Raw genomic sequence first — 113,914 nt, forward strand, 5'->3', positions numbered from 1 at the left:
TAGACAAAAAAGAATCACACTGATGAGTAAATAGAAGTAAAAAAAGTTTCTTCCAGTATGAAGGACAAGATAGGATTATAAGTATAAAATTATCTTTATTTAATGGTAAAATATAGGTAAGTAGTTAAGGGAGGAAGAGCGTTGTGCTACTCATTTTTAGCCTTATCTTAATTGGAATTATGTGCAGTATGAAAATAGTATCTTTACACATGATAGAACGACAAAAGGTAGAGGAACGATATGTATATTGTCCAAAATGTGATACAAAAATTAGAAGAGGAAATTCAGCTCCTTTTTGTTCGAAATGTAATTTAATATTTTAAAAATAAAAAGTCCGAAATCACTTTATATAGTTTCGGACTTTTTATTTTTAAGTAAACATTAATCCACCTAGTTCTCTTTCGTTTGTTTATTAGCTAAAATGGATTATGAATAACAATAGTATGTAAACGAAAATAAATATAAATGTACACATGGAGTGTTATATTTGGAGATTTTAATCATAGTAGGATGCCTATTAATAGGAATTATTTTGATTAGTATAAGTATCTATCGATTTGTTAAAGAAATAAAAGAAAAAAATTCAAAGAAAGAGAAATGGAAAGTAGTAGCTGGAAATTTGATAGAGTTATTTAGTGATCCATTGCACGGAGCACCGTTCTATTTTTTAACTGGGGGTCTCTTTTTTGTAATCGGGCTGTTATTTCTTTCTATGGGAATGGGATGGCTTGAAATTGATTAAGGCGTATTAACAAAGATGTTTCATAGTTGTATTGCGAAGAGGAGAGAGCAAATGCCAGTTATAAGAGATATACAATTGAGTTTTCTAAAAGTAAAAGAGCATACTAGAAGCACTGAGACATTACAGTTAGCATCTACAAGCAACTACGATGAAGATATCTCTTTTGGTAAAGAGACGAGCTGTATTACTTCTTTATATTGTCGACATATGCCAAAGTTAAGAATGGAGTATGAGAAAGGTATTTTGATTCATTGTGTGGATGATATTTCATTACTCGATGAGTGGGAGAAGAAATATCGAATTTTCCCTGAATATATGAATGCTTTTGTGGAATATGGGAGTGTGAGGGATTTTCCATATTTATCAGATAGAGAGAAAAAAGAATTAGCCCTTCAAATCGTTCATGCGGAAATGAAGCGTTTAGCTGTGAAATATGATTGGGATATAGAAGAGTTAGAAAAAGTGAAGAATAAGATACTAGAATTGAATTATAGAAACGAGTTCGTATATATAAAAAAGAGTAGTCCGAATAAAAAATACGTATGTAATATAACATGTCAGCATGAAGTGGCTTATGCTGACGTGTACTTAGAAATAAGAGAGTATAGAACGAGGCGGTTAATCAAAAAGGAAAAGCTTATTAGAGAAGAAGATATGTATAAGATGTTTCATCATGTTAGTGAAGTGGCTTGGAAGTTAAATCATAAAGTGCTACTGATGAACGATAAAGGAAAAACTGTATGGATGTTAACCTTTTTAGAGAAAGATATCCCAGCTAATTTAGTTTGGAAGATTGAAAGAATAGATTGAAAATAGATGAGAAGTGGAGTGCATATGATGGAGACACAAATCGTTATTGGAGTACCTGGTTTATGGAAAGATAGAACAGAATTAATACAAGAAGTTGTGAGGAAAAGTAACTATATATTAGCGGGAAATGTGATGCACCATAAGGAGAAAGAGATTGGCTTTGAAATTGATATATATGAACAAGACCCTTCTTTGAGAGAGGCTTTCTTCTATGCAGGTGGTGAGCGTTTTAATGAAGAATTGCTTCAGGAGTTGGAGAAGCATACTTATACAGTGTATGTTATTGCAAAAGTTGACGATACAGAGAGATTACAAGAAGTAATTGATGTAGGAATGGAACTTTTAAATGCAGGTGGACTTGCTTTAAAAGTTGAAACAGCAGGTGTGGCTTATTCGAAAGAAGAATGGCAAGAGCTTGCAGAGGATAAGGAAATCTTCCCGATGTATTCGCACCTTGTAACTTTAGTTGGAGATGAAGAGGACGGTTATTATTCATGTGGAATGCAAGCATTTAATCTACCAGACGTTGTTTTAGACGGAGGGATAGATCCGGAAGTAGCTGTAGATTTATTGAATGATTTTAACCTACATAATATATTGGAAAAACCTAATTTGAAAGATGGAGATACAATTAGTTTCACAGAAGATGCTCCAGTGTATCTCTTATCTCATTATATAGATAATCGTTATGAACAAGAGGATCCATTTTATAATCCGTGTGGGGTATGGAAGTTAGAGAGTGCTTCGGCAAAGAAATCTATCTTTCAAAAATTGGGGAGTGTGCTAAAAGGATGGAAAAATACATAAAAGAACAGAGGAGTATATGTGATAAATATAAAGCGGAGTATGTAGAATCTCCGAATGACTTGAAATTAGGAATAGCGCAAAATGTGAAAGATGGTATTGTTCCGATTAATGGGTTACGAATGCCTATAGAAAACGGAACGACAGGTTGGTACATTTGGGCTGGTGAAGAAATGGGGACAGAAGAAGATTTCTTTCTTCCTTTACATGTTCAACATATTGATGAATGGGCACCTGAAATAAAGAAGTATTTAGGGTTACCACCTGGTTGGAGATTTTTAATTGCTGGAGATTACGAGGACGTGTGGTATGATCCGAATTTGTTTGATGAAGATTTAGAAGAGGATACAGATGAATGGGAAGAAAATATGCTACAAGAGTATGGATGGTACATGCATAGCATATTAGCAGAAGATATTGATGGCATCCATGCTAATTATCATACGCATGGTCTAAGAGATAACTTTAATCATCAAGATTTACAAATAGCATTAAATATGGATCCTGAAGTCGCGCATAGTGTTTTTTGTACCATAATAGAAGAGATAAAGAGCGGAAAAAAGTTTGAACAAGGGATTGAGTATACGGATATTATTGAAGGATATCCCATTATTATGAAGTCTTTCGTAGAGATGGATCGAGAAGTTTTGAGGGTTTTATTACCTGATGAAAGAGGGATTCTTCCTACTAGGTCAGAGTGTGATGAGTGTTATAAGACTCAATTGGATAGTATTGAGGAAATTTGATAAAAAAAGAGCTTGAAACTATTCAAGCTCTTTTTTTATCACTATTTATGTCCTAAAATATGCTCAATCTCATGCAAACTTAATTTACTTGCCTTAGCAATCGTTTCAAGTGGTATACCAAGATCATACATATTTTTAATCATTTGAATTTTCCCCTGTTGAATGCCTTTTTCAAGCCCTTTTTCAATGCCTTTTTCAAGCCCTTTTTTAATTCCTTGTTCCATTCCTCTTTTTATTCCTTCTGTCTCTGCATGGGCGAATTTTGCTGCTTCATCCATTAAAACTTTCTCCCTTGCGTCATAGGCTTGTCGGAAAGAAGAATCCTGACTCATACGTTCCCATTTATTTATTGCTTTTTGTAAAATAGGGTCTTGGTTCATAGCAATATCCTCCAATAGTTTAGTTAAGTGCTCATCCTCATTTGCTGAAAGCAATAAAAGCCAACGAACAAATGGATCTTTCCACGGATTTACTTTTTCTTCATGCCATTGTTCAGTTAACTTTGGAATTTCTATAATGTGGATTTCAATGTCGTCACTCAGGAGTTTTTGTTGTTGTGTATTCCATAATATGCTCGTTGTATGGAAGGCTGGGTGTTCCGAAAACATTACGAAGTTTAGTAAGTTTATGGTGATGGTTTTGTGAAGTGCACTGTAGGGCATCCCTTTTTGTAGTTGAGATGTGTATAGTCTTCCCCAATAATATAAACTGCGTTTAACCATATCGTGATTATTATTGAGTTGTATTTCTACATTAACTTTTGTTCCTGTGTCTAATGTCGCTGAAATGTCTAAAATAGATAACTTATCCTCTTCATATTCCCTGTGTAAATGTGGATCTTCTAGTTGTAGAGAAGCAATGGGCGACTCTAAAGACTCTTGTAACATAGCATTTAAAAATGCAATTAGAATATCTTCGCTACCATTCGTACCAAACAATTGTTTAAATGCAAAATCAATGCGTAAATTAACTAACTGTTGGTTGAACAAAGTTTGTCCTCTCCCTTATATGAAGGTGCTTCTTTCCTTCATTGTACATAAAAAGAACTAGAGTATGCAAACAAGCCATTCTTCTATTTTTTAGTAGTGTTATTAGAATGTCACAGGTAAGTATGGTTATGTTATACTCTAGTGAAATTAAAAAAATATTTTTGTTTATATCGGGGTGAAGATGCTACATATGCAAAAAGATATTTTAAAACTATTAGATAAAAAGCAAAGTAAGTATGAATTTCCTGCCTTTGATAATGAATATATTGATATTTCACAAGTGAAATTCTCTCTTTTCTTTAAAGATACTAAGGATTGGCTAATGGTGTTTCAAATTGTTGGTGTAGGTTCATTAGGTGTATGTAATGATATTCAAGTATATGGCGATAGAATTACTCATTCAATGGGTGATGATTGCATTTTACAATTAAATAATGGCGATTATGAGTTGTTTGATGATGAAGGTGAATTTATACCGAATATTTATAACGGCAGTTTAAAAATTCGCGAGCATCATTTTGAATATGAATTTACAGAAGAAGATTATATAAATAATGGAATAGAAGTACAAACGACAGAGCATTATCCAACATACTTCATGCGTATGCTTGCTACTAATGAGGAAGCTCAAAAATTATTGTGGTGGGATAAAGGAGAAATTTTAGAAGAGTTCGGTTTAGAAGGCGACTGGGAAGTAGCGTATGAAACGGAAGAATGGAAACATGTTGAAGACGAAAAAGTAAGTGAAAATGAATTCTTCCAATCAGTAGCCGCTGCAATAGAGAAGAAAGATCCAAGTGTTATTGTGAATGAAAATGCTAATACGCATTGGAGAAATTGGATAGAGTTTGATTGTGACTGAAAAGGATAGGAGAAAGAATAACAAATGAAAAGAAGAAGAAAATCCGGAGAAAAAGTACAAATGCATCGTTTTGCACTACCTCTATACTACGGAAGTGAAGCACCATATTATTATTACGAGGTAGCGCCCCATGAAAGAGAGGAACGCTTCCATTTAACATCAGATCTTTGTGTAATGGATGATGAACATTATTTTATTAGAGGATGTTTAGAGCTTCCTATCATTGACTACCACGAAAATTTCATATGGACTGTGTGGGTATCACTTAGTAAAGAAAGTTATGATGAAGTATTAGAAAAGTGGGATGAGAGAGGCCGAGAAAATAGTGATCCTTATTTTGGTTGGTTATCTGTAGAAATACCAGTTTATCCAGAAACATTAAATTTAAAAACAAATGTACATATAAGAGAAGTTGGAACGGCACCGTATGTTGAATTAGAGCCAACCGAGCATCCTTTAGCGATCGAACAAAGAAATGGAATTACTTTAGAGAGAGTTAAAGAAATACAAGAAATGATTCAACGACATAACTAGATTAGAAGAGAAAAAAACGAGTGCTAGCACTCGTTTTTTTCTTTACACAACCGCAGGATTATAAATCATCGTAAAGTGTCCTGGTAATAATTCAATGTGACAAGGTGTATGAAGCGAACTTTCTCCATCTGTATCTACTTCTTTTTCTTCTTTCGTTTCAATATGAATGGATTTCGCTTTTACGTGGAAGATGTCATTTTCATTTGAATCCTCGAATAGTTTCTTTCCGATGTAATCTTTAAATGCTTGAATACCTGTTGATTTGACTACGAAAATATCAAGTGTTCCGTCATCACATTTTACGTTCGGAATAAAGGATGGAATACCACCAAGATATTCACCATTTCCAACCATGACAAGGACAGCTTCGTCTTCATATACTTGTCCGTCATAAGTAATTTTTACCGGGAATGTTTCAGCATTTTTTACAGTTCGAATTGTGCTTAAATAGTAACCGATTTTACCAAGCTTTGCTTTTTCTTCTGCATCGATATTGTTTGATACTTCAGATACGAGTCCAATGCCCCAGAAGTTTAAGAAATGTTGTTCATTTGCTTTTGCAACGTCAACTGGTTTTACGTGTTCCTTTGTGATAAGTTTTGCTGCTTCTGCAATGTTTTGCGGAACACCAAGTGTGCGAGAGAAGTCATTGCAAGTTCCACCTGGAATGATTGCAAGTGTAGGTCTAGTTTCGAGAGGTGCTAAGCCATTTGTGCATTCAAATACTGTTCCATCACCACCAAAGACGATAATTAAATCTACTTTACTAGCAAACTCTTGGCAATATTTTGTTGCATCACCTTGTTTTTTCGTATGAAGGATATGTAGATCAGGAAAAGCTGCGGCAAGAGGTGGTACGATTTTTGTTAAATTTGTATGTAAGTCACCTTGACCAGCTTTCGGATTTACGATGAGGAGTACTTTTTCAAATTTTGTCTTTGTCATATTTCATCTCTCCCTGTAGTTTGTAATGGAAAGAAAGGAGCTGTTCCCATGTATTTTAGAACAGCTTCTCCCTATTAATTGGATGCTAACATTGTCAGTTATTGTCGGTAAGTCGATATATTAAAAAAATCGCCGATATACATTTTATGTACTATCAATTTTTTAAGTTATACGATTACTCCGTTACAACTGAAGCGATAAATGGTAAGTTACGATATTTCTCAGCACAGTCGATACCGTAGCCAACGATAAATTCGTCTGGAATTTGGAAGCCAACATATTCAGCTTTTAAGTCCACTTTACGGCGTTCTGGCTTATCAAGTAATGTACAGAACTTGAGTGCTTTTGGTTTATGCATAAAGAAGTGGTCTTTTAGGAAATGAAGTGTTAAACCAGAATCGATAATATCTTCTACAACAATTACGTTTTTTCCAGTAATGTTTACGTCGATATCTTTTAGTAGTTTCACTTTTCCTGTTGTTTCTGTTTGATTTCCGTAGCTAGATGCAGAAATAAAGTCAATTGTTACATCATTTTTGATGTGACGAATTAAATCAGCAGCAAATACGAATGAACCTTTTAATACTGCGATAACTACGATTTCTTCTCCTTCAAAGTCACGTTCGATTTGAAGTGCTAATTCTTTCACTTTTGCTTGTAATTGTTCTTCAGAAATTAAAGTGTCTTTTATTTCAATATTCATTGTAATCCTCCTACAGTGTAAAACTTGCGAACATTTCGACTGTAAAGGATAGAATAGAAAAAGTCAAAGGAGATAGTAATTTTTTACAAAGATAACGCCAAAATCATCTGATGATATGATATACTAAGTGTATTAAGAAAACGCTTCCATAAAGGGTGAATATGATGAAGAAGAAACAGTACACAAGTGTAACATTTATAAAAGCATTACTTTTAACAATTGTTCTTGGCCTGTTGGCTTACGTAATTGATGTACCTGCGATTCGTATTTCATTAATTGGAATGACTTTAGTGTTAGGAGCAATTTCGCACGGTATGATGTCGCAGCTAAAAGAAGCTGGACTTGATGATATGAGAGATCATATAGATAAAAAGTAAGAAACCTTCATTATATCGAGTGAAGGTTTTTTTGTTTCTTACAAAAATGTAAGGTAGTTGTAAGGCAAATCGATAGTTGCATAATAGCATTTTGGATAAACTATGGGTGTAAGGTAAAAGGCAAGCATATTTTAGGTAAATTAAGTTTTAGGCACTCTATATGTGAAAAAGGAGTAGGAGGGCATGGAGAAACGTTGGACGACCTTTTCTTTTTTAGCGACTAGTAACACCGTAATGCTAGATGGAAAAATGGATTTTTTGCACTTGTTTGATCGTGAAGATGATCATTCTTCTTCTAAATTTACAATGAAATGGAATAAATGGAGCGAGAGTTGTAGGTTTGAAGAAGAGGCCCCTAACGAAGAGCAAAAGATTATTTTAACAAACCCTATTAAAGCGTGGGTTGTTCAACGTCGTAAGTGTAACGTCAAAAATCACTTCAAGAAAACTGAGCCGAGACAATTAGTTATCGCTCCGGCCCGTTCTACTTCCAAATCACGCGAAAGTAACATGTAAATAATTGAGACACACACCCGAAAAAACATCGTACATATTGCGATGTTTTTTTCTTTTTCTACAATGAAATCTTTAAATGAAATATATTTCATCTGCATCTTATATTTATATCTCTTGCTTATTCTAGTAATACATCCGGTGCGAGTTGATGTGAATAAAATATAAGGAGAGAATTAAGATGAAAAAGAGACTATTACCAATTTGTGCAATGGCACTTTTAACAGTAGGATATTCTTCAGTAGCGAGTGCAGATACTGGAACAGTAACAAAGGAAGAAGCGCAAGTGCAACAAGATAAAGCTAAAAAAGAAGAAGCAATTAAGGAACAGCAAAAAAGTGAAGTAGAGAAAAAGCAAGCGGCACAAGTACAAGAAAAAAATGATATGGCTAAAAAAGAAGAAGCAATAAAAGCTGAGAAAAAAAGTGAAGAAGAGAAAAAGAGAATAGCGCAAGAACAGTTAAAAAACGATATGGCCAAAAAAGAAGCAGCGATAAAAGCCGAGCAAAAGAATGAAGTAGCTAAAAAAGAAGTAGCAAAGCCAGTTGTACAAGGTGAAAAATTACCAAATACAGCATCGAATAATGTAGTAATGATGGGATTAAGTGCATGTCTTGTAGCGGTAGGTACATTATTTGGTTTGAATCGTCGCAATAAGATTAAAGCGTAAATAAAATATTTTCCTATAAAGAATGGGATAATTTCATATATTAAAAATGGTAGGTTACTCCTACCATTTTTGGCATGGAGGAATGAAGAATGAAGTTACTCAATTATATCGGTATCATATTGATGGCTATAGGGCTATTCATGGGATCCTATTATGCTGTGGAATGGTATAAAGGAAGAAGCTCTGCCGGGCAATTAACGGCAGAAGAAATAAAGAGCTTTAAAAATATACAAGATACTCAACTTTCTCATGAAACACCTGTAACTTCTCAAGTGCCTTCTTCTCAAACAGAACATAAAGAAGGAGAAAAGGTAGCGATGTTAAACATACCGAAAATAAAGAAGAAGTTTTCTATATATTGGGGAGCAGATGATACGACTTTGAAAAAAGGAGTGGGTATGTTCGTTAGCGATTTAACGACAACTCCATCTGGAGGGGGACATACTGTACTCAGTGGACATCGAGATACCGTATTTACAGATTTAGGGGAGTTGAAAGAAAAGGATACCCTTGTTTTAGAGTATGATAATAAAACGTACACATATGAAATTCAAAAGACATGGATTACTCATGCGGATGATCGTACTGTTATTATAAAAAAAGAAGAACCGATATTAACACTGACAACTTGTTACCCATTTGATTATATAGGGGATGCACCAGATAGATATATTATCGAGGCGAAGTTAACTGGCAGTTATTCAAAGTGAAATTATAGTTTTTGAAAGCAGGAGGGGGATATATCAGTTATGTCAAAAAACATTTTAATTGTTGAAGATGAAGATATATTACGTGAAATATTAAAAGATTATTTTTTAAGTGAGCAATATGTAGTGTTTGAAGCGAGGGACGGGAAAGAGGCTTTAGTTGTATTTGAAGAAGAAGAGGTTGATTTAGTTATTTTAGATATTATGTTGCCAGAACTCGATGGATGGTCTGTTTGCCGAAGAATTCGAAAGACGTCCGAAGTGCCTATTATTATGTTGACGGCGCGCGTAGATGAAGACGATACGTTACTTGGTTTTGAACTTGGGGCAGATGATTATGTGACGAAGCCGTATAGTCCCCCAATTTTATTAGCAAGAGCGAAAAGGTTATTAGAAAGCAGAAAAGTGACAAAGCAACTTTTAGAGAATGAAGATGATACATTATCAATCCACGGTATTCACGTTCATTTTCCGTCGCGCACTGTTACAGTAAATAGAACAGACATTAATTTAACACATACAGAATTTGAAATATTAGCGTATTTCATGAAAAATCAAGGAATCGTTTTAACGAGAGAACAATTGATTTCAAGAATTTGGGGATATGAATTTGCTGGTGATGATCGAACGGTGAATAGTCATATTCGTAATTTAAGAAATAAATTAGGAGAGAAAGCAAAGTATATTACAACTGTAGTACGAACAGGTTATAAATTTGAGGGCAATGTATGAGGAAAGGAATTGTACTAAAATTATTTACTCTTACAACGGCATTATGCATGTTGATTTTAGCGACGATATTTATTGGACAAACGATATTTTTTAAACAATATTATGCGAATCGAAAAGTGGAAGATATTAAAGTAAATTTAAATTCCTTTGAGAAGAATTATTTAAATTATGCAGGAAATGCAGAAGAAATTCAAAAACTAGAGCAAGACTTTTTAAGAGAAAATAATACGTGGATTACGACATTAGATAAGAACGGGAATTTAAAACATGCAGATGATTTTTATTTTGAAGTAACGATAGATCGTAGGCAACAAAAGAGCTTTGGACAACAAATATTCAAAATTCCTTTAGGCAATCTCGTCAATATAGAAGAGATTGAGAATAAATCATCAGATCAGTTTCTGGGCCAAGGAATTTATTTTTCTGGAGTGAAAAAAGGAGATAGTTTTATTCCATTCTCTTTCTCGTTATCTAAGCAGAATTTAAGTGGATCTAATAAACCGTTAGAAAAAGCATTTAAGGAGAAAATGAGTAAATTAGATGAGGAGAAAAAGAAAGCAGCTGAGGAACAAGTAAGTAAGGAAAAGAAGCCGGCTGTTCAGGAGCAAGCTGCCCAAGAACCAGATGCTTATATAGGTGGGTTTGTTACAAAAGTACAGTTTCCAGATGTAAAAGGCCTCGTAAATCCAATTTATAAAAATACTTTGTTTTTGGATAGTATAAAAGAATTTCAAACGGATGTATTACTAAAAGAGAGTAATCAAATAGAGTATTCAACAAAGACAATGGACTATGAAAAGAATGATATAAAATATAAATTATTAATGAAACCAATAAAAGAAAAAGATGGATCAGTAACATATATTTATGCGATGGCTTCTTTACAGCCTGTAGATGAAGCTGTACAAATGGTGCAAGATTATTACATCTATATCATTGCATTTGTAGTCGTTCTTATTTTTTTAGCTTCGTTTTATTATTCAAAACAAATTGCAAAACCATTATTAAAAATAAATGATACGACGAAGAAAATAGCACAATTAGATTTTACAGAAAAAATACCGATTACTTCAAAAGATGAAATTGGAGATTTATCGAAAAATATTAATGTTCTATCAAATAAACTCCATTCGCATATTGGGCAGTTAGAAGAAGATATTGAAAAGGAAAGAAAGTTAGAAAAGACGCGAAAAGAATTCATTTCTGGTGTTTCACATGAATTAAAAACACCGCTAAGTATTATGAAAAGCTGTATTTCTATTTTAAAAGACGGGGTAGCTGAACATAAAAAAGAGTATTATTTTCAGGCAATGGAGAGAGAAGTAGACAAAATGGATACGTTAATTTTGGATATGCTTGAGTTAGCTAAATTTGAATCTGGTACATATAAAATGAAAAAGGATTCGTTTTATATTGATACAGTAATTGAAGACATATGTGAACATCTATCTGTGGAAATAGAGAAAAAAGAGCTTCGTGTTCATAAAAATATATGTTCATTTGAAGTGATTGCAAATCAAGGCCGGATTGAACAAGTCATCGTGAATTTCATTACGAATGCCATACGTTATACACCAAATAAAGAAGATATTATTATTTCTACAATAGATGAGAAGGATCGTATAAAAGTGTGCATTGAAAATAAAGGTACTCACATTGAAGAAGAACAATTAGATAAAATTTGGGATCGTTTTTATCGAGTGGATACAGCTCGTCAGCGTTCACAAGGTGGGACGGGACTTGGGCTTGCCATTTCAAAGAATATTTTAGAACTACATGATACTGAATATGGGGCAGGAAATACAGAAGATGGTGTGTTATTTTACTTCTATTTACCGAAAAAAGCGTAAATAATATGATTTACGCTTTTTTAATTTATTTTCATATTATCTTTACCTAATCTTTATTTTTAATCAGTATAATTTGTTTAGAATATGAGGTTATGTAAGGAGTCGATGAACCGTGCATAGCAATTGGCTAAGTATAATGGTATTTATTTTCTTTTGCGCATTTATTGTATTTTTAATTGATATTACGATATGAAAAAAGAGCGCTCATTAAGCGCCCTTTTTTTGTGTATTCATTTGATAAGCACTGATGCTTTTGAATAATCGTGGTGAAGTGATAAATAAAAATATAAGTAAAACGGTACATAAAATAAAAGAACCAAGCATTGTACTTCCATTTACGATTAATGAATATAACACAGCTGATTGACCTTTCGGTGCATATTGTCCCCAGAAAATAATGCCGGCAATAAAGTGGCAGAAATAGCGAGCAAAGCTACCGATAAATGTAGCAAGGATAATATAAGCAAGGACTTTCTTACCCTGATTTTGTTTTGATGAAGGTTTGTCTTTACGGTTACCTAAATTTGATTGTTCTAAGCTATTTTCATTGGATGTTAAAAGTGCTTTTTGAATTGGACGATAGAATAAGCCAGCAAATCCGATAAAAGCAAAGGCAATGAAGTACTCAATGAATGCTTGAACAGGTGTTAAAATATAAGCATCTCCCACGACAATTTGTAATAGTCCCCAAACTAAACCGCCTAAGAAAGCTGATTTAAAGCCCCAGCGGTAAGCAATAATAAAAATAGGAATCATAGCGAATGAGATAGAACCGCCTGTTGGAAGTTTAAGTGATAATGGTAAAATATCGATAATCATGGCGAAGGCTGCAAGAATAGCAGATTCGATCATCGCTTGTAAATTGGTGTTACGCATGTTGTTTCCCCCTAAATCCAAGTTATACAAAAAAGAATAGATATCATAGGAGGATACGAAATACGTAAATATAAATGAGGTATGTATTTCGGACGTTTGCACAATCCCTGCGTTAGCATTAACTAACAGGTTCGAAGGGTCGGAACGAAGTGTTCCCTCTCAGCGGCATGGCTCCCCCAGTGATAACGAGATTCTTTATTTGCTATTGTTTATTGTAAGCGAAATGGATGAGAATGGCAAACGAATACAGTATGACAATAATTGAAATAGAATTGTAGCGAAATGTTAATAAATATGAAGCAAAAGGGTATAGTACAAGAGAAATTGGGTGTGGTATAATTTTTTTGAAAATAATTATCATTCTCTTCTGAGGGGGAAGGTTATGAGCTTAGTAGATATTAAAATTGGAGAGAAAGTGTTAGTAAAAAGTATTCAGTCTTTAGATCAGCTATTAAAGCGTAGACTAGCTGCTTTCGGTCTTGCTGAAGGAAGCGAACTTCGCCTGAAACAGAAAGCGATGTTCAAAGGTCCTTGTACATTGGAGTGTCGTGGACAGTTAATTAGTATTCGTCATTGTGACGCGAAAATGATAAAGGTGGAATTAGCGTGAATAAGGTAGCTTTGCTAGGGAATCCGAATACAGGGAAGACATCATTATTTAATGCACTTACTGGTTCTTATGAGTATGTAGGAAACTGGAGCGGTGTAACAGTAGAAAAGAAGGTTGGTAAATTAAAAGATAGACAAGGAACATTAATTGATTTACCAGGTGTTTATGATTTAAATCCAGTTTCACGTGATGAAGGTGTTGTAACAAACTTTCTATTAACAGAAGAATTTAATCATATGTTAAATATCGTAGATTCCTCGCAGTTTGAAAGAAATATGCATTTAACGTTGCAGTTACTTGAATTTGGTAAGCCAGTCTCAATTGGTTTAAACATGGTTGATGTGGCGAAGCAAAGAGGAATTGTCATTGATGTAAAACGATTATCAGAGCTATTAGGTGTAACAGTCGTTCCTGTTGTTGCAAGAAGTGGAAAAGGCTGTGAAGAACTGCTTACGACTCTTAAAGAAAATAACAAACAAGAGAAAAAAGAGAAAAAGCCATTCCTTATTTCATATGGTGTACAAATGGATGAAGGAATTGGAGAAGTAATTGCTCTTTTAGAGACAGCGAATTACGAGCATCCGAGATGGTTAGCACTTCAATTTTTAAGCAATAACGAAGTAGTAGAAAAAGAAATGAAAGCATTACCAATTTATAAGGAACTCATAGCCATTCGATCTCGCTTAGAAGGAAAACTTGATTGTACGTTAGAAGAGCACATTTACAAAACTCGTGAAGCGTATATTGAAAAGTTAAAAACAAATGTTATGAAGCATGAGAAAGAAGGAAAAATTCCTTTTTCAGAAAAAATTGATAGATTAATTACACATAAAATTTTAGGACTTCCAATCTTTTTAGCAGTTATGTTTTTTATTTTTCAGGTTACGTTTACGTGGATTGGTACACCTTTATCGGATATGTTAGATGAGTTTTTTGGTGGCCAGCTTACGGATTGGGTGACGGCTGGACTTACAAGTATTGGAGCTTCTGATTTTATTCAAGCGCTCGTTACAGAAGGTATTATTGCCGGTGTTGGTGCTGTATTAGTATTCGTACCACAAATCTTTGCACTATTCTTTTTTATTTCATTATTAGAAGACTCAGGGTATATGGCGCGAATTGCAGTTGTTATGGATAGAATTATGGAGTTTTTCGGCTTAAACGGAAAAGCTTTTATTCCGATGATTATCGGTTTTGGATGTAACGTTCCAGGTATCATGGCTGCGAGAACGATTGAACAGGAAAAAGAACGTTTACTTACCATTTTAGTAACACCATTTATGTCTTGTTCAGCACGATTACCTGTATATGCATTATTTGCGGGCGTATTTTTCCCGCATAGTCAGGCGACTGTTGTATTTTCTTTATATGTTGCAGGGATTGTTCTTGCGTTATTAGTTACAAAAATTATGTCTCTTACGATTTTGAAAGCGGAAAAGTCTATTTTCGTAATTGAATTACCGCCTTACCGTGTGCCACAAGCAAAAACATTATGGCTAAGCACATGGGAGAAAGGGAAAGGATTTGTTCGTAAAGCTGGTACATTCATCTTTGGTGGTTCGGTTGTCATTTGGTTATTAAACTATGCAGGTCCATCAGGATTTGGTGTTGATATGGGAGACAGTTACTTAGCGATGATTGGTGGATTTATCGCACCACTATTCGCACCGCTCGGCTTCGGAACATGGCAAGCTGCAGCATCCCTTTTAACAGGATTTTTAGCGAAGGAAGTTGTCGTTTCTACAATGGCAATTATTTATGCAGTTAAAGAAGATGTGCTTGGAAATGTAATGGGAGCACATTATACAGCATTATCAGCTTATGCATTTATGTTCTTTATTTTATTATATGTTCCGTGTTTAGCGACGGTAGCTGTTATTAAACGTGAAACAGGATCAGCGAAGTGGACGATTTTCTCAGTCGTTTATCCACTCGTAGTTGCTTATGTATTAACGCTCATTATATACCAAGTTGGATCCTTACTCGGATTCTAGAAGGAGATGTATTGTGATGATGGTCAATATTATAATTGGAGCTATCATTTTTGGTTATGCAGCATATACGTTAGTTAATTTTGTAAAGAGAAGTAAAAAAGGAAAATGCGCAGCATGTTCTTTAAATAAGTCATGTCAGTCGCAAACTTGTAGCCCGGATATGGAGCAAATTGCTCATAATAAATAGAAAAAGCTTTGCGAATTTCGCAAAGCTTTTTTGTTTTACTTTTTAATTTTTACAAGTTGAGAAGCTTCTACGCCGTTGTAACCAGGGAATTCTTTACTTGGGTCTTTATCAAATTTTAATACACCTACAGATTTTTCATCACCTTTTACATTGCTGTAAGTTGCGTCATCAACAATCGCATACATATCTGTATATGCACGGCCACTTCCGATAATTGTGTTGCCTTCATATTTTAATTTCGCTCCATCAAGTGTAGCATTTTCTACTTTCTCTTTTGCAAATAATACACCTTGTTCTGTTGTTACAGCTGGTAATTTATCAAGTGGTTTCGTGTTGTCTTTCTCATCAACTTTGCTAAGTAACTCTTTTTTCACTAGTTCTTCACCAGTTTTCTTATCCATTACAAGAACTTTTTTACCATCTAATGTTGTCATTTTCATTTTATAGAAGTCTTTTTCTTTCACTTCTTTTTTGTTTTTATCTGTAATTTGTTGAACTTGTTCTTCTGAGCCGTACAGTACAAAGCCGTTCGCTTTTTCTCCTAATAAAGAACAACCTGATAATGCTCCAAATGAAATTGCTGCTGCTAATCCGATTCCTACTAATTTTTTCATGATGATTTCTCCTTTTATATGTTTTATAGTAAATACATTTTTGTATTAGTTCCGAAATGATGAGAAGCTTGTTTGCTGCTTCTGGTATTAGTGTATAAGAAATATGGAAACGTAACTATCGAGTTAGCTTACAGTAACATTACACTTATGTAATTTAGTGAAAGTGCGCAAAAGTAAGTTAATTTCAAAGAGGGATAATGAGAATATATTAGAAATACAATATTGTATATAGAATGTCATATTATAATGGATGTATTTTGGAAATAACATGTAAGGACATATTAGTTTTGTTATAATAAACACATAGGCTGTAAAATGAATATTCTTTACTGTAAAGGGAGATTTTTCAGTTTTCCAAGTAGTGAATTTGAAATATGAGGTATATCATAGGAGGAATTTAGATGTCTGTATTTAAACGATTAAGAGATTTAACAATGTCAAATGTGTATTCGTTAATTGAAAAAGCGGAAGATCCAGTTAAGATGACTGATCAATATTTACGCGATATGCAAGCCGATGTACAAGAGGCTGAGAAAAGTGTAGCAGCTCAAATCGCACTTGAGAAGAAATTCAAAATATTATTTGAAGAGCAAGAAGCACTTGTGAAAAAACGTGAAGAGCAGGCTCATATGGCTGTTCAAGCTAATAACTTAGATCTTGCGCGTCGTGCATTAGAAGAAAAACAAAATGCAGAGCAAAAAATGAATGAGTATAAAGCAAGCTACGAGCAAAATAAAGCTGCTGCTGATAACCTGCGCCTAAAGCTAGAAGAAATGCGTAAGCAATTAAATGAGCTGAAAAATAAACGTGAAACACTTGTAGCGCGTGTAAATGCGGCGAAAGCACAAAAGAATATTAATCAGGCGATGTCTGGATTTGATTCAAACTCAGCAAAAGCTGGTTTAAGCCGTATGGAAGAGAAAGCTCTTCAATTAGAGGCTGAAGCGGAAGCAAGCGGTGAAGTTTATAAGAAAGAAAAATCATTAGATGATGAATTCGCAAGCTTAAACAAAAATTCTGCTGTTGACGATGAATTAGCTCGTATTATGAAGCAGTATGAGAAATAATATAGAATAAAGACAAATGAACCGACATGTCTAAATATATTCATGTCGGTTTTCTATTATATTTTAGAGGAGGTTTTGCAATGACATGGATGAATGTAGTTGCCATGCTTGTATGGACTGGAGCGAGTGCAGTACTTTTATTTGCAATTATGTGGGTTGATTCAATTTTTACAAAATACAATGATTTAAAAGAAATCAAAAATGGAAATACAGCTGTAACAACTCGTTTTATTATGAAATTATTTGCACAAGGGTACATTTTATCTCAATCGATAACGAAAGCAAATGATTTATGGCAAGCACTTCTTGCATCAGCAGTTTCTTTCGTTATTTTATTAGTGGTAGAAATGTTTATCGAATTCGTATTAAAGAAAATGTCTGGTCTTGATTTAGAAGAAGGTACGAAAGAAGGTAGCGTTGCACATGCGATGTTAGCTGGATCATTACATATTGTTGGTGCACTAATTTTAGGTGCGTGTTTATAAAGAGAAAAGGAGGGGTAGATTATGAGTTTATTTAAACGGATAAAAAATATAATGAAAAGCCCAGAGCCACTGAAGCCGGAAAAGAGTCTTTTAACGTTAGCTCCTGGCGATATGATTGAAGTTTCATTAGTTATGTATGAATTAATTGGGAAAACGAGTATGCATTCGCGCAAGGAAATTGTTTTGACATTGCAAGATGGAAAAGATATTCGTTATTTAAAAATTGAAGATCGAGAAAATACGTATTACAAATTATATACTCCAATTGATGGTCGCTTAGATTCAATTGATGAAATTCCGACGACAATTGAAATGGATGATACCGAGTATCATATGGAAGAACAATATAACGGACGTGTTGTTGTGATGGGAAAAACTCCATTCTCAGCTTCAGAAGAACAGTATATATGGGAATTCCAATCAGATAATCGAAAATTATTGCGTATTGAATGGCAAAATGGTCGCACAATGATGTATGAGGGAGAAGCAATCATTCCTGCTGATGTACAAATTATAAGAGCAACGTAAGGGGGCGTAATCATGTCAAACCGATTGTTTACCATGATTAAATCGTTTGTGATCCCTATACTTGCTATCGTTATATTACTTGTTGTTGCTGGTTATGCCTTATCAGGTTGTCAAGGCGGGCAGACAAAGTCGATTCAAGACCGTTATCCACTTGAATCTGTTGCCAAGGAAGGTAAACAAGAATCTTACGTGTATAGGGCCGCCAATCGGTCAGTTCCTGAAGTAGCGAAGGAACTCATTAACGAAAGAGAACCGAAGCAAGCATCTAAAGAAGACGAAAATCAAATGTTCCTCGTTTATTCTGATAAGATTTATAACCTGCAAAAGGATAAAGAGAAACCATCTGATACGTTAATTGAAATAAGTAATAAAGAATTTGTCCGTCAAAATTACCAACCGTCCTTCTTGCAAGGATATATTATGGGTAGCATATTAAACGATATATTCGGTTCACGAAAATCATCGTACGGTGATTATCGAGGATATAATGACAGACAAAATCATAAACCAGTTATTCCAGAGAGACCACCTACGAAAGAAGAAAAGAAAACCCCACCTCCAATTACGAAGGAAGGGAAAGGGTCTATCATTAAGCGAGGCGATAATGTAGATTCGAAACCATCAGTAGGTGATAAGGGAAGTATTACTGAAAAAGGAAGTAATACGACGCCCCCACCTTCTACTGGAAGCAAGGGTAAAATTACAAAAACACCAGGCGGTTCAAGCGGATCAGATGTGAAGCCAAAATCATCTATTAAAACGCCGCCAAGGAATACATCTCCTCCGAAAACGAGGGTCGGTGGTTCAGGAAAAATTACGAAGAGAAGATAGTGTAGAGACCGAAAAGTGGAATTTGCTTTTTGGTCTTTTTGTGGGAATTAATTCCTTATAACTGGTACAATTGAAGTATAAGGAGGGGATAGTATGACTACGTATAAAAGATTTAGTGTAATTATGTTCCTTGTATTATTCCTCAGCTTGTTTATTAGCACGACAATGAAATTTCATTTTGTAGTAGGTATTCTATGGATATTGTGTACATGCACTTTATTGTTGTATATCCCGCTGCGTTTTCAACATGAAGTGACGGCTTTTCAAAAGTATGTAGCGTGGATTAAACGTGGGAGTCGGTGGGGCGAGTGAAAATATATCTACTTACTGAAAAAAACTGACAACGATAGCAACTTAATAATAAAAAGAGGGTGTGCCAAAATTTTGGCACACCCTCTTTTTCATAACGATTAATGAATATCACGTTTCTTAAAGTTACCGCCTTTTACTTCTGCTACGTCATAAACTGTAATAAAGGCATGTGGATCGATTTCATTAATAAGTTCTTTCATTTTACTTTCTTCTAAACGGTTAATTACACATGAAATTTCTTTAAACTTCTCTCTTGAATAACCACCGTATACTTCGTTATATGTTGCACTTCGGCCTAAACGATCGCGAATTGTTTCTACCATTAATTCAGGCTCTTTTGTAATAATTTTAAATGCTTTTGAACCACTTAAACCAACTTCAACGATATGAATCACTTTCGAAGCGATAAAGTAAGCAATTGCCGAAAGGATAGCTCCTTGCAGGCCGAATACCGTTGATACGAAAATAAATACGAACATGTTTAAGAATAAAATAAGGTCACTCGTTCCAAATGGTAACTTACGAGAAAGTAATACAGCAAGCATATCGATTCCATCTAATGCCCCACCGTTACGTAATGCTAGTCCCATACCAAAACCGATGATAATACCACCAACAACTGTAACTAATAATGTATCGCCTTCAATAATAGCTGGTATTCCGTGCATGACAACGGTACCTATTGCTAATGAAGCAATCCCGATAATGGAATAAATCGCAAAGCTTTTACCGATTTGCTTATATCCTAACCAAACGAAAGGAATGTTAATAACTGCGATTAGAGCTCCTAATGGTAATCCAAATAATCTTGAACTAACGATACTTAAACCAGTCACACCACCGTCTGATACGTTATTTGGAATTAATACCGCTTCTAATCCGTACGCTGTGATAAATGCCCCAATAATAATCATCAAAGCTTTTGAAGCAATTTTTAGCTTATTGGGCTTGTTTTTGATAATTTTCTCCATATAATTTCCTCGTTTCAAACTAGTTTCTTATTTGTTACGTCATTCACACCTAAATTCCATTTTAACATTTAATTTGAAAAAATTCTCCTTTAATGGATGTATGCAGGGAATATTATCACCATATTATGTTTAAAATATTTTTGAAATCAGTATAAGAAATCCCATCCTTTCAAAGGATGGGATGCTATTAAGAAAATATAAAACTAAGTACTGATATGAATAAAGCGAAACCTAAAATAGTTCCACATATTTTCATATGACGCTTACGTCCCATTACGACAATCGCAACATATTCACGAATCATTGCGTTAGGCCAGTAATAAAATGCAGTTTTTGACCCGATTCCTTGGCTATTAAGACCAGCTTGTCTAGCGTATATACCAGCGCGGAAAAGGTGGAAATTATTTGTTGTAAAAATACTTTTATATTTACCTTCAGGTTTTAAAGAATCCATAATTTCTTTAGAGAACAACATATTTTGATATGTGTTTACAGAGCGATTTTCCTGGACTGTATGTTCAAGAGGAATTCCTTTTTCAACAGCATAATTTTGCATTGCCTCTGCTTCTGGAAGACCTTCATCTGGACCTTGACCACCAGAGAAAATAATTGTCGGTGGTGTATTTACAGCTGCTTGTTTCCAATAGAAGTCGATAGCTTTATTAATGCGGCTTGCAAGTAAGGGTGGTACTTTATCATTAATTAAGCCACTACCAAGAACGATAATGAAATCTTGATTACGTCTTGGTCTGTTAAATTGGTATAAAAAATAAGCGCTTAAGAAGTTAGATAAGTGTATAAAGAAATAGAAGCTTATAAGAGAAATAGCTGCGAAAATAGGCTCTAAATGCGATGAGACCAAACTTGCTGGATTTATGATAGGGAGTAACATAAAGAATAACATCCCTAAAGCAGCAAGGAGTGTTAAACAGTTAGTGAACCGTCTTCCTTCTCGCTTCATTAAAATTCTAGCATTAAGAAATAGCCCAAACATTAAAGCAACAATACCGAAAGGAAGCATAATAAGAAGTGCTAAAATAGGTAAAATTATAATATAGCGTAGGACATCACTACTTGAATTCACAGATATAATCACACAAAAAAGAAGGAAAAAACAGACAAAGGAATTAAATAAAAAGCCGTTTATTATTTTCCGCGGATCTTTTAAATATGAGATAAGAAAAATAATAAACAATATAAGAGGAATAATTCCAAAATACAGCATAAATATAGTACACCTCAACTTGTATAAGAATTTGACATACCTTTTATATTACATGATTTTATAAGTGAAAATGAAAGAAAAAGGATTTTGAATTTTCTCAATAAAATATATGGATACATATGTTACAATATATTCAAAGCGATATATTAAAAGTAAAATGGTTGAAAAGGCACTCAGTAGAGTGCTTTTTCTTTTTGTATGCAATTGTGCATATTATATTTTTTTTCAAATGAAGAGGATTACAATATAAGTTGTAGACAGACTTTATAAAGCAGAATTTAATACAAACATTTCCCTCTACTTTTTGTATCTAACAATCGTATAACAATAAATAATTCTGTTTTATAGTGTCTGTTTTTGAAAGGTGTCTTTTTTGAAGGCATCTTTTTTTGTTAGTATAGATAGTTTTCACTGTTAGCATAGTGTAAACTATCTATACTAAACATTAGCAATCTTCCGTATAAATATTATCAATTTACTATATATTCCAGTGGTGTTAACCTACATATGAAAGGCTTTCTTTTTCAAAATATTACCCCTAATAAAATTTTGAAGAAGTCAACTGTCTCCAAACTTGTCTTTATGCTTAAAGAAAAAGCACTCAAATTGAGTGCTTTTTCTTATTGAAACATGCTATTTTTCTAGGCGATTTTCATAAAATAAAAGTAAAGAAATGAAAGTGGGTGACAAAATGCCGGCAGTTGTGGAAGGTGTTATTATTGAAAACTGCAATGGAACAATTAATGTAGGTGACAAATATAACGTACAGCCGATTGAAAAGACGAAGGCTTATAATGGATCGGGATCATCAAATACAGGAATGAAAGTACAAACGTTTAGCGGGATTAGTACAGCTGATGTATGGGATAATGATGCGAATGATCAGGGGATACAGTTTACTTTATAGTACAGTATGTAAAATTGCATAAAATGATGAACTTGTCCTGTGCTACAATCTAGCTGTGAGCTGTTAATGATTCTTCTGTAGTATAGTTGTTAGATTAGAAATATAACATCTTATCGAAAATCATACGTAAAAAAAAGACACTTCAAACGAAGTGTCTTTTTTTAACTTAGTGATACCCTTTAGCAGAGTCTTTATGAATTTTATTTTTAAAAAGACTGTAGCTCCAAAGCTGATATCCAATAACGATTGGTACCATGACCATTGCAACGAAGAACATAATTTTTAAGTTTAATTGACTACCAGCTGCGTTGTATAACGTTGTACTGTATGCATCGTTAATACGAGAAGGTAACATTCTTGGGAACATACCTGCAAAGCCAGTTGTCATAAACATTGCGATTGTTAGGCAAACGAATGTGAACGCAAGGCCAATTTTATGTTTGTACACCATAATTAGTGCGAGTACACTCATTAGCATTGCAAGTACTGGAAGAATGAATAGTACCGGATATTCTGTAAAGTTTTGGAATAAGTTTGTTCTATTAGCAGTTGCTACATAGAAAATAGCTAAAATGATAGCAGCTGCCATTGAAAATGGTCTTGCGATTTTATAAGCACGATCAGATACTTCACCAGTCGTTTTAATCATGACCCAAAGGGCACCGGATACGACAAATATAGCAGTGAAGAAAAGACCACCTAATATACCGTAATGGTTTAGTAAGCTAAGTAAATTTCCTTCATAGCCATTTTTTCCGATTTGTAGTCCGTAATACAAGTTAGCGAATGTAACACCGAATAAGAAGGCGATTAGGAAACTGCCAATTGCAAATGCCCATTTACAAGTTTTTTGCCAAATTGGTGAATCATCTTTATGCATGAATTCCAGTCCAGCGGCACGAGCAAATAGTGCAAGTAATACTAAGAATAACGGTGTATATAAATAACTAAACATATTAGCATACGTGACTGGGAAGGCAGCAAATGTTGCGCCACCAGCTGTAATTAACCATACTTCATTACCGCCCCAGAACGGGCCAATTGCTTCTTGTAATTGATTTCGTTCTTGTCGATCTTTCGTAACGAAAGGGAAAATCATTCCGTTACCAAGTGCATACCCATCAAGAATGAAGTAAACTGTCCAAATCACGCCCCATAAACCGAACCAGATGATTGCAAGCATATCATGAGACATGAGCCACACCTCCCTCAGTAGCAGGTTCTTCTAATGCGGCAGGTCCTTTTTTAGCGAACTTCAGCATTAAGTATACGTCTGCGATTAAAAGTAAAGTGTAGAATAAAATTAAACTAATTAATGAGAACCAAATTTGCGGAACGGATATAGGTGATACAGATTCTGCTGTACGCATTAGTTTATATACTGTCCATGGCTGGCGACCTACTTCAGCGACGATCCATCCTGCGTTAATCGCGATATAAGGAAGTAAGACAGACCATATTGTAATTTTTAAATAACGTTTTGAGTTTTCTAGTTTTCCTTTTCGGTTTAAATAGAAGCCATACCAAGTTAATGCCATAAAGAACATACCGAGTGCAACCATTAATCGGAAGCTATAATACACGAGGTTAACATTTGGACGTTCATCTTTCGGAATATCTTTTAAACCAACAATTTCGCCATCAAATGAGTTTGTATAGAAGAAGCTTCCGAGTTTTGGAATCGTAAGGAATTCAAAATTCTTCTCGTTTTTCACATCAGGAATTTGAACAATTGAGAAGCCTTGTCCTTTTCCGGTTTCCCAAACTGCTTCCATCGCAGCTCCTTTTGCGGGTTGATATTTAGCCGCTGATACACCAGATTGATGTCCCATAAACGGTGTAATTGTTGCGGCGAATAAGCCTAACATTAAGCCGAACTTAAATGATTTTTTGAAGAATTCAACTTCATTTTTACGTAATAAGTGATAGGCACTAATTGCCATAACGAAGAAAGCACCAACAATATAACAACCAACTACAGTATGGAAGAACATATTCCAAGCGTATGGATTCGTAACGAGTGCCCAGAAATCATTTAATTCAGCGCGGCCGTTACGTACTACGTAGCCAACAGGGTTTTGCATAAAGCCGTTTGCTGTAATAATCCAAAGGGCAGAAATGTTTGTTCCAAGTGCAACCATCCACATGCAGAAGGCACGGAACTTTGGTGAAATTTTGTCTTTACCGAATAACCATATTCCCATGAAAGTAGATTCTAAGAAGAAGGCAACAAGTGCTTCGATTGCGAGAGGTGATCCGAAAATGTCTCCCATATATTTGGAGTACTCAGACCAGTTTGTTCCAAATTGGAATTCCATCGTAATCCCGGTTATAATCCCCATTACGAAGTTAATTGTAAATAATTTACCCCAGAAATTTGCCATTTTGCGGTATGTTGGATTCAATGTGCGGGCGTATTGAGTTTCCATACATGCTACTAAAATGACAAGTCCGATTGTCAAAGGTACAAATAAAAAGTGATAAAAAATAGTAATTGCAAATTGAAAACGACTCAGTAACAGAACGTCGGACATAATGAATATTCACTCCTTTTTTACATTATCTACAATCAGTTTATAGTGAAAATACGTTTAAAGTATGTGAAACTTGTTACAAAGCTGTGTGTATATTTTGAAAGAATTATGTCGATTATCTGAAAATATCTTATTTTTACTATAAAACGATATCCTTTTTGAGTTTTTCATATTTTGGTACACTATTTATGTAGTGTAAATGAGAGAAAAGAGGGTTCCTTACTATGAAGTCATTAGAAGAGATTTTGCAGTACAATGAGAAATTTGTTGAAGAGAAAAAATATGAAGAGTTTGTAGCGGGGAAATTTCCAAACAAAAAGATGGTAATTATTTCTTGTATGGATACAAGACTTGTTGAACTATTACCGAAAGCGATGAATATGCGTAACGGTGATGTGAAAATTATTAAAGTAGCAGGCGCTGTTATTTCACATCCATTTGGAAGTATTATGCGTAGTATTTTAGTCGCTGTATACGAACTTGGCGCTGATGAAGTTTGTGTAGTTGGTCACCATGATTGTGGTATGGCAAAAATTCAAGCAAGCAGTACGATTGAGAAAATGAAAGAACGCGGTATAACAGAAGAGAAATTAGATATGCTTCGTTATTCTGGAATCGATTTAGAACAATTCTTGCGCGGTTTCTCTAGTGTGGAAGAAAGTGTAGAACATAGCGTATCAGTACTTCGCAACCACCCATTACTTCCGGAAGAAGTACCTGTTCACGGTCTTGTTATAGATCCTGATACAGGAAAATTAGATTTAGTTGTAAATGGTTACGACAATTAAGAATTTACTTTGTCATCCTTTTTATCTGGGACAGGATCAAATCCTCCCGGGTGGAAAGGGTGACATTTTAATATACGCTTACAAGTAAGCCAAAAGCCTTTGAATGCACCATGTTTTTGAAACGCCTCTAATCCGTAATGAGAACAAGTCGGATAAAAACGGCATGTTGGTGGTGTCATCGGAGAAATGAATTTTTGATAAAAGCGTATAATCCCAATAAAAATCTGTTTCATAACGGTCTCCTTTTCAGCATATTCTTAAAGTATTATAGCACGACTGTACATAATACTTTACTAATGTGCATTTCCGTTATATCATATTGGATATAACGGAATTAAATTAAAAGCGGGAGAGATGTTGTATGCCATCAGTAGAAAGCTTTGAATTAGATCATACGATTGTAAAGGCACCTTATGTAAGACATTGCGGAGTTCACAATGTAGGTAGTGACGGTATTGTAAATAAATTTGATATTCGTTTCTGCCAACCGAATAAACAAGCAATGAAACCAGATGTTATTCATACGTTAGAACATTTATTAGCATTTAATTTACGTAAATATATTGATCGTTATCCGCACTTTGATATTATCGATATTTCACCGATGGGCTGCCAAACAGGATATTATCTTGTAGTAAGCGGAACACCGACAGTACGAGAAATTATTGATTTATTAGAACTAACATTAAAAGATGCGGTTCAAATTACAGAAATTCCAGCTGCAAATGAAACACAATGTGGTCAAGCGAAGCTTCACGATTTAGAAGGAGCACAACGCTTAATGAACTTCTGGTTAAGCCAAGATAAAGATGAACTTGAGAAAGTGTTTGGATAAAAAGGAAAACTGCCTGTGAAAGGGCAGTTTTTTTATTGTGCTAAGAGCGACCATACTCTTCTTTTTTATGAAAATATATTAGATACTCCAACATATAAAACAAAGGCAGAACCGAGAAAATAAACAAATGCTTTTGCTTTTTCCTGTTTCTTCATTTCATCAATTCCAAAAAGGATAAACATAATACTTAAAAGGATAAACACGTAAGGTAAAAGAATAGTGAAGTTTGCAAAGAAGCTAAATAGGGCGAGAGAAAGAGCGATAGTGGCGATTATAATTCGAATGTTTTTTAACATGGAATCCCCCTTAGTAGAAAGACATAGTTACTGAGAGAAAATAATTATAAATGCTAAATTGGTCAAAATTTCATTCTACATGTAGTGAAAGTAGTTCGATATTAAGAAGAAGAATATAAGACCAGAAACGAAAAAATACGGGATACTCATTGATTTTCGTCCGGATTTTAATTCATTAATTCCTAGAAGAATAAAGGAACAACTGAGAATAAATTGTAAGTATGGAAGAAGTGAAAAATTATCGGTAACATCGATATAAGTGCTTAGAATGAGTAAGAGAAGCATGAGAAATGCTAAAAAACTCCGTAATATAGTTAGAGTTAGCATTGTATAGCCTCCTTTAGACCATTTATCGGAATATTTCTGTGAAACCAATAAATAAAGCAGCGGCTCCTGCTAGTAGAGCGAGCACACTACCTCCTGTTTGCCTCTTTAATATTTCCTCTAAACTTATGGTGAGGGCCATAACTCCTAAAGAGATAAACATATACGGCATTATTTCTCTATTACTAGTAAAAAATCCATAGATTGCTATAGATAAAGCAATAAGTGATAAAGTAATCCGTACTCCTTTTAGCATGCATGTACCTCCTTTTTCTTTATTTGTTCAAATGCGATGAGAAACATTAAAGCCCCTAATAGAAATTGTGAAAGAGGTAAAAAATTATTTTGACCTGTATATAATCCAATTGCCGACATAACGATCACAGTGAGTGCTACTATGATGCGAAGTATATTAGGAATTCTCCTTATTCTTTTTTGTATAAGGATTGTCTTCTAGTTTATCGACGGAATGTTTATAAGCATAGCCTTTATTAATTGTCATGATGGAGAGTACGAGGATGATTAGGACGATGATAATACCGATAATTAATATTTTGAACATAAAATCCCTCCTTTTCTTTATTTTACATAATTTTGTAATTGATGAAAACAATAGAAATTAAAAGGATGAAAGAAGGGTGTTACATGGAGACGAAAAAAACATATTATATATCAATAGGAAACGGTCAAATTTCACAAGTGAAGACGGCGGATACGTATAATTTTGAGATTTCCGCAAATAATGAGGAAATTACGGAATTAAGAGAGCACTTCGATCAAGCATATGTAGAAGATTTAGGTTCATTTGTACGCTCCCACGTTCCATTTGTTGAGTATCATCACGATTCAAATAATGACCGATATGATGAACAACTACAAAAAGCATATAAAATGATTTACGATTTAGGAAATCATGAGACGAAAGAATTAGTCGCGCAAATGGGAATAATTAATGGATTGTAATTGGATAATATTATGCAGAAAAGCGAGAATATGCTACAATTTGTGGTAGGAAAAACTTGTAACCATCAATAGGGGAGTAATGGCATGTACAAATTTAAAGATTATTACCACAACACTGTACAATTATCGTTTGAACGTTATCCATTTTCTCCTGAGCCAAAGCATGTTTGGGTTGTATGCCGGTACGGGGATCAATGGTTATTAACGCATCATTTACGTCGCGGTCTTGAATTTCCGGGTGGTAAAGTAGAACTAGGGGAAACACCGGAAGAAGCGGCAGTTCGAGAGGTTCATGAAGAAACCGGCGGCATAGTTTCTGATTTAACTTACTTAGGACAATACAAAGTATCTGGAAAAGACAAAATAATCATTAAAAACATTTATTTTGCAACAATTAGTGCGGTAGAAGAACATACGCATTACGAAGAAACGAAAGGGTCTGTTTTATTAAAAGACATTCCTGACAACATTAAAACGAATAGAAAATTTAGCTTTATAATGCGCGATGACGTATTAGCGCGTACGATGAAACATATAGAAGAAATCGGCTGTTTTACGAAGTAAAGTAGCCGGTTTCTTTTTTTGTATGTAAGAATAAATGTAAATATATCTTTACATTATTTTGGGTATATTATACAATTTTGTAAAGATATATTTACATTTTAGGAGGGGGAAGATGGATAAAAGAAAAGAAACGACTGTTACTGTTTCGATGGTTAAATTAAACTTTTCTTTATTTTTTATAATAATTGCTTTGTCGTTTGGAATTGGTTATTTGCATATATTTCTTTCAGGTGGGGTTCAAGTCGAAGTTACATTATTAACGATGTTTCTTTTTATTATCGCAATGATTGTTCTCGTTTGTATTCATGAAGCGATACATTTAATTGGCTTTCGCTATATCGGAGGTGTTCCGTGGAGTGAACTAAAATGGGGCGTTAATTGGAAATTAGGTGTTGCATATGCTCATTCTAAACAGGCGGTTACAGTAAAGCAAATGAAGAAAGTGTTAATGCTTCCGTTTTTACCAACTGGAATTTTGCCAATTGTATTGGGATTAGCTATGAATCTGGAGCCACTCTCATTTTTAGGAATTCTACTAACAGCAGGGTGTATCGGCGACATTGCCGTATATCAAAAAGTTTCAAAGTTTCCAGATGATGCGCTAGTAAAAGATCATCCGAGTAAACCACAGTTTACAGTGTATGAATAATAAGAGGAGGCGTTTTTGAAAAACGCCTCCTCTTATTATTGTTACTTTTGGTTGGTGAATTGATATATTGTGAAAATCGCTGATATAATTTATTTGTTATTATTGTGTTGATACCTCCACCTCTAAAAACGAAAGCACCTCCAACAAATCATCTACGATACGTGAATGCTTAAAATCACCCCAAAACGAATCTTTTTTCCAAACACCAAGAATCCCTACTTGTTCATAACCAAGCACATCGTTTTCTGGATGATCTCCAACATAAAGACATTCTTCTGCCTTAACATCTAGTCTTTGCAAAGCACGTTCGAAAATTTCAGGGTGAGGTTTTTTTATTCCTTCAGCTTCTGAAACGAGAATGGTGTTTGTATACGTATGTATATGTAGTGCTCGAAGGTTGCTCATCTGAAATTCAGTAAAACCATTTGTGATAATACCAATTTTAATGTTTCGCTGTTTTAACTGTTGAAGTAGTTCATGCGTGTTTTTGAAAGGAATACAATGATGTTGGAAGTTTGTAATATAGTCGTGTAGTAGTTGCTCTTGCGTTAAAGTAGTAATGTTGTATTCGGAAAGGAGAGTAGCATATACTTTATCCTTCCACGTATAGCCATTATTATCGAGTTCAAGAAATCGAGAACAATACTCTGATTTCTCTATGCTCTTCAAATGTGAGGCGAAGCGATTATATTGCTCACAAATAAATTGTTCTAAAGATTGGCGCCGATCTAATAGTGTTCCATCTAAGTCGAATAGGATTGCACGAATCATGGGAAGCCTCCTTGCAGTTTTTATAATTAATTATCGCATATTCGCAAAAAAATGATTATGATATTTTGTAGAATGGAATAATGGGGGATTGTATGAAGAAACTGTATGGCAAGTTAGTGTGTTGTATTATAGCAAGCGGTTTAGTTGCAGGATGCGATAGTGCTATCGAGGTTACAAAAGAAAAAGAAATTTGTAAAACAGAAGAAGAGTGCACGCAAATAGGAGATAAAACATTACAAAAAGTATATAAAAAGATAGAGGGACTTTCAGAACTTGAAAAAGTAGAGGATTATGACATAGAAGAGTATGAAAGTATGAATATGAAAGAGGCGGAACAGAAAAAAGAAGAGGATGACAATTACTTCTTTTTAGCTTCTTATTATATCGATGATGATGAAATTGTAGATCCTTATTTTGAGAAATTGGATCGTAAGAGATTGAATAAAGTTTTTGCAGATGACGAAGTAGCAAAAGATGATTTGTTAAGTCAGCGACAAGATAGAGAGTATCATGAAACCTTATGGGACATGTATCGCACTCTCGTCCCAGTGAAATATCGTGAGAATATAACAGGATTTGGTCTAATAACGGATGGTTATGATGGCGTTGTTGCCCATGTCATGCCAAGTATAGATGACCCGAGAGATTGGGTGCTTAGTTTAGACGTGCTGGATTCTGGGGTGAATATAGATGAAGTGATGAAAACATTAATTCATGAAACGGCTCACGTATTAACGATTGGACATAAACAAGTACCAGTGGATAGAAAGTATTTAGAGGCGTTTGATGAAGAGAAAGACATTTCATCATATCGAAATAAATGTAAAACGGTGTTCTTGAAAAATGGATGTGCGAGAAAAACTTCGTATATTAACCAATTTTATAATGAATTTTGGAAACCAATTGAGCAAGAGTGGACAGAAAAGAAAGTAGAAGAAAGTGAAGAGGCACAAATTGAATTTTATAAAGAAAAGCATGATGATTTTGTATCGCTATATGGAACAACAAATGTAACGGAAGATATCGCAGATACATTTACAGCGTTCATTTTACAAGATTCAAAAAAGGTGAAAGAAGGAACAGAGTTAAAATATAAGAAAATTGCTTTCTTCTATCAGTTCCCTGAGCTTGTAAAAATGAGAGCGGAAGTGCTGTCGGGATTATATGATGTTTCAAAAACGATAGAACAACAAAGTGGAGACTAATGTGAGTTATGCTTTCGATATAGTTTCGTTAAAGAAAAGCGTGAAGAATTTTTAATTCTTTGCGTTTTTTTATGTTGATAAAATTGAAAATTCTGTATTTTTATCAAAAAGAAGAAGGAACTGGAGGCACAAAAGAGAATTAGTATAAAAATGTCACAATTTAGACACAATTATAATGCGCGTGTTGTAGGGACTATAAGTTTACTCTCGAGGAGGTAATGAAACGTATGAAAACGATTCTTGCTGTTGCTGGTCTCATTTGGGTAATGTCTCACGGTTTTCCGATTTTTGAAGGGGAGCAAATTCGTAGTGCTTTGAATGAAAAGTTTAATGATTATCATGTGATAGATCGAAAAGATAATGTCGTTACAGTACGTGTGAAAGACTGTTTCCATACAGTTACGGTTGCGGATGGAAACATTACAAATGAAACGAAAATGTGTGATAAAAGGTAAAAGAAAGAAGCTGACTATAGCGCACTGTTTTGAGTCAGCTTCTTTTTCTTTTTCCAATTAGAATTTTTTCAAATGCCTCAACAAATACATACATAAGAGTTGCAAGAACACATGTGAGTAGTACGCTAAGTAAGACGAGTGTGAAGTTAAAGACTTGGAATCCGTAGCTAATTAAGTAGCCAAGTCCTTGTTTGGAAACGAGAAGTTCTCCGAAAATAACACCGACCCAGGATAAACCAACATTTACTTTTAACGTTGAGATAATTGCTGGAAAGGATGCAGGGAGAACGACTTGCTTATAACATTGCCATTTATTTGCGCCAAATGTATCCATCACTTTTATATAGTTAGAATCGACTTCTTGAAATGCACTGTAAATAACGAGAATGGTAATGATGATGGAAATGATTACTCCCATTGCGATAGAAGATGAAATGTTTGGACCGAAAATAACGATGATGATTGGACCGAGTGCAACTTTTGGCATTGCATTTAGGACGACGAGGTAAGGATCAAGTACGCGGGCTAGAAGTGGCATCCACCAAAGAAACGTGGCAATAATAGCACCGAGTACCGTTCCGAGAATGAAACCTACTCCTGTTTCCAGCAATGTCGTCCATATGTGGACCCAAAGTGAACCGTCGATCCATTTCGTTAAGAAGAGATCCCAAATACTCGAAGGAGAACTAAAGAGTAAAGGATCGATCCATTCTTTTTTGCTAGCTATTTCCCATAGTGCAAAGAAAAGAATAAGTAGTAAAAGCTGTAGTGAGCGAGCAATCCAAGCACGCCTGCGTTCTTTCTTTCGAAATTGTTCATGTAGTTGTTTTATATTATCCAAGTCGTTCCAGCTCCTTCCATATATCTTGAAAGAGGGCTGGGAAATCGTAGTGATGGCGTGCTTCTAACGGTGATAAAGAACGGATACTTTCCGGGACGATAAAGGTTTTCGCGATTTTTCCAGGATTCGCTTGAAGTAAATAAATACGATCACTCATCGCAATCGCCTCTTCAATATCGTGAGTAACAAGTAGTGATGTTTTCTTATATTTATTTAGTAAGTTGAAAACGAGTTCTTCTAGTTTTAATTTCGTTTGATAATCGAGTGCGGAGAATGGTTCATCTAGTAATAAAATTTTCGGATCAGTTGCTAACGTTCGAACGAGAGCAGCACGTTGACGCATACCGCCGGATAGTTCACGAGGATATTGTCCTTCTACCCCATGTAGACCGACTTGCTTTAAAAGGTTTAAAGTATGTTCTTTCATTTGTTCATCATAAATTCTTCGAATATGAAGTCCAAGCATAATATTTTCTTCAATCGTTTTCCACGGGAATAAGTAATCTTGCTGCAACATATATCCCATAGATGATGTTTTCGTTGTAATTGGTTCACCATCTAAAAAGACAATACCATCAATTGGATCAAGTAACCCAGCAATGATTGAGAGGAGCGTTGTTTTACCGCAACCACTTGGGCCGAGTATAGAAATAAATTCGCCTTCTTCCACTTGTAAGCTCATATCTTCAAGAATAAGTTTGGCATTCTCTTTTGCAAAAAAGCAGTGAGAAACGTTACGTATTTGTAAAAAACTCATACACTTCGCCTCTATTTCTTAATAACGCTTTCGGCAATTTTTGTATTGACGAGCGCTTCATGTGGGACTTCTTTTTGTAATTCACCAGCGTCTTTCATAATCGTTTGGAGCTGTTTCCATTCTTCCGCATCTAGTAGTGGATTTGTCGCATAAGAATGTTGCTTTTTATACCGTTCAATTACTTTTACTGTAATGTCTTTTGAAGTGTCTTTAAATAGCGGGGAAACAGCATCAGCAATCTCTTCTGGACTATGTGTATCAACCCATTGCTGTGCTTTATAGAGCGCACGTGTGAACTTTTCAGCAGCAGCTTTATCTTTCTTTAAGAAACTTTCTTTTGCCATGAATGTTGTATAAGGAACAGTACCAGATTCATTTCCGAATGAAGCGACGATATAACCTTTACCTTCTTTTTCGAATATGCTTGCAGTCGGTTCAAAGAGCTGGACAAACTCTCCTGTACCAGATGCAAAGGCATTTGCAATATTAGCAAATTCGATATTTTGAATTAAGTTCGTATCTTTGCGAGGATCAATGCCATTTTTCTTTAAAACGTATTCCCCAACCATTTGCGGCATGCCGCCTTTACGCTGTCCTAAAAATGTAACACCTTTTACGTCATTCCAATTAAAAGAGTCTAGTTTTTTACGTGAAACTAAAAATGTCCCATCTGTTTGTGTAAGTTGTGCAAAGTTAATGACAGGGTCTTTCGCTCCTTGTTGATGAACGTAAATAGATGTTTCAGAACCGACGAGAGCAATATCAATTCCGCCAGATAATAGGGTGGTCATCGTTTTATCGCCACCAGCTGTTGTTTGTAGGTCAATATTTAGTCCTTCATCTTTAAAAAATCCTTTTTCAATCCCGACATATAATGGGGCATAGAAGAGAGAATGGGTAACTTCGCCGACGCGAATGTTTTGGGTTTGTTCTTTCGTACTTTCTTTTTTACTACTACAAGCAGCAAAAGTAAAAACAGCTAGTAACATGATGCAAAAAATCGCGATTAATTTTTTCACTATATAACACCTCCCAGAAGTCACTCTACAAGCATGATATGTAGGTAAGTGCCCATATGTGAGTGTAGATAGCAGGAATTTTTTTGGAGGTAAAGAAGTACAAATATAAGGGGTGATAAAATGGAGTACGAATACGATGATAGCGTACATTTACATCTTGATTATTTCGGGACAGAATGTGATATGGAATCGATTGCTTATAAGAGGAAGAATGAAGACGTATGGGATGTGTATTTTAATTTTGGAGTATACGGTATTCAGAAAGACGATGTAGAGTTAGGTAGGTTTATGGATGAATATGCCGGTTATTACGTTTTTTCTGTACATGCTCGCGACCTTAGTTGGGAATTTGGAAGTGCCCAGTTTGAAGAGTGGGTTTTGAAAAATCGGATAGTAGAAAAAACGCTACAAAAATAGGAGGAATTTTGTGATTGGATTTCTCATCTTATTATTTATTTTTGTGGCCGGATTTTTTATTATGCAAATGCTTATTTACCGATTTGTAAAGAAAAACATCCATAAATATACAAAAATAAAATGGTTTCATATGTGGCTACATATGAATATGAAAAAAAAAGGCCCGAGATTAGATTTTTTTGATTTTGTAGTTACAGTACTCGTATGTATCGTATGGAAAATATGGCTGCTTCCTTTTATATAATACACATGCTAATCATCTTCTCTTTTATCATAAAATAACGAAAAGAACCTGTCTTGTGGCGGGTTCTTTTCGTTATAGTAATAGTTGTAAAAAACTTGCATTTATACATAAAACAGTGAGTGGTGTTGTGAAAGATATTTTGACAAATACAGAAACACATACATACGGAATTAAAGTGTAATTACAGAATGGACAAATTGGCCGTGTGTAAAGTGTGGGGAATAAGAAAGAGGTCGTCCAACGGTGGACGACCTCTTTCTTATTATGCTTGGTTAGTGCGGAAGAATGGAAGTTTCTGCACAATGTGAATTAATCCGTATGCAAGAATTAAGCACATAAGAGGATTAATGAAAAATCCATAGCGATTAATTGCTAAGAATAAGTTTGAGAAGATAATGTAAATAATAGAACTTGCTACTAGCATCATAACGCGTTTATGTTTAAATGAATTTAGCATGAAGCAGAAGCTGCTCAAGAATGTACCGATGATAAACACTCTATGACATAGTTGCATAAAGTTGTGAATACGGTATTGGTCTACAGCAGGAGCTGTTTTGAATAATTCAATTGTTTTACCGACAGTGAACCAAGAGAACCAATAAGTGAAGTCCGTCTTAAATCCGTTCTTGATTAATTCTTTTGCGTATGCACCTTTGTCATCTAAGCCTTTAGCTCTCATTTCATTTACTATATTTTCATATCCAATTTTATTAAATGGATCTGCACCGGCAATTAGTGGATCTGCACCTTGGGTTGAGAATAAAATAAATTGGTTGAGTGCTAAGTAGTTACGAACAACCCATGCGCCAATAATAAAGAAAGGTCCGATAAACCATAACAATCCGATTCGAATGGAGTCTTTAAATCCATATGTAAATAACACAACAAGAACAGGAATGAGCATCATTGGAGCTGGATTTGGACGGAACATAAGTAAAATTGAAACGACAATTCCAAACCATATATGGAATTTCACTTTATTGTATTTCCATGCGAGAACAAATACATATACACATAACGCCAATAAGAATATGGATGGAACTTCTGTTAGCAATGTACGGAAGTATGTATAGTTACTTGGATAAATAGCATATAAAATACTTGCAACAATTCCATAAATGTTTTTTTCGAACAATTCTTTTCCTATTAAGAATACTAATAGCACTGTGCAAAGGTTCATGATCATATTAATAACAGTTGCTACGTAATAGTAAGGAATTGATGTAATATCAGAAATAATCATAGCGCCAGCTAATAGTAATGGCTGACCTGGTGTAATATATGCATTTTTTCCTGGAACTTCACTAGGTTCTAAATACACATAACCAAATACACCATGTTTTAATAGTTGTTCAGCTGTTAACGAATAGTTAAAGGCATCATTTGCACCATATGTTACTTTGACTAACTCTCCATCTAATCCTGGCTGTTTTACTAAACAAAAAACGTGCAACAGGAAAGAAAGCGCCAAAATTACATATACCGCTTTAGGCAAACTCTTAAACTTAGTAAGCAAAAATGAGCAACTCCTTTTTTATTAATTCTTTCGTATTTTTATGTGAAATCTTTAATAGTATTAAGGATTTCCAAAACATAGTTATTATATCATAAAGTGGAATGCTGAAATTAAGTTTTTCAAGAATGAGTAATTTGTATGCCACAATTTAACTGTTGATTAAGGGAATATTAAGACAATACATTTATGATAGAAACAAGTATGCAGACGAAATATGTAATATATGTTATTTTAATAGAAATAGTTCTTTCGATGCGGGGGAAATTAAGACATAGAAACGAGGGAATGAATTGAAGTATGGTTCTACACTTTTTCATCTTCCAAAAAGAAATATATTAATTTCTAGCATTATAAGTAGTATGGTGACTTTATTAGTAATAACTATGCTGTTTATGATTTTAAAGGTTTTCAATTTAGACATGATGAAAGATCATTTAAATCAAAAGCTTGTTTTAAGTGTTATGATGATTTTCGTATGGGGCATAACGTTTTATATTACGCATTTCAATAAAAAAGAGATGTCTATACTTAGAGCATCCCTACGAGTGCATTTTATATTATTTTTGCTAGCTCATACAGTAGCGTTATTTTATATTGTCATGCAAGTTAATATGAGTTTCATAGAGGCAATGAATTGGATTTACTTTTATAATATGCAGTTTATATTAAGTTTTGTAGTAATTTATGCAATATATATTCTTGTATATAATTTAATAGGTAAGGTTTTTCTAAGTATGGTTTTAACGAGCTGTACGTTAGTCATTTTATGTATTGTGAATTATTTGAAGCTTATTTTCAGAGGTGATCCGTTATATCCTTCTGATTTCACACAAATTACGCATATGCAATCTGTTATACCGATGGTGATGGACTATTTTAGTTGGAGTTATATTTTTGTCATTATCGTAAGTATCGTAGCTTGTATTGTAGCAGGGATATATATGAGAAGGTATATTCAAAATGTAAAGATTCATCTAGGAATAAGAGCCTTATTAGTAGTAGGATCTATTTTTGTTCTATATGCGTATGGTAATTTTGCGAATACATTTATGAATAAAGTATTTCAAAAATCAGGTGTAGATTTTGTTTTGTGGAATCAAAATGAGAACTATGCTTCAAATGGTTTTGTACTTGGGTTTATTAGCAATTTAGATACAACAGTTATGGAAAAACCAAAAAATTATTCTAAAGAAAATATGCTTCAAATAGCAAACGATATAAAAAAACAATATAGTGGAAATATAGGGAGCCAAAATAAAAAAGAGAAACCGAATATTATTTTTGTAATGAGTGAATCGTTTTGGGATCCGACGAAAGTAACTAACCTTTCTTTTAGTGAAGATCCTGTACCAAATTTACATCATTATATAGAAAACTTTCCTGGTGGACAAACTATTTCTCCTACATTTGGGGGGAATACGGCGAACGTTGAATTTGAGGCATTAACAAGTTATTCAATGAGTTTGTTAAAGCCAGGTTCTATACCATATCAGCAGGTTATTACAAATAAGAAAGAAATTCCATCAATTCCTACAGCGTTGAAAAAAGAAGGTTATTATACAAGTGCAATTCATTCATTTGGTCGCACATTCTTTAAACGTGATGATGTATATAAGGTGTTAGGGTTTGATAAGTTTAATGCAGAGGACACGATGGAAAATGTGGATATTGATGGAGATTATATTAGTGATTTAGCGATGAGTAAAGAGATAATTGCTGAGTTAGAGAAACAAAAACAACCTACATTTATTCATGCAGTTACGATGCAAAATCATTTTCCATTTACAGAGGGCCGATTTGGTGAAAACCTAATCGAAATTAGTGGTCTAGAAAATGAAGAATCAAAGGGAGAATTAGAGACGTATACAGAAGGATTAAGACGTTCAGATGAGGCTCTTCAATATTTAATAGAGCAACTAGATAATTTTGATAGACCTACATTATTAGTATTCTTTGGAGATCATCTTCCATCATTAGGAACAAATAAATCTTTTTATAAAGAAAATGGGTATATAACGAATGAAAAAACACCGAATGAACGTTTAGCGATGGCGCAAACACCGCTATTAATGTATGCAAACTTTGATATGCCAAATGATAATTTAGGTTTAGTAAGCCCAATTCATTTTTCTAATCTTATTTTTGATTATGCAGGATTAAATAAATCCTTATTTTATCAATTTTTATCGGAACTTTACAAGGAAATACCAGTGCTTAGAGATGAATTAAAAGTTGATAAAAATGGAGAAGTAATCAATGATTTAACAAAGAAACAAAAAGAAATGTTAGAGCAATATAAAATGCTTCAATATGATTTACTCGTTGGAAATCAATATAGTAAAGATATCCTCTTTAAATAAAAGAAACAAAAAGAACTTGTATAACGATACAAGTTCTTTTTTCATAGTATTTAACGGGGTAACCAGACAAGCTGGGTTTAGGGAGTATTACTTGTACATTTAGTATATATGAAAATGTAATCGTTTTATTTGTGTATTTGTGAGAAATATGTGAATTTTATGTTTTGTGAAAAATCGATTGTGTTAACTTTCGTTCTTGTATTGCAGTTGTTATGCATGTAAAAATTTTATCAGTTCTTTATTTAATTCATCCGCTTGATCGATTGGTGAACCATGACCACTATTTGTAAGAGCATGTAACTGAGAATTTTTAATTCGTTGCTGCGTAAGCTCAGCACTTTTGTAAGGAATTAGTTGGTCGTGAACGCCGTGGAAGATTTTTGTTGGGACGTTAATTTTATTTAAATCTTTCGTTACATCTTCATTTGCAGCTGCTTGTAAAATTTTTATAAGGGCATAAGAAGCGGACTGCATACCGAGATAAGAAAACCATTCAAGGGTTGCAGCCCCTAAGTTTCTATTAAAAAAGGATAAAGATACATCATTTAAAAATTTTGGTAAATTAGCATACATTTGATTAATGAGAGCATCTGCTTGTTCTTTCGGTACACCGTAAGGGGACTCTTGATTTTTAACGAAAGAGGGGGAGACAGCGTCAATTAATGCGAGCTTAGAAATGCGGCGCCCATTATAGCGAGACATATAGCGAATAGAAAGAGCACCACCAACTGAGAAACCGACTAATGTAGCGTTCTCTACTTGAAGTGCTTCCAGAACAATTGCGATATCATCCGCTAATCGATCATACGTGTAACCAGTCCATGGCTTATCAGATTGTCCATTCCCTCGTATATCCATGGCGATACAGCGAAAGCCATGCTCTGGTAAAACATTGAGTTGATATTGGTACATTTGATGATTTAAAGGCCATCCGTGAACGAAGAAAACAGTCTTACTACCTGGCCCAGGATTAATGTCTTGCACAAAAATATGCACATCTTTCTCGACAGTAACAAACATAAATTTCCCCCTATTTTATGAATATGCTCTATCCCAAAAGCGTTGTTTTGTCATAGCTTTAATAAATTCATTTGCTAGCCTTGTAGGGTCTTGTTCTATTAAAATACCAGGCTTTCCTTCGATATTTAAAGATTGAATAATAGAAGAGCCGTTTTGGAAGGAGCCAATCGGCTTAAAGTGATTATATGATTCTACGACAAATGAACTTACTTTGTTAAGAAAATGATCATCCATCATAAAGGAGTGGTGAGCTTGTTAAGAAAATATCATTTACTTCCCACTGTCCATTTGGCGTTCCCTGCACTATGCCTAAGCGTTCGGAAACGATCACTGGCAGTTAAAGAGTTTTCATTGTTTGAAATTTTAACACCTGTATTTGTTGTCAGTTCCTTTCCTTCGTTTTCACGCGTAAAAGATTGGAGTTGTTCGGTCTTTTTATTTTTTTTGCCATCCATAAAAAACACCTCCCATAATATACGTATTAATGATCATAGATTTTATGCTCTGTATATAGTCTAAATATATTGCGTTTTTGGTACGATTTTCCTCAAATGTTCGATTTATCTTTGTTTGTCTATGAAAATCATTTATTATAATAAATGGTATTCTTCGAGATATTATTTTGAAGGGGTGTTGAAGTGAAAGAAAGTTTTCTATCATATAAAGAAGAAGAAAGAAATGCAAAAATCCTTTTATGGGTGTTATATGTCATTGTTATTGTATATCAAATTTTCTATGCAATCGTATTAGAAGATAAATCAATAATGGATAAGGGATATAATATAATATGGCAAGTTATTTGCGGAGTAGCAATACTGTGCGTGAATATATATTTAATGAAAAAAGAGAAGGCAAACCTTGTTAAATATGCATGGATATTTGCATACATAGGGATAGAACTCGCTAATATATTTTCGTATGTTTTTTATAATAAGGCGGCGTTTGATGCGACAAATATAATAGAAATTATTCTCATTTTCTTTGTACCTATATTTTTAAATAAAAAATTCTATGTGTTTTTACTTTCCTCTATTGTAGGAAAATATTTAATTTATTTATTTGTATTAGAGGAAGTAAAAGCATTTATGTTCCTTATTATGTATACACTTATGTTAATAGCTGCATATATCATTTTAAACCGATTTTTACAATATCTTTCAGCTGTAAAGGAAAGTATTGCGATTGCTAGTGAATCACAGAAATTAGCAGTAATCGGAAAAATGGCAGCGACGGTTGGACATGAAATTAAAAATCCACTTGCTTCATTAAAAGGATTTACGCAATTACAACGAGAGAAGCATGAAGAGGATCCTATTTATAAACGTATGATTTTTGAAATAGAAAATATGAATAATATGATAAGTGAGTTAATGGAAGTTGCTACATGCAAACCTTCTATTTATAAGAAACATGATGTAGGAAAAATTGTATTACAAGTAATAACAAGTCTTCGTGAAAAAATAGATGAATTAAACATTCAGTTTATTTCTAATGTGGAAGAAAAAACAATAGAAGTTGAATGTGATGAACGAAAAATAAGAGGAGTCTTTTTATATACGATAAAAAATGCTTTAGAGGCAATGGGACAAGGTGGCATATTACATTTACAATTAGAAAATAAAGGGAAAGAATATGTAATGATCAGTGTGATCGATAATGGTCATGGTATTAAGCAAGAAAACTTACCCCGTGTTACAGAGGCCTTTTATACAACGAAGCAAGATAAAATTGGTCTGGGACTGACGGTAGCGAATCGAATTGTCGCCGAGCACCTTGGTGAGTTGCATATTTCAAGTGAAAAAGATACTGGAACGAGAATAGACATCATTCTCCCAAGGAAGTGTGGAAATACTGAAATCCAAGTGGAAGAAAAGCTAGGAGTTACCATATGAATAAAGGCTATATATTTAAAAATGAAGAAATAAAGGCGCTGAAAGCATTTTTAAGTTTATTTTTTATTATATTTTTCGTATATGATCTTGCCTATGAATTTATCGTACCGTTAATCGGTGGAGAGCAAGAAGGTGTAGGAGAGTTTGAAGATGGTTTAGGTTTATGGCTTTACTTTTTGATGGTGGTATTGTTTTGCATTGGAATATACTTTATGAAATGGAAGAATGCTTTTGCGGTAAAGTATATTATTCTAATTGGCTATAATGTATTAGATTGTATCCATAACATTATGATTTATTATGGTAGCGATGCAGAATTTGACGGTGGAAATATAGTAGAAGGATTTTTTATTTTGTTTGCACCAATCTTTGTGAATAAAAGATATTTCTGGTTAGTTCCAGCGATACTTATCGGAAAGTATGCTCTTACAGGAATCATTATTCAATCTTCTCTCGTTTTAATCCCAATGGCATTATATAGCGTATTTACTATCATATGTTGGATTATATTTTTAAGGGTTCAGTCTTATGTTCGTACGCTTGAGATGATGGACAAAGAAATAAAACAGACAGAAAAACTAGCAGCTGTTGGAAAGATGGCAACGGTTATTGGTTATAAGATTAGAAGACCTTTAGCAAACTTAAAAAAACTTGTGAATAAACAAGCAGACAAGCATCCAGAGGATAAAATTTATAGTGATATTATGAAACAAGAAGTAGATCGGATTCATATAATTGCTACAGAACTTAGTGGATTTGAGAAATCTAAATCACTAGAATCAGAAACTCATAACATACAAGAAATTATTTCTTATGTTATTCGAGTTATGGAAAAGCCAGCTTTAAAACAAGGAGTCTACATACAAGGTATTTACAGTAAAGACTTACCATCAATTATATGTGATGAAAAACGATTAAAACAGGTCTTTTTTAATTTAATCAAAAATGCAATTGAAGCAATGTCAGTTGGCGGAACAATTACGATTAAAGTTACTGTAAAAGATGGAATCATCGTTCAAGTGAAAGATGAGGGATGCGGCATTCCGAAAGATAAAATTCCAAAGTTAAATGAAGCCTTTTATACAACGAAAGAAACAGGAACTGGTCTAGGTTTAGTAGTTACAGAAAAAATTATTAAAGACCACAACGGTAAAATGAGTTTTGAAAGTGAAGTTGGGGTTGGAACGACGGTTGAAGTTATGTTACCACTGCATTAACTACAAAAAACATCACTTATTTGGAAGTGATGTTTTTGTGTTCTTCTTAGGTAGACGTTCTAAAAAAGAGGACGATAACGAAAAATAATATATTGATAGTGTAAAAAGAAAATAATGGATGTTTTACTATGAAAAATATATAATGGCTTTGTCTGTTATTTGTTGTAGTTCATTTATATTTCTATTTGTTGACCCGAATTTCGGGTCTTTTTTTATGAAATGAATTGCTATATATCAGTAATTAGAAAAATAGAATATACAGCACTTGCAGCATGAATATAAAGAGCGGTTGTATCCTCCCCAAAAAATAGGTTTCCAGCTGTAATACTGGTAGCACCAGTAAAGTCGGTGCTATCAGTAGGTTCGTTTTTCGGCACAACGAAAGCATTTACGTAGGTACATGTGCTTTCTCATTTATCTATTTTTCTGTGGTCGATTTATTGTGTATATAAATTTAAAAAATGATAGTGTTAGAGCCACCATTTCTCCTGCGGAAGCAAAATAACATCCACATCAAAATTCTCTTTAAACCAATCATACATCAATGTCTCTTTCACTAAATATTCAGAGGCAGAGTGTGACACACCAATTAGAGACATATTCGTTTCTTTTACATAATCCATAATGAGCGAGTATTTATGTCTGCCGTAATTATTGTCGATATGGCAATGGATTTCTCCTGTAATATATGCTTCAGCACCTTTTTCTTCTGCTTCCTTCATTAAAGATACAACATCGCCACATCCAGCGATAATTGCGATTTTTTTGATGGAATCATGTCGTTTACCTTCGAAGTCTGTGTAAGGAATTTGGAAGAGTTGTTTTAGATGTTTTTGGAGTGCTTCTGTTGATGTTTCATCTATTTCACAAATAAGGCCAACTGGTTCTTGTTCTGGACCTCCATATGCAAAGTCGTCCACTACAGTAGCGTTTAATGCTTTTGCAATTGAAATACTCGTTCCATGTGTTTGATGAAAATCCATTGGTACGTGACATGTATATATAGAAAGTTGTTTTTCTTTTATTCCTTGCAAATATTTTTCAGGAATTGGTAAGAAACCGCGGCCTGATCTTCCAAGCGGATCACCGCACTCCATTACAAGGGGATGGTGCATAAAGAGTAAATCACCGGGTGTGGATTGTGAAATGAATGTTTCAAGAACGTCATCTGTAGGGAATACAGCTAAAAATACTTTGTTTACATTTTCAGATCCCTGCATCATAAGGCCGTTAAATAAATCTACAAAATTTGCTTCGAAAAATTGTTGCCAAGGAAATTTGATAGGATCATATACGGCTGGGATAAATCGACTAAAGGCACTATCTTTTCCGTATTTTTTAATTTGGAATAAGTGATCGAGTGATTGCTCTATTTTTTTTAAGGCTGGCATGTTTGATAATCCTCCTTAAGATGATTCTTGCTTTATGAGTTGTTTGTATTCTTCGTAGCAAAATAAGAAGCGGATAGGAAACAAATAAAACCTAGAATCCAGCTAATAGAAGGAGAATAGGGAAGTACATGCTGTAATAGCATTCCGCTAGAAATGAAGAAACTACTAAATACACCTAATAACATGGGATATCGTTGTAGTTTGAACACAGATAGTAAACATCCTTTCTCCTGCATGAACTACTCATAAAAGCTCGATTGCTGAAACTTTATCACATACATTGTATATTAGTCTTAATTTTCTGTATATAACTTTTAAGAAAAATGGTGATACAATATATGAATGATAAGAGAAGAGAGGATGAAGATTAACATATGTACGTTACTGTAACAGAAGCAGCATATAAAAAGATTATGGATACGATTCCAAGTGAAGCGAAATATATAAAGTTATTTTATGATAATGAAGGTTGCGGTTGTGTTATGAGCGGAATCATCGATTTAGTAGCTGTAGCAGAGAAAGATGAGCGCGATGTGGATATTGAATCAAGCACAATGAACTTTATCGCTGATCGTACAAAGCTTGTATTTATGGACGATAAGTTAACGGTTGATTGGCATGAAGGTGGAGGAACTTTTCAGTTGAAGAGCCCAAGCCAGTTTTATAATCCAAATATGAAATTACACGTTCGAGTATAGTAAAGGTGAGTCCAAAATGTATTTTGGACTCACTTTTTTTATTTTATAAGTCGCTATTATTGTCGATAAGTCGATATATTGAAAAAATCGCTGATATAAATGGAGTTGCGCTGATATATTTGGGAAATCGCCGATATAAATGGAGTTGCGCCGATATATTCAGAAAATCGCCGATATAATTTCATTTACCAAAACGTTTTATATAATAAAAAGATTTTTTCACATAATGAAATGTACATGTGATTGAATTTTCTGTATAATCTTCTTTGCGGAGGGGATACGCATGAGAAGATGGGGAATTGAGTTATTAATTTTAAGTGTTGTTATTATTTGGGGGATTAACTATACAATTGCGAAGTATGGACTTTTAGAATTTACAGCAATTGAGTTTACTGCACTTCGTATGATGGCGGCGGCACCGCTTCTGTTACTCCTTACCTTTTGTATTGAAAAGTCGGTTTATATGGAGCGAACGGATATACCTAGATTAATTATCGTTAGCGTTGTAGGTATTGTACTGTATCAAACGTTATTTATGGAAACTGTCAAATATACATCCGCTACAAATGCCTCTTTACTCATTTCTATTTCACCTATTTTTACAACTGCATTTGCGATTTTCTTGAAACAAGAAAAGTTTTCTTCTCGAAAGTTAATTGGTTCTATGACTGCCTTTGTTGGTGCAGCCTTAGTTTTAGTAGCAGGACATTCACTTACTAGTTCTTTTTATGGCAATGGAATTGGACTTATTACATCAATATGCTGGGGGCTTTATCCTGTTTTAGCAGGACCATTAATTAAAAAATATTCAGCATTACGTGTTACTGCATGGTCTGCATTAGTGGGTGCGATTCCGCTATTATTGTTAAGTGGTCCACATGTATTTGTCATGCCATTTCACATTACTCACGGAATGACACTATTTGCTTTACTATATTCTATTTTCTTTGTAACAGTATTCGGTTTAGTAATGTGGTATGTTGGTGTTCAAAAAATTGGGGCGTCACATACGATGGTATATATGTATATAACGCCGCTTGTAGCTGTTTTATTTGCAGCTGTCTGGGCAAATGAATATGTATCGTTTCAACAGATCATCGGTGGAATTATCATTTTTGTCGGTCTATGGTTTGTGAAATCGGAGAAAGTAAAAGTTCATTCTATTGCAGGGGAACCTATATCAAAATAGGAAAACAGATCACCTATGATCTGCTTTCCTATTTTTTTATTTTTGGTAAGAAGATGAGAAACAAGATAGCAGTAATAAGTGGAATTAAGTTTAAAAATGGAATACGGAAGAGTGTAATAAGAATAATACCTGGAAGAAGAACACCGAGGACAGCGTAAAAAATGCTATGATTTTTCGTGTACCAATACAATGAAAGTCCAATAAGTGCAGGGATAATGAGGTGAATGAGAGCCATTAAAAAATAAATCATTAGACGCCCCCTTTATTTGTGTGCTTATTACATCATATCCGTATGTTCATAGATTGATATCATTTTTTTCATAAATGGACGAAAAAAGTTTGAAAAACCGTCACAAAATATGAGAATATGATGTTTGAAATCTTGTATAATATTATTTTCTAAAAACATTTAAACAACATAAACATACTGTTTATGTTGTTTTTAATTTGAATGAAATGAATGTAAGGAATATGAATTTGAAAGAAATTTTTTGTTGGATAGATAAGAACGAATGAAGAGAGGTACAGCATGATTAGTATGTCACTAAGATCATTTAAAATCCAATCGTATTATATACTAGGTATTTTGTTACTAGGTTGGATGTTAACACCGTTTTCAGCACACTTTTTAGGCGCTGGAATTGGGCTTATTGTAAGTATGTATTGCGTTTGGCTTTTAGGCAGAAGAATTGAGAAGCTTGGAGATAGTATTGTAAAGAAGACGAAAGCACCGACACTCGGTATGTTTAACCGTTTTGCAGCTGCCATTTTGGGTGCTATTATTATGTACGAAATTGAGCACCACATGGTTATGTGGGCATTTGCAGTAGGGATTATGGGTGGGTATTTCTTAATCGTTGTGAATTTAGGTTACTATAGCATGAAAGATGAGAAAGAACTAACAAAGAGCTAAAAAGATAAAAGACTTCTTTTTAGATGGAATAGATGATCCAGTCACGAATAGAAGCGGTCAGGGCCTTTTTTAGCCCCATACGATGTGAAACCCGAGAGATGTAGTGAGTAGGGATATAATGTATATATTCGAAGCTGTAATTTTATAATCTAGGTCACAGATGAAGAGATTAGCGTTTCACTTTATATAAGATATAGAAAGAAGCTTACGTTTTCACGTAAGCTTCTTTTTTATGTAAGTGTGTGTAACCGTTAAGCCGCATTGGGTTTTGTCGGTGAGTACGCGAAACTTTACGGTTACACGACACTTATTCATATGAGTAAAGGGTTATTTCAACAGAAGTTTTAATTTAAGCGATTGGACCGCCTAAGTTAATAATGTCTTCAGATACGCTGTCGAATTTTTTGAAGTTAGCTTTGAATTCATTTGCAAGTTCGATTGCTTTTGCTTTGTAAGCAGCTTTATCAGCCCAAGTTTGTTCAGGCATTAACACTTCGTCAGGTACACCTGGTACGTGAAGTGGAACTTCAAGACCGAAGATATCATGTTTAGCTGTTTCAGTTTTCGCAAGTTCACCGTTTAATGCAGCTTGAATCATTGCACGAGTGTAACCTAAGTTCATACGTTTACCAACGCCGTATTCGCCACCAGTCCAGCCAGTGTTTACTAAGAATACTTTCGCATCATGTTTCTCGATTTTTTCACCAAGCATTTCAGCGTAGCGAGATGCATCAAGTGGTAAGAATGGTGAACCGAAGCAAGTTGAGAATGTAGCTTGCGGAGAAGTAACGCCGCGCTCTGTTCCTGCTAGTTTACTAGTGTAACCACTTAAGAAATGATACATAGCTTGCTCTTTTGATAACTTACTGATTGGAGGCAATACGCCAGATGCATCAGCAGTTAAGAAAATAATTGTATTTGGGTGTCCAGCAACACTTGGCAGTACGATATTGTCGATCGCATGCATAGGGTATGCAGCACGAGTATTTTCTGTTAAAGTAGTATCGTTGTAGTCCGCGATACGCGTTTGGTCATTAATGATAACGTTTTCTAAAACAGATCCAAATGTGATTGCATCGAAAATTTGTGGTTCTTTCTCGTGAGAAAGGTTTACACATTTCGCGTAGCAACCGCCTTCAATATTGAATACACCGTTATCAGACCAACCGTGCTCATCATCACCGATTAATTTACGGTTTGGATCAGCAGATAATGTTGTTTTACCTGTTCCAGATAAACCGAAGAATAGTGCTACGTCGCCTTCTTCACCTACGTTTGCAGAGCAATGCATAGAAAGAATATCTTGTTCAGGTAGTAAGAAGTTCATAATAGAGAAGATTGATTTTTTCATTTCTCCAGCGTATTCTGTACCACCAATTAGTACAATACGTTTTTCGAATGAAACCATAATGAATGCTTCAGAGTTTGTACCGTCAACAGCTGGATCAGCTTTGAAGTTCGGTGCAGAAACAATTGTGAACCCTGACTCATGAGTTGTTAATTCTTCTTCAGTTGGACGAATGAATAATTGATGTACAAATAAATTGTGCCATGCATATTCATTAATAACTTGAATTGGTAGGCGGTAATTGCGGTCAGCGCCTGCAAATCCTTTGAAGACGAATAACTCTTCTTTTTCTTTTAAGTATTCTAAAACTTTAGTATATAATTTATTAAAATGTTCTTCAGAAATCGGTTGGTTCACAGCTCCCCAAGCAATTTTGTCAGCAACCGATGCTTCTTTCACAATAAATTTATCTTTAGGAGAACGTCCTGTATATTTTCCAGTTGAAGCAGAAACGGCACCAGTAGAAGTTAATTTCCCTTCATTTCGCATTAATACTTTTTCCACTAATTGCGGAACACTTAGTTGAATCTGTGCATTGCTTCCGTTCAATAATTCGTGTAAACCAATTTGGACATTCACAGTACTCATATTTATATACCATCCTTTTCATTTAATGAAATATTTCTCGTAATCCCCAACAAGAGTATAACACAATTATATAAATAATGTATACTATTTATTTCTTTTTGTTTGTGTGAATGCATTATTTCCCTATTAATATTTCATTTCAGGCGTATTGAGAAAAACTTTCAGGAAAATGTGAATATTAATTGACAAATGAATATCATTTCTTTAGTATAGGTTGGGACGGATACTCTCTTATCCCGAGCTGGCGGAGGGACAGGCCCGATGAAGCCCAGCAACCTCACTTGTATTGATAAATGCAGGTGAATAGGTGCTAAAACCTGTGCGAGGCTACAGGTCTCGAACGATAAGAGCGAAGGGCAAAAAGCAGTATGCAAGTAGCAAATTAAACCTTTCCTCTATGTAAAGTAGGAAAGGTTTTTCTGTATGCTTGTGTGGGAGAATAAATGTATGTCGCAGTTTGTGGCAAATTAAGGATGAGTTCCGTACAATATATACAATTACTGTAGGGAGGTTTACCACATGACAAAAAAACGTCATCTGTTCACATCTGAGTCTGTAACTGAAGGACATCCAGATAAAATTTGTGACCAAATTTCTGATTCAATTTTAGATGCGATCTTATCAAAAGACGCAAATGCACGTGTAGCTTGTGAAACAACTGTAACAACTGGTTTAGTATTGGTAGCGGGGGAAATTACGACTTCTACTTACGTAGATATTCCAAAAATCGTTCGTGAAACAATTCAAGGCATTGGTTACACACGCGCAAAATACGGATTCGATGCAGAAACTTGTGCAGTTTTAACATCTATCGATGAGCAATCTGCTGACATCGCTATGGGTGTTGACCAAGCGCTAGAAGCACGCGAAGGTCAAATGACTGACGCTGAGATTGAGGCAATTGGTGCAGGAGACCAAGGTTTAATGTTTGGTTTCGCATGTAATGAAACACTAGAGTTAATGCCACTTCCAATCTCGCTTGCTCACAAATTAGCTCGCCGTTTAACTGAAGTACGTAAAGATGATACATTATCATACCTACGTCCGGATGGAAAAACGCAAGTTACAGTTGAGTATGATGAAAATGGTAAACCAGTACGTGTTGATACTATCGTAATTTCTACACAACATCACCCAGATGTTACATGGGAAGAAATCGATCGCGACTTAAAAGAGCACGTAATTAAAGCTGTAGTACCAGCAGAATTAATGGATGGAGAAACGAAATTCTTCATTAACCCAACTGGCCGCTTCGTAATTGGTGGACCACAAGGTGATGCTGGTTTAACAGGACGTAAAATCATCGTTGATACTTACGGTGGATACGCTCGCCACGGTGGCGGTGCATTCTCTGGTAAAGATGCAACGAAAGTTGACCGTTCTGCAGCATATGCAGCTCGTTATGTTGCGAAAAACATCGTAGCAGCTGGTCTTGCTGAAAAAGCAGAAGTACAACTTGCATACGCAATCGGTGTAGCACAACCAGTATCAATTTCAGTTGATACATTCGGCACTGGTAAAGTATCTGAAGACGTATTAGTAGAACTAGTTCGTAACAACTTCGATCTTCGCCCAGCTGGTATTATTAAAATGCTAGATTTACGTCGCCCAATTTACAAACAAACAGCAGCTTACGGCCACTTCGGACGTACTGATGTAGATCTATCATGGGAACGTACAGACAAAGCAGCAGCTTTAAAAGAGCAAGCTGGTCTATAATATATGAAAAAAAGCTTTGCGCGGTGAGCGCAAAGCTTTTTTTATTTATAATTACGTTGGAATAAAGCGAAGAGTTCAATGTCATGCCAATTGCCATTGCGGAATATAGCTTCTTTACAAGTTCCTTCATGTTGAAAACCGAGTGATTTATATAATTTAATTGCTCTATCGTTAAAAGAAAATACTCGTAAAGAAAGGCGATGTAAATTTAATTCTAAAAATGCATAATCCAATAATAAGGTGAAAGCTTCCTTCCCATAACCTTGCCCCCAGTAATCCTTGTTACCAATATCAATAATACATTCAGCGTTTCGGTTATACGAATCAATATGAATTAAAGAAGTAATACCAATTGAAAGATGCGTAGATTTTTCTTCAATGATATAGCTCTTAGAGTCCGCAGAATGAATAAATTGCTGGCAAAGTTTTTCTGTGTCTTGAAGGGAATATTTATCAAGAGTGAGAGTAGTTGAACTCATAACGTCTATATCATTATGCCATTTATAATATGTTAGAATATCATCTTCGGAAAACTTTCGTAACTGGATACGGTTTGATTTAAACAATGTAAGTCCTCCTTTTGTATTTCCTTTTCACATGATTTACAAAGGATTGGTTTCTTCTGGAACATATGTAATCAACCTTTCATTTGACGTGCTTTACCTGCGCAAAATGCACTGCTTAGTAAAAATAGTGTCGCGAATATAATGCTTACTAATGTAGCGTATGGAATTGCGCCTTTTAAGGAAAAGCCGACAGTGATTGAAGCGATGAATAAGAGGATAAATGTTGTTGTTAATTTTTTATAAAGTTCCATACTATGTAGACCTCCAATTTATTTTTTAGTACAAGTTTTAAAATTGAATTCTATTATGTAGAAAATATAAAGAGTAGCTAAAGATGTGTAGTCTAGGAGTATAAGAAAGTGCACTTTCCTTTTTGTGGGTTAGTATACTTATATTGTATCATGGCGCATGATTGGCTTCATACATAATTGTGTAAAGGTATGTATGATAAAATGAAGAAAAGTCTTTAAGAAAGGAAAGATAAAAAATGAGTGTAACTGAACATAAAAAACAAGCTCCAAAAGAAGTGCGTTGCAAGATCGTGACGATTTCCGATACACGTACGGAAGAAACAGATAAGAGCGGACAACTATTACATGAATTGTTAAAAGAAGCGGGACATAAAGTAACTTCTTATGAAATTGTAAAAGATGATAAAGAAAGTATCCAGCAAGCAGTGTTAGCTGGTTATCATAAGGAAGATGTAGATGTTATATTAACAAATGGCGGTACTGGTATTACGAAACGCGATGTCACAATTGAAGCAGTATCAGCGTTATTAGATAAAGAAATTGTTGGATTTGGTGAGCTGTTCCGTATGATTAGTTATTTAGAAGATATCGGAAGCAGCGCAATGTTAAGTAGAGCGATTGGTGGTACAATTGGGCGCAAAGTAGTCTTCTCGATGCCAGGGTCTAGCGGAGCGGTTCGCCTTGCGATGAATAAATTAATTTTACCGGAATTAGGTCATATTACATTTGAGCTGCATCGCCAATGAGTAAGTATGCTGGAATTGTATTAGCAGGTGGTATGTCGAGTAGATTCGGTGAGCCGAAAGCGTTAGCAATTTGGAAGGGAACTACTTTTGTTGAGCATATTGTGAAAGTGATGGGAAATACTTTGCAAGACATTGTAGTAATTAGCCATACTGATATAAAAGAGCGAGTAGAGCAATTCGTACAAGTACCTGTTATAGAAGACATTCCGCACTATAAAGGAAATGGACCGCTTGCCGGCATTGTATCAGGTATGGAATACATAGAAGCAGATTGGTATGCTATTATGCCTTGCGATGCGCCAAATGTTTCGCATGAATGGTTTACCATTTTACTGGAGCAAACGAACAATGAATATGATGCGGTTGTACCTATTATTAATGGAAGAAAACAACCGCTACTTGCGGCGTATCATAACCGCGTGAAAGAAAAGATTTATGCTTTACTTCAGGAAGAAAAAAGAAGTATGGGGCAGCTTTTATCACAATGTAATGTGAAGTATGTTTCTGGAGAAGATGTACAAGCGAATGCGGATTGGTTTATAAATGTAAATACGAAAGAAGAATATGGGCAGGCTCAAAAAGACCTTTCAAATGAATGAAAGGTTTTTTTGATATACAGAATTGGGGAACAATTGCTGTATAAAGGTATGTGAGTAAGTTGATTTTAAGGGGAATTCTTAAAATCATTATACAGTTAAAATACTGTATAACCATATATTAATTTTTATGGGTTTTTATTACAAGTCTGTTTAGTTATGTTTATTTTTGATATAATTAATATAGAAATAAAACAATGCTTAACCTTATGTATCATTTATTAAACTAAAATTTATGACCATGTAATAAACTCCCTTCGTTTTTTTGAAGGGAGTTTTTCTATTTAAGCAAGCAACTCTGATGCGTTATGCTGAAGGACTTCTTCATATTGGTTAAGCAAGCCACGAAAGATCTCATCCCAGCTCTTTGATTTCGCAAAAGATGAAGCTGCTATTCCCATCTGCTCAAGTTTTTCTTCATTTTGTAATAAAAAATAAATGGATGATAGAAATGCATCTTCATTTTTAGGCGGACAAAGAACTCCCGTTTTTCCATCTGTAATAATATTTTTAACCCCGCCACTATTTGCACCAATAACAGGTGTACCGCATGCGAGTGATTCAAGTACGACATTTCCGAATGTTTCAGTAGCTGATGGAAATACCATTATGTTAGAACAAGCATATGCTTCAGCTAAATCTGCACTTTGTAAATAGCCAGTAAAAGTGATATTTGTTTTCGGAACAGCTTCACGTAAACTTGTTGCTAGAGGACCGTCTCCTGCTATAAGCCAATGAATGTCGCTTCGAGTATGTGCTGATTTAACGATAAGATTTTGCAACGTATCAATATCTTTCTCAGGAGCAATCCGTCCAACATAGGAAAGGACGTACTTCGCTGTAATATTATATTTTTTTCGGAATAGGTCTGTATTGTAAGATGGATGAAAGAGATTGCAATCTACACCACGTCCCCAAATAGAGAGGGCCTGAAAGCCTTTATGTTTTAATTGATGTAATGTTTCAGGAGAGGGTACAAAATTTTTTTGCATATGACTATGAAACCATTTTAAATAGTTCCACAGCATATTGGAGAGGAATTCGATTTTGTAATAACGTAAATAGGCATCGAAATCAGTATGATAAGAACCGACAACTGGGATGTTTAACTTTTTTGCATAATACAATCCACAAAGTCCCATGTTGAAAGGTGTGGCAATGTGAATAATGTCAGGTTTAAAGGAAAGTAGTTCCCGTTTAATGCGCGGAGTAGGAAAAGAAAAACGACATTCTGGATATAATATTGTTAACGGGATACTTCTCATCTTATTCACATTCGCTACAAAATTATCTTCAGCTGTATGCTGAGGGGCAAAAACAGAATAGGCGATCTGTTCTTTCTGAAAATATCGTGTTAATCGCTCTAACGTTTTCGCAACCCCGTTAACTTGTGGCGTAAAAGTATCGGTAAAAATGGCGACTCTCATCATATCACTCCTTTATGTGAAAAGTGGGATGAATTGATAAAAAGAGATGATGCCAGAGCAAGTGCCAAGGCACATACCGACGAATACATCTGACGGATAGTGAAGTCCTAAATAAATACGTGAAATACCAACGCATAATGCTAACGGTAATAGGAAAGCAAGTAAGCTTGGATTATAGCAAATAAATGGAATGAAGACAGAGAAAACGGCTGTTGTATGACCAGACGGGAAAGAGTGGTCTTTTAATGGATGGACTGGATATTTTGCATCCTGAATTGTTAAATAAGGACGTTTTCGTGGATACCATCTTTTTAATATTTGTACAGGAATATGGCTAATTGCTAAAGAAATAGCAGTTGCAATTGCAGCTTGATGCAAAGTTCCCTTTGCGAAAATCAAAAAGAAAAGTGTGAGTGCGATGGAGAAAGTCGCGCCACCGATATGAGTAATATTGCTGAAAAAGATATTTAATGTTTTTTGATCAAAGTAGCGATTAATTCCTTTGAAAATGTAACATTCTATTTTATATAATCCACTGACCTTCATGAAAATTCTCCTCCCTCGTTTACATATATATGGAGATATTAGCTTTTATTTTAATAAGATTTTGTTGAGGGAGTAATAATGTTTTGTAAAGAAAAAGTTAGATTTTATATAAAAAAAGCTGCCAATCGTATGGCAGCGGAAATTTACTTCTGTAATGATTTATAATATTGACCTTTTTCAACGTATTGCGTGCGAATACGCTCCATATCTTTACGGTCTTCTGCTGTTAATTCACGAATGACTTTCGCGGGACGACCGAAAGCTAACGTGTTTGGTGGAATTTTCTTTCCTTGTGAAACGAGGCTTCCAGCGCCGATAAAAGCTCCTTCGCCAATTTCAGCACCATCTAATATAATGGATCCCATTCCAATTAAAGCATCTTTTTTAATATGACAACTATGTAAAATAACTTGATGCCCAACTGTAACATCATCTTCTAAGATAAGAGGATACTGAGGGCTTTGGTGGAGTGTACATTGGTCTTGTACATTTACTCGGTCTCCAATGATCGTTGGTGACACATCACCACGGATGACCGTATTAAACCAAATACTTGATTCCTCGCCAACGTAAACATCGCCTGTAATCGTAACATAGTCAGCGATAAAAGCACTACTCGCAATTTTCGGTTTTTTTTCTTTGTAAGGATATATCATGTAAAGTCTTCCTTTCCTAGAGACTAGTTTTAGTGTATCAAATTATGAGAAAGAGTGAAATGGAGGAGAGCCGTATGTGGAATTATGAAGCGGAGGAAGCAAAGGCTGTCATTGTTATTGTGCACGGCGCAATGGAATATCACGGACGTTACGAAGCCGTTGCGGAAATGTGGAATCATATCGGCTACCACGTCGTGATGGGGGATCTTCCGTCACATGGAACGACTTCAAGAAATAGAGGACATATTGATTCATTTGATGAATACATAGAGGAAGTTAAACTATGGGTGAAAGAAGCAAGAAAGTATAGGTTACCTATTTTTCTATTCGGTCATAGTATGGGTGGTCTTATTGTCATTCGTATGATGCAAGAAACGAAGAGAGAAGATGTAGAGGGTATTATTTTGAGTTCGCCTTGTTTAGGGGTAGTGACTGGACCCTCTGCTCCGCTTCAACTTGCTTCAAAAATATTAAATGTTGTGGCTCCAAAATTGCAATTTGCAACGAATCTTACGGTGGAAATGTCAACACGTAACCACGAAGTGAGAGATGCAATGGAGAATGATTCTTTGTTCTTGCGCAAAGTATCAGTACGTTGGTATAGTGAATTGATTAAGTCTATCGAAATTGCTCATAAAAAAATAGATGATTTTCCGGATGTTCCGCTCTTGCTAATGCAAGCTTGTGAGGATAAACTTGTAGATAAAACACGTGTCCGCACTTGGTTTGATAATGTTAAAATAAGTGATAAGGCTTTTAAAGAATGGCCGAATTGTTATCACGAGTTATTAAATGAGTATGAGCGTGATGAAATTTTGAGTTATATTCAGTCATTTACTGAAATGCATGTCAATAATATAGTAAAAACAAACAAATAAATCATTATTTGTACATTTAATAGAGGAGATGAAGGAAGAAGTGAACGTACCGAGTAATCCCATAACGCTCATGGCGAAAGTATACCGTGATGTGTTTCCGGTTGTACACCATGAGCTAGCGATGTGGAAAGAGCGTGCCTACCATATTCCGAATGATGAGCTTCATAGTCAGGCAATCGCAAGTATTGAGCATAAAACGTTTCATTGTGAGGGCGGTGGCATTTTAGCTCTGCTAGCAAATGAGCACCGAGAAGAATGTATTCGTTTTATCGTAGCGTATCAAACGATCAGCGACTATTTAGATAATTTATGTGATCGCAGTACATCACTTGATCCAAATGATTTTGCCGCACTGCATGAATCGATGTTAATGGCATTATCACCTGAAGTAGAAGGTGGCGGTAATTATTATCGTTATCGTGATGATCAAGATGATGGTGGTTATTTAGATGAACTTGTTGAAACATGCCAAGATGTTTTAAAGAAAACGAAGCACTATGACAAAATTGCTCCTGTTCTTCATGAACTTGCTTGTTATTATTGTGATTTGCAAATTCATAAACACGTGAAATTAGAAGAAAGAGAGCCGCGCCTGAAAAATTGGTTTGAAGCACATAAAGAAAACTTACCTGAGATGAGTTGGTTTGAATTTTCAGCATGTGCCGGTTCTACACTTGGAATTTTCTGTCTTGTCGCATATGCATTTCATGATGAGTTACATGATGAAGATATTGCGAAAATTAGACAAGGGTACTTCCCTTACGTACAAGGACTTCATATCTTACTTGATTATTTCATTGATCAAGAAGAAGACCGTATAGGCGGAGATTTGAATTTCTGTAGTTATTACGAAAACGAGCAAGCGATATTAGATCGGATGAAACACTTTGTAGAAGAAGCGGAGAAGAGCATTGGTGATTTGCCTCATGCGAAGTTTCATCGTCTCATAAGCCGAGGGTTACTTGGTATTTATTTATCAGATCAAAAAGTATCAGCACAAAAGAATATGCACAAAATGGCACGGCGCATTGTAAAGTACGGAGGCCTCACTTCACGCTTCTTCTATTGGAACGGGAAGATGTACCGAAAAAAAACAGCGCAGTGATGAAGAAAACCACTCATGTAGAGTGGTTTTCTTTTCATTATGATCGTATTTTTGAAAATACATATATAAGAAGTTCAATCGCAAAAATCACTAAAACAGATAGCCCGAATAAAGGCATGACAGCGCCTAGTATAACCATCATGATAAAGAAAACGATTATGCTTTTCTTATCTCTTTGCTTTGGTGGTGCTGCTAATTTTCCTTTCGGCTTCCTTGCTAACCACATTTTTATTCCGTAATAAATGAGAAGTAGTAGAGATAATGTCGTTAGTAAGCATAATATTTTATTTGGCCATCCGAATAAATGTCCTTCATGAAGTGGGATACCGTAAGTGAACCATTGTGCAAGTAATCCATAATCACGATAGTCCGTTTTGGAAATGAGTTCCCCGCTATATTGGTCAAAGTAAGCTGTTATCTCTTCATTTGGTGCAACATGCATACCTGTAATACCAGAACCGCTCGATTTTGAAACAGTGAATACACCTTTTGGATCAGCTGGTAGTGAAATAACATATGGCTTCTTTATTTCAATTCCTTTTTGTAATTCATGGACAGAAATTACTTTCGGTTCATTTGAATTCGATTCAGGAGGAGCTTCTTTTCTTGTTGCCCACGGCAATTCTTTTACCTTTGATTCAGGCGGTGCCATGTACAATTTTGGATATCCGAGTGATTCATTTGACGATGCAATTTTATAAATTTGATTCCCCATAAATCCTGACCATGGCAATCCAGATGCGACTAGCAGAAAGAGAGGAATTGTAAATATAATACCGATAATAGAATGACGTCTTTTTGCTTTTTCTCGCTTATTGGATGATGGTGTGTTTTTGAATTGGCGTATACTCATGTACAATCCGGTTATGATTAAAAAGATTGTCCAGCATGCCGCGAGTTCTACAGTATAGTTTACGACAGTGCCACCAACTAAAAGAGAACTATGTAATTCCCTCATTATATTGGCAAACGTTTCACTTGCATTTTGATCTCCAACAATTTGATTATTACTATCTAAATACACATATTTTTGTTGTCCAGTATACTCATTTGCAATCGTAAGTCTCGTATTATAATCCCCATTAAACTCACTAATTTTCGCCACGCTATAATGTGGATATTTTTTCTCTGTTAAGGAAATAGAATCAGACATCGAAATAGATTCTGTTTGAGCACTCTTCCCAAAATATAAATCTTTATAGATGAAATCTTCAACTTCCTCCCGAAATAAATACCCAATTCCGCTCAGTGACAACGTAATAAGAAGCGGCGTAATAAAAAGACCAGCATAAAAATGCCAACGCCAAAAAATGTAATGAAGCGAACGATTTACTTTCATACTTTCAGTTCCCCTAACCTTCCCTATATGAATAACTACTTATTTAATATAGCGAGATTAAGTGTGATTACTTTGAAAGAATTGTGAAGAAAGTTAAAAGTTTGTGGGATTTTTATTAAACATAAAACACATTTTAGAAGGAGTGTTTTCTATGTTTATGAAGATCTCTTTATATTTGATAAGTACATCCTAACAACCGCTTTCGCAAGACATTGAGAAGAATCAACAAAATTCTCACTAGCCACAACATTCAAATCAGTACATGCGATAATTGCGGTATCTACTTCATCCTTCAACTGCACAACGAGCGCGCTCCATAATTTGTGAGCTTTTTCAACTTCTCCGCTTTTAATATACGTAATAATTTGATTAATCATCGTTTGCCATTTTTCATAATGAATGTATTCTATATTCCGTTTTGCAATCCCGTCTTGATAAATACCAGCTTGAACTGTCGCTTCTGTTGCGAGAAGAGCGACTCTTTTTGTATTTTTAGGAATTGCTTGTAACGTCTCATTGACTATATTTAAAATCGGAATGGACAGAGAATGCTGTAATTCCTCGAAATAAAGATGCGCCGTATTGCACGGCATAGCGATAAAGCTTACGCCAGTACTTTCAAGTTTTTGTGCTCCTTCAATAATCGCTTTTTTCATCGTTTCGTGATCAATAGGCCGATCCATGTAAAACGGTGTTGGGCACGAATAAATCATCATATGAGGAAAGTCCATATCATGCTTTGCTCCGTATATTGTTTGGCACATTGCTACAACTGTATCGACAAATGGTCCAGTTGATTTTGGTCCCATTCCTGCTAGTATTCCAATCATTGTTTCGTCTCCTTTAAGAATGTTTACATCCATTATATAGGAGAATAAAAAAAGACGTGCAGTGAGTGCACGTCTTTTTTTTATGTTTTGTCGAACAATCGATATATCCGAGAAATCGTTGATATATTGTAAGTTATGATAGATATATCGAAAAAATCGTTGATATATCCCGAGTTACGATAGATATAATTGAAAAATCGTTGATATATTATCGCTTCTCAATCGCCACAATAAATGGCGGATTATTTTGCTGGTTAATGAAGCCGTATCGCAGTACGTGAGCTTGTTTTTGGTCTAGTTCTTCGGCAAATTTAAGTACAGCGTCGCGTTCTACTCGTCCTTCTGGATGTCCGTGGTAAATGACGAGGACGATGATACCTTCAGGCGCCATTACGTCTAATAATTGCTCGATCGCCGAGATTGTTGAGTTCGGTTTTGTGACGATATGTTTGTCTCCGCCAGGAAGGTAACCTAAGTTGAAAATTGCACCTGTTACTTTTCCTTTTGCATCTCCTGGTAATATGGATAGAAGTGTATCGTGACTATCGTGAACTAAAACAGTACGTTCGAAAAGTTTTTTTTCTTTTAGACGAGTTGTTGAGCTTTCAATCGCCTCTTTTTGAATATCAAATCCAAATACTTTTCCGTTATTTCCAACGATTTCAGCTAGGAAGCAAGTGTCATGCCCGTTTCCTAAAGTTGCATCTACAGCGTAATCGCCTTCTTTTACTGCCGTTTGCAAGAGAGTACGAGCAAACGGTAATACACGTTCTAATTTCATTTTTGTTTCTCCTCATTTGCATATTTTCCTTGCCAGCTTCCGCGGCGTACAAATTCTGCATCGATGGAATTTAAAACTTCCCATTTATTTAAGCTCCACATTGGGCCAATCATTAAATCAGGCGGACCGTCACCTGTGATGCGGTGCACAATTACGTCTTCTGGAATAATTTCAAGTTGGTCAACAACGAGGCTTACGTAATCCTCAAGAGAAAGGAATTCGAGTTGTCCTTTTTCATATTGCTTCACCATTGGCGTTCCTTTTAATAAATGAAGTAAGTGGATTTTAATTCCTTGTACGTCAAGTTTCGCTACTTCACGAGCTGTTTCCATCATCATGTCGTAATCTTCAAGAGGAAGACCGTTAATAATATGAGAGCAAACTCGAATGCCATGCTTACGTAATTTATTTACACCTTCAACGTAAGAAGGATAATCATGAGCGCGATTAATAAGGTTTGCAGTACGTTCATGAACGGTCTGTAGTCCGAGTTCAATCCAAAGGTACGTGCGTTTATTTAAGTCCGCTAAATATTCAACAACATCGTCCGGTAAACAATCTGGACGAGTTGCGATAGAAAGACCGACAACGTCTTTTTCTGCTAGAAGCGGTTCGAATTTTTCTTTTAACACTTCAAGTGGTGCATGTGTATTTGTGTACGCTTGGAAATAAGCGATACATTTTCCGTCTTTCCACTTTGAGCGCATTTTTTCTTTCATTTCATGATATTGCGTTATAACATCATCGCGGCGATCGCCAGCGAAGTCACCAGATCCAGCAGCACTGCAAAATGTACAACCGCCATAAGCAACTGTACCGTCACGGTTCGGACAATCGAAGCCAGCATCTAATGAAACTTTAAAGATTTTTTCACCAAATTCATTTCGTAAATGGTAATTCCATGTATGATAACGTTTATTGTCGTTTGTATATGGAAAAGGGTTTTGAACCTTCATTACTTTCCCTCCTAAGCCGAGTCAAAATAACACAAAATCCATTATAACATACTCATAAGGTTCATAAGGAAGGGACACACTAAAGGGGAATTGAAGCAAGGAGGGACAATTATGGCAGAGCGTCAATCACTTGAATCGTATATTACACAAGCGGAACAAGCGGTGGAATATGCGAAAGAACAATTAGAACAAGGCATGAGACAAGAGCATTATAATACGATGGAGTATTCGGATGCCCAGTTGCAATTAGAACAAGCATATAACGATTTACAAACGATGCAACAACATGCGAATGATGAGCAACGTGAGCAGTTAAATAGAGCGCGTATGGCAATTCGCCAATTGCAACATCAAATGATTATTACACCGCACTAATAAGGAGTGAATGTAATGGCGAAACGTTCAGATCAAAATAACCCAGAACAAAAAACACAAAATGGACATAACGCTGAATTTTCGAATGAACTTGATCCGATTGTTCAAGTGAAACAGCGTAACAGTAAAAAAGGACAACCTCAAAGATCAAAGCAATCAGAGTAAACCAGGTCGCAATATGACCTGGTTTTGTTTTGTTATATGACAATAATGTAAGATTCCTGTAAGGTTTGCCGATAGTTGTAAGCTTACTTTTCCAGTAGAGTAAGGGAGGATTAAATTTTGGACAAGGAGCTGCTTTATGGGGAACAATATTACAAACAAACGAATTGATGAGTTAGATTACATTCGTGGCTTCGCATTACTGGGGATTATTTTAGTAAATATTTTAGCACTACTTCATATTAAAATTCCAGATCCTAATACAGTAGATGCTAGCTATCAAAGGTTTCTATACTTATTTGTAGAAGGTCGTTTCTTCTCGATTTTCTCATTCTTATTTGGAGTGGGATTCTATATCTTCATTACAAGAGCGATTGCGAAAGGGAAAAATGGATATGTTCTATTTTTCCGCCGCGTAGTTGCATTATTTATTTTTGGTTTGATTCATTACATGTTTCAGCCTGGAGAAGCGTTAACGTTATATGCAATTTGCGGATTAATCGTTTTACCGTTTTATAAAGCGAAAAAACAAGTGAACTTAGTAATTGGTCTTATTTTGACAATAGCCTTTAGTGTAATGGGTGTTAAAGAACTATTACCACTTGGTTTAATTTTATTAGGTCTTGCTGCAGGACAATATCGTGTATTTGAAAATCTTTCAAAAAACATAAAGCAAGTCGCTATTTTTACAGGCATTATGTTTGTTTTAAGTGTGGCAGCTGTATGGTATCAATATGGACACGTGCCTGCTGACCCATTTGTAAATATGATATTGATGAATGAAGACGGAACAATGGATGCTGCAAGCCAGTTTCTAAAAATTGGTATTACTGTTGGACCAATTATTTCAGCTTTCTATGTAGGAGCATTAATTTTATTACTTCAGTTAAAACCAGTTCAAACATTATTAGCACCATTGAAATACTACGGTCGTATGGCTTTAACAAATTATATCGGACAAACGGCAATGATTTTAATTGCCGGTAGTGTATTTAACTTTGCAGGTAACTTAACATACATGCAGACGCTATATGTATGTATCGCAATTTATGCAATTCAAATTGTGTTTAGTGTAATTTGGATGAAAATCTTTAAAATGGGTCCATTAGAATGGATTTGGCGTGTTATTACGTACTGGACGGTAACACCTTTAAAGAAATAAAGAGAGAAGTGGGCTGTTCTTTTTGTGGAACAGCCTATTTTTATTTTCAGCTTTTGTAGTTGCGCCGATATAATTTCATTTACCGATTTACTATGCCGAAATGTGAACTAGTATTAACAGCCAAGCTTACAAGTACACCTTTTTTATATTACAAAAGTGTAAGGTAAATGTAATGTTAACAAATAGCAGTTCACTTCCAAAAGGCGCAAAATAGGTAATGGAAAAACAAGCGTAGGAGGATATATATGACGAAACCAGTTGTAGACGTGAAAAACGTTCAAAAAGTGTACGGTAAAAAAGGTGAGAACCAATCACATGCGTTAAAAGGTGTGTCATTCTCAATTCAAGAGGGCGAGTTTGTTGGAATTATGGGACCATCTGGTTCTGGTAAAACGACATTATTAAATGTAATTTCAACGTTAGATAAAGCAACGGGCGGCGTTGTTGAAATTGCAGGAACGGATATTACAAAAATGAAGCAAGGTGAGCTTTCAGATTTCCGTTCACAAAAGTTAGGATTTATCTTCCAAGATTTTAATTTGTTAGAAAACTTATCTATTTATGAAAACATTGCACTTCCACTTTCCTTGCAAGGTGTTCCATCACGTAACATTGGACCAAAAGTCGAGAAAGTAGCGGATATGTTAGGAATTACAGAAATACTTCAAAAGTACCCATCTGAAGTATCTGGTGGGCAAAAGCAACGTTCGGCAGCAGCGCGTGCTTTAGTGCATGAGCCGGCAATTATTTTAGGGGACGAGCCAACAGGAGCGCTTGATTCTAAAAATGCAACGAGTTTACTTGATGCGATGACAAACTTAAATAAAGATCAAGGCGTATCTATTATGATGGTTACACATGATCCATACAGTGCAAGTTACTGTCAGCGTATTTTATTCATTCAAGATGGTGAGCTATATAAAGAAATTCACCGCGGCGGTACACGTGAAGAGTTTTATAAAGAAATTTTAGATGTGCTTGCGGACTTAGGCACACAAAAAGCGTAAGAAAGGAGGTTCTAGAGCATGTTATTCAAACTTTCCATGTCAGGACTAAAGAGTAAGCTAAAAGATTACATCGTCTTACTTGTTGGTCTTGTCATGTCGATTTCAATTTTTTATATGTTTCAAACGTTAGCACTAAATGAATCATTTCTTGAATCTAATTCAGTGATTAAATCAATCGGATTTGTATTCCAAGCAGGTTCATTTTTACTAGCAATCATAACGTTCTTCTATATTTTGTATGCGAACTCTTTCTTACTATCTCTTCGTCAAAAAGAGTTTGGTATGTATATGATGTTAGGAGCAAAAAAGCATAAAGTTACATTACTTATGTTTATTGAGACAATTGTATTAGGCGCCGCGTCTCTTGCAATCGGTATTACAGTTGGTGTAGGACTTGCAGAAGGTATCGGTCAATTATTAATGAAACAATTAGAATTTGCTGGTGAAGGCTATAAAGCATTTTATCTGCCATCTATGACTGTTACTTGTATCTTCTTCTTTGCATTATTTGTACTATCAGCAATTATGAACAGTATTAAGTTATCACGTATTTCTGTATTGCAACTTGTACATGCAGATGCACAAACAGAACGTGTTGCGGTAAAAGGAAAAATGACAGGCTTAGTTGCATTCCTTGCGGTTATTTTATTAGGCATTGGCTATGCATCAATGATTTACATGGAAAAACTAAGAGAAATGGGAATCCTTATTGCATTAATTACAACGACAGCTGGTACTTACATGCTATTTGGCTCACTTCTCCCAGTCATTATTAAAAAGTTAAAAAGTAATAAAAAGCGTAGTGAAAAAGGACTTAACGCTTTTACATTTGCACAATTAAATTTCCGTATTAATAGCTTAACGAAAGTACTTGCGACAGTAGCGATGTTAGTTGCTCTTGGAGCTGGTGCAATTTCAGGTGGTATGGCATTTAAAAATAACGTTATAAAAATGGTAGATGGTTTAGTAATCTATGATTCAGTAGTTCATAATCCAACAGCTGAAGAAAAGAAAATTTTAGACGGTATTACATTTAAAGAGAAAAGCGAATATCGTTACAAAGTAGATGATAAATACGTTTACTATGTAAAAGAAGATTTAGAGAAAAATCGTCCTTTCGTAAAAGATATGACAAATATGAAGTCGATGAAGGATTTAGTAAATACGAAGAAGGCTTCACAGGAATTACCAGTAGGCGCAGTTTCTAGAGAAATGAATGAAAAAGATGCGAACGCTAAAGAACTTCCAGAAGAATGGGTCGATGCTTTTAGCACAATTCATCCATATTATATATACGAAGATCATGCAATTAAAATTGTAGATCAAAAAATGTATGATGGGATAAATGGTAAAGAAGGTATAGCATTTATCGGAAAAGCAGATGATTTCTTAGCATATACAAAAGAATGGAAAAAACTTGACGAGTTGCAGCTAGATAAATATAAAAATGTAAAAGCTGAAAGATTAAATAGTAAATATCAAACTTACGACATGTTATACGGCGTTGCGAGTGGAACAGTGTTTATGGGATTCTTCCTTGGAATTGCGTTCTTAGCAATGATGGCAAGCTGTCTTATGTTTAAAATTCTTTCTGGTGCATCAAAAGATATTACGCGTTATCAAATGCTCCGTAAAATTGGTGTGCGCCGTGAGTTATTAACAAAATCAATTTATAAAGAGTTATTCTTAGTATTCTTATTCCCAGCAATTGTGGGTATCGCTCACGTATTAGTTGGTATGAATATTTTCGGATTTATTTTAATTGATCCGTACTTCCGTATTTGGGTACCAATCGTAATTTTCGTAGTTATTTATGCGATTTATTACTTCATTACAGTTCAATTGTATAAAGGAATTGTTCTTCCGAAAGAAGATTAATAATAAAAACCGAGCAAAAACGCTCGGTTTTTATTATTTTCAGAAAAAACACTTTAATGTTACTGAAATATATAATATAATGCAAATAAGTAACGTAATATAAAAGTAGAAGTAGCTGTATAAGGAAAGGAGGAATCCAATCTGTAGAAAGAAGCTGAACTTTTATCCCCACATTTTTTACCGCAACGTATTTATACAATCGTAAGTTTCCACATTGAAAGTTTTCAGAACCACCTGAGTATATTGTGAAAATAATGGATAACACATGGAAATCTCATAGCATGATAAGGTAAAATGGACAACATAATGAGAAAATTACCGTTCATAAGATGAGGAGAATACATGTATGGAAGTTGTAGAGGCATTAAAAGATATAAGCCAAATTGAGGCTATGAAAAAATATTTAAAAGAGCACTCCCAGCGAGATTATCTTTTATTTGTTATTGGAATTAACACAGGATTAAAAATTACAGAACTACTTAGCATGAAATTTGAAGATGTATTAAATGAAGATGGGACTGTTAAAGAGTTTTATACTCTTCCTGTGAAAGATGAAAAATTTAAACAAGATATTTATTTAAATACAAAAGTAAAAGAAGCGCTTTTAGATTACGTACAATCTATTGGCGTTAAAAGAGAAAATTACGTATTTCAATCTAATAAAACGCCAAATTCAATTACGCGCCAACAAGCGTATCGTGTAATTCATAATGCTGCAGAAGCAGTTGGAGTTGTTGGTAAGATCGGAACGAATTCAATGCGAAAAACGTTCGGATTTCATGCGTACAAAAGAGGGATAGCGATTGCGCTGTTGCAAAAACATTTTCATCACGCGACTCCATCAGAGACGCTAAAGTATTTAGGTATTTCAAAGGATGAGACCTTTAAAACGGAGATTGATGTCGATTTATAAAAGCCGTAACTAAAAAAATTAGGAGGCGGAAAATATGAATATTAGAGAGAGTGAACTGCCGGGTATTGGATGTAAGTTTGAAGTGATTACAAAAGGTAATGAAAAGATGGTTATCGTTATTCATGATGATGGCCGAAGAGAAATGTACCATTTTGATGCTGATCATGAGGAGAGTATTTCAAGCGTCTCGCTTCGTGATTCCGAAGCGAGACAAATTGCAGCTATATTGGGCGGAATGGTATATAGACCACAAGCTTTAGATACGATTGAAATGGCCTTTGAAGGATTATCAATTGAGTGGTTTAAGGTGGAAAATAATGCACCAGTCGTACAAAAAACAATTGGTAGTTTACATGTCCGAAACACATATAACGTAACGATTATTGCCATTTTGAAAAAGAATATGAAGAAGTTCTTTAATCCAGGCCCAGATTCTATCATTGAAGCTGGCGATATGCTCGTACTATCAGGCGAAAGACATGAAGTAAAAAGAATTATTAATGAGTTGCTTTCAGTAGGAGGGGATTCATAATCGATGGATACTTTAATCTTTGAAGTTGGGACTGCGTTAGTATTAGTCGCTTTTGCAGCTATTCTCGCTGCAAAGTTAAAGTTCTCGATTATTCCGTTTCTCATTATACTCGGTATGCTAGTGGGGCCACATGCGCCAGATTTAGGGCTTATCGATTTAAGATTTATTGAAAGCGGAGAAGTTATTTCCTTCCTCGGCCGTGTTGGCGTTATATTCCTCTTATTCTATTTAGGCTTAGAATTCTCAATTAAAAAATTAATTAAATCAGGAAAATCAATTGCCTTTGGGGGAACTGTTCATATATCGCTTAATTTTATATTAGGTTTAATTTACGGATATATAATGGGTTTCCCCTTATTAGAAACATTAATTATTGCTGGGATTATAACAATTTCATCGAGTGCAATTGTTGCGAAAGTAATTGTTGATTTAAGAAGATCTGGTAATAAAGAGACGGAGCTAATTTTAGGAATCATTATGTTTGATGATATCTTTTTAGCCGTATATTTATCAGTCGTTTCAGGATTAGTACTCGGAGGGGCAACGTCACTTGTAGGGGCTCTTACATCTATTTTAATCGCAGTAGGGTATATGCTACTATTCTTTGTAGTTGCTAGAAAAGCTACACGATTTTTAAATAAAATGTTAGATATTTCGTCCAATGAAATTTTTATTATCGTAATATTCGCTATTTTGTTCTTTGTAGCAGGATTTTCAGAAACGATTCATGTCGCGGAGGCGATTGGAGCATTATTATTGGGGCTCGTCTTTTCTGAAACAGAGCATAGTGATCGAATTGAACAGCTCGTTGTTCCGTTTCGTGATTTCTTTGGAGCTATATTCTTTTTCAGCTTCGGTTTAAGTATAGACCCATTTTCACTTGGAGGAGCAGTGTGGTTGGCATTAGGAGCAGTTTTCGTTACTCTTATCGGTAATTTTACTGCTGGAATGGTTGCGGGGCGTAAAGCTGGGTTATCGCATAAGGCTTCTACGAATATCGGTTTAACACTTGTATCACGCGGAGAATTTTCCATTATCGTCGCGAATATTGGAATCGCGGGCGGCTTAATGGCAGCGATTAAACCGTTCTCCGCTTTATATGTTTTAATATTGGCATCGTTAGGACCATTATTAACGAAAGAGTCTGGGAGAATATACTCGCTACTAGATAAGGTGTTTAAATGGAGTGCTAAAGAACGTGCGAAGCGAGAAAAGGAAGTTGGATAGTATAAAGAGGCTGCATGAAGTTCATGCAGCCTCTTTATACATTGTTACTGTTGTCATTTTTTGTCGGTAAGTCGATATATTTTAATAATCGCTGATATAATCCAAGAAGCAATCAGTATAATTTCATTGATCGCAAAACCATTATCTGAATTTCATCAACTATTAATCAGTTGCCTTCCTATTTAAAAACGACTACAATTTTACTGTTATATATATGAACGAAAAAAATAGAATAGGAGGGGAAACTATGCCAAGGAAAGTATGGCTATTAGTAGCTGGGATGATTATTAATGTCACGGGTGCTTCTTTTTTATGGCCTTTTAATACAATTTATTTGCATGATCACCTAGGAAAATCTTTATCTGTGGCCGGAATGGTATTAATGATCAATTCGCTTACTGGTGTAATCGGAAACTTGCTCGGCGGTGTTTTATTTGATAAATGGGGCGGTTATAAATCAACTTTAGTAGGGATTGTGATTACACTTGTATCGATTTTAGGTCTTGTGTTCTTCCACGGTTGGCCGTTATATGTTGTGTGGCTAGCGTTAATCGGCTTCGGTTCTGGAATGGTCTTCCCATCGATGTATGCGATGGTTGGTACGGTTTGGCCAGAAGGCGGAAGACGGGCATTTAATGCGATGTACGTTGGACAAAATGTTGGTATTGCGATCGGAACAGCATGTGGTGGATTAGTTGCATCGTATCGTTTTGATTATATTTTCTTAGCGAACTTTATTTTATACTTTGTTTTCTTCTTAATTGCTTTTATTGGATTCCGCGGTATGGAAGACAAGAAAGAGCCAGGAGTGCAAAAAGAAGTCGAAACGAAAAAAGGGTGGTCACTTACACCTGGATTTAAAGCACTTCTTATCGTGTGTGTAGCATATGCTTTATGCTGGGTTACATACGTACAGTGGCAAGGAGCGATTGCAACACATATGCAAGAATTGAATATTAGCCTTCGTCACTATAGTTTATTATGGACGATAAACGGAGCGATGATTGTTTGTGCGCAGCCACTTGTTAGTATGCTAATTCGTTGGATGAAGCGTTCTTTAAAACAGCAAATTATGATTGGGATTTTCATTTTTGCGGCGTCATTCATTGTGTTAAGCCAAGCGCAGCAATTTACGATGTTCCTCGTTGCGATGGTAACATTAACAATAGGTGAGTTATTTGTATGGCCTGCGGTTCCAACGATTGCAAATATACTTGCACCAAAAGATAAATTAGGGTTTTATCAAGGGGTTGTAAATAGTGCGGCGACTGTAGGGAAAATGTTCGGGCCGGTCGTTGGCGGAGCAATTGTGGATTTATACAATATGGAAGTATTGTTTATAGCAATCATGGTAATGCTTGTAGTAGCGCTTATAGCAACGAGCATTTATGATAAACGAGTAAAAGTAGAAGAAACAGTTGAAGAAAAAATTGCAGTTTAGTTTGACGGAACATGTAACATGTTTTAGAATATATTTAAATAAAACAACCTTTAGAACAAGGGAGATAGCTCGGCTGTCTTAAGATGAATTCGTTAGTTATTAAGAGTAACGATTAACCGAGAAGTCCTCGCTTTAAGTAAGCTCTTAAGAGATACTAAGTGAAGGATAGTTCACTTAACTTATATGTGTAATAACAGTGAGAAGGAGTAGTAGTAATAGAAGCTGGTTTAGAGAGTTGACGGTCGGTGCAAGTCAATCCACGTTTTGTTATGAACTCGCCTTTGAGTTGCAGTTGTGAAACTAATAGTAGCAATTGCCGTTAATCCACGTTACGGATCTAAGCGAATGTATATTTGTACATTAATTTAGGGTGGTACCGCGGGAATCTATAACCTCTCGTCCCTTTCTAGGGATGAGAGGTTTTTTGTATTTTGGGCGGTGAAAATAAATAGAATTTCAAGGAGGGTATCTCATGAGCTTTAATCATCAAGAAATTGAGAAGAAGTGGCAAGGGTACTGGGAAGAGAATAAAACATTCCGTACGCCAGATGAGACAGAAAAACCAAAATTTTATGCACTAGATATGTTCCCATATCCATCAGGTGCAGGCTTACACGTAGGACATCCAGAAGGTTATACAGCGACAGATATTTTATCTCGTATGAAGCGTATGCAAGGATATAACGTTCTTCATCCAATGGGATGGGATGCATTTGGTCTTCCAGCAGAGCAATATGCACTTGATACTGGAAACAGCCCAGCTGAATTTACAGAGCATAATATTAATACGTTCCGTAACCAAATTAAATCATTAGGTTTCTCTTACGATTGGGACCGTGAAGTAAATACAACAGATCCAAACTATTATAAGTGGACGCAATGGATCTTCCTAAAACTATTTGAAAAAGGCTTAGCTTACGTTGATGAAGTACCTGTAAACTGGTGCCCAGCACTTGGTACAGTACTTGCAAACGAAGAAATCATTGACGGTAAGAGTGAGCGTGGTGGACATCCAGTTGAGCGTCGTCCGATGAGACAGTGGATGTTAAAAATTACAGCTTACGGAGATCGTCTATTAGAAGATCTAGATGAGCTTGATTGGCCTGAAAGCTTAAAAGATATGCAACGTAACTGGATCGGTCGTTCTGAAGGTGCAGAAGTACACTTCAACATCGATGGTACAGACGAGAAATTCACAGTTTTCACAACGCGCCCTGATACATTATTTGGTGCAACATACTGTGTACTAGCTCCAGAACATGCACTTGTTGCAGAAATTACAACAGCAGAACAAAAAGAAGCGGTAGAAGCTTACATTAACGCTGTAAAAATGAAGAGTGACCTAGAGCGTACAGAACTTGCGAAAGAGAAAACTGGTGTATTCACTGGTGCTTACGCAGTTAACCCAGTAAACGGTGAGAAATTACCAATCTGGATCGCTGACTATGTTCTTGCAACTTACGGAACAGGTGCTGTAATGGCAGTTCCAGCTCACGATGAGCGTGACTATGAATTCGCATCAGTATTTAATCTTCCAATGAAGGAAGTTGTAAAAGGCGGAGATATTACGAAAGAAGTGTACACAGGTGATGGTGCACACGTAAACTCAGCATTCCTTGATGGATTAAATAAAGAAGAAGCAATCGCAAAAATGATTGAATGGCTTGAAGCAACGAGCGCAGGAAATCAAAAAGTCACGTACCGTCTACGTGACTGGTTATTCAGCCGTCAACGTTACTGGGGTGAACCAATTCCAGTAATTCACTGGGAAGATGGTACAATGACAGCTGTGAAAGAAGAGGAATTACCATTAGTTCTTCCGAAAACAGAAAACATCCGTCCTTCAGGTACAGGTGAATCACCACTTGCTAACATTGACGAGTGGGTAAATGTTGTTGATCCTGAGACTGGTAAAAAAGGTCGTCGTGAAACGAACACAATGCCGCAATGGGCTGGTAGCTGCTGGTACTACCTACGTTACATCGATCCAAACAATAGCGAAGCACTTGTAGATCCTGAAAAAGTAAAACAATGGCTTCCAGTTGATATTTATATCGGTGGTGCAGAACATGCCGTACTTCACTTACTATATGCTCGTTTCTGGCATAAAGTATTATACGATATCGGTGTAGTTCCAACGAAAGAGCCATTCCAACAATTATTCAACCAAGGTATGATTCTAGGTGAAAACAACGAAAAAATGAGTAAATCAAAAGGTAACGTTGTAAATCCTGATGATATCGTAGCAAGCCACGGTGCAGATACACTTCGTCTATACGAAATGTTCATGGGACCATTAGATGCTTCAATTGCTTGGTCTGAAAATGGTCTTGACGGAGCTCGTCGTTTCCTAGACCGCGTATGGCGTCTATTCGTTCAAGATAACGGTGAATTAAGTGAGAAAATTACTGACGCACCAAATAAAGAGCTTGAAAAAGCTTACCATCAAACAGTGAAGAAAGTAACAGAAGACTATGCAGAGCTTCGCTTCAACACAGCGATTTCTCAAATGATGGTATTCATCAACGATGCATACAAAGCTGAAACACTTCCAAGAGAATATGTAGAAGGTTTCGTAAAAATGATTGCACCAGTTGCACCTCATATCGGGGAAGAGCTATGGAGCAAACTTGGATACAATGAAACAATCACATATGCAAGCTGGCCAACATTTGATGAGTCTAAACTTGTAGAAGATGAAGTTGAAATTGTTGTTCAAGTTATGGGTAAAGTTCGCGCAAAACTAACAATGAGTAAAGACGCATCAAAAGAAGAAATGGAACAACTTGCACTTGAAGCAATTCAAGACCAAATTGAAGGGAAAACAGTACGTAAAGTAGTTGTTGTTCCTGGAAAACTTGTTAACGTTGTTGCAAACTAATTTATTTTAAGTAAAAAGCTCAGAGTATTTATGCTCTGAGCTTTTTTGTGTAGAAAATAATCTCCGGATCACCTTAGTTTAAGTTTTCAATTATTCCACTACGTACAAATAAAAGAGCGGAATTCCAATACAGACAAACACCTATTCTTCTATAGGAAATATGATAAAAAAGGTAGGCTAAATTGAGTAGAAGAGGTGAAAGGAATGAAAGGGATGGACAATAATGCACCACATGGTTTCTTCGGGGGTGGATCGGATAGTTATGAACAAATGATGTTAATGGGAGGAGGACAACAAGGATACGGTGGAATTCCGAGCTGGATGGGCGGAACACCTGGAGGTTTTTCCACATCAGTAGCCGGTGTACAAACTGGAATTCCAACATTAACAGGAGGATTTCCATCATCGGTAGCCGGAGTGCAAACTGGAATCCCAACATTTGTTGGCGGAGCAGCGGGAGGAGTACCAGTAGGTGTACCAACTGCATTTCCATCTTTCGTTGGAGGAGTACAGACAGGATTTCCTGTACCGGGAGTAGGTGTTGTGGCAGGTGGAGTAGGTGGTTATCCACAAGGTTTTTACGGTCAACATGGCCATCATGGCCATCATCACCATCAAGGCCACCACGGTCATCATGGACACCATCATCATCAAGGTCAACATGATCATCATGGACACCATCACCACCAAGGTCAACATGGCCATCACCACCACCAAGGTCAACATGGACATCATCAACAACAAGTACATCACCACGGCCACCACCATATACATCCACAGGCTGTTCTTTATCAAACTCATCAAGGTCAACATGATCATCATGGACACCATCACCACCAAGGTCAACATGGACATCATCAACAACAAGTACATCACCACGGCCACCATCATATACATCCACAGGCTGTTCTTTATCAAACTCATCAGGGTCAACATGGTCATCATGGACACCAAGGTCACCAAGGTCACCAAGGTCACCAAGGTCACCAAGGTCAACAGCACCAACAGCACCAACAACACCAACAATATCAGCAATATCAACAACAGCAACAATCTTCTCCTTGGACAGGTGGAATTGGAGCAGGAGGAGCAGGGGCAGCAGCAGGAGCAGCTAGTATTAGTGGAGCAGCAGGACACGCAGGGCACGTGGGTCATTAATGATTGGCAGAAAAAAAGCCATAATAAAAAACTGCTAGGAAATCCTAGCAGTTTTTTTCAGCTTCTTGACGCTGACGTTCAATTTCAGCACGAAGTTGTGGTTCCGGTGCTTGCCAGCCTTCTGGCTTTAGAATCTTACCGTCGCCTTCACGGAATCGAGGCTTCCCATCAGGGAATAGTTTTGCCATGTTGGCGTTGTTTACAATTTCGAATCCTTTATCAGGACGTACGCCCATTTCGGCAAACGTGCCGAATGCAAAGTAGATAAGATCAATTAGTGCATCGTATTGATCTTCAACAGTCGTTGCCTCAAGAAATTCTTCCAGTTCTTCCTGCATAAAACTTGCACGGATTTTTGCACGCTCTTCTGTTAATTTTGTTGGAGTATTTGTTACAGGATGTCCGAATACTTCATGCATTTTTGCAACAAGTTCATATCCTTTATCTAAACCTTTTTCGTTTGTCATGTTGTTTCATCCTTTCTTACGTTATGCCGAAGTTTATTGTAACATAAGGTGATTATGAAATGAAAAGAACATCTTATAGAAATAAGATGTCCGCTCGTTATTCTTCTTTCTTAATTAAAATAGATAAAATAAGATCAATACCGAATATACCAACGAGTAACATTGGTATAACGACAAGTAAATAACGTGTGAAGGAAACATTTTTTAAGTATGTATGAGCAAATAAAAAGACGGCGAGAAATAAAATACCATTTAAAATAGGCTTTACTAATTTTTTAGACATAAGCTCCCCCATAAATATCTTCTCTCTCTATCTAAAATAAAAACTCCTCTCTCCGTTGTATCATGCTGGAGAGAGGAGTTCAATCATTTCTCATTCAATTACACCAGAATTTGTAATGTCAACGGTATATTTTATAGTAACGGGAACATCTTTGTACATTTGTTTCCACTCTTCTAATTTGAATGGGCGATAATGTTGCTTATATTTAGCTCCTAGCCCAAGAGGGTCGACATCTAGAGATTTAAAATGCTTAATTAATTTCTTACCTTGTGTCTCCAATTGTTTTTGAACGACCTTCTCAATCTTTTTTGTATTCTTAGCATTCTCTAAGTTAATCTGTTTCGATACTTCTTGAATACGAGCCTCAAGTTTAACATGTATGGAAAAGGAAGGCTTACCATTTTTTATTTTTATATCGTATGTTGGAACAGAACGAATATTATTAATCATTACGTACCCAGGATCTGCTTTAAATTCATGTGAATCTAACTTATGTTTTTCTAAAAGTCCTTTGAATATAAACATATCTTTTTCTGCAATTTTACCAACATATTTATCCTTTTTAAAAAGACCAATTCCCGTTATTTTTATTTTATCACCATGTTTCTTTAAAATTGGAATATAGTAGTCTTGCCCTTCTTGATAATAACGGAATGCTCCTATATGCAGATTATCTGTTGGTAAAGGACCGGTCTCCATATTATGTTCTAGCATTTTTTTTATATAAATTGCAACGTTGGATGAAGTCGTGTACTTTCCTTTTAAAAGTTCAGTACCATTACCTTCAAGTAAAGCAACATATAAGGCATTCCCGATGTTTACATCACGAATTAATGTATCGAAGGAAGCAACCATTCCTTTCTTAGCAATTCGGGTGGTAAATAGAGCAACCCGCATTTGCCCGCTAGCAAATGGTTGAGAAGACTCTAAAGATGTGTCAGCTTTTACTTGTTTTACCGCATTTGCTGTTCCTTCAAAAACTTGAACTTTGTTTCCTTTTTGCTGAATAGGACAAACAAATGTTACCTTTATTTTATTATCTTTTGCTACATCGAAGACAGTTCCTTGGATAAGGTGTACGTCATCGATAATATTTTTTTGTAAACATCCAGTTAGACTAAAGAGTGCTATACAAGAGATAAGTATTAATTTTCTTTTGATTTTTTCCATTTTCTTTTCACCCACACAATAATAAATAGAATTGGGATGTATACATAAATGAGCCAAAAGCTTCCTTTTGATGCATTACTAATAAAATTATTAATATCGTGTCTGTTTGTTAGAAGTTGTGAAACAATGAGGGTGATAAACATAAAAGCGATTAAAACACCTCTTTGTTTTACACGGAATATTTCGTGCGTTGCTCTCGTTGCCGCCCACAAAGGTAGAATAAAACTTGTAATGATAACGAGGGCATAAGCTGAAATTGCGATATATTCTAGCCTTTCTATGAATGGTAATTGAACAACTTGGGTCATAGAAAGTTGGGCCCATATCGTTTTTAGCAATTGTTTTTCACTAAAAAACGAAAAGGCTAAAAGAGTGCTAAATAAATATAGAAGATTTGAAAATAGTGCTCCAAGCTGAGCGTATTTATGAGATTGCATAGGCTTTTTCACAAATGGATACACCATGAGGTAAATCTCAAAACCAGTCATACTGTAGATTGACACTTGAGCGGATTTTAAAATATCTGAAAAAGAATGTGTGAAAATGGGTAATAAATTTTCCCAATGTGAGTATTTCAAAACGAATAAGCTTAGAAATAAATACCCTAGTGTACCACCAACAGAGATGACGCAAATGCCTGTAATGACACGAAATCCAGAAGAAATGATGTAATAGCTAACTAGGCACAAAAAGAGTGTTAACATAAAGGTGGAGGCAGTTGGGAACATCCATACTTGAATAATTTCAACGTATGTTCGAATAACCGAAATACTGACGATTAAAAAATAAGTTGCAAAGATGATATTAAAGACGTTCCCTATCCACTTTCCAAAGGTTTGTCGTTGTAAATCAATTAAATTCCCGTTTGTTTCCCTTAATAAAAAATACATCATCCACATAAGAACATGGATAACGATGCCTGTGATTAGAACGCCGATCCAGCCGTCGTATCCAGCGGCCTTTGCGGTGATTCGAGCAAATCCGAGAACGCCAGCTCCAAACTGTGCACCGTGAATTAAGAAGAAAACAAAGATAGGAGATATTTGATATTTTTCTTGAACTTTACTCATCAATGCACCTCATCTCTTAATCATCAAAGTCTGATCTATGTTTTGTTGAAATTCCTTTAGCAGCTTTTTTTACATGTTGTGGTCTTGCTTGTACATCTCTTGTATCGATCATTGTTAACGGGAAACGAATCCAAGAGTCTTTAACAGATTGTTGTCTTGTCGGATAAAACAAAGCGTACGGTTTACGTAAGGAAGTAAGTCTAAATAGATGGGTAAATAAAAAGATAAACCCAAGAGAGATACCGAAAAGCCCCCCTATTTCCGCGAATGCTAGAAACGGGAAACGTAGTAATCGAACAGCATTACCCATTTTATAAATAGGTGTAATAAAAGAAGCGAGTGCTGATAGTGCAACGATAATTAATAAAATATTACTCGTTAACCCAGCTTGTACAGATGCTTGCCCGATTACGATACCGCCTACAATACCGAGTGTTTGCCCAACTTTCATCGGTAACCTCGCCCCGGCTTCTCTTAATAAATCGATTGCGAGTTCTAGAAAGAGCGCTTCAATTAAAGGTGGGAATGGTACTTGTGCCCTTGATAAAATCAAAGTTTCAAGTAAATCACTCGGAATAAGTTCATAATGATAATTTAAAACTGCAACGTATAACGGTGTAGCACATATCGAGAATAGAACGGCGATAAGGCGTAAAATCCTTGAAAATGTAGCGTACATCCAGGAGACGTTATAGTCTTCTGGTGAAATGAAAAAATCGAAATAGGATACAGGTGTTAGTAAAACACTTGGAGAACCATCAACAAAAATAGCGATTTTTCCATCAATTAGTGCTTTTGTAACTCTATCAGTACGTTCTGTATTGATATAGAGAGGGAAAATCGATTTTTCACCCATTAATTCTTGTAAATAAGCACTATCATTAATTTGATCATATTCAAGAGCGCGTAATGACTCGTCGAGAAAATCTATATTCTCTTTTTCAGCGAGGTTGTCTAAATACATCATGACAACTTTTGTTTTTGAAAACTCGCCAATAATCATTTCTTTTGTTTGTAAATCTAAAACAGGAAGACGTTTTCGAACTAAATTAATGTTTGTATCAATATCCTCTACGAAACCTTCTTGCGGACCAATAACAGTTGATTCGTTTAAAGGAGGGGTTGGTGCACGATAATTATCAATTGCAATGTTTGCAAGCATACATTTTTGATCTTGCTGATTCAATTGAATAATCGCATGCCCCTTTAAAACCATATCCTCAATTTTCTGTAAGTCGTTTGTAATTGTAATGCCGCTCATTGGAATATGTTCTTTCAGCTCTTCTAGTGAAGCATTAGGTCGTTCCAAAAGAGTAGGCATTAAATATTTTTGTAATTTCTCTCCATCAAGCGAAGGACGATAGTAAGAAATCCAATAAGGCATCGTTTCATCGTCGGATGTATGATAATTCACAAAATCACTAGATTTTTTCAGCTTCTCTATTAAATTTTGTAAAGAATGAATACGATCTTTTTCTGGTTTTGTAAAGTCATAAATACTATTACCTCCAGAGCTTTGTTGCTTACTTTGAGAAGGTTCACCTTGCTTAGCGTTTTGTTGTTTATCTTGAGACGAATCACCTTGTTTAGCACTTTGTTGTTTATCTTGAGACGAATCACCTTGTTTAGCACTTTGTTGTTTATCTTGAGACGAATCCTCTTGTTTAGGGTTTTGTTGCTTATCCTGAGAAGGGGCCTCTTGTTTAGCACTTTGCTGCTTATCCTGAGACGAATCACCTTGTTTAGGGTTTTGTTGCTTATCCTGAGACGAATCTTTTTGCTCGTTCTTTTTACCTTTATTATGTTTCATACTTCTAGTCTGTTCTTTGTTATCATCCTCTGCATTGTTAGAATGCTGCTCCTGATTATCTGTTTCGTTTGCTTCTAGTTTATTTGATTTTTTTTTCTTACGTAGCCAATTCCAAATCATGTGTATGCCCTCTTTAATCTTGTAATATAGTGCTATTTTGTGGCTAATTTTGTATATTATTCATTTATTTATGAAAAGAAGAAGGAGATTAGTTTGCATAGAAAAAAATCTTTAGTAAGCAGTTCATACTATAACGGGGAGAGGAAGAGTCTGTGCAAATTGTAAAAAAGGAGAAGTTTGTTTTAAAAGAGTTTACGTTTGAAAATGGCAGGGAAATTCCTGTTCAAATGGGATACGAGACATATGGCACTTTAAATAGAGAAAGGTCAAATGTGATTTTGGTTTGTCATTATTTTAGTGCAACAAGTCATGCGGCAGGAAAATATACAGTGCATGATGAGGAGTCTGGTTGGTGGGATGGGCTCATTGGAGCTGGAAAAGCAATTGATACAAATAAGTATTTTGTTATATGTACAGATAATCTTTGTAATGTGCAGGTGAGAAATCCATATGTGATTACAACAGGACCGAAATCGATTAATCCAGAAACTGGAGAAGAATATGCTATGGATTTTCCGGTTTTTACATTTCTTGATGTAGCTCGTATGCAATATGAGTTAATAAAAGGTATGGGAATTTCAAGGTTACACGCTGTAATTGGACCGTCGGCAGGGGGAATGATTGCACAACAATGGGCGGTTCACTATCCACATATGGTAGAGCGGATGATTGGCGTTATTACGAACCCACAAAATCCAATTATTACGTCAGTAAATGTAGCGCAAAATGCGATTGAAGCAATTCAACTGGATCCAAGTTGGAAAGATGGAAAATATGGAGAAGAGCAGCCGATAAAGGGGCTTCATTTAGCAAATAGAATGATGTTTATGAACGCGTTTGATGAGTATTTTTATGAAATGGCATTTCCTCGTAACAGTATAGAGGTAGAACCTTATGAAAAGTTTTCTACACTAACATCATTTGAAAAAGAAATAAATAAAGCGACATATACAAGTATAGAGTTAGTAGATGCAAATTCATGGATGTATACTGCGAAGGCAGTTTTATTGCATGATATTGCACATGGGTTTTCTTCACTAGAAGAATCTCTTTCTAACATAGAAGCGAATGTACTTATGATTCCATGTAAACAAGATTTGCTTCAGCCGTCTCGTTACAACTATAAAATGGTAGATATTTTGCAAAAACAAGGGAAGTATGCGGAAGTGTATGAGATAGAAAGTATAAATGGGCATATGGCGGGAGCATTTGATATTCATTTATTTGAAAAGAAAGTTTATGAATTTTTAAATCGGAAAGTATCTAGTTTTGTTTAGAAGACAAATGATGGGGAAAAGGTGCAATGTTTGTAGTAGGCACCTTTTTTCACATGATTTGTAGACGGAAAATATATGTGGCAATTGCTATACCGAAGAATGCGATACTAAGCAATAGAAATAAGAATGACATTTCTTGGGGTGATTTTATTTTTTTAGTATTTTTCATACTAAGAGTAATAATTGCAGCGATTAAGAAAATGATGCCCATTATGAAAAGGGAAAGTGTCATTTTCATTGGCTCCTTTCATAAGACAAGTATATTGAGGATACAATGCAAGAGTTATGTTTGTAAAGAATAAGTTTTGCGAGAAAATTGAGAAATAGTTTTTCGATTCTTTGCGTTCTTTCTTTTGCGTGCTAAAATTGGTAGAGAATGTTTGTGAAAAAGAAACTAAAGGTTTTATTGTATATAAGGAGGAACTACATATGACAGAAGTTAAAACAATTACTACAGAAGAGGTACAAGAGCGTTTAGAAAATGGAGAAACGTTATTTCTAGTAGACGTAAGAGAAGATGAAGAAGTAGCGGCAGGAAAGATTCCAGAAGCTGTACATATTAAAATGGGCGATATCCCACATAAAGTAGATTTCTTTAATAAAGAGAATGAATATATCTTTATTTGTCGTTCAGGAATGCGCAGTGAAAATGTATGTCATTATTTAAATGAGCAAGGGTTTAAAACAGTGAACATGGTTGGCGGTATGCTTCAATATGAAGGTGAAACGAAATAGTTAATAGTTAAAAACTTGAAACGAGTCTGTTTCAAGTTTTTTTCTTTTGCATACAGTATAAAAAAGGAGGAGGGGGAAATGGGAATTAATTTGCGTAAAGTGAAAATTATTAATAATACAGGCGCTGTTAATGTCGGTGACTGTTATGATATCTCGCCTTTAGCTGTGGCAAAAGTATATGCAGGTGCTGGAGGATCGAGTGCGGCTATTTTTTTAAATGGAAAAAGGCAGCCAGAAGCGGTGATTAGAACATCGGTATTTCTTCCGCCTTTGGCAACAAGTACACGTACGTTAGGTTCATAAAGGAAAGGTAGAGTGTAATTATGCCTGCGCATATAAAAGAATTTGTTATTGTTAATAATACTGGAAATATATTTACCGGTGATAATTTGAGTGATACTTCATTTACTGCTTCGAAATCATATAGTGGTTCGATGGGATGCACTTGGATTGATGTTGTTACAGTAATAGGGACGGAGACAAAGCTTTGTTTACAACCAGGAGATTCTGTCACAACAACATATACAAGAGGCACTCCTGCTGGTACTGTAACAGGAACAAATATGGGGCAAAGTGTAAATGCATCGGGTATAGCACAAGCTGTCCCTAATACAGATAATATGGATTCAATTGCAGGACTCCCTTAAGGCATTAAGGGAGTTTTTATTATTTAAAATAAAAATAGTCTTGGAAATTATTTTTGTAAATAGATTAAGAAGAGGCTTATTTATTATGAAAAAGACGGTTTGTAGGTGGTGAAAGTGTGAAGAATCGTGATAATAATCGGAAGCAAAATTCGTTAAGCTCTAATTTTAGAATTCCACCCGAACTTATTGGGCCTACTTTCCCCCCTGTTCCAACTGGATTTACAGGTATAGGGATTACTGGTCCAACTGGTCCACAAGGCCCAACAGGACCTCAAGGACCAAGAGGATTACAAGGTCCGATGGGGGAGATGGGCCCGACAGGACCTCAAGGTGTGCAAGGGATACAAGGATCAGTTGGGCCAATAGGTGCAACTGGACCAGAAGGACAGCAGGGGCCACAAGGATTGAGAGGACCACAAGGAGAAACTGGAGCGACAGGACCTCAAGGTGTGCAAGGGTTACAAGGTCCGATTGGTCCAACGGGAGCGACTGGGGCACAAGGTATACAGGGGATACAGGGATTACAGGGGCCAATTGGAGCGACGGGACCTGAGGGACCTCAAGGAATTCAAGGCGTCCAAGGGTTACCGGGTGCAACTGGTCCACAAGGAATACAAGGAGCACAAGGGATACAAGGACCGAGTGGAAATACAGGTGCAACCGGAGCGACTGGAGCAACTGGTCAAGGAATAACAGGACCGACTGGAATAACAGGTCCAACTGGAATAACTGGACCATCTGGAGGACCTCCTGGTCCGACAGGGCCAACTGGTGCGACAGGTCCGGGTGGCGGACCGAGTGGAAGTACAGGTGCGACTGGAGCAACGGGGAGTACTGGGGCTACAGGAAGTACAGGGGTAACAGGAGCAACGGGAACTACAGGTCCGACTGGAAGTACGGGAGCACAGGGCTTGCAAGGAATACAAGGAATTCAAGGGCCAATTGGCCCAACAGGTTCAGAAGGACCGCAGGGGATTCAAGGTATTCCTGGTCCGACGGGAGTAACTGGTGAACAAGGAATTCAAGGAGTTCAAGGTATTCAAGGGATAACGGGAGCAACAGGAGATCAAGGTCCGCAAGGGATACAGGGGGCTATAGGTCCTCAAGGGGCCACAGGAGCAACAGGAGATCAAGGTCCACAAGGAATACAAGGAGTACCAGGGCCATCAGGAGCAACAGGACCACAAGGAGTTCAAGGGATACAAGGTCCAATGGGCGATATAGGACCAACAGGTCCAGAAGGCCCAGAGGGACTTCAGGGCCCGCAAGGAATACAAGGAGTACCGGGGCCAGCTGGAGCAACGGGTCCAGAGGGGCCACAGGGGATACAAGGAATTCAAGGATCGGTAGGAGCAACAGGCTCACAAGGTCCCCAAGGAATTCAGGGAATTCAAGGTGTGCAAGGGATAACGGGAGCAACAGGAGTACAAGGAGCAACTGGAATTCAAGGTATACAAGGAGAAATAGGAGCAACGGGTCCAGAGGGTCCCCAAGGAGTGCAAGGTGCTCAAGGGGCGATTGGTCCAACAGGTCCAATGGGCGCACAAGGAGTGCAAGGAATACAAGGGATTCAAGGCCCAACAGGTGCACAAGGAGTGCAAGGTGCTCAAGGAATACAAGGAATTCAAGGTCCGACGGGTGCAACAGGAGATACGGGAGCAACTGGGGCGACAGGAGAAGGCACTACAGGCCCAACAGGAGTAACTGGTCCGACAGGGGTAACAGGACCATCTGGAGGACCAGCAGGACCGACCGGCCCAACGGGGCCATCAGGTCCGGCGGGAGTGACTGGTCCATCTGGTGGACCACCTGGCCCGACAGGAGCAACTGGGGCGACAGGAGTAACAGGGGATACCGGGGCGACGGGCTCAACTGGAGTGACAGGAGCGACAGGAGAAACGGGAGCAACCGGAGTGACGGGTTTACAAGGTCCGCAAGGAATCCAAGGTGTGCAGGGAGAGATAGGTCCGACGGGTCCCCAAGGTGTTCAAGGTCCCCAAGGAATTCAAGGAGTAACGGGGGCCACTGGAGATCAAGGTCCGCAAGGGATTCAAGGCCCACAAGGCGACATAGGTCCAACAGGCCCACAAGGAATTCAAGGCCCACAAGGTTCTCAAGGAATCCAAGGAGCGACAGGGGGAACAGGAGCACAAGGCCCACAGGGAATCCAAGGTCCGCAAGGTGACATAGGTCCGACTGGGCCACAAGGTCCAACTGGAATCCAAGGGATACAAGGAGAGATAGGTCCAACAGGTCCAGAAGGCCCAGAGGGACTTCAGGGCCCGCAAGGAATACAAGGTGTGCCAGGGCCAGTTGGAGCAACGGGTCCTGAGGGTCCTCAAGGGATACAAGGCATTCAAGGACCGGTAGGAGCAACAGGCCCACAAGGTCCACAAGGAATACAGGGAATACAAGGTGTGCAAGGGATAACGGGAGCAACAGGAGCACAAGGAGCAACTGGAATTCAAGGGATACAAGGGGAAATAGGAGCAACAGGTCCAGAGGGGCCCCAAGGAGTGCAAGGTATACAAGGGGCGATTGGTCCAACAGGTCCGATGGGCGCACAAGGAGTGCAAGGTATACAAGGGATTCAAGGAGCAACAGGAGCACAAGGAGTGCAGGGACCACAAGGAATTCAAGGAGTGCAAGGTCCGACGGGAGCAACAGGAGAAACGGGATCAACCGGAGCGACGGGAGAAGGATCAACCGGTCCAACAGGAGTAACCGGTCCAACAGGGGTGACAGGCCCGTCAGGAGGCCCAGCAGGACCGACCGGCCCAACGGGGCCATCAGGTCCGGCAGGAGTGACAGGTCCATCAGGTGGACCACCTGGCCCGACAGGAGCAACAGGTGCGACAGGAGTAACAGGAGATACCGGGGCGACAGGCTCAACTGGAGTGACAGGAGCAACAGGAGCAACGGGAGCAACCGGAGTGACGGGTTTACAGGGTCCACAAGGAATCCAAGGTGTTCAAGGAGAGATAGGTCCAACCGGTCCACAGGGTATTCAAGGTCCACAAGGAATACAAGGAGTAACGGGGGCAACTGGAGCACAAGGTCCCCAAGGAATTCAAGGCCCACAAGGCGACATAGGTCCAACCGGCCCACAAGGAATTCAAGGTCCACAAGGTCCTCAAGGAATCCAAGGAACGACGGGGGCAACCGGAGCACAAGGCCCACAGGGAATCCAAGGTCCGCAAGGTGACATAGGTCCGACCGGCCCACAAGGCCCACAAGGAATTCAAGGCCCGCAAGGAATTCAAGGTCCAACGGGAGCTACAGGAGTAACCGGAGCGACAGGTCCACAAGGGATTCAAGGTCCACAAGGAATTCAAGGCCCGCAAGGAATTCAAGGTCCAACGGGAGTTACAGGAGCAACCGGAGCGACAGGTCCACAAGGAATTCAAGGTCCACAAGGAATTCAAGGTCCACAAGGAATTCAAGGCCCGCAAGGAATTCAAGGTCCAACGGGAGCTACAGGAGCAACCGGAGCGACAGGTCCACAAGGAATTCAAGGCTCGCAAGGAATTCAAGGTCCAACGGGAGCTACAGGAGCAACCGGTTCACAAGGTCCAACTGGAGATACAGGTCCAACCGGAGCTGGAGCCACTGGAGCGACCGGGGCGACTGGAGTTAGTACAACTGCAACGTATGCGTTTGCGAATAATACATCAGGAACCGCTATTTCCGTTTTATTAGGGGGTACGAACGTACCGTTACCGAACAATCAAAATATTGGCCCAGGAATAACCGTTAGTGGTGGAAATACTGTATTTACAGTTGCGAATGCAGGAAACTATTATATAGCCTATACAATTAATTTAACGGCAGGTTTACTTGTAAGTTCTCGTATAACTGTAAATGGCAGTCCGCTTGCGGGAACGATAAATGCCCCGACAGTGGCTACTGGTTCATTTAGTGCAACAATAATTGCTAACTTGCCTGCTGGAGCTGCTGTTAGCTTACAGTTATTTGGAGTAGTTGCAGTAGCTACATTATCTACAGCAACGCCAGGGGCTACCCTAACTATTATTAGATTAAGTTAATAAGCAGAAAACCTTGAAACTTTTATGTTTCAAGGTTTTTTTATCTTTGTATTTGTAAGTAAACCTCGTTAACCAGGGGAGTGGCTCCCCTCTAATTATTTAAAGTTTCACTTTATTCTCTTGAGCAAAAACATCGCAGTTCGAAAATATATTATAATAGAATGAAAAGAAAGAAATTTGGCAGAAAGGGAGGGTGGCGATGCAGGAGATGGTTAAAGATTTTTTTGGACGCCCACTTCAAGATTTACGTATATCTGTCATTGATCGTTGCAATTTTAGATGTACATATTGTATGCCGGCGGAAATATTTGGGCCAGATTATGCTTTTTTGAAAGATGAGTTTTTACTAACCTTTGATGAAATTGAGCGTTTGGCAAAATTATTTGTTAACATCGGTGTACGAAAAATTAGAATTACTGGCGGTGAGCCACTACTTCGTAAAGATTTAACAAAACTTATTGCACGTCTTGTGAAAATTGATGGGCTAATAGATATAGGGTTAACGACAAATGCTGTACATTTAACGAAACAAGCGAAGGCATTAAAAGAAGCTGGATTACATAGAGTGAATGTTAGTTTAGATGCAATAGATGACGACATATTTAAGAATATTAATGGTCGAAATATTAATACAAAACCGGTAATTAAGGGAATTATAGCAGCTAAAGAGGCGGGGCTGGAAGTAAAGGTAAATATGGTTGTAAAAAAAGGGATGAACGATCATCAAGTACTTCCGATGGCTGCGTATTTTAAAGAGCAAGGAATCACGCTTCGGTTTATTGAGTTTATGGATGTTGGTAGTACAAATGGGTGGAATTTTGATCAAGTCGTTACAAAACGAGAATTGATTGAGATGATTCATAAGATGTATCCACTTGAGCCAGCCGAAGCGCATTACTTTGGTGAAGTTGCGAAGCGATATCGGTACGTTGGAACAAATGTTGAAGTTGGTTTTATTACATCTGTTTCTGAGTCATTTTGTGTCTCTTGTACAAGGGCGAGAATTTCGGCAGATGGAAAGTTTTATACGTGCTTATTTGCGACAGAGGGTTTGGATGTAAGAGAACTTCTTAGAGGAAATCTTTCGGATGAGGAGTTATTAAGTGTTATACAAGATGTATGGATGAATAGAAAAGATAGGTATTCGGATGAACGAACAGAAGAAAGTGCAAAAAATCGTCCGAAAATCGAAATGTCTTATATAGGAGGATAAGAAAGGGGGCTATCGCATGCAGGAGCGATATTCAAGACAAATATTATTTTCTGGTGTTGGAGAAGAAGGACAGAGAAAAATAAGAGAGAAGCATGTGCTTATTATTGGTGCTGGTGCTCTCGGTGCGGCAAATGCAGAAGCGATTGTTAGAGCAGGTGTTGGAAAAGTAACGATTGCTGACCGTGATTATGTAGAATGGAGTAATTTACAAAGACAACAACTATATACAGAAGAAGATGCAAAGCAGTATAAACCGAAGGCGGTAGCGGCAGCAGAGCATTTAAGAGCGATTAATTCTGAGGTGGAAATAACTCCTGTTGTGACGGATGTAACGGTGCAAGAAATGGAAGAATTAGTGAATGATGTAGATTTAATATTAGATGCGACAGATAATTTTGAAACGCGTCTTCTTATTAATGATATTTCACAAAAGTATAATATTCCGTGGATATATGGTGGGTGTGTCGGAAGCTACGGAGTAACGTATACAATTTTACCAGGGAAAACACCGTGTTTTCGCTGTTTAATGGAGCATCCAGCGAGTGGTGCAACATGTGACACAGCTGGTATTATACAACCGGCAGTACAATTAGTAGTTGCGCATCAAATTACGGAAGCGCTGAAAATATTAGTAGAAGACTTTGGTGCGCTTCGTGAAACGATGTTATCGTTTGATCTTTGGAATAATCAACAGATGGCATTTAAAGTGAATAGGCAGAAAAAAGATACTTGTTTATCTTGCGGAAGGTTACGTACATATCCGAGTTTAACATTTGAAGGACAAACGAAAACAGAAGTGTTATGTGGGCGGAATACAGTACAAATTCGCCCGGGTGTGCGGAAGAATTTTAATTTAGAAGAAATTAAAAAACGCTTACAAAGAAGCGTAGAGATAAAGGCGACACCTTATTTATTATCATTTCCGGTAGAAGAATATCGTTTTGTTTTATTTACAGATGGCAGGGCGTTCATTCATGGGACGAATGATATGAATGTAGCGAAAAGTTTATATGCAAGATATATAGGTTGAACCTAAAGGAAACCCTTTAGGCTCAACGGAGAGAGGATTATGAATTTCTCGTATAATCTCCACTTTTTCCACCTGTTTTTTCAAGTAAGTACGTTTCGCCGATAATCATACCTTTATCGACAGCTTTACACATATCATACACAGTAAGAGCGGTAGCGGAAGCAGCTGTTAAAGCTTCCATTTCAACACCGGTGCTACCTTCTGTTTTAACTTTTACTTCAATGAGTAAACGATATTGTTCTTCTGATTGTTTCCAATCGAAAGAAACGTCAACACCTTTTAATAATAAAGGATGGCACATTGGGATAATATCAGAAGTACGTTTCGCGGCCATAATGCCTGCGATTTGCGCAACTGCTAATACGTCACCTTTCCCAATTTCATTGTGAGAGATTTTATCGTAAATTTCTTTCGTAACGACAATGCTAGAGCACGCAATTGCTGTTCGAACGGTTGCTTTTTTGTCGCTTATATCAACCATTTTTGCGCGTCCTTGGTCATTGAAATGTGTAAATGAAGACATGGAATTCCTCCTTGAAGTAATTTCTATTGAATATATAAAGTTTAATCGAGATAAAAAAAATTGCAAATATGAGGTGAGAAACGATGGTAGAAAAACGAATTCCAATTCAAGTTGCTAAGGCAGTAGAACGGGTAATGAAATATGCGAAGCATGGTGAAGTAGAAGAAATTTCTATTACGGAAAGTTACGGGAGAATTCTCGGGGAAGATGTTGTCTCAGATCATGACGTTCCTCATTTTGATCGTTCCCCTTACGATGGTTTCGCCATTCGAGCAGAAGATACGAAAGGAGCAACTCAAGAGAATCCAATTGAATTTGAAGTAATAGGAGAAATCGGGGCGGGTTCTGTTTTTTTAGAAGAAGTAGGAGCTTTTAAAGCGATTCGTATTATGACAGGAGCAGCTATTCCAGAAGAATGTAATGCAGTCGTAATGCTAGAGCTGACAGAAGGGTTTGAGAAGAACGGGAAAACATATATGAAGTTAAAACGCCCTTTTAATAACGGTGACAATGTGTCGTTTAAAGGAGAAGATATAAAACAAAATCAAGTTCTCGTTAAGAAAGGTGTTGCAATTAATCCAGGTGTTGCGGCCTTACTAGCAACGTTTGGATATAGCACGGTGAAAGTTGTAAAACAGCCTGTTGTCGGTATTGTAACGACAGGAAGTGAATTATTAGAAGTACATGAGCCGTTAGAACCGGGGAAAATTAGAAATAGTAACTCGTATATGATCGCAGCTCAAATTATGAAAGCTGGCGGGAAAGTTCGTTATTATGGTCAACTCGCGGATGAGTTAGATGCATGTTTTACAGCTGTTCAATCAGCGATCGATGAGGTCGACATTTTAATTACAACAGGCGGTGTATCAGTAGGAGATTATGACTACTTACCAGCTATTTATGAAAGATTACAGGCAAATGTACTCTTTAATAAGATAGCCATGAGGCCCGGAAGTGTAACGACAGTAGCTGAAGTTGATGGAAAGTTACTCTTTGGTTTATCAGGAAATCCGTCTGCTTGTTATGTAGGCTTTGAATTATTTGTGCATCCAATTATAAAAACGTATTTGTATGCGAAGGAACCTCACGTATATAGAGCGGATGCTATTTTACAAAAAGATTTTCCGAAGCCAAATCCATTTACTCGTTTCGTAAGAGCGAACGTAACAATTGTGGATGGGGCGTTACAAGCGATGCCGGTTGGTTTAGATAAATCGAGTGCGGTATCTTCACTTGCAGATGCGAATGCTTTTATCGTGTTACCCGGAGGAACGAGAGGATTTGAGACCGGAATGAAAGTATCCGTATTATTGTTAGAGCACTCTGAGGGATGTGAGTGGCCATGGGCGAAGCCCCTTCAATCTTACAAATAGTAGGGTATCAAAATAGCGGAAAAACGACACTTGTAGAGAAAATTGTGCATGCATTAGCCGAAAGCGAAATGAAAGTTGCTACAATTAAACATCACGGGCACGGAGGTTTTCCAGAAGTAGCGCAAAAAGATAGCGAAAGACACCGTAAAGCTGGTGCTGTCGTAAGTAGTGTAGAAGGTGCTGGATTACTTTCACTTTCTTCACTAAGAAAGAAATGGTCCTTGCAAGAAATTATTCGCTTATATGAGTTTTTTAAAGTGGATACAATTTTAATAGAGGGCTATAAAAAAGAGAACTACCCGAAAGTAGTGTTACTTCGTTCTGCGGAAGATGCTGAGCTTTTACATAAAGTAGAAAATATAGTGGCGGTTATTACGTGGTATGATGTCCCAGTAAATATACGAGAAGAATATAAAGTATTTCATATAACAGAAGAAGAGTTGTACATAGACTGGTTTTTACAAACGGTTAGGAGTGCGAAATGACAAATACATATTATGAAGTAATTGATACAGAAATCTCGATTGAAGAGGTAACGAAGAAAGTAATTCGACGTGAATGCGGTGCTGTTACAACATTTATTGGAACGGTTAGAGAGTTTACGAAAGGGCGTCGTACATTATACTTAGAATATGTCGCTTATAAAACGATGGCAGAAAAGATGCTAGAGAAAATCGGCCTGGAAGTGAAAGAGAAATGGCCGGGTACATATGTTGCGATTACACATCGCATCGGTACGTTGCAAATTTCTGATATAGCGGTTGTTGTTGCTGTTTCAACACCACACCGTAAAGCGGCTTATGAAGCGAACGAATATATTATGGAACGCATAAAACAAATTGTTCCGATTTGGAAAAAGGAGTTTTGGGAAGATGGTGACTCATGGATTGGTGATCAATTAGAAAAAACACCATATCCGGCGGGAGAGCCTGGGAAGGAGCTATAAGTATGATTCGAGTATTGTTATTTGCGCACTTGCAAGAAGAAGCAGGGACAAGTGAATTACAAATAGAGAAAGAAAATATTACGGTTGCACAGTTAAAAGATGTTGTTGCGAACGAATATAATGTACCAGTTTCAGAGCCAATTATGGTTGCGATTAATGAAGAATATGCAAATGAAGATGACAAGGTCCAATCTGGTGATGTTGTTGCACTAATCCCACCAGTGAGCGGTGGTTAATATTGGATTCATTAAAACGACTTTCCTATATAGGGAAAGTCGTTTTTTTATGGCAGTTTTGAGAACACTAATCTATAGAACAAGGAGGGAATTATGAAAAAAATATGTGTAGTTATGACAATGCTATGTGCGTCTTTTTTCTCTTCTCCAAGTGATTCTTTCGCGAAAGAATCAAGAGAACAGTTTTTAGAGAGTGCATTATCAAATAGGTACTATTCAGTTATTAGACAAGTGACAGAAGATCAATATGAATGTGCTTCAGTCATAAATATAAAGCGTCTCGGCAAGAAAGATGAATTTGTTCCTAGGTATGAAGTGAAGCTACAATTTCTTACATTTCAAGGAGCGCATAATCCCCCGAACGATAAAGTTACGCTTACTTTGGAAGACCATTTAGATCACGTAAAGATAAAGAAAGTGGAGCGAGAAAAGAATGTTTCTGACGCTATTGCAGAAAAAGTTTGTGAACGGGAAAAAGAAAAAATAAAAGCTCACTCTAATGACTTAGAGTGATAACCTATGCATTTAGTAAAGAAAGGTAATGAGTGATGGATATATTTTTAGCGATTTTACCAGCTATATTTTGGGGAAGTATTGTGCTATTTAATGTAAAACTGGGCGGGGGACCGTATAGTCAAACGCTCGGAACAACGTTTGGAGCACTTATTTTCTCAATTGTTGTTTATATTTTTATGAAGCCAGTATTAACACCTACCGTTATCGGAGTTGGAGTTGTGTCAGGTTTATTTTGGGCGCTTGGTCAGGCAAATCAATTGAAAAGTATTGATTTAATGGGTGTTTCGAGGACGATGCCAATTTCAACAGGACTTCAATTAGTCGCGACGACTTTATTTGGCGTTATCGTATTTCATGAATGGTCCACGACAATATCGGTCGTCCTTGGGATTTTAGCGCTCGTTTGTATTATTATCGGTGTTATTTTAACATCGCTTCAAAGTGAAGAAGAAAAGAATGCAGAGCAAGCAGCAAACTTTAAAAGAGGTATCGTAATTTTATTAATTTCAACAGTCGGCTATTTAGTTTACGTAGTAGTGATTAGACTATTTAACGTAGATGGTTGGTCAGCTTTGTTGCCACAAGCAGTTGGTATGGTGTTAGGTGGGATTTTGCTTACCTTTAAACATCATCCATTTAATAAATATGCAATTCGAAATATTATTCCAGGATTAATTTGGGCAGCTGGAAATATGTTTTTATTCATTTCGCAGCCGCGTGTTGGAGTAGCAACAAGTTTCTCGCTATCGCAAATGGGAATTATTATTTCCACGCTTGGTGGGATCCTTATATTAGGTGAAAAGAAAACGAAACGTCAATTAACGGGTATCGTTGTCGGTATTGTTTTTATTATCGCAGCCGGAATTATGTTAGGTATAGCCAAAAGTTAAAGGAGGTATGGAAATGTATAGTGATTTAGCAGGGAAAGTTGTCGTTATTACAGGATCAGCAACTGGTCTCGGAAGAGCGATGGGAGTGAGGTTTGCTAAGGAAAAAGCGAAAGTGGTTATTAATTATCGCTCACGAGAATCAGAAGCGAATGATGTGTTAGAAGAAATTAAAAAGGTAGGCGGCGAAGCGATTGCTGTAAAAGGTGATGTAACCGTCGAATCGGATGTTGTGAATCTCATTCAATCTGCTGTGAAAGAGTTTGGTACGCTTGACGTTATGATTAATAATGCAGGGATAGAAAACGCGGTACCGTCGCATGAAATGCCGCTTGAAGATTGGAATAGGGTAATTAATACAAATTTAACAGGTGCTTTTTTAGGAAGTCGTGAAGCGATTAAATATTTTGTAGAACATGATATTAAAGGATCAGTCATTAATATGTCTAGTGTTCATGAGAAAATTCCGTGGCCACTATTTGTGCACTATGCAGCAAGTAAGGGTGGTATTAAACTGATGACAGAAACGTTAGCGCTAGAGTATGCGCCAAAAGGTATTCGAGTAAATAATATAGGACCAGGTGCAATTAATACGCCAATCAATGCAGAAAAGTTTGCTGATCCTAAAAAACGTGCTGACGTAGAAAGTATGATACCTATGGGCTACATTGGAAAACCTGAAGAAATCGCAGCAGTAGCAACTTGGCTTGCTTCATCAGAGGCGAGTTACGTAACCGGAATTACGCTATTTGCAGATGGTGGAATGACGTTATATCCATCGTTTCAAGCTGGGCGTGGGTAATATAAAAGGACGAAGAGATAAAACTCTTCGTCCTTTTTTTAAAAAAAAAAAATAGCGGCCAGCTATTTTAAATTTAGTGATTAATTGTATCTTGAAGAAATTCTGTTGCTTGATGTTCAGAAACATTTTGTACGAGTGCAACTTCACTGATCATCATTTTTCGGGCGTTATCTAGCATTTGTTTTTCACTCGCATTTAAAGTTCTCTCTTTATTGCGGCGAAGTAAATCCCGAACAACTTCTGCGCTATCTTGTAAATTGCCGTTTTTCATTTTTTCCATATTCATTGTATATCTTTGTTTCCATGAGAGTGATGTGTCTGACTCCCCGTTTTGAAATTCAAGAAGTATATCATCTAACGTACCTCGATCAACGATATAACGAATACCTGATTTTTTTAATTGATCCATCGGAAGCATTACTTGCATATCTTTACTAATGATGCGTATCACACAATATTGACGTGAAGTACCTAATATTTCTTTCTCTTCAATTGCTTCGATGATTCCTGCACCGTGCATTGGATAAACGATTTTATCACCAATTTGAAACAAATCATCCACCTCCATATGTGGTAACCACTTTTAATGATAACATACGTATGTAAAAATGTCAAATTTTATATAATAACATAATATTTATATTCGAGTCAATAAGATAAAGTGCTTTTTTTGTATTTTTTCGGGTTTTATTTATAGTGATTTTTTTAGAAAAATAGTACAGGTGAAGAAAGAAGGCATATCCACTTATTTTTAAGCATAAAATGTAAAAGCGCTAATACAATATACCTAAATCCGTTCTTTGCAAAGGAGGGAGAGAAGGTGGGGCGCACAATAAAAATTGATATTACAAATAAAGTTGTAGCTAAATTTAGACCAAATTATTTGGAATTATATACGAGTAAATTTATGATAGGTAAGTTTTATGTCTATACTGAAGATAAAAAATATGTGTTAGAAGACGGATATATATATGAGAATGGAAAGTTTTATCGCATCATAGATACGCACCGTGGCAATAATCAAGCGGCGGAGGGCTGCGATCTAGGATGGTGTTAACATGATTCGTGTGAAAGTTTTTGATGAAAGTCACGAAAAAGACTTAGAAGACGCTGTGAATGTGTTTTTGAAAAAGATTGATGATAGCAACTTTGTAGATATTAAGTATCAAGTTGGTGTTTCTATTAACGACGATGAAAACCAAATTTATTGTTTTTCAGCAATGATCGTTTATAAAGCATAAAAAAGAGCTGGCTCACCCAGCTCTTTTTTATGTTTTATGTTGGGACAACATGTGTCGGTAATACGTTCATAATAGATTGGGTTGTGCCTAATTTCTTTGTCGTTAAAAGAGGCTCCCCTGTTTCATGGTTTTGGGCATCTTTACACATACCAAGGTGATAACGATCACCTAAAAATGGATCAATATAAAAACCGTTTTTGAATACTTTATCATTTGGATGTTTTTCATGATGAATATCAGAGCAGTTAATGCAATAGAACATCGCTTTCATCCCCTTTTTATTTTTGTTTGAAAAAAGTGAGTCGGTAGTCATTTCGCTCCTGAGGAAATGTTGAGGAGAAGAGAAATAACTACCTACTCAAATGGTGGGCATATTCCTTCTGACTTTGTCATATCTCGCGTATTGTCCCTTGAGGGAAGGAGGAGAGACGAAGTACGCATGATATAAGTAAGGCGCTTCTTTCAATATGAATGATGGAGTTTCATGTTGAGAGAAGTTTTTATTTTGTATTGCCTTTGTGAGTATATTATGAGGAAATGCTAAGAGGGTGTTTGTCCTGTTGAAAAAATGTTGAGAATTTCTCAACAGTAAAAGGATTAGCGTTGACATGAAACTAAAAGGTGTTATATTATCAAAGTATAACCAAAAGGTGTTATGTTATAACGCCGAGTAAAGGAGAATGAAAATGGAACAACAAAATACATTAAATGATATTAAACAAACAATCGTTTTTAACGCGTCTATTCAAAAGGTATGGAGTGTAGTATCAACTGCAGAAGGGATTGCGTCATGGTTTATGCCAAATGATTTTGTATTAGAGGTAGGACATGAATTTCATGTGCAATCACCATTTGGGCCATCACCATGTAAAGTATTAGAAATTGATGAACCAAACCATTTATCTTTCTCATGGGATACAGATGGCTGGGTTGTTTCATTTGATTTGAAAGACTTAGGAGATAACAAAACAGAATTTACGTTAATTCACGGCGGCTGGAAACATCCTGATGAAATTCTTCCGAAAGCAAATGCGAAGAGCTCTATTATTCGCGATAGAATGAGCGGTGGTTGGGTAGCGATTGTAAATGAAAAACTGAAAAAGGTTGTCGAAGGCTAAGTGTCCTCGTCAGCAGCGAAATATGATGTATTTCAAGCAATTGCTGATCCAACCCGCCGAGAAGTAATACGGTTATTAAGTGACAAAGAGTTACCGATTTCCAAAATAACGGATCATTTTCCGATGAGTCGTACTGCGGTTGTAAAGCACCTTCATATTCTTTCAGAAGCGAATTTAGTAAGTGGAAGAAAAAGCGGAAGAGAGAAGATATATCGTTTGCATCCAGAACCATTAGAAGAATTACAACAATGGCTCTCGTATTATGAACGTTTTTGGGATAATAAATTATCCATGCTGAAACATATTGTGGAGAATGAAAAATAAAAAAGGATGACCAAAATGGTCATCCTTTTTATTGTTGCTCACTTGTTTGTGTAGCTGGCTTTAATAAGAGCCAAGCGATAATTAATGTAAATACTGCTAATACGAAAGTGCTCATATAAATGACGTGTACGCTTGATGCTAATGCAGATTGCGATTCGGTTACTACGTTTGCTGTAGTACCGCCATGTCCACCAGATACAAGATCAAGATTTTTAATACCACGTGCGTGAATCATCGTATTGAAGATTGTACCGAATATTGCAGCACCTAACGTTTGACTAAATGTATTAATAAATGTGTTTAAACCAACAGCTGTTCCGCGTGTATGAGCTGGTACGGCTGCTTGAATTGTTACCATGTAAATCGGTGTCACAAGCCCCATGCCTAAGCCGAATAATCCGACTGCTACATAAATAAGGAACGATGGTGAATTTGTTGATAGTGTAAATAATAAGAACGTAGCGACTGATAAAATGCTAGCTCCAAGTAAAATGATTTGTTTCGTTTTTAATTTGCCTACTAAGTTACCAGAGAAAATAGCGCCAAATGTCCACATAACAGGAATTGGCATTAAAATAAGTCCAGCTTCTGTAGCGTTTTTCCCTAATACACCTTGGCTCCAAATTGGAAGGTACATTGTAATACTAATAATCATTGCGCCAGCAATAAGAGTTAATATATTTATCGTAGATAATGTACGGTTAGAGAAAAGTGATAGCGGAATTAATGGTTCCGGAGATTTCTTCTCGATGAATAAGAAAATAATAAATGAAATAGCGGCAAAGATTAATAGGCCGATAATTGTCATGTCTCCCCAGTTTTGCTTACTGCTACCTGTTAATAATGCATATAGTAGAGCGATTGTACTTAATGAGAAGACTGTTGCACCAAGATAATCGATATGATGCTTAGCAGGTTTAATAGATTCTTTGTAGTAAATTGCAATCATTAAGCAAGCGATAATTCCGAATGGAACGTTTAGGAAGAAAATATAGCGCCAAGAAAGGGAATCAACTAAAAATCCACCTACTAACGGTCCGATAACACCGGATACACCCCAAACGGCACTCATCCAACCTTGTGCTTTCGCGCGGTCTTTCGCTTCGCTATATAAGTCGCCAATAATCGTCATTGTGATTGGCATAACAGCACCAGCACCGATACCTTGAAGCGCGCGGAAGAAGATTAATTGTTCCATCGATGTAACGACTCCGCAAAGTGCAGAACCGACTAAAAAGATTGTAGCTCCGATCAGTAAAACTTTTTTACGGCCAAATAAATCAGCGAGCTTTCCGTATATTGGAGTCGAAACAGCTGTTGCAAGCATATAAATTGCATATACCCAACTAACAAGTTCGACGCCTGACAAATCACTCGTTATACGAGGGATTGCTGTACTAACAATCGTTCCTTCTACCGCAGAAAGAAACGTCATTAACATTAAAGACATCATGACTTTTTTTCTCATTTGTTTTTCCCCTTACCCTTTTTTAAATATTCAACAATATAAAATATAAAGGTACTAAGGTATATAAAGCAACAAAAAAGCAATGGGAAGTTAAGTGGAGCCTATATTTGTCGTTTCTTGTCGGTAAGTCGATATATTTGGGAAATCGCCGATATAAGTTGCAGAATCGCTCATATAATTTCATGTACCTATAAAAAAAGAAACAGGAATCCCTGTTTCTTTTTTTTAATACTGCATTTTCGCGTTTTCTCCAGCTGTCGTTCCGGCAATTCTACCAGTAACAAGGGCTGATGTAATATTATAGCCACCAGTATAACCATGAATATCAAGAACTTCTCCGCAGAAATATAAGCCGTTCGTAAATTTAGAAGACATTTCTTTCGGATTAATTTCTTTCACGGATACACCGCCGCCAGTAACGAATGCTTTTTCAATTGACTGCGTACCATTTACATTCACAGTAAACTCTTTAAAGTCTTTCACAAGTGCACGAATCTTTTCGTGAGAAACTTGTCCAGCTTGTTCGCTGCCGTCAATTTCATTTTTTTCTAATAAGAATAGGAAGTAACGTTCAGGAACATAACCTTTTAAAACGTTTTTAATTCCTTTTTTTGGATCTTCTTTCATTTGTTTCAGCATGCGCTGAAACAGTTGCTCACTATTTTCCTCTGGCAATGCATCAATACTCATTTGTATTGTATTCGTTTTAAACTTTTTCAGTGCTTTCACGACGAATTGGCTACAGCGAAGAGCAGCAGGTCCAGATAGGCCGAAATGAGTGAAGAGCATGTCCATTTTGTGAGAAATGATAGCTTTTCCTTTCGGGTTTAATACACTTAAGTTTATATCACGTAAAGCAAGACCTTGTAATGAGCGGTCACGTATAAACGGCTCGTTTGAAAGGATAGGTACTTCTGTTGGGAATAATTCTGTGATTGTATGACCCGCTTTTTCAGCCCAAGCATATCCGTCTCCAGTAGATCCAGTTTGAGGAACTGATTTTCCGCCAACAGCGATAACGACGTGATTTGTTTCTAACACTTCGCCTGTTTGCAGTATAACTGCTTTTGTTTGACCATTTTCATATTCAATCGTTTCAACAGGCGTATTTGTACGAATTTTTACACCTAAGTCTTTTAATCGTGTTAAAAGTGCGTCTACAACAGATTGTGCTTTGTTTGACACAGGGAACATGCGACCGTGGTCTTCTTCTTTCAATTTAACACCGAGATTTTCGAAGAATGTAATAATATCTTCATTATTAAAAATAGAAAAAGCGCTGTATAAGAAGCGACCGTTTCCTGGTATATGTTTAACAATTTCATCAAGTGGTAGACGGTTCGTTACGTTACAGCGTCCGCCACCAGAAATTGCAAGTTTACGCCCAAGTTTATTTCCTTTATCAAGAAGTAAGACATTTGCGCCTTCTTCTGCAGCACCAATTGCAGCCATTAGCCCAGAAGGACCGCCGCCGATGACAATAACATCATAATGCATAATATATCGACCTCATTTTCTACATTTCCTGCCTAAAAGAATAGCATGTTTTCCCTTAAAAGAAAAATAGAGTGAAGTACTGCTTAATGAGAGAATTGTGGTACAATACAAAAGTTAGAGTTCAGCACTATCCTGCCATTTGTAGGCGATAAGACTAAAACCTCAAGATTTAGGAGAAGTAAATAGGGAGTCTGTTAGCCTGTAAATGCTCGAATGGTTCAACTAATAAGGAGTAGGAGAGAAGTCTCCAACTAATTATAGTTTCACTTTATGTAGATGTAGGAGGATTTTTGTATGTCCGATTCGAAATTTCTGCGCGGAACGCTTATTGTTACGCTAGGGACATTTTTAGTAAAGTTCTTAGGCATGATTTACGTCTTTCCGTTTCATGCATTAGTAGGAACAGAAGGCGGAACGCTCTATACATATGGATACATTCCATATACGATCTTTTTAAGTATCGCAACGGCAGGTGTGCCACTTGCTGTTTCAAAATTTGTTTCCAAATATAATGCGCTTGGCGATTATAAAACGAGCCGGAGAATGTTCCGCTCGGGAATGGTTATGATGATAGTAACAGGAGTTCTTTCGTTCCTAGTACTGTACATGACGGCGCCATTGTTTGCAGAAGCGATGCTTGGTAAACAAAGTATACACAATAATGTAGGAGAAGTTACGACGATCATTCGTCTTGTAAGTTTCGCGCTTATTGTTGTACCAGCAGCGAGTTTAATTCGTGGTTATTTCCAAGGTCACCAGTCTATGGGACCAACTACCGTTTCACAAATTATTGAACAAATTATTCGTATCGTCTTTTTATTAGCAGGTAGTTTTATCGTTATTAAAGTACTTGGCGGTACAGTTGCAACAGCAGTTGGAGTAGCGACATTTGCTGCGTTCGTTTCAGCGGTTGGAGCACTCGGTGTGTTAATTTGGTACTGGCTAAAACGTAAAAAATATTTGGATCAATATTTAATTGAACAAACTGTACCAGAATCAACAGTAAGCACCGTTCAATTGTTTAAAGAGTTATTTGCATATGCGATTCCTTACGTTGTAATTGGGTTAACAATTCCTTTATATCAACAAATTGATACATTGACATTTAACTCAATTATGCAGGCGATTGGTCAAGGTGATATCGCAGAGCGAGCTCTCGGTATTTTCACAATGTGGACGCATAAGTTAATTATGATTCCTGTATCACTTGCAACAGCGTTTAGTTTAACGCTTGTACCAGCAATTACAAAATCATTTACTGAAAAACAATACCGCTATTTGAAATTACAAATTACACAAACATTCCAGGCAAATATGTTTTTAACATTGCCAGCAGTTGTCGGTATTTCTTCACTTGCATATCCAATTTATACTGCGTTTTACGATTCAGATCCACTAGGTGGACAAGTATTAATGTGGTATGCACCAGTTGCGTTGTTATTCGCTTTATTTACAGTAACAGCGGCAATCCTGCAAGGTATTAACCAGCAGAAGCATGCGATTATTGCGCTTATAATGGGCGTTATTTTGAAATTTGTATGTAACGTAATCTTTATTCGTTATTTCGGTACAGTAGGAGCAATTCTAGCGACAGCAGTTGGTTTCTTAGCTTCTGTTTGGTACACAAATCAACAAATTAAAAAATACGCACACTATTCATTCGGTGTTGTATATAAAAGAACATTCCAAATTGCAGTACTGACACTTATAATGGTCGTTGCTGTAAAACTATCACAATGGATTCTATCCTTCATGATTTCGCCTGATGGCCGTATTGGTGCTCTTATAACAGTTGCGATTTGTGCAGGTATTGGCGGTCTTGTTTACGGATTGTTAGCAATTCGCACAGGAGTACTTGAAAGAGTATTTGGTGGAGAAGCATTAGATAAAATTCAACGTAAACTTGGTAGTAGATTTAAAATAAAGTTGAAATCAAGAGGGGCGTAATTACGTCCCCTTTTCTATGATAAATAAAGAAGGTGAAAAACGTGAGATTAGATAAATTATTAGCAAATATGGGATATGGAAGTAGAAAAGAAGTAAAGAAATTATTGAAAGATGGCGTTGTGAAAATTGATGGAACGCCAGTAAAAGATGCGAAAGTTCATGTAAATGTAGAAGAGCAAGAAGTTATGATTCACGGTGAAGTTGTGGAATACAAAGAATTTGTTTACTTAATGATGCATAAACCACAAGGTGTTATTTCAGCGACGGAAGATGATAATCATGAAACAGTAATAGATTTATTAGAATTAGAAGATGCAATCTTTGATCCGTTCCCAGTTGGACGACTTGATATCGATACGGAAGGCTTCCTATTGATAACAAATGATGGGAAGTTATCACATCAATTATTATCTCCGAAAAAGCATGTGCCGAAAAAATATTATGCACACGTTGCAGGAGTAGTAACAGAAGAGGATGTAAAAGAATTTGCTAAAGGTGTTATTTTAGACGATGGCTATGAAACAAAGCCAGGTGCACTTACAATATTGAAAAGCGATGATATTTCTGAAATTGAGCTTGTGATTACGGAAGGGAAATTCCATCAAGTGAAGCGTATGTTTGAAGCGGTAGGAAAAAAAGTAGTCTACCTAAAGAGAACAGAGATGGGTCCGTTAGTATTAGATGAAGAACTAGAACTTGGACAATACCGAGAGCTAACAGATGAAGAAGTAGAAATGTTAAAAACATATCAAGTAGATACTGAAAAGTAGTACCTACCTTTATAGGCGCAGAAAAGACCCCTTTCTAATTATTAGAAAGGGGTATGTATTTATTTACCATACAATTATTTTTCGTTATGAGGTCATTCTCACTTTCTTTCCTGTTGTTGTCCACTTACCGCGGCAAGGGCTATACACGAGTTCATTAAACTGCAACACATTTAGATCACGTTGTATCGTTCGCGGTGTGATCCCGAACTCATCTACAAGGTCTTTCGTCGTTACCGTTCCGTTTTCATTGATGTACATATAAATTGATTTAATGCGTGTTAGCATACGAGTAGTTGTAGGTTTCAAGAGAAAACCACTCCTCTACTAGTTTTTTTGACCCCATTCAGGAAAGAAGGTCGTTACTACCATTGTACTCTACATGATAAAATTCATGCTTTAATCTACTTAAATTTTACAGAAATTTAACAAATATTCATATAGAAAAATATTGGTAGTTGACATTGTATATATGGTCAGTCAACTAACACATAAAATTCTACGTAAAACGCCAAATTCCTGCAAATTTTTTTGAAAAAACAAAAGAAAAACTAATAAGAAATATCTGAAATATTACAATTGTTCGGTATTTAGTTTTCGTGTATGGCATAAGAGATTTCGGTTTGTTATGATGAAAGAAACAATATAGTGAAGGATGGATGCGTGATGTCAGCAATTAATTGGACAGAAGAAGTTGCGAAACGAAAAGATGATTTAATTCGTGATACACAACAATTTTTACAAATTAAAAGTGTATGGGAAGAAGAATCTGCGAAAGAGGGCGCACCATTCGGTGAAGGTGTAGAAAAAGCTTTATCTTTCATGTTACTTAAAGGAGAAACTGAAGGTTTTACTTCTAAAAATTTAGAAGGATATGCAGGTCATCTTGAAATGGGGCAAGGAGAAGAATTAGTAGGTATTCTCTGTCACGTTGACGTTGTACCAGAAGGAGATGGCTGGACGACTCCTGCATATAGTGCAGATATTCGCGACGGAAAGATTTTTGCACGTGGTGCAATTGACGATAAAGGCCCAACGATGGCAGCATATTATGCGATGAAAATTGTGAAAGAATTAGGCTTACCTCTTTCCAAACGTGTTCGTATGATTATAGGAACAGATGAGGAAAGCAATTGGAAATGTGTAGATCACTACTTTAAAAACGAAGAAATGCCAACAATCGGTTTTGCGCCAGACGCGGATTTTCCAATTATTAATGCAGAAAAAGGAATTTCTGATATACAAGTTGTGCAAAATGGTAGTGAAGAGAAAAAAGGTACATATGAACTTGTTTCATTTGATTCAGGGCGCCGTTTAAATATGGTTCCTGATTTTGCAGAAGCGGTTATTACAGGAGAAGATGTAAATGCACTTACAGTAGCATATGAAGAGTATTTACAAACTGCTAAAAAAATAGGGAAATCGACTATAGAAGGAAATACAGTGACGTTGCAAATAGAAGGAATTTCAGCGCATGGATCTACTCCTGAAAAAGGAGAAAATGCAGGTTTATTATTAGCAAACTTCTTAACTACAGTTTCACTTGATGGAAAAGCAACTGCATTTGCGACATTTGCAACAGAAACATTTACTGGTGATATTTTTGGTGAAAAAGCTACTATTGCTTATAAAGATGAAATTAGCGGTCCGTTAACAGTGAATGTCGGTCGCATTTCTTATACGAAAGAAAACGGTGGTAACTTAGGGCTAAACGTACGTTACCCAGTTACAACTAACTTTGAAGAAACAATTGTGAAGTTGAAAGCATATGTTGGTACGCATGGTTTTGAAGTGGCTGACTATTCTAATTCTCGCCCGCATCACGTCGATAAAGATCACGTATTAATCCGTACGTTACAACGTGTGTATGAAGAACAAACAGGTGAAAAAGCAGAACTATTAGCAATCGGCGGCGGTACTTATGCTCGTTCATTAAAAGCTGGTGTGGCATTTGGCCCGCTATTCCCTGGAAAAGAAGAACTTGCGCATCAAAAAGATGAGTATATCGAAATTGAAGACTTATTAAAAGCAACAGCAATTTACGCGCAAGCAATTCATGAATTAGCGAAGTAATGGATATATAAATAATGTCCGCTCTCTATTTTGGAGAGCGGCTTCTTTTTACCTGAATGAGATAAGAAAGAAAAGCAACAATAGAAAGAAGGAGAAGATGTACATGGAACTGCATTATTTTGTCGCAATTACGTTACCGAATCATATAAAAGAAATGCTGTCTAACTATAAAGAGGACATGCAAGAGGAATTACAATTTCGTTCATGGGTACATAAAGAAGACTATCATATTACCCTTTCATTTTTAGGGAGTGCAACGGAGGAACAGCTAGAGGGAATAAAGAATGGATTACAAACAATTGCAGAAACAAAAGAACTATCGTTCACATTACAAGGTTTTTCAACGTTTGGTAGGGAAGATCAGCCTCGTATTTTTTGGGCGAAGGTAAGTGAGAATCACGATTTGTTTCAGTTGCAAAAGCAAATACATGCCATTTGTGAAGAAAATGGATTTTCTCTAGAAACACGCCCATATCACCCGCATATTACCGTTGCTCGTAAATGGATAGGAGAAGAAAAGTTTCGTTTAGAAAGTATAAAAGAAGTGCCTGAAATATCATTTCAAGCAGATACAATTACTTTATACGAATCCCACGTGAAAGAAACCCCGAAGTATAAATCGATTGCTGAAATAAAATTACAAAAATAGAATGTTGAAAACGTTTTTTATGCAGGTGAATATACTATAGAGAAGAATGGAGTTACTGTATAGAGTCTTGTTGATAAGAAAAGCCTTATCATTTGCAGCTCATTTTATCTCGCCTAATTGGTGAAGGCTAATAATAAGTGAGGATGGAGAAATTTTCTCGCTCATTAAAGTTTCACTTTATTTTAACTTTGAGAATGATGGTGATTTTTTTATGTTGAAAGTAAAACGTCCATTTGATGCCTATTTAGATGAAATGAATAAAATTACAATTTTGCTCCCACATGCGTATGGAACAAGTCGGACATTTCGTTTGCAAGAAGGAAGTAATGTGAAAGATTTACCGATTGCTCATACGATTGCGCTTCCAGATGCAACGAAGTATGAGTGCTTTATAGAAGAGCCGCTAGATGTGGGGAAGTATTATACAGTACGAGATGAACGGAATGAAGAAACTGATTTACAAATAGGTGCTGTTATTCGAACAAAAATTTTCGATGAAAAGTATTATTACGAAGGTACAGATTTAGGTGCTGTTTATCAAAAAGAAGAAACGACATTTAAAGTATGGGCCCCAACTGCAAGGCTTGCGAAAGTAAGAATTTATAAGAGCGATAAAGAATATGCCGATCATGAAATGTACAGGGGAGAAAACGGAGTTTGGATTCAAACATTACAAGGTGATTTAGACGGAGCACGCTATACATTTCTTGTTTGTATTAATTTAATATGGAACGAAGCTGTGGATCCTTATGCAAAGTCGGTGACGGTAAATGGAAAACATGGTGTTGTTATCAATTTAGAAAAAACGAATGTAACAAGACGAGAGGGATTACCAACATTACAATCAATGACAGATGCCATATTGTATGAACTGCATATTCGTGATGCGACTATACATCCAAATAGTGGAGTAATTCAAAAGGGAACATATAAAGGATTGATGGAAGAGGGAACAACAGGACGGAATGGGACATTAACAGGGTTGTCTCATATAAAAGATTTAGGTGTTACACATGTTGAACTATTACCTTTATATTGTTTCGGTGGTGTAGATGAGGCGAATCCTTCGTCCGCCTATAATTGGGGATATAATCCATTATATTACAATGCACCAACAGGATATTATGCTACAAACCCCTCTGATCCGTATAACAGGATAGTTGAGTGCAAACAACTAATTGAAACATTTCATAAACAAGGTATTAGGGTGATTATAGATGTTGTATATAATCATGTTTATGAAAGAGAGCTATCATCATTTGAAAAGCTTGTTCCAGGATATTATTTTCGTCATGGTGAAGATGGTATGCCTTCTAATGGGACGGGAGTCGGAAATGATATAGCGTCTGAACGGAAAATGATGAGGAAATTCATTGTAGAGTCTATTTTATATTGGCTTACTGAATACAATGTCGATGGATTCCGATTCGACTTAATGGGAATTTTAGATGTTGATACAATGAATATGATAGAAAAAGAAGTGCGAAACATAAAAAGAGATGCTTTGTTATTAGGAGAAGGATGGGATTTACAAACACCGCTTCCTCGTGAGGAAAAAGCAACGTTAAATAATGCGAAGAAAATGCCACATATCGCGCAGTTTAATGATCAATTTCGTGATGGGATAAAAGGGAGTACCTTTCATATAAATAAGCGTGGTTTTGCATTTGGTGGGCATGTAGACTGTAATCATTTGCAGTATATTGCAGCAGGAAGTCTTTTAAGTATGAAAGAAACAGGGCTGTTTCTAGAGCCAGCGCAAAGCATTAACTATGTAGAATGTCATGATAATATGACGATGTGGGATAAACTAGTGCGCAGTAATGAAGAATCAGAAACGATTTTGAAAAAACGTCACCTGTTAGCGAGCGCAATGGTTATTCTTTCACAAGGCATTCCTTTCTTACACGCAGGGCAAGAGTTTTATCGTACGAAGAAAGGAAATGAAAATAGTTATAATGCAAATGATGAGATCAATCAATTAGATTGGGATCAAAAAGAGAAAGAGATAGAGATAGAGACCGTTAACTATATAAAAGGTTTAATTGCGATTCGTAAAGAGCATGGGGCATTCCGATTACAAAGCGCAGACCTTATAAAAAAACATATGACTTTTTTACAAACATCTACAGAAGTACTTGCATATCACCTAGAGCATGTAGAAACGTTTGGGCCGTGGAAAGAGATTATCGTCTTATTTAATAGCGGTTTAGAAGCTAAAACTGTGCAACTTCCGAAAGAAGCAACGTGGCATGTGTTAGTAAACGAAAACGAAGCGAAAATAGAGCCAATTTCTTCATTTAGAGGAAAGGAACTTAAGCTCGCTCCAATTAGCACGTATATATTGACGATAATGTGACAAATCGCTACTTGACGATGAGAATGTAATAAATGTAGAATTGACAAAGGTGACGATTTTGATAAGTTGTCATTCTATGACAGGTTTTGTAAAATAAAATAGAGGATTTTTGGCTTAGGCTAATTTTTCTTTTCATTTACAGTAAAATATATGAATCCACAACATGTGTAGAAATGTTGCGGTTTTTCTTTTCATAACTATAAAAGATAAGGATTTGTTAACGGGTAATGAATATGGAATGGTTGGAACAATTATTAGGAAAAGAGTGGAGTCTTGTACCGGCTGGTGGAGTAACGGGCGATGCATATATTGCGCAAAACGGACAACAGAAGTTATTTTTAAAGCGGAATACATCGCCCTTTTTAGCGGTATTGTCAGCAGAAGGAATTGTTCCAAAATTACTTTGGACAAGAAGGGTAACGAATGGTGATGTAATTTCTGCTCAAAAATGGCTTCCGGGACAGAAGCTAGAGCCAGAGGATATGAAACTAGAACGTGTTGCGAAACTTTTGAAGAAAATACACTCCTCTAAAGCGCTTGTACAGATGATTCAAAGACTTGGGAAGCAGCCGCTTCACGCACAAGAGTTATTACAACAACTGCAACTCGTTTTAAGAGGAGATATAAGGGATGATGAAACAATTCAGCAAGGCCTTCAATATTTAATGGATTCATTAAAAGCTATTGAATACAATGAATTCGTTGTATGCCATTGTGATGTAAACCATAACAACTGGCTATTGTCGGATGAAGATGAATTGTTTTTAATTGATTGGGATGGAGCTGTAATTGCTGACCCAGCTCTAGACCTCGGTATGTTATTATATTGGTACATTCCGCGCCAGGAATGGAGTGAGTGGCTCGGTTACTATGATATTGAAATGGATGAATCGCTGCTTAGGCGTATGAGATGGTATGTGATAGCACAAACGATTTTGTCTATTCAATGGCATACAACAAAAAAACAGCAAGCAGAAGCTGAATATTGGCATCAATATTTACAGCAACTACTTGCTTCAGAATGATACTTAAGAAAAATTGTCCATTCCAGCAATCCACTGAGTAAGTTGTTCTTGATTATTGGAAATATGGTTGTCCAAATTAGAGGAAGATTTACCCGATTGACTATAAGAATATACATCGTTTAGCATTGTTTTAGCGTCACTACTTATATTATCGTTTGCGAGTAACGATTGAATGAGGCGCTCTAATTGCTCGCATTCTGAAACTGTCCCGCAGCAATCACTTTGGTGGTTGACTAAAATATCTTTCAGCACTTCTAATTGATGTTGTTGATTAATTGGCATGAACGGATCATCCTTTCGATTGTTTTTCTCTTCAAATGTAAGAGAAAAAGCTGTTTCGTCATGGAATGTTTAATGCTGTATGTAGTTTTTATCAAAATGGTACATCTTATACTTGAAAGAAACGGACCGAGTGCTCGTACGTACTTGGTTTTTTGTTTGGTAGATTGATTAAAAAAGAAAGAAGGAATTATTCCTTTAAAATAGCTATGTAAAGAGAGGGAAACATCTATGCGTTTAAGACATAAACCGTATGCAATGGATCGAATTAATGAATATTCACATATCGTAATCGGAAACCCAGAGGAGCGCGCTGGTAGCTGGAAAGAAGTATTTGGAAACGAACAACCAATTCACATTGAAGTAGGTACAGGTCGTGGCCGCTTCATGTATGATATGGCGAAAGCGAATCCACATATTAATTATATTGGAATTGAAAAATTCACAAGTGTTGTTGTAGATGCACTTGATAAATTAATTGAAGAAGAATTACCAAACTTAAAGTTAATTAATAAAGATGCTGAAGATTTAACAGTTTTCTTTGCGAAAGGTGAAATTGATCGCGTTTATTTAAACTTCTCAGATCCATGGCCAAAGAAACGTCATACGAAGCGTCGTTTAACGTATAAAACATTTTTACGTAATTACGAAGAAGTGTTAGTAGAAGGCGGAGAAATTCATTTCAAAACAGATAACCAAGGTTTATTTGAATATTCTCTTATGAGTATGGCTGAGTACGGTATGTTACTAACGTACTTAAGCTTAGATCTTCATAACAGCGACTTTGAAGGTAACATCATGACTGAATACGAAGAGAAATTCTCTAGTAAAGGTCATCGTATTTACCGAGTTGAAGCAAAATATCGTACAGAGCCTATGCAGTAATGCGTAGGTTTTTTTACATCTAAAATAATCAGAATTTTATGTTAAGATTAATTGAAAAGGGGGATGTGTAATGGAACAGTTACAAATTGGAGATATAAAAGTAACGTGGTTAAAAGGCGGGAATACACATTTAGATGGAGGAGCAATGTTTGGAGTCGTGCCGAAAGTACTTTGGTCACGTAAATATAAACATAATGATACAAATCATATTTATTTACGAACAGATCCGTTACTTTTGCAAACAAAAGATGGAAATATGCTCATTGATTCCGGGATAGGAAACGGTAAGTTGAATGAGAAGATGAAACGAAATCAAGGTGTAACAGAAGAATCATCGGTTTATGAATCATTAGAAAAATTAGGATTAAAGCCTGAAGATATCGACTACGTCTTGATGACACATCTTCATTTTGATCATGCATCTGGTCTAACAAAATGGGAAGATGATCACCTTGTACCGTCATTTCCAAATGCGAAAGTTTACGTAAGTGAAACAGAATGGAATGAAATGAGGAATCCAAACATTAGATCACGTAATACATATTGGAAGGAAAATTGGGAGCCAATTGTAGATCAAGTTGTTACGTTCCAGCAAGAAATAGAAATTACAGATGAAATCAAGATGGCGCGTACGGGTGGTCATAGTGATGGACATGCAGTTATCGCTTTGGAGAGTCAAGGGGAAACGATGCTACACTTAGCGGATCTCTTACCGACGCATGCGCATCAAAATGTATTATGGGTAATGGCATACGATGATTATCCGATGACCTCGATTGAAAATAAGCAAAAGTGGATGAAGTATGGTGCTGAAAAAGAGGCATGGTTTACGTTTTACCATGATGCATATTATCGCGCTGTGAAGTGGAATGAGGAAGGGCATATCGTAGAAAAAATAGAACGGAAAACGAGTATAGAAGCATAAAAATAGGAGGTTGTTCCATCATATTTATTGGAGCAGCCTCTTTTTTATTGTCGGGTTTTGTTGATAAATCGATATAATTGGGAAATCGCTGATATAATTTTAATCAATACCCACAATTAAAAAATAAGAGGTTCACCTAATGGGAACCCTCCTTTTTATGCTGCTATAACCTCTAAAACAGTACCTGTTTTAGCATCAACTAAAAATTCAAATCGTTCTTGTATATCATTTAACATTGTTGTAAGACCGCCGCGATAAACTTCATATGCGACATCATATTTTTCAAATGTCTCTGGAACCATATGTACCCAAGAGCCAGTAATTTCACCTTTATGACTTAATGCTTGTTTCACCATTTTCAATGCTTTTTCTGAAGAAATATGGGATTGTTCTTGTACTTTGTTTGCAACGAGATAACCAGCTGCGAACCCAACGCCAAGACCTGCTACTAAACCTTTCCAGCTCATATATTCACCTCAATTCTATAAAATAAAAATAGTGTACCGATAATAATTATAAAGCAAATACAGCTAAAAAAGAAGAAACTAGAAACATTTCGAAAATTTCGTTACAATAAAAGAGGTATTCTACTAAGGTTTGAAAGAAGGGGACTTCGTGAATAAAGAGACATTACAATTATTTCGTACGTTAACAGAATTACAAGGTGCATCAGGTTTTGAACATGATGTACGCCGTTTTATGAAACAAGAATTAAGCAAATATGCGGATGAAATTGTACAAGACGGTTTAGGTAGCGTATTTGGTCTGAAAAAAGGGGACGAAACTGGCCCGCGTGTTCTTGTAGCAGGTCATATGGATGAAGTAGGTTTCATGGTTACGCAAATTACGAAAAACGGAATGCTTCGTTTTCAAACGTTAGGCGGCTGGTGGAGCCAAGTTTTATTAGCACAGCGTGTACAAGTTATGACGAAGAATGGTCCTGTTATTGGGGTTGTTGGTTCTATTCCTCCTCATTTATTAAGTGACGCGCAACGTGCAAAACCGATGGATATAAAAAATATGTTAATTGATATAGGTGCAGATAGCTATGAAGATGCGATTGAGATTGGTGTAAAACCAGGACAACAAATCGTGCCAATCTGCCCGTTTACACCGATGGCAAATGAGAAGAAAATTATGGCGAAAGCTTGGGACAACCGTTACGGATGTGGTCTTGCAATCGAATTATTAAAAGAATTAAAAGATGAAACATTACCAAATACATTATATTCTGGTGCTACTGTACAAGAAGAAGTAGGGCTCCGCGGAGCGCAAACAGCTGCAAATATGATTCAACCAGATATTTTCTATGCGCTTGATGCAAGTCCAGCAAACGATGCATCTGGTGACAAAACACAGTTCGGTCAATTAGGAAAAGGTGCTCTTCTTCGTATTTACGATCGCACGATGGTAACACATAGAGGAATACGCGAATTCATTTTAGATACAGCAGAAACAAACAACATTCCGTACCAATACTTTATTTCACAAGGTGGTACAGATGCGGGCCGTGTACATACAAGTAACTCTGGTATCCCATCAGCAGTAATTGGTGTTTGTGCACGCTACGTTCATACACATGCTTCAATTTTACATGTTGATGATTATGCAGCGGCGAAAGAATTAATTACGAAGCTTGTAAGAGCAACGGATAAAACGACGTTAGAGACAATTAAGAATAATGCGTAGAGAGGAAGAAGGGCTGAAGAGCCTTTCTTTTTTTAGCTTGAATAGATGACCTATCCATGAGTGGGAATGGTCAGTGCCTAATTGGTGCTCGAATGGTGTATTAAGACCCTGGATAGGAAAAGAGAGGAAGGCTGTTTTTGTTTTTGAAGACGGTAATGTTGTTAGAAAAAACCTTCTTTTTTAGCTTGAATAGATGACCCAGCGATGAGTGGGAGCGGTCAGTGCTTAATTGGTGTTCGAATGATGTATGAAGACTCCAAGTAGGAAGTGAGAGGAAGGCTGTTTTTGTTTTTGAAGACGGTAATGTTGTTAGAAAAAACCTTCTTTTTTTAGATTGAATAGATGACCCATCCATGAGTGGGAGTGGTCAGTGCTTAATTGGTGTTCGAATGATGTATGAAGACCCCAAGTAGGAAGTGAGAGGAAGGCTGTTTTTGTTTTTGAAGACGGTAATGTTGCTAGAAAAAACCTTCTTTTTTAGGCTGAATAGATGACTTGGTGATATGTGGTAGTGGTTGATGCTTAATTCGTATCTGATAGGGATATTAGAATAGAATGATGAATTTTTATAGAGGTGAACGAAATGAAAGTAGTAGTAGGATCAAAGAATAAAACGAAGGTTGGCGCTGTGGAGAAGGTTTGGAAAGATGCTGAAATTACATCTCTTTCTGTTCCGTCAGGAGTATCAGCTCAGCCTTTCTCAGATGAAGAGACGATGCAAGGAGCGATTAATAGAGCGAAGCGAGCGCTAGAGGAAGGAGAAGCTCCAATTGGTATTGGGCTAGAAGGCGGCGTAATGAAAACGGAGCACGGTTTATTTATGTGTAACTGGGGCGCGCTAGCAACAATGGATGGGAAAGTATTTGTGGCCGGAGGAGCGCGTATTACGTTACCAGACGATTTTTTAGCACCTCTTGAAGATGGTAAGGAATTAAGCGAAGTGATGGAAGAGTTTGTGCAGCGAAAAGATATTCGTAGTCACGAAGGTGCTATCGGTATTTTTACAGATGATTATGTCGACCGCACGGAATTATTTGTACACGTTGTTAAGTTGTTAGTTGGGCAATATAAGTATGACAAAAAGCAAGCATAAACCTTGCACCGTGCGCGATGTATGGTAGTATAAAAGAAAGATTATAACATGAAAAATGCACCCGTTAGAGGAGGAAATATAGATGAAGTCATTAGAAAGCATGGAGCAATTCCAACAGTTAAAAAATGAAGAGAATGTAGTCTTTATGTTCTCAGCAGAATGGTGCCCAGACTGCCGCTTTGTAGATCCATTTATGCCAGAAGTAGAAGAGAAATATAGTGATTTCTCATTTTACTATGTAGATCGTGATGAGTTTATTGATCTATGTGTAAAATTAGACGTATTTGGCATTCCGAGCTTTGTAGCGTACAATAAAGGTGAAGAAACTGGTCGCTATGTAAACAAAGATCGTAAAACACAAGAACAAATCGAAGAGTTCATTGAAGGTTTAAAATAAGGCAATTTGCCAATTGAATTGTAAAACAACCTCTACCTTCGCGGGGGAGGTTATTTTTTTGGAAGGGAGGAAAAAGAGATGAAGATGACAAGTAAAAAGATGAAAGATGAGTTAATAAAGAAATTATCTCGCCCAGAATGGGACTTTCAGTATGATAGTGAGAAAGAAGTTTTACGTATTGAACAAAAAGACTCCAAAAAAGGTATTAACGTATCGCTTCCAGGAGTTGTGGCAAAATGGGAAGTGAACAAGGAAAAGGCAATTGAAGAAGTTGCTTATTACGTACAAGAAGCGCTAATTGCGATGCATAAAGAAGAAAATAGCGGAGCGAAAATTTTACCTGTTATTCGCTCTACTTCTTTCCCGAAACAAGCAGAAGAAGGAAATCCGTTTATTATGACGGATCATACGGCGGAAACACGTATTTACTACGCGCTAGATTCGAATAAAACGTATCGACTAATTGATGAGCGTCTATTACAAAAATTAGAACTTACAGAACAGCAAGTG

132 protein-coding genes, 2 pseudogenes, 2 riboswitches and 1 other annotated feature (2 of these 137 only partly in view) are annotated in these 113,914 nt (G+C 36.4%); of the genes and pseudogenes, 85 read left to right on the top strand and 49 right to left on the bottom strand.

Translation table 11 applies throughout. The features are described 5' to 3' along the window. From HMAS_RS00355 to HMAS_RS00380, 6 genes are all read left to right on the top strand, one after another. Positions 1-34: the end of a DedA family protein gene (locus HMAS_RS00355; protein ID WP_000418906.1), read on the top strand. The gene continues 566 nt to the left of window position 1, outside the view; 34 of the gene's 600 nt are visible here — the last part of the coding sequence; the start codon falls outside the window, past its left edge; the stop codon is at positions 32-34. Between the two features lie 109 nt (positions 35-143). Further along, positions 144-323 carry a hypothetical protein gene (locus HMAS_RS00360; protein ID WP_001986677.1) on the top strand — a complete coding sequence of 60 codons (180 nt, stop codon included), beginning with the start codon at positions 144-146 and terminating at the stop codon, positions 321-323. Between the two features lie 164 nt (positions 324-487). Then, positions 488-742, top strand: coding sequence for a hypothetical protein (locus HMAS_RS00365; protein ID WP_000404319.1), 255 nt, complete (start codon positions 488-490; stop codon positions 740-742). A gap of 51 nt (positions 743-793) precedes the next feature. Continuing rightward, on the top strand, positions 794-1,552 hold the full coding sequence (locus HMAS_RS00370; protein ID WP_001144129.1) for a hypothetical protein: 759 nt from the start codon (positions 794-796) through the stop codon (positions 1,550-1,552). 27 nt (positions 1,553-1,579) lie between these two features. Continuing rightward, positions 1,580-2,359: a DUF4261 domain-containing protein gene (locus HMAS_RS00375; RefSeq protein ID WP_000449846.1), complete on the top strand. Its 780-nt coding sequence runs from the start codon at positions 1,580-1,582 to the stop codon at positions 2,357-2,359. Further along, positions 2,344-3,102 carry a DUF4262 domain-containing protein gene (locus HMAS_RS00380; RefSeq protein ID WP_000417366.1) on the top strand — a complete coding sequence of 253 codons (759 nt, stop codon included), beginning with the start codon at positions 2,344-2,346 and terminating at the stop codon, positions 3,100-3,102. The genes HMAS_RS00375 and HMAS_RS00380 overlap by 16 nt, the downstream gene beginning before the upstream one ends. A gap of 41 nt (positions 3,103-3,143) precedes the next feature. On the opposite strand, the gene HMAS_RS00385 is transcribed toward HMAS_RS00380, so the two are convergent. Next, the gene (locus tag HMAS_RS00385; RefSeq protein ID WP_063264160.1) at positions 3,144-4,091 is read right to left on the bottom strand and encodes an Rpn family recombination-promoting nuclease/putative transposase; all 948 of its coding nucleotides are present in this window, start codon (positions 4,089-4,091) and stop codon (positions 3,144-3,146) included. Positions 4,092-4,281: 190 nt separating this feature from the next. Here HMAS_RS00385 and HMAS_RS00390 point away from each other — a divergent pair, with 190 nt between their 5' ends. Continuing rightward, positions 4,282-4,953, top strand: a complete 672-nt coding sequence (locus tag HMAS_RS00390; protein WP_001168087.1) for a DUF7003 family protein — start codon at positions 4,282-4,284, stop codon at positions 4,951-4,953. Positions 4,954-4,977: 24 nt separating this feature from the next. Continuing rightward, on the top strand, positions 4,978-5,487 hold the full coding sequence (locus tag HMAS_RS00395) for a DUF2199 domain-containing protein (RefSeq protein ID WP_000830218.1): 510 nt from the start codon (positions 4,978-4,980) through the stop codon (positions 5,485-5,487). A 42-nt stretch (positions 5,488-5,529) separates the two neighbouring features. On the opposite strand, the gene HMAS_RS00400 is transcribed toward HMAS_RS00395, so the two are convergent. Continuing rightward, complete coding sequence (locus HMAS_RS00400; RefSeq protein ID WP_000167902.1) at positions 5,530-6,432, bottom strand: diacylglycerol/lipid kinase family protein; 903 nt, start codon at positions 6,430-6,432, stop codon at positions 5,530-5,532. Between the two features lie 175 nt (positions 6,433-6,607). Beyond that, the gene (gene hpt / locus HMAS_RS00405; protein ID WP_001019294.1) at positions 6,608-7,135 is read right to left on the bottom strand and encodes a hypoxanthine phosphoribosyltransferase; all 528 of its coding nucleotides are present in this window, start codon (positions 7,133-7,135) and stop codon (positions 6,608-6,610) included. 161 nt (positions 7,136-7,296) lie between these two features. Here hpt and HMAS_RS00410 point away from each other — a divergent pair, with 161 nt between their 5' ends. The 6 genes from HMAS_RS00410 to HMAS_RS00435 all read left to right on the top strand — a co-directional run bounded on the left by HMAS_RS00410 (position 7,297) and on the right by HMAS_RS00435 (position 11,984). After that, the gene (locus tag HMAS_RS00410; protein WP_002001286.1) at positions 7,297-7,512 is read left to right on the top strand and encodes a hypothetical protein; all 216 of its coding nucleotides are present in this window, start codon (positions 7,297-7,299) and stop codon (positions 7,510-7,512) included. 183 nt (positions 7,513-7,695) lie between these two features. Continuing rightward, positions 7,696-8,028, top strand: a complete 333-nt coding sequence (locus HMAS_RS00415; RefSeq protein WP_000415613.1) for a hypothetical protein — start codon at positions 7,696-7,698, stop codon at positions 8,026-8,028. Positions 8,029-8,206: 178 nt separating this feature from the next. Continuing rightward, positions 8,207-8,695, top strand: a complete 489-nt coding sequence (locus HMAS_RS00420) for an LPXTG cell wall anchor domain-containing protein (protein ID WP_000746709.1) — start codon at positions 8,207-8,209, stop codon at positions 8,693-8,695. A gap of 89 nt (positions 8,696-8,784) precedes the next feature. After that, complete coding sequence (locus tag HMAS_RS00425; RefSeq protein WP_000771589.1) at positions 8,785-9,405, top strand: class D sortase; 621 nt, start codon at positions 8,785-8,787, stop codon at positions 9,403-9,405. 39 nt (positions 9,406-9,444) lie between these two features. Continuing rightward, complete coding sequence (locus tag HMAS_RS00430; protein ID WP_000041859.1) at positions 9,445-10,134, top strand: response regulator transcription factor; 690 nt, start codon at positions 9,445-9,447, stop codon at positions 10,132-10,134. After that, entirely contained in the window at positions 10,131-11,984 is a 1,854-nt protein-coding gene (locus tag HMAS_RS00435) for a sensor histidine kinase (RefSeq protein ID WP_001225341.1), read from the top strand. The genes HMAS_RS00430 and HMAS_RS00435 overlap by 4 nt, the downstream gene beginning before the upstream one ends. Positions 11,985-12,191: 207 nt before the next feature. On the opposite strand, the gene thiT is transcribed toward HMAS_RS00435, so the two are convergent. Beyond that, on the bottom strand, positions 12,192-12,860 hold the full coding sequence (thiT, locus tag HMAS_RS00440; protein ID WP_001246588.1) for an energy-coupled thiamine transporter ThiT: 669 nt from the start codon (positions 12,858-12,860) through the stop codon (positions 12,192-12,194). Between the two features lie 86 nt (positions 12,861-12,946). Continuing rightward, a riboswitch (TPP riboswitch) is annotated at positions 12,947-13,048 on the bottom strand. 194 nt (positions 13,049-13,242) lie between these two features. Between thiT and HMAS_RS00445 the strand changes: the two genes are divergently transcribed. The 3 genes from HMAS_RS00445 to HMAS_RS00455 are packed head-to-tail and all read left to right on the top strand — an operon-like array spanning position 13,243 to position 15,651. Then, entirely contained in the window at positions 13,243-13,470 is a 228-nt protein-coding gene (locus HMAS_RS00445) for a FeoA family protein (protein WP_000060512.1), read from the top strand. Continuing rightward, positions 13,467-15,464, top strand: a complete 1,998-nt coding sequence (gene feoB, locus HMAS_RS00450; protein WP_001044847.1) for a ferrous iron transport protein B — start codon at positions 13,467-13,469, stop codon at positions 15,462-15,464. Before HMAS_RS00445 ends, feoB begins: the two co-directional genes overlap by 4 nt. 16 nt (positions 15,465-15,480) lie before the next feature. Continuing rightward, the gene (locus HMAS_RS00455; RefSeq protein ID WP_000989598.1) at positions 15,481-15,651 is read left to right on the top strand and encodes a FeoB-associated Cys-rich membrane protein; all 171 of its coding nucleotides are present in this window, start codon (positions 15,481-15,483) and stop codon (positions 15,649-15,651) included. A 35-nt stretch (positions 15,652-15,686) separates the two neighbouring features. On the opposite strand, the gene HMAS_RS00460 is transcribed toward HMAS_RS00455, so the two are convergent. Next, complete coding sequence (locus tag HMAS_RS00460; protein WP_000737469.1) at positions 15,687-16,265, bottom strand: lipoprotein BA_5634 family protein; 579 nt, start codon at positions 16,263-16,265, stop codon at positions 15,687-15,689. Positions 16,266-16,666: 401 nt separating this feature from the next. On the opposite strand from HMAS_RS00460, the gene HMAS_RS00465 reads away from it, so the two are divergent. The 5 genes from HMAS_RS00465 to HMAS_RS00485 all read left to right on the top strand — a co-directional run bounded on the left by HMAS_RS00465 (position 16,667) and on the right by HMAS_RS00485 (position 19,488). Continuing rightward, a complete protein-coding gene (locus HMAS_RS00465) occupies positions 16,667-17,332 on the top strand; it encodes a PspA/IM30 family protein (protein WP_000110280.1) in 666 nt (221 codons plus the stop codon). A gap of 80 nt (positions 17,333-17,412) precedes the next feature. Further along, a complete protein-coding gene (locus tag HMAS_RS00470) occupies positions 17,413-17,817 on the top strand; it encodes a DUF350 domain-containing protein (protein ID WP_000220087.1) in 405 nt (134 codons plus the stop codon). A 21-nt stretch (positions 17,818-17,838) separates the two neighbouring features. Further along, positions 17,839-18,345, top strand: a complete 507-nt coding sequence (locus HMAS_RS00475) for a DUF4178 domain-containing protein (protein WP_000051739.1) — start codon at positions 17,839-17,841, stop codon at positions 18,343-18,345. Between the two features lie 12 nt (positions 18,346-18,357). Then, positions 18,358-19,176, top strand: coding sequence for a DUF4247 domain-containing protein (locus HMAS_RS00480; RefSeq protein WP_000071190.1), 819 nt, complete (start codon positions 18,358-18,360; stop codon positions 19,174-19,176). A 93-nt stretch (positions 19,177-19,269) separates the two neighbouring features. Then, positions 19,270-19,488: a hypothetical protein gene (locus HMAS_RS00485; RefSeq protein WP_016123492.1), complete on the top strand. Its 219-nt coding sequence runs from the start codon at positions 19,270-19,272 to the stop codon at positions 19,486-19,488. Positions 19,489-19,586: 98 nt separating this feature from the next. Here HMAS_RS00485 and HMAS_RS00490 read toward each other — a convergent pair whose 3' ends face one another. Beyond that, positions 19,587-20,459, bottom strand: coding sequence for a YitT family protein (locus HMAS_RS00490; RefSeq protein ID WP_000411240.1), 873 nt, complete (start codon positions 20,457-20,459; stop codon positions 19,587-19,589). A gap of 187 nt (positions 20,460-20,646) precedes the next feature. Continuing rightward, entirely contained in the window at positions 20,647-21,684 is a 1,038-nt protein-coding gene (locus HMAS_RS00495; protein WP_000965218.1) for a YdcF family protein, read from the bottom strand. A gap of 673 nt (positions 21,685-22,357) precedes the next feature. On the opposite strand from HMAS_RS00495, the gene HMAS_RS00500 reads away from it, so the two are divergent. After that, a complete protein-coding gene (locus HMAS_RS00500) occupies positions 22,358-22,591 on the top strand; it encodes a spore germination protein (protein ID WP_002001299.1) in 234 nt (77 codons plus the stop codon). Between the two features lie 166 nt (positions 22,592-22,757). Here HMAS_RS00500 and cydB read toward each other — a convergent pair whose 3' ends face one another. Continuing rightward, positions 22,758-23,786 carry a cytochrome d ubiquinol oxidase subunit II gene (gene cydB, locus HMAS_RS00505; protein ID WP_006925605.1) on the bottom strand — a complete coding sequence of 343 codons (1,029 nt, stop codon included), beginning with the start codon at positions 23,784-23,786 and terminating at the stop codon, positions 22,758-22,760. Then, complete coding sequence (gene cydA / locus HMAS_RS00510; RefSeq protein ID WP_001286188.1) at positions 23,776-25,125, bottom strand: cytochrome ubiquinol oxidase subunit I; 1,350 nt, start codon at positions 25,123-25,125, stop codon at positions 23,776-23,778. Before cydA ends, cydB begins: the two co-directional genes overlap by 11 nt. Before the next feature lie 224 nt (positions 25,126-25,349). On the opposite strand from cydA, the gene HMAS_RS00515 reads away from it, so the two are divergent. Continuing rightward, positions 25,350-25,913 carry a beta-class carbonic anhydrase gene (locus HMAS_RS00515; protein ID WP_000838159.1) on the top strand — a complete coding sequence of 188 codons (564 nt, stop codon included), beginning with the start codon at positions 25,350-25,352 and terminating at the stop codon, positions 25,911-25,913. On the opposite strand, the gene yidD is transcribed toward HMAS_RS00515, so the two are convergent. Next, a complete protein-coding gene (gene yidD, locus HMAS_RS00520; protein ID WP_000809330.1) occupies positions 25,910-26,146 on the bottom strand; it encodes a membrane protein insertion efficiency factor YidD in 237 nt (78 codons plus the stop codon). The genes HMAS_RS00515 and yidD overlap by 4 nt on opposite strands. A gap of 128 nt (positions 26,147-26,274) precedes the next feature. Here yidD and luxS point away from each other — a divergent pair, with 128 nt between their 5' ends. Beyond that, a complete protein-coding gene (gene luxS / locus HMAS_RS00525) occupies positions 26,275-26,748 on the top strand; it encodes an S-ribosylhomocysteine lyase LuxS (RefSeq protein ID WP_001141371.1) in 474 nt (157 codons plus the stop codon). Between the two features lie 65 nt (positions 26,749-26,813). On the opposite strand, the gene HMAS_RS00530 is transcribed toward luxS, so the two are convergent. From HMAS_RS00530 to ytzI, 3 genes are all read right to left on the bottom strand, one after another. Next, the gene (locus HMAS_RS00530; protein ID WP_000916678.1) at positions 26,814-27,044 is read right to left on the bottom strand and encodes a YczI family protein; all 231 of its coding nucleotides are present in this window, start codon (positions 27,042-27,044) and stop codon (positions 26,814-26,816) included. Between the two features lie 349 nt (positions 27,045-27,393). Beyond that, the gene (locus HMAS_RS00540; RefSeq protein WP_000912059.1) at positions 27,394-27,624 is read right to left on the bottom strand and encodes a DUF3953 domain-containing protein; all 231 of its coding nucleotides are present in this window, start codon (positions 27,622-27,624) and stop codon (positions 27,394-27,396) included. 156 nt (positions 27,625-27,780) lie between these two features. Next, positions 27,781-27,930 carry a YtzI protein gene (gene ytzI / locus HMAS_RS00545; RefSeq protein ID WP_000472791.1) on the bottom strand — a complete coding sequence of 50 codons (150 nt, stop codon included), beginning with the start codon at positions 27,928-27,930 and terminating at the stop codon, positions 27,781-27,783. A gap of 83 nt (positions 27,931-28,013) precedes the next feature. On the opposite strand from ytzI, the gene HMAS_RS00550 reads away from it, so the two are divergent. The 3 genes from HMAS_RS00550 to HMAS_RS00560 all read left to right on the top strand — a co-directional run bounded on the left by HMAS_RS00550 (position 28,014) and on the right by HMAS_RS00560 (position 29,544). After that, entirely contained in the window at positions 28,014-28,331 is a 318-nt protein-coding gene (locus tag HMAS_RS00550; RefSeq protein ID WP_116344662.1) for a hydrolase, read from the top strand. A gap of 84 nt (positions 28,332-28,415) precedes the next feature. After that, positions 28,416-28,895, top strand: a complete 480-nt coding sequence (mutTA, locus tag HMAS_RS00555; protein ID WP_000276385.1) for an antimutator 8-oxo-(dGTP/GTP)ase — start codon at positions 28,416-28,418, stop codon at positions 28,893-28,895. 112 nt (positions 28,896-29,007) lie between these two features. Then, positions 29,008-29,544: a DUF3267 domain-containing protein gene (locus HMAS_RS00560; RefSeq protein WP_000361288.1), complete on the top strand. Its 537-nt coding sequence runs from the start codon at positions 29,008-29,010 to the stop codon at positions 29,542-29,544. 99 nt (positions 29,545-29,643) lie between these two features. Here the strand turns inward: HMAS_RS00560 and HMAS_RS00565 are convergent, their stop codons facing one another. After that, entirely contained in the window at positions 29,644-30,315 is a 672-nt protein-coding gene (locus tag HMAS_RS00565) for an HAD family hydrolase (protein ID WP_116344663.1), read from the bottom strand. A gap of 92 nt (positions 30,316-30,407) precedes the next feature. Here HMAS_RS00565 and HMAS_RS00570 point away from each other — a divergent pair, with 92 nt between their 5' ends. Both HMAS_RS00570 and HMAS_RS00575 read left to right on the top strand, forming a co-directional pair. Beyond that, positions 30,408-31,520, top strand: a complete 1,113-nt coding sequence (locus HMAS_RS00570; protein ID WP_000737819.1) for a hypothetical protein — start codon at positions 30,408-30,410, stop codon at positions 31,518-31,520. 227 nt (positions 31,521-31,747) lie between these two features. Further along, positions 31,748-31,975 (top strand): hypothetical protein, encoded by a 228-nt coding sequence (locus HMAS_RS00575; RefSeq protein WP_000849112.1) that lies wholly within the window; start codon positions 31,748-31,750, stop codon positions 31,973-31,975. 34 nt (positions 31,976-32,009) lie between these two features. Here the strand turns inward: HMAS_RS00575 and HMAS_RS00580 are convergent, their stop codons facing one another. Genes HMAS_RS00580 through HMAS_RS00590 form a run of 3 tightly spaced genes read right to left on the bottom strand, consistent with a single transcriptional unit; the run spans position 32,010 to position 34,592 of the window. Continuing rightward, positions 32,010-32,816 carry an ABC transporter permease gene (locus HMAS_RS00580; RefSeq protein ID WP_000368771.1) on the bottom strand — a complete coding sequence of 269 codons (807 nt, stop codon included), beginning with the start codon at positions 32,814-32,816 and terminating at the stop codon, positions 32,010-32,012. After that, entirely contained in the window at positions 32,809-33,573 is a 765-nt protein-coding gene (locus HMAS_RS00585; RefSeq protein WP_000009035.1) for an ABC transporter ATP-binding protein, read from the bottom strand. Before HMAS_RS00585 ends, HMAS_RS00580 begins: the two co-directional genes overlap by 8 nt. An 11-nt stretch (positions 33,574-33,584) precedes the next feature. Continuing rightward, complete coding sequence (locus tag HMAS_RS00590) at positions 33,585-34,592, bottom strand: ABC transporter substrate-binding protein (RefSeq protein WP_000733152.1); 1,008 nt, start codon at positions 34,590-34,592, stop codon at positions 33,585-33,587. Between the two features lie 120 nt (positions 34,593-34,712). Between HMAS_RS00590 and HMAS_RS00595 the strand changes: the two genes are divergently transcribed. From HMAS_RS00595 to HMAS_RS27975, 3 genes and pseudogenes are all read left to right on the top strand, one after another. Then, entirely contained in the window at positions 34,713-35,009 is a 297-nt protein-coding gene (locus HMAS_RS00595; protein WP_000455580.1) for a DUF3986 family protein, read from the top strand. A 10-nt stretch (positions 35,010-35,019) separates the two neighbouring features. Then, complete coding sequence (locus HMAS_RS00600) at positions 35,020-35,253, top strand: hypothetical protein (RefSeq protein WP_044307036.1); 234 nt, start codon at positions 35,020-35,022, stop codon at positions 35,251-35,253. Between the two features lie 109 nt (positions 35,254-35,362). After that, positions 35,363-35,434 (top strand): annotated as a pseudogene (locus HMAS_RS27975) (DUF2196 domain-containing protein); the annotation flags it as partial. Positions 35,435-35,515: 81 nt separating this feature from the next. On the opposite strand, the gene HMAS_RS00610 reads toward HMAS_RS27975, so the two are convergent. Then, positions 35,516-36,769, bottom strand: coding sequence for a glycosyltransferase family 39 protein (locus HMAS_RS00610; RefSeq protein WP_000956221.1), 1,254 nt, complete (start codon positions 36,767-36,769; stop codon positions 35,516-35,518). Between the two features lie 290 nt (positions 36,770-37,059). Between HMAS_RS00610 and HMAS_RS00615 the strand changes: the two genes are divergently transcribed. Further along, on the top strand, positions 37,060-39,129 hold the full coding sequence (locus tag HMAS_RS00615) for an LTA synthase family protein (protein WP_000873636.1): 2,070 nt from the start codon (positions 37,060-37,062) through the stop codon (positions 39,127-39,129). 210 nt (positions 39,130-39,339) lie between these two features. Here HMAS_RS00615 and HMAS_RS00620 read toward each other — a convergent pair whose 3' ends face one another. The 3 genes and pseudogenes from HMAS_RS00620 to HMAS_RS00630 form a co-directional block, all read right to left on the bottom strand. Next, the gene (locus HMAS_RS00620; RefSeq protein ID WP_000498260.1) at positions 39,340-40,149 is read right to left on the bottom strand and encodes an alpha/beta fold hydrolase; all 810 of its coding nucleotides are present in this window, start codon (positions 40,147-40,149) and stop codon (positions 39,340-39,342) included. 15 nt (positions 40,150-40,164) lie between these two features. Next, positions 40,165-40,483 (bottom strand): annotated as a pseudogene (locus HMAS_RS00625) (catalase); the annotation flags it as partial. Beyond that, on the bottom strand, positions 40,416-40,604 hold the full coding sequence (locus HMAS_RS00630; protein WP_000348763.1) for a hypothetical protein: 189 nt from the start codon (positions 40,602-40,604) through the stop codon (positions 40,416-40,418). The pseudogene HMAS_RS00625 and the gene HMAS_RS00630, both read right to left, overlap by 68 nt. A 183-nt stretch (positions 40,605-40,787) precedes the next feature. Between HMAS_RS00630 and HMAS_RS00635 the strand changes: the two genes are divergently transcribed. Then, a complete protein-coding gene (locus tag HMAS_RS00635; RefSeq protein WP_000664890.1) occupies positions 40,788-42,041 on the top strand; it encodes an ATP-binding protein in 1,254 nt (417 codons plus the stop codon). Further along, the gene (locus HMAS_RS00640) at positions 42,038-43,258 is read left to right on the top strand and encodes an ATP-binding protein (RefSeq protein ID WP_001032627.1); all 1,221 of its coding nucleotides are present in this window, start codon (positions 42,038-42,040) and stop codon (positions 43,256-43,258) included. The genes HMAS_RS00635 and HMAS_RS00640 overlap by 4 nt, the downstream gene beginning before the upstream one ends. Before the next feature lie 227 nt (positions 43,259-43,485). Here the strand turns inward: HMAS_RS00640 and HMAS_RS27885 are convergent, their stop codons facing one another. The 3 genes from HMAS_RS27885 to HMAS_RS27890 form a co-directional block, all read right to left on the bottom strand. After that, on the bottom strand, positions 43,486-43,635 hold the full coding sequence (locus HMAS_RS27885; protein WP_002024952.1) for a hypothetical protein: 150 nt from the start codon (positions 43,633-43,635) through the stop codon (positions 43,486-43,488). A gap of 93 nt (positions 43,636-43,728) precedes the next feature. Next, a complete protein-coding gene (locus tag HMAS_RS00645; RefSeq protein ID WP_044307038.1) occupies positions 43,729-44,649 on the bottom strand; it encodes a Nif3-like dinuclear metal center hexameric protein in 921 nt (306 codons plus the stop codon). A gap of 32 nt (positions 44,650-44,681) precedes the next feature. Beyond that, positions 44,682-44,885, bottom strand: a complete 204-nt coding sequence (locus HMAS_RS27890) for a hypothetical protein (protein WP_033687452.1) — start codon at positions 44,883-44,885, stop codon at positions 44,682-44,684. Between the two features lie 138 nt (positions 44,886-45,023). On the opposite strand from HMAS_RS27890, the gene HMAS_RS00650 reads away from it, so the two are divergent. Beyond that, complete coding sequence (locus HMAS_RS00650) at positions 45,024-45,347, top strand: iron-sulfur cluster biosynthesis family protein (RefSeq protein ID WP_000289570.1); 324 nt, start codon at positions 45,024-45,026, stop codon at positions 45,345-45,347. Positions 45,348-45,630: 283 nt separating this feature from the next. Beyond that, entirely contained in the window at positions 45,631-46,536 is a 906-nt protein-coding gene (locus HMAS_RS00660; protein ID WP_001255411.1) for a DMT family transporter, read from the top strand. Positions 46,537-46,564: 28 nt separating this feature from the next. Here the strand turns inward: HMAS_RS00660 and HMAS_RS00665 are convergent, their stop codons facing one another. Then, complete coding sequence (locus HMAS_RS00665) at positions 46,565-46,786, bottom strand: hypothetical protein (RefSeq protein WP_000639042.1); 222 nt, start codon at positions 46,784-46,786, stop codon at positions 46,565-46,567. Between the two features lie 279 nt (positions 46,787-47,065). Here HMAS_RS00665 and HMAS_RS00670 point away from each other — a divergent pair, with 279 nt between their 5' ends. Next, positions 47,066-47,449, top strand: a complete 384-nt coding sequence (locus HMAS_RS00670) for an ATP synthase subunit I (RefSeq protein ID WP_000624926.1) — start codon at positions 47,066-47,068, stop codon at positions 47,447-47,449. 349 nt (positions 47,450-47,798) lie between these two features. Here HMAS_RS00670 and pckA read toward each other — a convergent pair whose 3' ends face one another. After that, positions 47,799-49,385 carry a phosphoenolpyruvate carboxykinase (ATP) gene (gene pckA / locus HMAS_RS00675; protein WP_000108815.1) on the bottom strand — a complete coding sequence of 529 codons (1,587 nt, stop codon included), beginning with the start codon at positions 49,383-49,385 and terminating at the stop codon, positions 47,799-47,801. A gap of 228 nt (positions 49,386-49,613) precedes the next feature. Further along, positions 49,614-49,735, top strand: a riboswitch (SAM riboswitch). Between the two features lie 169 nt (positions 49,736-49,904). Here pckA and metK point away from each other — a divergent pair. Further along, positions 49,905-51,104, top strand: a complete 1,200-nt coding sequence (gene metK, locus HMAS_RS00680) for a methionine adenosyltransferase (RefSeq protein ID WP_116344664.1) — start codon at positions 49,905-49,907, stop codon at positions 51,102-51,104. A gap of 41 nt (positions 51,105-51,145) precedes the next feature. Here the strand turns inward: metK and HMAS_RS00685 are convergent, their stop codons facing one another. Further along, on the bottom strand, positions 51,146-51,670 hold the full coding sequence (locus HMAS_RS00685; protein ID WP_000477130.1) for a GNAT family N-acetyltransferase: 525 nt from the start codon (positions 51,668-51,670) through the stop codon (positions 51,146-51,148). Positions 51,671-51,741: 71 nt separating this feature from the next. Further along, complete coding sequence (locus tag HMAS_RS00690; RefSeq protein ID WP_000424797.1) at positions 51,742-51,921, bottom strand: hypothetical protein; 180 nt, start codon at positions 51,919-51,921, stop codon at positions 51,742-51,744. Positions 51,922-52,157: 236 nt separating this feature from the next. On the opposite strand from HMAS_RS00690, the gene HMAS_RS00695 reads away from it, so the two are divergent. Next, a complete protein-coding gene (locus HMAS_RS00695; RefSeq protein WP_000117123.1) occupies positions 52,158-52,667 on the top strand; it encodes a MogA/MoaB family molybdenum cofactor biosynthesis protein in 510 nt (169 codons plus the stop codon). Then, a complete protein-coding gene (locus HMAS_RS00700) occupies positions 52,664-53,266 on the top strand; it encodes a molybdenum cofactor guanylyltransferase (protein ID WP_000049595.1) in 603 nt (200 codons plus the stop codon). Before HMAS_RS00695 ends, HMAS_RS00700 begins: the two co-directional genes overlap by 4 nt. A gap of 281 nt (positions 53,267-53,547) precedes the next feature. Here the strand turns inward: HMAS_RS00700 and HMAS_RS00705 are convergent, their stop codons facing one another. The 3 genes from HMAS_RS00705 to HMAS_RS00715 form a co-directional block, all read right to left on the bottom strand. Then, the gene (locus HMAS_RS00705; RefSeq protein ID WP_001261646.1) at positions 53,548-54,690 is read right to left on the bottom strand and encodes a glycosyltransferase family 4 protein; all 1,143 of its coding nucleotides are present in this window, start codon (positions 54,688-54,690) and stop codon (positions 53,548-53,550) included. Between the two features lie 12 nt (positions 54,691-54,702). Continuing rightward, positions 54,703-55,236 carry a phosphatase PAP2 family protein gene (locus HMAS_RS00710; protein ID WP_000868582.1) on the bottom strand — a complete coding sequence of 178 codons (534 nt, stop codon included), beginning with the start codon at positions 55,234-55,236 and terminating at the stop codon, positions 54,703-54,705. A 143-nt stretch (positions 55,237-55,379) separates the two neighbouring features. Continuing rightward, positions 55,380-55,892, bottom strand: a complete 513-nt coding sequence (locus HMAS_RS00715) for a gamma carbonic anhydrase family protein (protein ID WP_000640188.1) — start codon at positions 55,890-55,892, stop codon at positions 55,380-55,382. 74 nt (positions 55,893-55,966) lie between these two features. Between HMAS_RS00715 and HMAS_RS00720 the strand changes: the two genes are divergently transcribed. Together HMAS_RS00720 and HMAS_RS00725 are read left to right on the top strand one after the other, a co-directional pair. After that, entirely contained in the window at positions 55,967-56,770 is an 804-nt protein-coding gene (locus HMAS_RS00720; RefSeq protein WP_044307041.1) for an alpha/beta hydrolase, read from the top strand. A 40-nt stretch (positions 56,771-56,810) separates the two neighbouring features. Then, positions 56,811-57,875 carry a tetraprenyl-beta-curcumene synthase family protein gene (locus HMAS_RS00725; RefSeq protein WP_001102461.1) on the top strand — a complete coding sequence of 355 codons (1,065 nt, stop codon included), beginning with the start codon at positions 56,811-56,813 and terminating at the stop codon, positions 57,873-57,875. Between the two features lie 37 nt (positions 57,876-57,912). Here the strand turns inward: HMAS_RS00725 and HMAS_RS00730 are convergent, their stop codons facing one another. The 4 genes from HMAS_RS00730 to HMAS_RS00755 all read right to left on the bottom strand — a co-directional run bounded on the left by HMAS_RS00730 (position 57,913) and on the right by HMAS_RS00755 (position 61,781). Next, entirely contained in the window at positions 57,913-59,214 is a 1,302-nt protein-coding gene (locus HMAS_RS00730) for a PepSY-associated TM helix domain-containing protein (protein ID WP_046393039.1), read from the bottom strand. A gap of 155 nt (positions 59,215-59,369) precedes the next feature. Then, positions 59,370-60,044 (bottom strand): aspartate/glutamate racemase family protein, encoded by a 675-nt coding sequence (locus HMAS_RS00740; RefSeq protein WP_044307043.1) that lies wholly within the window; start codon positions 60,042-60,044, stop codon positions 59,370-59,372. A 208-nt stretch (positions 60,045-60,252) separates the two neighbouring features. After that, the gene (locus HMAS_RS00750) at positions 60,253-60,825 is read right to left on the bottom strand and encodes a class I SAM-dependent methyltransferase (RefSeq protein WP_000764499.1); all 573 of its coding nucleotides are present in this window, start codon (positions 60,823-60,825) and stop codon (positions 60,253-60,255) included. Beyond that, positions 60,822-61,781 (bottom strand): TIGR01212 family radical SAM protein, encoded by a 960-nt coding sequence (locus HMAS_RS00755; RefSeq protein WP_000868027.1) that lies wholly within the window; start codon positions 61,779-61,781, stop codon positions 60,822-60,824. The genes HMAS_RS00750 and HMAS_RS00755 overlap by 4 nt, the downstream gene beginning before the upstream one ends. Positions 61,782-61,892: 111 nt before the next feature. Between HMAS_RS00755 and HMAS_RS00760 the strand changes: the two genes are divergently transcribed. The 11 genes from HMAS_RS00760 to HMAS_RS00815 all read left to right on the top strand — a co-directional run bounded on the left by HMAS_RS00760 (position 61,893) and on the right by HMAS_RS00815 (position 74,517). Beyond that, positions 61,893-62,156 carry a YtzC family protein gene (locus HMAS_RS00760; RefSeq protein WP_000840871.1) on the top strand — a complete coding sequence of 88 codons (264 nt, stop codon included), beginning with the start codon at positions 61,893-61,895 and terminating at the stop codon, positions 62,154-62,156. Between the two features lie 15 nt (positions 62,157-62,171). Next, a complete protein-coding gene (locus HMAS_RS00765) occupies positions 62,172-62,321 on the top strand; it encodes a hypothetical protein (protein ID WP_001129341.1) in 150 nt (49 codons plus the stop codon). 136 nt (positions 62,322-62,457) lie between these two features. Further along, positions 62,458-63,480: a DUF418 domain-containing protein gene (locus HMAS_RS00770; protein ID WP_044307046.1), complete on the top strand. Its 1,023-nt coding sequence runs from the start codon at positions 62,458-62,460 to the stop codon at positions 63,478-63,480. A 245-nt stretch (positions 63,481-63,725) separates the two neighbouring features. Then, a complete protein-coding gene (locus HMAS_RS00775) occupies positions 63,726-64,487 on the top strand; it encodes an ABC transporter ATP-binding protein (protein WP_000165844.1) in 762 nt (253 codons plus the stop codon). A gap of 18 nt (positions 64,488-64,505) precedes the next feature. After that, positions 64,506-66,365, top strand: coding sequence for an FtsX-like permease family protein (locus HMAS_RS00780; RefSeq protein WP_000897764.1), 1,860 nt, complete (start codon positions 64,506-64,508; stop codon positions 66,363-66,365). 346 nt (positions 66,366-66,711) lie between these two features. Then, positions 66,712-67,278: a tyrosine-type recombinase/integrase gene (locus HMAS_RS00790; protein ID WP_000454210.1), complete on the top strand. Its 567-nt coding sequence runs from the start codon at positions 66,712-66,714 to the stop codon at positions 67,276-67,278. Between the two features lie 34 nt (positions 67,279-67,312). Further along, positions 67,313-67,810 carry a cation:proton antiporter regulatory subunit gene (locus HMAS_RS00795; protein WP_001026053.1) on the top strand — a complete coding sequence of 166 codons (498 nt, stop codon included), beginning with the start codon at positions 67,313-67,315 and terminating at the stop codon, positions 67,808-67,810. Between the two features lie 3 nt (positions 67,811-67,813). Continuing rightward, entirely contained in the window at positions 67,814-69,037 is a 1,224-nt protein-coding gene (locus tag HMAS_RS00800) for a cation:proton antiporter (protein ID WP_116344665.1), read from the top strand. A 247-nt stretch (positions 69,038-69,284) separates the two neighbouring features. Beyond that, positions 69,285-70,478, top strand: coding sequence for an MDR family MFS transporter (locus HMAS_RS00805; protein WP_001137561.1), 1,194 nt, complete (start codon positions 69,285-69,287; stop codon positions 70,476-70,478). Positions 70,479-70,665: 187 nt separating this feature from the next. After that, positions 70,666-70,885: a binding site (T-box leader), on the top strand. A 65-nt stretch (positions 70,886-70,950) separates the two neighbouring features. Next, complete coding sequence (leuS, locus tag HMAS_RS00810; protein WP_000009462.1) at positions 70,951-73,359, top strand: leucine--tRNA ligase; 2,409 nt, start codon at positions 70,951-70,953, stop codon at positions 73,357-73,359. A gap of 204 nt (positions 73,360-73,563) precedes the next feature. Continuing rightward, a complete protein-coding gene (locus HMAS_RS00815; RefSeq protein ID WP_116344666.1) occupies positions 73,564-74,517 on the top strand; it encodes a hypothetical protein in 954 nt (317 codons plus the stop codon). A gap of 44 nt (positions 74,518-74,561) precedes the next feature. Here the strand turns inward: HMAS_RS00815 and HMAS_RS00820 are convergent, their stop codons facing one another. The 5 genes from HMAS_RS00820 to HMAS_RS00840 all read right to left on the bottom strand — a co-directional run bounded on the left by HMAS_RS00820 (position 74,562) and on the right by HMAS_RS00840 (position 79,437). Next, positions 74,562-74,984, bottom strand: a complete 423-nt coding sequence (locus HMAS_RS00820; protein WP_000180554.1) for a hypothetical protein — start codon at positions 74,982-74,984, stop codon at positions 74,562-74,564. 97 nt (positions 74,985-75,081) lie between these two features. Further along, on the bottom strand, positions 75,082-75,267 hold the full coding sequence (locus tag HMAS_RS00825) for a hypothetical protein (RefSeq protein WP_000038775.1): 186 nt from the start codon (positions 75,265-75,267) through the stop codon (positions 75,082-75,084). A gap of 90 nt (positions 75,268-75,357) precedes the next feature. After that, positions 75,358-76,437, bottom strand: coding sequence for a Ger(x)C family spore germination protein (locus tag HMAS_RS00830; RefSeq protein WP_000411372.1), 1,080 nt, complete (start codon positions 76,435-76,437; stop codon positions 75,358-75,360). After that, positions 76,413-77,507, bottom strand: coding sequence for a spore germination protein (locus tag HMAS_RS00835; RefSeq protein ID WP_000049068.1), 1,095 nt, complete (start codon positions 77,505-77,507; stop codon positions 76,413-76,415). Before HMAS_RS00835 ends, HMAS_RS00830 begins: the two co-directional genes overlap by 25 nt. A gap of 16 nt (positions 77,508-77,523) precedes the next feature. Next, positions 77,524-79,437 (bottom strand): spore germination protein, encoded by a 1,914-nt coding sequence (locus tag HMAS_RS00840; RefSeq protein ID WP_116344667.1) that lies wholly within the window; start codon positions 79,435-79,437, stop codon positions 77,524-77,526. A 152-nt stretch (positions 79,438-79,589) separates the two neighbouring features. Here HMAS_RS00840 and HMAS_RS00845 point away from each other — a divergent pair, with 152 nt between their 5' ends. Then, complete coding sequence (locus tag HMAS_RS00845) at positions 79,590-80,714, top strand: alpha/beta fold hydrolase (protein WP_006924874.1); 1,125 nt, start codon at positions 79,590-79,592, stop codon at positions 80,712-80,714. A gap of 49 nt (positions 80,715-80,763) precedes the next feature. Here HMAS_RS00845 and HMAS_RS00850 read toward each other — a convergent pair whose 3' ends face one another. Further along, positions 80,764-80,946, bottom strand: a complete 183-nt coding sequence (locus HMAS_RS00850; RefSeq protein ID WP_000175905.1) for a hypothetical protein — start codon at positions 80,944-80,946, stop codon at positions 80,764-80,766. Between the two features lie 197 nt (positions 80,947-81,143). Between HMAS_RS00850 and HMAS_RS00855 the strand changes: the two genes are divergently transcribed. The 6 genes from HMAS_RS00855 to HMAS_RS00885 all read left to right on the top strand — a co-directional run bounded on the left by HMAS_RS00855 (position 81,144) and on the right by HMAS_RS00885 (position 88,385). Continuing rightward, on the top strand, positions 81,144-81,449 hold the full coding sequence (locus HMAS_RS00855; RefSeq protein ID WP_000141207.1) for a rhodanese-like domain-containing protein: 306 nt from the start codon (positions 81,144-81,146) through the stop codon (positions 81,447-81,449). 78 nt (positions 81,450-81,527) lie between these two features. After that, positions 81,528-81,752 carry a spore germination protein gene (locus HMAS_RS00860; protein ID WP_000512463.1) on the top strand — a complete coding sequence of 75 codons (225 nt, stop codon included), beginning with the start codon at positions 81,528-81,530 and terminating at the stop codon, positions 81,750-81,752. Between the two features lie 20 nt (positions 81,753-81,772). Beyond that, the gene (locus HMAS_RS00865; RefSeq protein WP_001110852.1) at positions 81,773-82,096 is read left to right on the top strand and encodes a hypothetical protein; all 324 of its coding nucleotides are present in this window, start codon (positions 81,773-81,775) and stop codon (positions 82,094-82,096) included. A 116-nt stretch (positions 82,097-82,212) separates the two neighbouring features. Further along, on the top strand, positions 82,213-86,142 hold the full coding sequence (locus tag HMAS_RS00870) for a BclA-related collagen-like exosporium protein (protein WP_116344668.1): 3,930 nt from the start codon (positions 82,213-82,215) through the stop codon (positions 86,140-86,142). 199 nt (positions 86,143-86,341) lie between these two features. Then, the gene (gene moaA, locus HMAS_RS00880; protein WP_001157114.1) at positions 86,342-87,355 is read left to right on the top strand and encodes a GTP 3',8-cyclase MoaA; all 1,014 of its coding nucleotides are present in this window, start codon (positions 86,342-86,344) and stop codon (positions 87,353-87,355) included. A gap of 16 nt (positions 87,356-87,371) precedes the next feature. Continuing rightward, positions 87,372-88,385 (top strand): molybdopterin-synthase adenylyltransferase MoeB, encoded by a 1,014-nt coding sequence (locus HMAS_RS00885; RefSeq protein ID WP_001158105.1) that lies wholly within the window; start codon positions 87,372-87,374, stop codon positions 88,383-88,385. Positions 88,386-88,422: 37 nt separating this feature from the next. Here HMAS_RS00885 and moaC read toward each other — a convergent pair whose 3' ends face one another. Continuing rightward, positions 88,423-88,908: a cyclic pyranopterin monophosphate synthase MoaC gene (gene moaC, locus HMAS_RS00890; protein ID WP_000094146.1), complete on the bottom strand. Its 486-nt coding sequence runs from the start codon at positions 88,906-88,908 to the stop codon at positions 88,423-88,425. 83 nt (positions 88,909-88,991) lie between these two features. On the opposite strand from moaC, the gene glp reads away from it, so the two are divergent. From glp to HMAS_RS00925, 7 genes are all read left to right on the top strand, one after another. Continuing rightward, entirely contained in the window at positions 88,992-90,281 is a 1,290-nt protein-coding gene (gene glp, locus HMAS_RS00895; RefSeq protein WP_044306783.1) for a gephyrin-like molybdotransferase Glp, read from the top strand. After that, positions 90,251-90,766 (top strand): molybdopterin-guanine dinucleotide biosynthesis protein B, encoded by a 516-nt coding sequence (gene mobB / locus HMAS_RS00900; protein ID WP_000503325.1) that lies wholly within the window; start codon positions 90,251-90,253, stop codon positions 90,764-90,766. Before glp ends, mobB begins: the two co-directional genes overlap by 31 nt. Beyond that, entirely contained in the window at positions 90,763-91,227 is a 465-nt protein-coding gene (gene moaE, locus HMAS_RS00905) for a molybdopterin synthase catalytic subunit MoaE (RefSeq protein ID WP_000185943.1), read from the top strand. Before mobB ends, moaE begins: the two co-directional genes overlap by 4 nt. A 2-nt stretch (positions 91,228-91,229) precedes the next feature. After that, on the top strand, positions 91,230-91,463 hold the full coding sequence (moaD, locus tag HMAS_RS00910) for a molybdopterin converting factor subunit 1 (protein ID WP_000621777.1): 234 nt from the start codon (positions 91,230-91,232) through the stop codon (positions 91,461-91,463). 93 nt (positions 91,464-91,556) lie between these two features. Further along, entirely contained in the window at positions 91,557-91,976 is a 420-nt protein-coding gene (locus HMAS_RS00915) for a DUF3888 domain-containing protein (protein ID WP_044306782.1), read from the top strand. A 35-nt stretch (positions 91,977-92,011) separates the two neighbouring features. Beyond that, complete coding sequence (glcU, locus tag HMAS_RS00920; protein WP_000350861.1) at positions 92,012-92,869, top strand: glucose uptake protein GlcU; 858 nt, start codon at positions 92,012-92,014, stop codon at positions 92,867-92,869. 13 nt (positions 92,870-92,882) lie between these two features. Then, the gene (locus HMAS_RS00925) at positions 92,883-93,668 is read left to right on the top strand and encodes a glucose 1-dehydrogenase (protein WP_000286673.1); all 786 of its coding nucleotides are present in this window, start codon (positions 92,883-92,885) and stop codon (positions 93,666-93,668) included. Between the two features lie 73 nt (positions 93,669-93,741). Here the strand turns inward: HMAS_RS00925 and HMAS_RS00930 are convergent, their stop codons facing one another. Continuing rightward, entirely contained in the window at positions 93,742-94,236 is a 495-nt protein-coding gene (locus HMAS_RS00930) for a CarD family transcriptional regulator (RefSeq protein ID WP_000451445.1), read from the bottom strand. Positions 94,237-94,488: 252 nt separating this feature from the next. Here HMAS_RS00930 and HMAS_RS00935 point away from each other — a divergent pair, with 252 nt between their 5' ends. Both HMAS_RS00935 and HMAS_RS00940 read left to right on the top strand, forming a co-directional pair. Next, positions 94,489-94,725 carry a DUF2553 family protein gene (locus tag HMAS_RS00935; protein ID WP_000533804.1) on the top strand — a complete coding sequence of 79 codons (237 nt, stop codon included), beginning with the start codon at positions 94,489-94,491 and terminating at the stop codon, positions 94,723-94,725. Between the two features lies 1 nt (position 94,726). Then, positions 94,727-94,909, top strand: a complete 183-nt coding sequence (locus HMAS_RS00940; RefSeq protein ID WP_000621751.1) for a sporulation protein Cse60 — start codon at positions 94,727-94,729, stop codon at positions 94,907-94,909. Between the two features lie 34 nt (positions 94,910-94,943). Here the strand turns inward: HMAS_RS00940 and HMAS_RS00945 are convergent, their stop codons facing one another. After that, entirely contained in the window at positions 94,944-95,171 is a 228-nt protein-coding gene (locus tag HMAS_RS00945; RefSeq protein WP_000498989.1) for a DUF3973 domain-containing protein, read from the bottom strand. A gap of 424 nt (positions 95,172-95,595) precedes the next feature. On the opposite strand from HMAS_RS00945, the gene HMAS_RS00955 reads away from it, so the two are divergent. Together HMAS_RS00955 and HMAS_RS00960 are read left to right on the top strand one after the other, a co-directional pair. Beyond that, a complete protein-coding gene (locus tag HMAS_RS00955; RefSeq protein ID WP_000437765.1) occupies positions 95,596-96,027 on the top strand; it encodes an SRPBCC family protein in 432 nt (143 codons plus the stop codon). Further along, positions 96,028-96,351, top strand: a complete 324-nt coding sequence (locus HMAS_RS00960; protein ID WP_006924901.1) for an ArsR/SmtB family transcription factor — start codon at positions 96,028-96,030, stop codon at positions 96,349-96,351. Positions 96,352-96,379: 28 nt separating this feature from the next. On the opposite strand, the gene HMAS_RS00965 is transcribed toward HMAS_RS00960, so the two are convergent. Both HMAS_RS00965 and HMAS_RS00970 read right to left on the bottom strand, forming a co-directional pair. Continuing rightward, the gene (locus HMAS_RS00965; protein ID WP_006924902.1) at positions 96,380-97,819 is read right to left on the bottom strand and encodes an MDR family MFS transporter; all 1,440 of its coding nucleotides are present in this window, start codon (positions 97,817-97,819) and stop codon (positions 96,380-96,382) included. 225 nt (positions 97,820-98,044) lie between these two features. Further along, positions 98,045-99,316 (bottom strand): NAD(P)/FAD-dependent oxidoreductase, encoded by a 1,272-nt coding sequence (locus tag HMAS_RS00970; RefSeq protein WP_000558859.1) that lies wholly within the window; start codon positions 99,314-99,316, stop codon positions 98,045-98,047. Positions 99,317-99,610: 294 nt separating this feature from the next. Here HMAS_RS00970 and HMAS_RS00975 point away from each other — a divergent pair, with 294 nt between their 5' ends. Together HMAS_RS00975 and HMAS_RS00980 are read left to right on the top strand one after the other, a co-directional pair. Further along, entirely contained in the window at positions 99,611-101,263 is a 1,653-nt protein-coding gene (locus HMAS_RS00975) for a putative polysaccharide biosynthesis protein (RefSeq protein WP_001284028.1), read from the top strand. A 41-nt stretch (positions 101,264-101,304) separates the two neighbouring features. After that, the gene (locus HMAS_RS00980; RefSeq protein WP_001234947.1) at positions 101,305-102,033 is read left to right on the top strand and encodes a pseudouridine synthase; all 729 of its coding nucleotides are present in this window, start codon (positions 101,305-101,307) and stop codon (positions 102,031-102,033) included. Between the two features lie 84 nt (positions 102,034-102,117). Here HMAS_RS00980 and HMAS_RS00985 read toward each other — a convergent pair whose 3' ends face one another. Beyond that, on the bottom strand, positions 102,118-102,339 hold the full coding sequence (locus tag HMAS_RS00985) for a DeoR family transcriptional regulator (RefSeq protein ID WP_000805512.1): 222 nt from the start codon (positions 102,337-102,339) through the stop codon (positions 102,118-102,120). Between the two features lie 357 nt (positions 102,340-102,696). Between HMAS_RS00985 and pepV the strand changes: the two genes are divergently transcribed. From pepV to HMAS_RS01005, 4 genes are all read left to right on the top strand, one after another. Continuing rightward, positions 102,697-104,103: a dipeptidase PepV gene (gene pepV, locus HMAS_RS00990; RefSeq protein WP_116344669.1), complete on the top strand. Its 1,407-nt coding sequence runs from the start codon at positions 102,697-102,699 to the stop codon at positions 104,101-104,103. A gap of 103 nt (positions 104,104-104,206) precedes the next feature. Next, complete coding sequence (thpR, locus tag HMAS_RS00995; RefSeq protein ID WP_000418984.1) at positions 104,207-104,752, top strand: RNA 2',3'-cyclic phosphodiesterase; 546 nt, start codon at positions 104,207-104,209, stop codon at positions 104,750-104,752. A gap of 211 nt (positions 104,753-104,963) precedes the next feature. Then, the gene (pulA, locus tag HMAS_RS01000) at positions 104,964-107,111 is read left to right on the top strand and encodes a type I pullulanase (RefSeq protein ID WP_116344670.1); all 2,148 of its coding nucleotides are present in this window, start codon (positions 104,964-104,966) and stop codon (positions 107,109-107,111) included. A 227-nt stretch (positions 107,112-107,338) separates the two neighbouring features. Continuing rightward, on the top strand, positions 107,339-108,136 hold the full coding sequence (locus HMAS_RS01005) for a phosphotransferase family protein (protein ID WP_001986674.1): 798 nt from the start codon (positions 107,339-107,341) through the stop codon (positions 108,134-108,136). A 3-nt stretch (positions 108,137-108,139) separates the two neighbouring features. On the opposite strand, the gene HMAS_RS01010 is transcribed toward HMAS_RS01005, so the two are convergent. Further along, the gene (locus HMAS_RS01010) at positions 108,140-108,418 is read right to left on the bottom strand and encodes a YtzH-like family protein (RefSeq protein ID WP_001122235.1); all 279 of its coding nucleotides are present in this window, start codon (positions 108,416-108,418) and stop codon (positions 108,140-108,142) included. A 228-nt stretch (positions 108,419-108,646) separates the two neighbouring features. Here HMAS_RS01010 and trmB point away from each other — a divergent pair, with 228 nt between their 5' ends. Together trmB and HMAS_RS01020 are read left to right on the top strand one after the other, a co-directional pair. Beyond that, a complete protein-coding gene (gene trmB / locus HMAS_RS01015) occupies positions 108,647-109,300 on the top strand; it encodes a tRNA (guanosine(46)-N7)-methyltransferase TrmB (protein ID WP_001239385.1) in 654 nt (217 codons plus the stop codon). Between the two features lie 70 nt (positions 109,301-109,370). After that, positions 109,371-110,225 carry a YtnP family quorum-quenching lactonase gene (locus HMAS_RS01020; RefSeq protein ID WP_000436855.1) on the top strand — a complete coding sequence of 285 codons (855 nt, stop codon included), beginning with the start codon at positions 109,371-109,373 and terminating at the stop codon, positions 110,223-110,225. Positions 110,226-110,380: 155 nt separating this feature from the next. On the opposite strand, the gene HMAS_RS01025 is transcribed toward HMAS_RS01020, so the two are convergent. Next, the gene (locus HMAS_RS01025) at positions 110,381-110,692 is read right to left on the bottom strand and encodes a PepSY domain-containing protein (RefSeq protein ID WP_000118543.1); all 312 of its coding nucleotides are present in this window, start codon (positions 110,690-110,692) and stop codon (positions 110,381-110,383) included. Positions 110,693-110,840: 148 nt separating this feature from the next. On the opposite strand from HMAS_RS01025, the gene HMAS_RS01030 reads away from it, so the two are divergent. The 4 genes from HMAS_RS01030 to HMAS_RS01045 all read left to right on the top strand — a co-directional run. Continuing rightward, the gene (locus HMAS_RS01030) at positions 110,841-111,914 is read left to right on the top strand and encodes a M42 family metallopeptidase (RefSeq protein ID WP_001031513.1); all 1,074 of its coding nucleotides are present in this window, start codon (positions 110,841-110,843) and stop codon (positions 111,912-111,914) included. A 583-nt stretch (positions 111,915-112,497) separates the two neighbouring features. Next, positions 112,498-113,007 carry a DUF84 family protein gene (locus HMAS_RS01035; RefSeq protein WP_000869940.1) on the top strand — a complete coding sequence of 170 codons (510 nt, stop codon included), beginning with the start codon at positions 112,498-112,500 and terminating at the stop codon, positions 113,005-113,007. An 82-nt stretch (positions 113,008-113,089) separates the two neighbouring features. Further along, positions 113,090-113,404, top strand: coding sequence for a thioredoxin family protein (locus HMAS_RS01040; RefSeq protein ID WP_000838193.1), 315 nt, complete (start codon positions 113,090-113,092; stop codon positions 113,402-113,404). A 78-nt stretch (positions 113,405-113,482) separates the two neighbouring features. Next, positions 113,483-113,914, top strand: the 5' portion of a protein-coding gene (locus HMAS_RS01045) for a DUF1444 domain-containing protein (protein WP_000784588.1). It continues 381 nt past the right edge of the window; 432 of the gene's 813 nt are visible here — the first part of the coding sequence; its start codon is at positions 113,483-113,485; its stop codon lies off the right edge, out of view.

This window comes from Bacillus sp. HMA207, from assembly GCF_003402455.1.
Lineage (GTDB): Bacteria > Bacillota > Bacilli > Bacillales > Bacillaceae_G > Bacillus_A > Bacillus_A cereus.

Coding starts and splice junctions, on each gene's coding strand:
- thpR (WP_000418984.1), top strand. CDS start 104,207: ATGGAACTGCATTATTTTGTCGCAATTACGTTACCGAATCATATAAAA.
- HMAS_RS00690 (WP_000424797.1), bottom strand. CDS start 51,921: ATGGAACTTTATAAAAAATTAACAACAACATTTATCCTCTTATTCATC.
- HMAS_RS00640 (WP_001032627.1), top strand. CDS start 42,038: ATGAATAAAGGCTATATATTTAAAAATGAAGAAATAAAGGCGCTGAAA.
- HMAS_RS00855 (WP_000141207.1), top strand. CDS start 81,144: ATGACAGAAGTTAAAACAATTACTACAGAAGAGGTACAAGAGCGTTTA.
- HMAS_RS00700 (WP_000049595.1), top strand. CDS start 52,664: ATGAGTAAGTATGCTGGAATTGTATTAGCAGGTGGTATGTCGAGTAGA.
- HMAS_RS00530 (WP_000916678.1), bottom strand. CDS start 27,044: ATGTTAAAAAACATTCGAATTATAATCGCCACTATCGCTCTTTCTCTC.
- mutTA (WP_000276385.1), top strand. CDS start 28,416: ATGTACAAATTTAAAGATTATTACCACAACACTGTACAATTATCGTTT.
- trmB (WP_001239385.1), top strand. CDS start 108,647: ATGCGTTTAAGACATAAACCGTATGCAATGGATCGAATTAATGAATAT.
- HMAS_RS00585 (WP_000009035.1), bottom strand. CDS start 33,573: ATGAGTTTTTTACAAATACGTAACGTTTCTCACTGCTTTTTTGCAAAA.
- HMAS_RS00975 (WP_001284028.1), top strand. CDS start 99,611: ATGTCCGATTCGAAATTTCTGCGCGGAACGCTTATTGTTACGCTAGGG.
- HMAS_RS01005 (WP_001986674.1), top strand. CDS start 107,339: ATGAATATGGAATGGTTGGAACAATTATTAGGAAAAGAGTGGAGTCTT.
- HMAS_RS00885 (WP_001158105.1), top strand. CDS start 87,372: ATGCAGGAGCGATATTCAAGACAAATATTATTTTCTGGTGTTGGAGAA.
- HMAS_RS00765 (WP_001129341.1), top strand. CDS start 62,172: ATGGCGAAACGTTCAGATCAAAATAACCCAGAACAAAAAACACAAAAT.
- HMAS_RS00730 (WP_046393039.1), bottom strand. CDS start 59,214: ATGAAAGTAAATCGTTCGCTTCATTACATTTTTTGGCGTTGGCATTTT.
- HMAS_RS00915 (WP_044306782.1), top strand. CDS start 91,557: ATGAAAAAAATATGTGTAGTTATGACAATGCTATGTGCGTCTTTTTTC.
- yidD (WP_000809330.1), bottom strand. CDS start 26,146: ATGAAACAGATTTTTATTGGGATTATACGCTTTTATCAAAAATTCATT.
- HMAS_RS00420 (WP_000746709.1), top strand. CDS start 8,207: ATGAAAAAGAGACTATTACCAATTTGTGCAATGGCACTTTTAACAGTA.
- HMAS_RS00795 (WP_001026053.1), top strand. CDS start 67,313: ATGAATATTAGAGAGAGTGAACTGCCGGGTATTGGATGTAAGTTTGAA.
- HMAS_RS00475 (WP_000051739.1), top strand. CDS start 17,839: ATGAGTTTATTTAAACGGATAAAAAATATAATGAAAAGCCCAGAGCCA.
- HMAS_RS00775 (WP_000165844.1), top strand. CDS start 63,726: ATGACGAAACCAGTTGTAGACGTGAAAAACGTTCAAAAAGTGTACGGT.
- HMAS_RS00595 (WP_000455580.1), top strand. CDS start 34,713: ATGGAGTACGAATACGATGATAGCGTACATTTACATCTTGATTATTTC.
- HMAS_RS00465 (WP_000110280.1), top strand. CDS start 16,667: ATGTCTGTATTTAAACGATTAAGAGATTTAACAATGTCAAATGTGTAT.
- HMAS_RS00470 (WP_000220087.1), top strand. CDS start 17,413: ATGACATGGATGAATGTAGTTGCCATGCTTGTATGGACTGGAGCGAGT.
- HMAS_RS00835 (WP_000049068.1), bottom strand. CDS start 77,507: ATGAGTAAAGTTCAAGAAAAATATCAAATATCTCCTATCTTTGTTTTC.
- HMAS_RS00630 (WP_000348763.1), bottom strand. CDS start 40,604: ATGGATGGCAAAAAAAATAAAAAGACCGAACAACTCCAATCTTTTACG.
- ytzI (WP_000472791.1), bottom strand. CDS start 27,930: ATGTTCAAAATATTAATTATCGGTATTATCATCGTCCTAATCATCCTC.
- HMAS_RS00705 (WP_001261646.1), bottom strand. CDS start 54,690: ATGAGAGTCGCCATTTTTACCGATACTTTTACGCCACAAGTTAACGGG.
- HMAS_RS00560 (WP_000361288.1), top strand. CDS start 29,008: ATGGATAAAAGAAAAGAAACGACTGTTACTGTTTCGATGGTTAAATTA.
- HMAS_RS00940 (WP_000621751.1), top strand. CDS start 94,727: ATGATTCGTGTGAAAGTTTTTGATGAAAGTCACGAAAAAGACTTAGAA.
- HMAS_RS01035 (WP_000869940.1), top strand. CDS start 112,498: ATGAAAGTAGTAGTAGGATCAAAGAATAAAACGAAGGTTGGCGCTGTG.
- HMAS_RS00425 (WP_000771589.1), top strand. CDS start 8,785: ATGAAGTTACTCAATTATATCGGTATCATATTGATGGCTATAGGGCTA.
- HMAS_RS00565 (WP_116344663.1), bottom strand. CDS start 30,315: ATGATTCGTGCAATCCTATTCGACTTAGATGGAACACTATTAGATCGG.
- HMAS_RS00715 (WP_000640188.1), bottom strand. CDS start 55,892: ATGATATATCCTTACAAAGAAAAAAAACCGAAAATTGCGAGTAGTGCT.
- cydB (WP_006925605.1), bottom strand. CDS start 23,786: ATGTCTCATGATATGCTTGCAATCATCTGGTTCGGTTTATGGGGCGTG.
- HMAS_RS00435 (WP_001225341.1), top strand. CDS start 10,131: ATGAGGAAAGGAATTGTACTAAAATTATTTACTCTTACAACGGCATTA.
- mobB (WP_000503325.1), top strand. CDS start 90,251: ATGGGCGAAGCCCCTTCAATCTTACAAATAGTAGGGTATCAAAATAGC.
- pckA (WP_000108815.1), bottom strand. CDS start 49,385: ATGAGTACTGTGAATGTCCAAATTGGTTTACACGAATTATTGAACGGA.
- HMAS_RS00650 (WP_000289570.1), top strand. CDS start 45,024: ATGTACGTTACTGTAACAGAAGCAGCATATAAAAAGATTATGGATACG.
- HMAS_RS00540 (WP_000912059.1), bottom strand. CDS start 27,624: ATGCTAAAAGGAGTACGGATTACTTTATCACTTATTGCTTTATCTATA.
- HMAS_RS01025 (WP_000118543.1), bottom strand. CDS start 110,692: ATGAGCTGGAAAGGTTTAGTAGCAGGTCTTGGCGTTGGGTTCGCAGCT.
- metK (WP_116344664.1), top strand. CDS start 49,905: ATGACAAAAAAACGTCATCTGTTCACATCTGAGTCTGTAACTGAAGGA.
- HMAS_RS00665 (WP_000639042.1), bottom strand. CDS start 46,786: ATGATTTATTTTTTAATGGCTCTCATTCACCTCATTATCCCTGCACTT.
- HMAS_RS00515 (WP_000838159.1), top strand. CDS start 25,350: ATGAAGTCATTAGAAGAGATTTTGCAGTACAATGAGAAATTTGTTGAA.
- HMAS_RS00965 (WP_006924902.1), bottom strand. CDS start 97,819: ATGAGAAAAAAAGTCATGATGTCTTTAATGTTAATGACGTTTCTTTCT.
- HMAS_RS01040 (WP_000838193.1), top strand. CDS start 113,090: ATGAAGTCATTAGAAAGCATGGAGCAATTCCAACAGTTAAAAAATGAA.
- HMAS_RS00750 (WP_000764499.1), bottom strand. CDS start 60,825: ATGAAATTAGAACGTGTATTACCGTTTGCTCGTACTCTCTTGCAAACG.
- moaC (WP_000094146.1), bottom strand. CDS start 88,908: ATGTCTTCATTTACACATTTCAATGACCAAGGACGCGCAAAAATGGTT.
- HMAS_RS00865 (WP_001110852.1), top strand. CDS start 81,773: ATGCCTGCGCATATAAAAGAATTTGTTATTGTTAATAATACTGGAAAT.
- HMAS_RS00410 (WP_002001286.1), top strand. CDS start 7,297: ATGATGAAGAAGAAACAGTACACAAGTGTAACATTTATAAAAGCATTA.
- HMAS_RS00800 (WP_116344665.1), top strand. CDS start 67,814: ATGGATACTTTAATCTTTGAAGTTGGGACTGCGTTAGTATTAGTCGCT.
- HMAS_RS00925 (WP_000286673.1), top strand. CDS start 92,883: ATGTATAGTGATTTAGCAGGGAAAGTTGTCGTTATTACAGGATCAGCA.
- HMAS_RS00645 (WP_044307038.1), bottom strand. CDS start 44,649: ATGCCAGCCTTAAAAAAAATAGAGCAATCACTCGATCACTTATTCCAA.
- HMAS_RS00850 (WP_000175905.1), bottom strand. CDS start 80,946: ATGACACTTTCCCTTTTCATAATGGGCATCATTTTCTTAATCGCTGCA.
- HMAS_RS00755 (WP_000868027.1), bottom strand. CDS start 61,781: ATGAAGGTTCAAAACCCTTTTCCATATACAAACGACAATAAACGTTAT.
- pepV (WP_116344669.1), top strand. CDS start 102,697: ATGTCAGCAATTAATTGGACAGAAGAAGTTGCGAAACGAAAAGATGAT.
- HMAS_RS00395 (WP_000830218.1), top strand. CDS start 4,978: ATGAAAAGAAGAAGAAAATCCGGAGAAAAAGTACAAATGCATCGTTTT.
- HMAS_RS00830 (WP_000411372.1), bottom strand. CDS start 76,437: ATGGAAAAAATCAAAAGAAAATTAATACTTATCTCTTGTATAGCACTC.
- HMAS_RS00820 (WP_000180554.1), bottom strand. CDS start 74,984: ATGACAAACGAAAAAGGTTTAGATAAAGGATATGAACTTGTTGCAAAA.
- HMAS_RS00945 (WP_000498989.1), bottom strand. CDS start 95,171: ATGTTCTATTGCATTAACTGCTCTGATATTCATCATGAAAAACATCCA.
- HMAS_RS00740 (WP_044307043.1), bottom strand. CDS start 60,044: ATGATTGGAATACTAGCAGGAATGGGACCAAAATCAACTGGACCATTT.
- HMAS_RS00430 (WP_000041859.1), top strand. CDS start 9,445: ATGTCAAAAAACATTTTAATTGTTGAAGATGAAGATATATTACGTGAA.
- HMAS_RS00460 (WP_000737469.1), bottom strand. CDS start 16,265: ATGAAAAAATTAGTAGGAATCGGATTAGCAGCAGCAATTTCATTTGGA.
- HMAS_RS00500 (WP_002001299.1), top strand. CDS start 22,358: ATGAAAGTGGGTGACAAAATGCCGGCAGTTGTGGAAGGTGTTATTATT.
- HMAS_RS01020 (WP_000436855.1), top strand. CDS start 109,371: ATGGAACAGTTACAAATTGGAGATATAAAAGTAACGTGGTTAAAAGGC.
- HMAS_RS01010 (WP_001122235.1), bottom strand. CDS start 108,418: ATGCCAATTAATCAACAACATCAATTAGAAGTGCTGAAAGATATTTTA.
- HMAS_RS00570 (WP_000737819.1), top strand. CDS start 30,408: ATGAAGAAACTGTATGGCAAGTTAGTGTGTTGTATTATAGCAAGCGGT.
- HMAS_RS00480 (WP_000071190.1), top strand. CDS start 18,358: ATGTCAAACCGATTGTTTACCATGATTAAATCGTTTGTGATCCCTATA.
- HMAS_RS00970 (WP_000558859.1), bottom strand. CDS start 99,316: ATGCATTATGATGTTATTGTCATCGGCGGCGGTCCTTCTGGGCTAATG.
- HMAS_RS00490 (WP_000411240.1), bottom strand. CDS start 20,459: ATGGAGAAAATTATCAAAAACAAGCCCAATAAGCTAAAAATTGCTTCA.
- HMAS_RS00770 (WP_044307046.1), top strand. CDS start 62,458: ATGGGGAACAATATTACAAACAAACGAATTGATGAGTTAGATTACATT.
- moaD (WP_000621777.1), top strand. CDS start 91,230: ATGATTCGAGTATTGTTATTTGCGCACTTGCAAGAAGAAGCAGGGACA.
- HMAS_RS00380 (WP_000417366.1), top strand. CDS start 2,344: ATGGAAAAATACATAAAAGAACAGAGGAGTATATGTGATAAATATAAA.
- HMAS_RS00760 (WP_000840871.1), top strand. CDS start 61,893: ATGGCAGAGCGTCAATCACTTGAATCGTATATTACACAAGCGGAACAA.
- HMAS_RS00710 (WP_000868582.1), bottom strand. CDS start 55,236: ATGAAGGTCAGTGGATTATATAAAATAGAATGTTACATTTTCAAAGGA.
- HMAS_RS00955 (WP_000437765.1), top strand. CDS start 95,596: ATGGAACAACAAAATACATTAAATGATATTAAACAAACAATCGTTTTT.
- HMAS_RS00620 (WP_000498260.1), bottom strand. CDS start 40,149: ATGTTTGTTACTGTCGAGAAAGATGTGCATATTTTTGTGCAAGACATT.
- HMAS_RS00860 (WP_000512463.1), top strand. CDS start 81,528: ATGGGAATTAATTTGCGTAAAGTGAAAATTATTAATAATACAGGCGCT.
- thiT (WP_001246588.1), bottom strand. CDS start 12,860: ATGCGTAACACCAATTTACAAGCGATGATCGAATCTGCTATTCTTGCA.
- cydA (WP_001286188.1), bottom strand. CDS start 25,125: ATGTCCGACGTTCTGTTACTGAGTCGTTTTCAATTTGCAATTACTATT.
- HMAS_RS00930 (WP_000451445.1), bottom strand. CDS start 94,236: ATGGAGGTGGATGATTTGTTTCAAATTGGTGATAAAATCGTTTATCCA.
- HMAS_RS00825 (WP_000038775.1), bottom strand. CDS start 75,267: ATGTCTAAAAAATTAGTAAAGCCTATTTTAAATGGTATTTTATTTCTC.
- HMAS_RS00575 (WP_000849112.1), top strand. CDS start 31,748: ATGAAAACGATTCTTGCTGTTGCTGGTCTCATTTGGGTAATGTCTCAC.
- HMAS_RS00485 (WP_016123492.1), top strand. CDS start 19,270: ATGACTACGTATAAAAGATTTAGTGTAATTATGTTCCTTGTATTATTC.
- HMAS_RS00550 (WP_116344662.1), top strand. CDS start 28,014: ATGGAGACGAAAAAAACATATTATATATCAATAGGAAACGGTCAAATT.
- HMAS_RS00720 (WP_044307041.1), top strand. CDS start 55,967: ATGTGGAATTATGAAGCGGAGGAAGCAAAGGCTGTCATTGTTATTGTG.
- HMAS_RS00695 (WP_000117123.1), top strand. CDS start 52,158: ATGAGTGTAACTGAACATAAAAAACAAGCTCCAAAAGAAGTGCGTTGC.
- HMAS_RS00790 (WP_000454210.1), top strand. CDS start 66,712: ATGGAAGTTGTAGAGGCATTAAAAGATATAAGCCAAATTGAGGCTATG.
- leuS (WP_000009462.1), top strand. CDS start 70,951: ATGAGCTTTAATCATCAAGAAATTGAGAAGAAGTGGCAAGGGTACTGG.
- moaA (WP_001157114.1), top strand. CDS start 86,342: ATGCAGGAGATGGTTAAAGATTTTTTTGGACGCCCACTTCAAGATTTA.
- pulA (WP_116344670.1), top strand. CDS start 104,964: ATGTTGAAAGTAAAACGTCCATTTGATGCCTATTTAGATGAAATGAAT.
- HMAS_RS00455 (WP_000989598.1), top strand. CDS start 15,481: ATGATGGTCAATATTATAATTGGAGCTATCATTTTTGGTTATGCAGCA.
- HMAS_RS00415 (WP_000415613.1), top strand. CDS start 7,696: ATGGAGAAACGTTGGACGACCTTTTCTTTTTTAGCGACTAGTAACACC.
- HMAS_RS00840 (WP_116344667.1), bottom strand. CDS start 79,437: ATGATTTGGAATTGGCTACGTAAGAAAAAAAAATCAAATAAACTAGAA.
- HMAS_RS00780 (WP_000897764.1), top strand. CDS start 64,506: ATGTTATTCAAACTTTCCATGTCAGGACTAAAGAGTAAGCTAAAAGAT.
- luxS (WP_001141371.1), top strand. CDS start 26,275: ATGCCATCAGTAGAAAGCTTTGAATTAGATCATACGATTGTAAAGGCA.
- moaE (WP_000185943.1), top strand. CDS start 90,763: ATGACAAATACATATTATGAAGTAATTGATACAGAAATCTCGATTGAA.
- HMAS_RS00375 (WP_000449846.1), top strand. CDS start 1,580: ATGGAGACACAAATCGTTATTGGAGTACCTGGTTTATGGAAAGATAGA.
- HMAS_RS00670 (WP_000624926.1), top strand. CDS start 47,066: ATGATTAGTATGTCACTAAGATCATTTAAAATCCAATCGTATTATATA.
- HMAS_RS00370 (WP_001144129.1), top strand. CDS start 794: ATGCCAGTTATAAGAGATATACAATTGAGTTTTCTAAAAGTAAAAGAG.
- HMAS_RS00400 (WP_000167902.1), bottom strand. CDS start 6,432: ATGACAAAGACAAAATTTGAAAAAGTACTCCTCATCGTAAATCCGAAA.
- HMAS_RS00390 (WP_001168087.1), top strand. CDS start 4,282: ATGCAAAAAGATATTTTAAAACTATTAGATAAAAAGCAAAGTAAGTAT.
- HMAS_RS27890 (WP_033687452.1), bottom strand. CDS start 44,885: ATGCAGGAGAAAGGATGTTTACTATCTGTGTTCAAACTACAACGATAT.
- HMAS_RS00660 (WP_001255411.1), top strand. CDS start 45,631: ATGAGAAGATGGGGAATTGAGTTATTAATTTTAAGTGTTGTTATTATT.
- HMAS_RS00445 (WP_000060512.1), top strand. CDS start 13,243: ATGAGCTTAGTAGATATTAAAATTGGAGAGAAAGTGTTAGTAAAAAGT.
- HMAS_RS00495 (WP_000965218.1), bottom strand. CDS start 21,684: ATGCTGTATTTTGGAATTATTCCTCTTATATTGTTTATTATTTTTCTT.
- HMAS_RS00805 (WP_001137561.1), top strand. CDS start 69,285: ATGCCAAGGAAAGTATGGCTATTAGTAGCTGGGATGATTATTAATGTC.
- glp (WP_044306783.1), top strand. CDS start 88,992: ATGGTAGAAAAACGAATTCCAATTCAAGTTGCTAAGGCAGTAGAACGG.
- glcU (WP_000350861.1), top strand. CDS start 92,012: ATGGATATATTTTTAGCGATTTTACCAGCTATATTTTGGGGAAGTATT.
- hpt (WP_001019294.1), bottom strand. CDS start 7,135: ATGAATATTGAAATAAAAGACACTTTAATTTCTGAAGAACAATTACAA.
- HMAS_RS00815 (WP_116344666.1), top strand. CDS start 73,564: ATGAAAGGGATGGACAATAATGCACCACATGGTTTCTTCGGGGGTGGA.